123 protein-coding genes, 1 pseudogene and 1 riboswitch (1 of these 125 cut by a window edge) are annotated in these 115,343 nt (G+C 41.9%); of the genes and pseudogenes, 92 read left to right on the top strand and 32 right to left on the bottom strand.

Translation table 11 applies throughout. From position 1 onward, the window contains the following. The 4 genes from BT147_RS02045 to BT147_RS02030 form a co-directional block, all read left to right on the top strand. Window positions 1-574, top strand: the 3' end of a protein-coding gene (locus tag BT147_RS02045) for an esterase/lipase family protein (protein ID WP_083426290.1). 1,043 nt of this gene lie to the left of the window's left edge; the window shows 574 of its 1,617 coding nt (coding positions 1,044-1,617); its start codon lies off the left edge, out of view; the stop codon is at window positions 572-574. Window positions 575-763: 189 nt separating this feature from the next. Continuing rightward, window positions 764-1,462, top strand: a complete 699-nt coding sequence (locus tag BT147_RS02040) for an amino acid ABC transporter permease (RefSeq protein ID WP_072330394.1) — start codon at window positions 764-766, stop codon at window positions 1,460-1,462. Window positions 1,463-1,478: 16 nt separating this feature from the next. Beyond that, the gene (locus BT147_RS02035) at window positions 1,479-2,252 is read left to right on the top strand and encodes an amino acid ABC transporter ATP-binding protein (RefSeq protein WP_072330392.1); all 774 of its coding nucleotides are present in this window, start codon (window positions 1,479-1,481) and stop codon (window positions 2,250-2,252) included. 149 nt (window positions 2,253-2,401) lie between these two features. Further along, window positions 2,402-2,839, top strand: a complete 438-nt coding sequence (locus BT147_RS02030) for a hypothetical protein (RefSeq protein WP_072330390.1) — start codon at window positions 2,402-2,404, stop codon at window positions 2,837-2,839. A 193-nt stretch (window positions 2,840-3,032) separates the two neighbouring features. On the opposite strand, the gene BT147_RS02025 is transcribed toward BT147_RS02030, so the two are convergent. After that, a complete protein-coding gene (locus BT147_RS02025) occupies window positions 3,033-3,323 on the bottom strand; it encodes a YolD-like family protein (protein ID WP_177239628.1) in 291 nt (96 codons plus the stop codon). A 41-nt stretch (window positions 3,324-3,364) separates the two neighbouring features. Continuing rightward, the gene (locus BT147_RS02020; RefSeq protein WP_072330385.1) at window positions 3,365-4,588 is read right to left on the bottom strand and encodes a DNA polymerase IV; all 1,224 of its coding nucleotides are present in this window, start codon (window positions 4,586-4,588) and stop codon (window positions 3,365-3,367) included. A 277-nt stretch (window positions 4,589-4,865) separates the two neighbouring features. Between BT147_RS02020 and ribD the strand changes: the two genes are divergently transcribed. Beyond that, window positions 4,866-5,309 (top strand): bifunctional diaminohydroxyphosphoribosylaminopyrimidine deaminase/5-amino-6-(5-phosphoribosylamino)uracil reductase RibD, encoded by a 444-nt coding sequence (gene ribD, locus BT147_RS02015; protein ID WP_072330383.1) that lies wholly within the window; start codon window positions 4,866-4,868, stop codon window positions 5,307-5,309. Between the two features lie 73 nt (window positions 5,310-5,382). Here the strand turns inward: ribD and BT147_RS02010 are convergent, their stop codons facing one another. Together BT147_RS02010 and BT147_RS02005 are read right to left on the bottom strand one after the other, a co-directional pair. Next, window positions 5,383-6,204: a YqhG family protein gene (locus BT147_RS02010; RefSeq protein ID WP_072330381.1), complete on the bottom strand. Its 822-nt coding sequence runs from the start codon at window positions 6,202-6,204 to the stop codon at window positions 5,383-5,385. Then, the gene (locus BT147_RS02005) at window positions 6,185-7,909 is read right to left on the bottom strand and encodes a DEAD/DEAH box helicase (RefSeq protein ID WP_072330379.1); all 1,725 of its coding nucleotides are present in this window, start codon (window positions 7,907-7,909) and stop codon (window positions 6,185-6,187) included. The genes BT147_RS02010 and BT147_RS02005 overlap by 20 nt, the downstream gene beginning before the upstream one ends. Before the next feature lie 164 nt (window positions 7,910-8,073). Then, window positions 8,074-8,179, top strand: a riboswitch (glycine riboswitch). 144 nt (window positions 8,180-8,323) lie between these two features. On the opposite strand from BT147_RS02005, the gene gcvT reads away from it, so the two are divergent. From gcvT to gcvPB, 3 genes are read left to right on the top strand one after another with little or no spacing between them, the layout of a single operon-like run. Then, a complete protein-coding gene (gene gcvT, locus BT147_RS02000) occupies window positions 8,324-9,418 on the top strand; it encodes a glycine cleavage system aminomethyltransferase GcvT (RefSeq protein WP_072330377.1) in 1,095 nt (364 codons plus the stop codon). Between the two features lie 29 nt (window positions 9,419-9,447). Beyond that, entirely contained in the window at window positions 9,448-10,794 is a 1,347-nt protein-coding gene (gene gcvPA / locus BT147_RS01995) for an aminomethyl-transferring glycine dehydrogenase subunit GcvPA (protein ID WP_072330375.1), read from the top strand. Further along, window positions 10,791-12,248 carry an aminomethyl-transferring glycine dehydrogenase subunit GcvPB gene (gene gcvPB / locus BT147_RS01990; RefSeq protein WP_072330373.1) on the top strand — a complete coding sequence of 486 codons (1,458 nt, stop codon included), beginning with the start codon at window positions 10,791-10,793 and terminating at the stop codon, window positions 12,246-12,248. The genes gcvPA and gcvPB overlap by 4 nt, the downstream gene beginning before the upstream one ends. Before the next feature lie 23 nt (window positions 12,249-12,271). Here the strand turns inward: gcvPB and BT147_RS01985 are convergent, their stop codons facing one another. Continuing rightward, complete coding sequence (locus tag BT147_RS01985) at window positions 12,272-12,622, bottom strand: hypothetical protein (protein WP_143187878.1); 351 nt, start codon at window positions 12,620-12,622, stop codon at window positions 12,272-12,274. 262 nt (window positions 12,623-12,884) lie between these two features. On the opposite strand from BT147_RS01985, the gene fadH reads away from it, so the two are divergent. The 8 genes and pseudogenes from fadH to BT147_RS01945 all read left to right on the top strand — a co-directional run bounded on the left by fadH (window position 12,885) and on the right by BT147_RS01945 (window position 21,495). Further along, window positions 12,885-13,652 (top strand): 2,4-dienoyl-CoA reductase, encoded by a 768-nt coding sequence (fadH, locus tag BT147_RS01980; protein WP_072330370.1) that lies wholly within the window; start codon window positions 12,885-12,887, stop codon window positions 13,650-13,652. A gap of 134 nt (window positions 13,653-13,786) precedes the next feature. After that, window positions 13,787-15,733, top strand: coding sequence for a glucose-specific PTS transporter subunit IIBC (gene ptsG / locus BT147_RS01975; protein WP_072330368.1), 1,947 nt, complete (start codon window positions 13,787-13,789; stop codon window positions 15,731-15,733). 221 nt (window positions 15,734-15,954) lie between these two features. After that, on the top strand, window positions 15,955-16,881 hold the full coding sequence (locus BT147_RS15370) for a collagen-like triple helix repeat-containing protein (protein ID WP_072330366.1): 927 nt from the start codon (window positions 15,955-15,957) through the stop codon (window positions 16,879-16,881). Window positions 16,882-17,102: 221 nt separating this feature from the next. Continuing rightward, entirely contained in the window at window positions 17,103-17,501 is a 399-nt protein-coding gene (gene tnpA, locus BT147_RS01965; protein WP_072330364.1) for an IS200/IS605 family transposase, read from the top strand. A gap of 89 nt (window positions 17,502-17,590) precedes the next feature. Beyond that, window positions 17,591-17,765 (top strand): annotated as a pseudogene (locus tag BT147_RS16025) (RNA-guided endonuclease TnpB family protein); the annotation flags it as partial. Window positions 17,766-17,876: 111 nt separating this feature from the next. Next, window positions 17,877-18,692 (top strand): octanoyltransferase LipM, encoded by an 816-nt coding sequence (lipM, locus tag BT147_RS01955; protein ID WP_286118978.1) that lies wholly within the window; start codon window positions 17,877-17,879, stop codon window positions 18,690-18,692. Between the two features lie 199 nt (window positions 18,693-18,891). Next, window positions 18,892-20,643 carry a serine/threonine-protein kinase gene (locus BT147_RS01950; protein ID WP_072330360.1) on the top strand — a complete coding sequence of 584 codons (1,752 nt, stop codon included), beginning with the start codon at window positions 18,892-18,894 and terminating at the stop codon, window positions 20,641-20,643. Between the two features lie 93 nt (window positions 20,644-20,736). Then, on the top strand, window positions 20,737-21,495 hold the full coding sequence (locus BT147_RS01945) for a metallophosphoesterase (RefSeq protein WP_072330358.1): 759 nt from the start codon (window positions 20,737-20,739) through the stop codon (window positions 21,493-21,495). On the opposite strand, the gene BT147_RS01940 is transcribed toward BT147_RS01945, so the two are convergent. Then, window positions 21,492-21,731 (bottom strand): DivIVA domain-containing protein, encoded by a 240-nt coding sequence (locus BT147_RS01940; protein ID WP_072330356.1) that lies wholly within the window; start codon window positions 21,729-21,731, stop codon window positions 21,492-21,494. The two genes, BT147_RS01945 and BT147_RS01940, sit on opposite strands and share 4 nt — an antisense overlap. A gap of 139 nt (window positions 21,732-21,870) precedes the next feature. Between BT147_RS01940 and mntR the strand changes: the two genes are divergently transcribed. From mntR to BT147_RS01925, 3 genes are all read left to right on the top strand, one after another. Continuing rightward, a complete protein-coding gene (mntR, locus tag BT147_RS01935; RefSeq protein ID WP_072330354.1) occupies window positions 21,871-22,305 on the top strand; it encodes a transcriptional regulator MntR in 435 nt (144 codons plus the stop codon). Window positions 22,306-22,385: 80 nt separating this feature from the next. Then, window positions 22,386-23,363 (top strand): patatin-like phospholipase family protein, encoded by a 978-nt coding sequence (locus tag BT147_RS01930; RefSeq protein ID WP_072330352.1) that lies wholly within the window; start codon window positions 22,386-22,388, stop codon window positions 23,361-23,363. A gap of 1 nt (window position 23,364) precedes the next feature. Next, a complete protein-coding gene (locus BT147_RS01925; RefSeq protein WP_072330350.1) occupies window positions 23,365-23,745 on the top strand; it encodes a protease complex subunit PrcB family protein in 381 nt (126 codons plus the stop codon). 16 nt (window positions 23,746-23,761) lie between these two features. On the opposite strand, the gene BT147_RS01920 is transcribed toward BT147_RS01925, so the two are convergent. Further along, window positions 23,762-24,025 (bottom strand): hypothetical protein, encoded by a 264-nt coding sequence (locus BT147_RS01920; protein WP_072330348.1) that lies wholly within the window; start codon window positions 24,023-24,025, stop codon window positions 23,762-23,764. Window positions 24,026-24,052: 27 nt separating this feature from the next. Further along, the gene (locus BT147_RS01915; RefSeq protein WP_083426338.1) at window positions 24,053-24,967 is read right to left on the bottom strand and encodes a DUF1385 domain-containing protein; all 915 of its coding nucleotides are present in this window, start codon (window positions 24,965-24,967) and stop codon (window positions 24,053-24,055) included. A gap of 199 nt (window positions 24,968-25,166) precedes the next feature. Between BT147_RS01915 and aroQ the strand changes: the two genes are divergently transcribed. Genes aroQ through efp form a run of 3 tightly spaced genes read left to right on the top strand, consistent with a single transcriptional unit; the run spans window position 25,167 to window position 27,285 of the window. Beyond that, window positions 25,167-25,598 carry a type II 3-dehydroquinate dehydratase gene (gene aroQ / locus BT147_RS01910; RefSeq protein WP_072330344.1) on the top strand — a complete coding sequence of 144 codons (432 nt, stop codon included), beginning with the start codon at window positions 25,167-25,169 and terminating at the stop codon, window positions 25,596-25,598. 29 nt (window positions 25,599-25,627) lie between these two features. After that, entirely contained in the window at window positions 25,628-26,698 is a 1,071-nt protein-coding gene (locus tag BT147_RS01905) for a M24 family metallopeptidase (RefSeq protein WP_072330342.1), read from the top strand. A 29-nt stretch (window positions 26,699-26,727) separates the two neighbouring features. Next, window positions 26,728-27,285, top strand: a complete 558-nt coding sequence (efp, locus tag BT147_RS01900) for an elongation factor P (RefSeq protein ID WP_072330340.1) — start codon at window positions 26,728-26,730, stop codon at window positions 27,283-27,285. 86 nt (window positions 27,286-27,371) lie between these two features. Here efp and BT147_RS01895 read toward each other — a convergent pair whose 3' ends face one another. The 5 genes from BT147_RS01895 to BT147_RS01875 all read right to left on the bottom strand — a co-directional run bounded on the left by BT147_RS01895 (window position 27,372) and on the right by BT147_RS01875 (window position 31,674). Further along, window positions 27,372-28,220 carry a DegV family protein gene (locus BT147_RS01895; RefSeq protein ID WP_072330338.1) on the bottom strand — a complete coding sequence of 283 codons (849 nt, stop codon included), beginning with the start codon at window positions 28,218-28,220 and terminating at the stop codon, window positions 27,372-27,374. A 97-nt stretch (window positions 28,221-28,317) separates the two neighbouring features. After that, window positions 28,318-28,773, bottom strand: a complete 456-nt coding sequence (locus BT147_RS01890; protein ID WP_072330336.1) for a DUF441 domain-containing protein — start codon at window positions 28,771-28,773, stop codon at window positions 28,318-28,320. A gap of 70 nt (window positions 28,774-28,843) precedes the next feature. Continuing rightward, on the bottom strand, window positions 28,844-29,581 hold the full coding sequence (locus BT147_RS01885; RefSeq protein ID WP_072330334.1) for a 2-phosphosulfolactate phosphatase: 738 nt from the start codon (window positions 29,579-29,581) through the stop codon (window positions 28,844-28,846). Next, a complete protein-coding gene (comA, locus tag BT147_RS01880) occupies window positions 29,578-30,378 on the bottom strand; it encodes a phosphosulfolactate synthase (protein WP_072330332.1) in 801 nt (266 codons plus the stop codon). The genes BT147_RS01885 and comA overlap by 4 nt, the downstream gene beginning before the upstream one ends. 15 nt (window positions 30,379-30,393) lie before the next feature. Further along, window positions 30,394-31,674, bottom strand: a complete 1,281-nt coding sequence (locus BT147_RS01875) for an MFS transporter (protein WP_072330329.1) — start codon at window positions 31,672-31,674, stop codon at window positions 30,394-30,396. Window positions 31,675-31,819: 145 nt separating this feature from the next. Here BT147_RS01875 and BT147_RS01870 point away from each other — a divergent pair, with 145 nt between their 5' ends. From BT147_RS01870 to BT147_RS01860, 3 genes are all read left to right on the top strand, one after another. After that, window positions 31,820-32,239: a CD1247 N-terminal domain-containing protein gene (locus tag BT147_RS01870; RefSeq protein ID WP_072330327.1), complete on the top strand. Its 420-nt coding sequence runs from the start codon at window positions 31,820-31,822 to the stop codon at window positions 32,237-32,239. A 207-nt stretch (window positions 32,240-32,446) separates the two neighbouring features. Continuing rightward, complete coding sequence (locus tag BT147_RS01865; RefSeq protein ID WP_072330325.1) at window positions 32,447-33,658, top strand: hypothetical protein; 1,212 nt, start codon at window positions 32,447-32,449, stop codon at window positions 33,656-33,658. A 15-nt stretch (window positions 33,659-33,673) separates the two neighbouring features. Further along, window positions 33,674-34,297, top strand: a complete 624-nt coding sequence (locus tag BT147_RS01860; RefSeq protein WP_072330323.1) for a glycosyltransferase — start codon at window positions 33,674-33,676, stop codon at window positions 34,295-34,297. A 165-nt stretch (window positions 34,298-34,462) separates the two neighbouring features. Here BT147_RS01860 and BT147_RS01855 read toward each other — a convergent pair whose 3' ends face one another. Beyond that, window positions 34,463-34,762, bottom strand: a complete 300-nt coding sequence (locus BT147_RS01855) for a hypothetical protein (RefSeq protein WP_072330321.1) — start codon at window positions 34,760-34,762, stop codon at window positions 34,463-34,465. 220 nt (window positions 34,763-34,982) lie between these two features. Between BT147_RS01855 and BT147_RS01850 the strand changes: the two genes are divergently transcribed. The 13 genes from BT147_RS01850 to BT147_RS01790 all read left to right on the top strand — a co-directional run bounded on the left by BT147_RS01850 (window position 34,983) and on the right by BT147_RS01790 (window position 48,466). After that, complete coding sequence (locus BT147_RS01850) at window positions 34,983-36,299, top strand: helix-turn-helix domain-containing protein (protein WP_072330319.1); 1,317 nt, start codon at window positions 34,983-34,985, stop codon at window positions 36,297-36,299. Between the two features lie 144 nt (window positions 36,300-36,443). Next, the gene (locus tag BT147_RS01845) at window positions 36,444-36,854 is read left to right on the top strand and encodes a DoxX family protein (protein WP_072330317.1); all 411 of its coding nucleotides are present in this window, start codon (window positions 36,444-36,446) and stop codon (window positions 36,852-36,854) included. Window positions 36,855-36,997: 143 nt separating this feature from the next. Further along, window positions 36,998-37,978, top strand: coding sequence for a stage III sporulation protein AA (gene spoIIIAA, locus BT147_RS01840; protein ID WP_502688551.1), 981 nt, complete (start codon window positions 36,998-37,000; stop codon window positions 37,976-37,978). Further along, window positions 37,971-38,489 carry a stage III sporulation protein SpoIIIAB gene (gene spoIIIAB, locus BT147_RS01835; protein WP_072330313.1) on the top strand — a complete coding sequence of 173 codons (519 nt, stop codon included), beginning with the start codon at window positions 37,971-37,973 and terminating at the stop codon, window positions 38,487-38,489. The genes spoIIIAA and spoIIIAB overlap by 8 nt, the downstream gene beginning before the upstream one ends. Before the next feature lie 10 nt (window positions 38,490-38,499). After that, window positions 38,500-38,706 carry a stage III sporulation protein AC gene (spoIIIAC, locus tag BT147_RS01830; RefSeq protein WP_072330311.1) on the top strand — a complete coding sequence of 69 codons (207 nt, stop codon included), beginning with the start codon at window positions 38,500-38,502 and terminating at the stop codon, window positions 38,704-38,706. Between the two features lie 16 nt (window positions 38,707-38,722). Continuing rightward, window positions 38,723-39,112: a stage III sporulation protein AD gene (gene spoIIIAD, locus BT147_RS01825; protein WP_072330309.1), complete on the top strand. Its 390-nt coding sequence runs from the start codon at window positions 38,723-38,725 to the stop codon at window positions 39,110-39,112. Between the two features lie 13 nt (window positions 39,113-39,125). Next, window positions 39,126-40,322, top strand: a complete 1,197-nt coding sequence (gene spoIIIAE / locus BT147_RS01820) for a stage III sporulation protein AE (RefSeq protein ID WP_072330307.1) — start codon at window positions 39,126-39,128, stop codon at window positions 40,320-40,322. Between the two features lies 1 nt (window position 40,323). Further along, complete coding sequence (spoIIIAF, locus tag BT147_RS01815) at window positions 40,324-40,953, top strand: stage III sporulation protein AF (RefSeq protein ID WP_143187876.1); 630 nt, start codon at window positions 40,324-40,326, stop codon at window positions 40,951-40,953. Window positions 40,954-40,968: 15 nt separating this feature from the next. Next, window positions 40,969-41,601, top strand: a complete 633-nt coding sequence (gene spoIIIAG, locus BT147_RS01810) for a stage III sporulation protein AG (protein WP_083426287.1) — start codon at window positions 40,969-40,971, stop codon at window positions 41,599-41,601. 15 nt (window positions 41,602-41,616) lie between these two features. After that, window positions 41,617-42,195, top strand: a complete 579-nt coding sequence (locus BT147_RS01805) for a SpoIIIAH-like family protein (RefSeq protein WP_072330302.1) — start codon at window positions 41,617-41,619, stop codon at window positions 42,193-42,195. Between the two features lie 160 nt (window positions 42,196-42,355). Next, window positions 42,356-46,639, top strand: coding sequence for a PolC-type DNA polymerase III (locus BT147_RS01800; protein ID WP_072330300.1), 4,284 nt, complete (start codon window positions 42,356-42,358; stop codon window positions 46,637-46,639). A 68-nt stretch (window positions 46,640-46,707) separates the two neighbouring features. Further along, window positions 46,708-47,103, top strand: coding sequence for an acyltransferase family protein (locus BT147_RS01795; RefSeq protein WP_072330298.1), 396 nt, complete (start codon window positions 46,708-46,710; stop codon window positions 47,101-47,103). A 391-nt stretch (window positions 47,104-47,494) separates the two neighbouring features. After that, window positions 47,495-48,466, top strand: coding sequence for a transposase (locus tag BT147_RS01790; protein WP_072330296.1), 972 nt, complete (start codon window positions 47,495-47,497; stop codon window positions 48,464-48,466). A 12-nt stretch (window positions 48,467-48,478) separates the two neighbouring features. Here the strand turns inward: BT147_RS01790 and BT147_RS01785 are convergent, their stop codons facing one another. The 3 genes from BT147_RS01785 to BT147_RS01775 form a co-directional block, all read right to left on the bottom strand. Then, complete coding sequence (locus BT147_RS01785; RefSeq protein WP_218159100.1) at window positions 48,479-49,954, bottom strand: UDP-N-acetylglucosamine 1-carboxyvinyltransferase; 1,476 nt, start codon at window positions 49,952-49,954, stop codon at window positions 48,479-48,481. 120 nt (window positions 49,955-50,074) lie between these two features. Continuing rightward, complete coding sequence (locus tag BT147_RS01780; protein WP_072330294.1) at window positions 50,075-51,037, bottom strand: DUF6056 family protein; 963 nt, start codon at window positions 51,035-51,037, stop codon at window positions 50,075-50,077. Then, a complete protein-coding gene (locus BT147_RS01775) occupies window positions 51,019-51,570 on the bottom strand; it encodes a DUF6056 family protein (protein ID WP_286118976.1) in 552 nt (183 codons plus the stop codon). The genes BT147_RS01780 and BT147_RS01775 overlap by 19 nt, the downstream gene beginning before the upstream one ends. A gap of 236 nt (window positions 51,571-51,806) precedes the next feature. Between BT147_RS01775 and BT147_RS01770 the strand changes: the two genes are divergently transcribed. The 6 genes from BT147_RS01770 (at window position 51,807) to coaD (ending at window position 57,493) form a co-directional block, all read left to right on the top strand. Then, window positions 51,807-52,124 carry a hypothetical protein gene (locus tag BT147_RS01770; RefSeq protein ID WP_072330290.1) on the top strand — a complete coding sequence of 106 codons (318 nt, stop codon included), beginning with the start codon at window positions 51,807-51,809 and terminating at the stop codon, window positions 52,122-52,124. Between the two features lie 479 nt (window positions 52,125-52,603). Continuing rightward, the gene (locus BT147_RS01765; RefSeq protein WP_143187875.1) at window positions 52,604-54,124 is read left to right on the top strand and encodes a spore germination protein; all 1,521 of its coding nucleotides are present in this window, start codon (window positions 52,604-52,606) and stop codon (window positions 54,122-54,124) included. Next, on the top strand, window positions 54,121-55,206 hold the full coding sequence (locus BT147_RS01760; RefSeq protein ID WP_072330288.1) for a GerAB/ArcD/ProY family transporter: 1,086 nt from the start codon (window positions 54,121-54,123) through the stop codon (window positions 55,204-55,206). The genes BT147_RS01765 and BT147_RS01760 overlap by 4 nt, the downstream gene beginning before the upstream one ends. A 4-nt stretch (window positions 55,207-55,210) precedes the next feature. After that, entirely contained in the window at window positions 55,211-56,338 is a 1,128-nt protein-coding gene (locus BT147_RS01755) for a Ger(x)C family spore germination protein (RefSeq protein ID WP_072330286.1), read from the top strand. An 89-nt stretch (window positions 56,339-56,427) separates the two neighbouring features. Next, window positions 56,428-56,982 (top strand): 16S rRNA (guanine(966)-N(2))-methyltransferase RsmD, encoded by a 555-nt coding sequence (gene rsmD / locus BT147_RS01750; RefSeq protein ID WP_072330284.1) that lies wholly within the window; start codon window positions 56,428-56,430, stop codon window positions 56,980-56,982. A gap of 13 nt (window positions 56,983-56,995) precedes the next feature. Continuing rightward, on the top strand, window positions 56,996-57,493 hold the full coding sequence (gene coaD, locus BT147_RS01745) for a pantetheine-phosphate adenylyltransferase (RefSeq protein ID WP_072330282.1): 498 nt from the start codon (window positions 56,996-56,998) through the stop codon (window positions 57,491-57,493). A gap of 2 nt (window positions 57,494-57,495) precedes the next feature. On the opposite strand, the gene spoVV is transcribed toward coaD, so the two are convergent. Continuing rightward, window positions 57,496-58,713: a dipicolinic acid transporter SpoVV gene (gene spoVV, locus BT147_RS01740; protein WP_072330280.1), complete on the bottom strand. Its 1,218-nt coding sequence runs from the start codon at window positions 58,711-58,713 to the stop codon at window positions 57,496-57,498. Between the two features lie 128 nt (window positions 58,714-58,841). Between spoVV and BT147_RS01735 the strand changes: the two genes are divergently transcribed. The 4 genes from BT147_RS01735 to rpmF all read left to right on the top strand — a co-directional run bounded on the left by BT147_RS01735 (window position 58,842) and on the right by rpmF (window position 61,526). Next, on the top strand, window positions 58,842-59,639 hold the full coding sequence (locus tag BT147_RS01735; RefSeq protein WP_072330278.1) for a patatin-like phospholipase family protein: 798 nt from the start codon (window positions 58,842-58,844) through the stop codon (window positions 59,637-59,639). Then, complete coding sequence (locus tag BT147_RS01730) at window positions 59,632-60,693, top strand: SepM family pheromone-processing serine protease (protein WP_072330276.1); 1,062 nt, start codon at window positions 59,632-59,634, stop codon at window positions 60,691-60,693. Before BT147_RS01735 ends, BT147_RS01730 begins: the two co-directional genes overlap by 8 nt. Window positions 60,694-60,754: 61 nt before the next feature. After that, window positions 60,755-61,267: a YceD family protein gene (locus tag BT147_RS01725; RefSeq protein ID WP_072330274.1), complete on the top strand. Its 513-nt coding sequence runs from the start codon at window positions 60,755-60,757 to the stop codon at window positions 61,265-61,267. A gap of 76 nt (window positions 61,268-61,343) precedes the next feature. Continuing rightward, window positions 61,344-61,526: a 50S ribosomal protein L32 gene (gene rpmF, locus BT147_RS01720; protein ID WP_072330272.1), complete on the top strand. Its 183-nt coding sequence runs from the start codon at window positions 61,344-61,346 to the stop codon at window positions 61,524-61,526. A 107-nt stretch (window positions 61,527-61,633) separates the two neighbouring features. On the opposite strand, the gene BT147_RS01715 is transcribed toward rpmF, so the two are convergent. After that, the gene (locus BT147_RS01715; protein ID WP_072330269.1) at window positions 61,634-61,945 is read right to left on the bottom strand and encodes a magnetosome magnetite crystal formation protein family; all 312 of its coding nucleotides are present in this window, start codon (window positions 61,943-61,945) and stop codon (window positions 61,634-61,636) included. 216 nt (window positions 61,946-62,161) lie between these two features. Here BT147_RS01715 and fapR point away from each other — a divergent pair, with 216 nt between their 5' ends. The 10 genes from fapR to BT147_RS01665 all read left to right on the top strand — a co-directional run bounded on the left by fapR (window position 62,162) and on the right by BT147_RS01665 (window position 70,140). Beyond that, window positions 62,162-62,737, top strand: coding sequence for a transcription factor FapR (fapR, locus tag BT147_RS01710; protein WP_286118974.1), 576 nt, complete (start codon window positions 62,162-62,164; stop codon window positions 62,735-62,737). Between the two features lie 14 nt (window positions 62,738-62,751). Then, window positions 62,752-63,768, top strand: a complete 1,017-nt coding sequence (plsX, locus tag BT147_RS01705; RefSeq protein ID WP_072330267.1) for a phosphate acyltransferase PlsX — start codon at window positions 62,752-62,754, stop codon at window positions 63,766-63,768. Then, complete coding sequence (locus BT147_RS01700; protein WP_072330265.1) at window positions 63,747-64,745, top strand: beta-ketoacyl-ACP synthase III; 999 nt, start codon at window positions 63,747-63,749, stop codon at window positions 64,743-64,745. The genes plsX and BT147_RS01700 overlap by 22 nt, the downstream gene beginning before the upstream one ends. A gap of 10 nt (window positions 64,746-64,755) precedes the next feature. Next, the gene (gene fabD, locus BT147_RS01695) at window positions 64,756-65,691 is read left to right on the top strand and encodes an ACP S-malonyltransferase (RefSeq protein WP_072330263.1); all 936 of its coding nucleotides are present in this window, start codon (window positions 64,756-64,758) and stop codon (window positions 65,689-65,691) included. 25 nt (window positions 65,692-65,716) lie between these two features. Next, complete coding sequence (fabG, locus tag BT147_RS01690) at window positions 65,717-66,460, top strand: 3-oxoacyl-[acyl-carrier-protein] reductase (protein ID WP_072330261.1); 744 nt, start codon at window positions 65,717-65,719, stop codon at window positions 66,458-66,460. Window positions 66,461-66,520: 60 nt separating this feature from the next. Next, window positions 66,521-66,757, top strand: coding sequence for an acyl carrier protein (gene acpP / locus BT147_RS01685; RefSeq protein WP_072330259.1), 237 nt, complete (start codon window positions 66,521-66,523; stop codon window positions 66,755-66,757). Window positions 66,758-66,873: 116 nt separating this feature from the next. Further along, a complete protein-coding gene (gene fabF / locus BT147_RS01680; protein WP_072330852.1) occupies window positions 66,874-68,118 on the top strand; it encodes a beta-ketoacyl-ACP synthase II in 1,245 nt (414 codons plus the stop codon). Window positions 68,119-68,140: 22 nt separating this feature from the next. Next, window positions 68,141-68,848: a ribonuclease III gene (gene rnc, locus BT147_RS01675; protein ID WP_143187874.1), complete on the top strand. Its 708-nt coding sequence runs from the start codon at window positions 68,141-68,143 to the stop codon at window positions 68,846-68,848. Between the two features lie 113 nt (window positions 68,849-68,961). Beyond that, window positions 68,962-69,453, top strand: a complete 492-nt coding sequence (locus tag BT147_RS01670; RefSeq protein ID WP_072330255.1) for a GNAT family N-acetyltransferase — start codon at window positions 68,962-68,964, stop codon at window positions 69,451-69,453. Between the two features lie 84 nt (window positions 69,454-69,537). After that, window positions 69,538-70,140, top strand: coding sequence for a hypothetical protein (locus tag BT147_RS01665; protein ID WP_072330252.1), 603 nt, complete (start codon window positions 69,538-69,540; stop codon window positions 70,138-70,140). Between the two features lie 85 nt (window positions 70,141-70,225). Here the strand turns inward: BT147_RS01665 and BT147_RS01660 are convergent, their stop codons facing one another. Continuing rightward, on the bottom strand, window positions 70,226-70,891 hold the full coding sequence (locus BT147_RS01660) for an HD domain-containing protein (protein WP_218159099.1): 666 nt from the start codon (window positions 70,889-70,891) through the stop codon (window positions 70,226-70,228). 131 nt (window positions 70,892-71,022) lie between these two features. On the opposite strand from BT147_RS01660, the gene BT147_RS01655 reads away from it, so the two are divergent. Beyond that, entirely contained in the window at window positions 71,023-71,724 is a 702-nt protein-coding gene (locus BT147_RS01655) for a deoxynucleoside kinase (RefSeq protein WP_072330250.1), read from the top strand. A gap of 43 nt (window positions 71,725-71,767) precedes the next feature. On the opposite strand, the gene BT147_RS01650 is transcribed toward BT147_RS01655, so the two are convergent. Then, window positions 71,768-72,376 (bottom strand): trimeric intracellular cation channel family protein, encoded by a 609-nt coding sequence (locus tag BT147_RS01650; RefSeq protein WP_072330248.1) that lies wholly within the window; start codon window positions 72,374-72,376, stop codon window positions 71,768-71,770. A 272-nt stretch (window positions 72,377-72,648) separates the two neighbouring features. Here BT147_RS01650 and smc point away from each other — a divergent pair, with 272 nt between their 5' ends. The 12 genes from smc (at window position 72,649) to BT147_RS01590 (ending at window position 84,010) form a co-directional block, all read left to right on the top strand. Further along, on the top strand, window positions 72,649-76,242 hold the full coding sequence (gene smc, locus BT147_RS01645) for a chromosome segregation protein SMC (RefSeq protein ID WP_072330246.1): 3,594 nt from the start codon (window positions 72,649-72,651) through the stop codon (window positions 76,240-76,242). Between the two features lie 12 nt (window positions 76,243-76,254). Then, window positions 76,255-77,244 (top strand): signal recognition particle-docking protein FtsY, encoded by a 990-nt coding sequence (gene ftsY / locus BT147_RS01640; protein WP_072330244.1) that lies wholly within the window; start codon window positions 76,255-76,257, stop codon window positions 77,242-77,244. Between the two features lie 159 nt (window positions 77,245-77,403). Then, window positions 77,404-77,736: a YlxM family DNA-binding protein gene (ylxM, locus tag BT147_RS01635; protein WP_072330242.1), complete on the top strand. Its 333-nt coding sequence runs from the start codon at window positions 77,404-77,406 to the stop codon at window positions 77,734-77,736. Between the two features lie 24 nt (window positions 77,737-77,760). After that, the gene (ffh, locus tag BT147_RS01630; RefSeq protein ID WP_072330240.1) at window positions 77,761-79,107 is read left to right on the top strand and encodes a signal recognition particle protein; all 1,347 of its coding nucleotides are present in this window, start codon (window positions 77,761-77,763) and stop codon (window positions 79,105-79,107) included. A 50-nt stretch (window positions 79,108-79,157) separates the two neighbouring features. Beyond that, window positions 79,158-79,409, top strand: a complete 252-nt coding sequence (gene rpsP, locus BT147_RS01625; protein ID WP_072330238.1) for a 30S ribosomal protein S16 — start codon at window positions 79,158-79,160, stop codon at window positions 79,407-79,409. A gap of 39 nt (window positions 79,410-79,448) precedes the next feature. Continuing rightward, the gene (gene rimM / locus BT147_RS01620) at window positions 79,449-79,976 is read left to right on the top strand and encodes a ribosome maturation factor RimM (RefSeq protein ID WP_072330236.1); all 528 of its coding nucleotides are present in this window, start codon (window positions 79,449-79,451) and stop codon (window positions 79,974-79,976) included. 9 nt (window positions 79,977-79,985) lie between these two features. Then, entirely contained in the window at window positions 79,986-80,729 is a 744-nt protein-coding gene (trmD, locus tag BT147_RS01615) for a tRNA (guanosine(37)-N1)-methyltransferase TrmD (protein WP_072330846.1), read from the top strand. 97 nt (window positions 80,730-80,826) lie between these two features. Next, complete coding sequence (gene rplS, locus BT147_RS01610) at window positions 80,827-81,180, top strand: 50S ribosomal protein L19 (protein ID WP_072330234.1); 354 nt, start codon at window positions 80,827-80,829, stop codon at window positions 81,178-81,180. An 86-nt stretch (window positions 81,181-81,266) separates the two neighbouring features. Beyond that, window positions 81,267-81,875, top strand: a complete 609-nt coding sequence (gene lepB, locus BT147_RS01605; RefSeq protein ID WP_083426282.1) for a signal peptidase I — start codon at window positions 81,267-81,269, stop codon at window positions 81,873-81,875. Window positions 81,876-81,897: 22 nt separating this feature from the next. After that, on the top strand, window positions 81,898-82,791 hold the full coding sequence (gene ylqF / locus BT147_RS01600) for a ribosome biogenesis GTPase YlqF (RefSeq protein WP_072330231.1): 894 nt from the start codon (window positions 81,898-81,900) through the stop codon (window positions 82,789-82,791). Next, window positions 82,784-83,560 (top strand): ribonuclease HII, encoded by a 777-nt coding sequence (rnhB, locus tag BT147_RS01595; protein ID WP_083426281.1) that lies wholly within the window; start codon window positions 82,784-82,786, stop codon window positions 83,558-83,560. The genes ylqF and rnhB overlap by 8 nt, the downstream gene beginning before the upstream one ends. 84 nt (window positions 83,561-83,644) lie before the next feature. After that, window positions 83,645-84,010: a YraN family protein gene (locus tag BT147_RS01590; protein WP_072330228.1), complete on the top strand. Its 366-nt coding sequence runs from the start codon at window positions 83,645-83,647 to the stop codon at window positions 84,008-84,010. Between the two features lie 45 nt (window positions 84,011-84,055). Here the strand turns inward: BT147_RS01590 and BT147_RS01585 are convergent, their stop codons facing one another. The 4 genes from BT147_RS01585 to BT147_RS01570 are packed head-to-tail and all read right to left on the bottom strand — an operon-like array spanning window position 84,056 to window position 86,961. Next, window positions 84,056-84,688 (bottom strand): helix-turn-helix transcriptional regulator, encoded by a 633-nt coding sequence (locus BT147_RS01585; RefSeq protein WP_072330225.1) that lies wholly within the window; start codon window positions 84,686-84,688, stop codon window positions 84,056-84,058. A 53-nt stretch (window positions 84,689-84,741) separates the two neighbouring features. Beyond that, window positions 84,742-85,173, bottom strand: coding sequence for a VOC family protein (locus BT147_RS01580; RefSeq protein WP_072330223.1), 432 nt, complete (start codon window positions 85,171-85,173; stop codon window positions 84,742-84,744). A 16-nt stretch (window positions 85,174-85,189) separates the two neighbouring features. Further along, on the bottom strand, window positions 85,190-86,224 hold the full coding sequence (locus tag BT147_RS01575; RefSeq protein ID WP_072330221.1) for an S-adenosylmethionine:tRNA ribosyltransferase-isomerase: 1,035 nt from the start codon (window positions 86,222-86,224) through the stop codon (window positions 85,190-85,192). Continuing rightward, window positions 86,221-86,961, bottom strand: coding sequence for an SDR family NAD(P)-dependent oxidoreductase (locus BT147_RS01570; RefSeq protein WP_072330219.1), 741 nt, complete (start codon window positions 86,959-86,961; stop codon window positions 86,221-86,223). Before BT147_RS01570 ends, BT147_RS01575 begins: the two co-directional genes overlap by 4 nt. Before the next feature lie 312 nt (window positions 86,962-87,273). On the opposite strand from BT147_RS01570, the gene BT147_RS01565 reads away from it, so the two are divergent. The 4 genes from BT147_RS01565 (at window position 87,274) to BT147_RS01550 (ending at window position 91,826) form a co-directional block, all read left to right on the top strand. Further along, window positions 87,274-88,248, top strand: coding sequence for a glycosyltransferase family 2 protein (locus BT147_RS01565; RefSeq protein ID WP_072330217.1), 975 nt, complete (start codon window positions 87,274-87,276; stop codon window positions 88,246-88,248). A 44-nt stretch (window positions 88,249-88,292) separates the two neighbouring features. Next, on the top strand, window positions 88,293-89,420 hold the full coding sequence (locus BT147_RS01560) for a DegT/DnrJ/EryC1/StrS family aminotransferase (protein ID WP_072330216.1): 1,128 nt from the start codon (window positions 88,293-88,295) through the stop codon (window positions 89,418-89,420). A gap of 100 nt (window positions 89,421-89,520) precedes the next feature. Then, the gene (locus BT147_RS01555) at window positions 89,521-90,147 is read left to right on the top strand and encodes a methyltransferase domain-containing protein (protein WP_083426279.1); all 627 of its coding nucleotides are present in this window, start codon (window positions 89,521-89,523) and stop codon (window positions 90,145-90,147) included. 149 nt (window positions 90,148-90,296) lie between these two features. Continuing rightward, a complete protein-coding gene (locus BT147_RS01550; RefSeq protein WP_072330212.1) occupies window positions 90,297-91,826 on the top strand; it encodes a YifB family Mg chelatase-like AAA ATPase in 1,530 nt (509 codons plus the stop codon). 1 nt (window position 91,827) lies between these two features. On the opposite strand, the gene BT147_RS01545 is transcribed toward BT147_RS01550, so the two are convergent. The 5 genes from BT147_RS01545 to BT147_RS01525 all read right to left on the bottom strand — a co-directional run bounded on the left by BT147_RS01545 (window position 91,828) and on the right by BT147_RS01525 (window position 95,141). Next, window positions 91,828-92,088, bottom strand: a complete 261-nt coding sequence (locus BT147_RS01545; RefSeq protein WP_072330210.1) for a hypothetical protein — start codon at window positions 92,086-92,088, stop codon at window positions 91,828-91,830. A gap of 215 nt (window positions 92,089-92,303) precedes the next feature. Next, the gene (locus BT147_RS01540) at window positions 92,304-92,702 is read right to left on the bottom strand and encodes a hypothetical protein (RefSeq protein ID WP_072330208.1); all 399 of its coding nucleotides are present in this window, start codon (window positions 92,700-92,702) and stop codon (window positions 92,304-92,306) included. 106 nt (window positions 92,703-92,808) lie between these two features. Then, window positions 92,809-93,780 (bottom strand): superoxide dismutase, encoded by a 972-nt coding sequence (locus BT147_RS01535; RefSeq protein ID WP_072330206.1) that lies wholly within the window; start codon window positions 93,778-93,780, stop codon window positions 92,809-92,811. 143 nt (window positions 93,781-93,923) lie between these two features. Further along, window positions 93,924-94,682 (bottom strand): TylF/MycF family methyltransferase, encoded by a 759-nt coding sequence (locus tag BT147_RS01530; RefSeq protein ID WP_072330204.1) that lies wholly within the window; start codon window positions 94,680-94,682, stop codon window positions 93,924-93,926. 141 nt (window positions 94,683-94,823) lie between these two features. Beyond that, the gene (locus BT147_RS01525; protein WP_072330202.1) at window positions 94,824-95,141 is read right to left on the bottom strand and encodes a DUF2627 family protein; all 318 of its coding nucleotides are present in this window, start codon (window positions 95,139-95,141) and stop codon (window positions 94,824-94,826) included. 131 nt (window positions 95,142-95,272) lie between these two features. On the opposite strand from BT147_RS01525, the gene BT147_RS01520 reads away from it, so the two are divergent. The 8 genes from BT147_RS01520 to BT147_RS01485 all read left to right on the top strand — a co-directional run bounded on the left by BT147_RS01520 (window position 95,273) and on the right by BT147_RS01485 (window position 105,495). Continuing rightward, window positions 95,273-97,336 carry a sigma-54 interaction domain-containing protein gene (locus BT147_RS01520; RefSeq protein ID WP_072330200.1) on the top strand — a complete coding sequence of 688 codons (2,064 nt, stop codon included), beginning with the start codon at window positions 95,273-95,275 and terminating at the stop codon, window positions 97,334-97,336. 197 nt (window positions 97,337-97,533) lie between these two features. Beyond that, entirely contained in the window at window positions 97,534-98,460 is a 927-nt protein-coding gene (yqiS, locus tag BT147_RS01515) for a phosphate butyryltransferase (RefSeq protein WP_072330198.1), read from the top strand. A 14-nt stretch (window positions 98,461-98,474) separates the two neighbouring features. Continuing rightward, window positions 98,475-99,569, top strand: coding sequence for a Leu/Phe/Val dehydrogenase (locus BT147_RS01510; RefSeq protein WP_072330196.1), 1,095 nt, complete (start codon window positions 98,475-98,477; stop codon window positions 99,567-99,569). Window positions 99,570-99,598: 29 nt separating this feature from the next. Next, entirely contained in the window at window positions 99,599-100,681 is a 1,083-nt protein-coding gene (gene buk, locus BT147_RS01505) for a butyrate kinase (protein ID WP_072330194.1), read from the top strand. Between the two features lie 17 nt (window positions 100,682-100,698). Further along, window positions 100,699-102,123 (top strand): dihydrolipoyl dehydrogenase, encoded by a 1,425-nt coding sequence (lpdA, locus tag BT147_RS01500; RefSeq protein ID WP_072330192.1) that lies wholly within the window; start codon window positions 100,699-100,701, stop codon window positions 102,121-102,123. Window positions 102,124-102,185: 62 nt separating this feature from the next. Continuing rightward, window positions 102,186-103,124 carry a thiamine pyrophosphate-dependent dehydrogenase E1 component subunit alpha gene (locus BT147_RS01495; protein ID WP_083426336.1) on the top strand — a complete coding sequence of 313 codons (939 nt, stop codon included), beginning with the start codon at window positions 102,186-102,188 and terminating at the stop codon, window positions 103,122-103,124. A 14-nt stretch (window positions 103,125-103,138) separates the two neighbouring features. Next, window positions 103,139-104,122 carry an alpha-ketoacid dehydrogenase subunit beta gene (locus BT147_RS01490; protein WP_072330188.1) on the top strand — a complete coding sequence of 328 codons (984 nt, stop codon included), beginning with the start codon at window positions 103,139-103,141 and terminating at the stop codon, window positions 104,120-104,122. 41 nt (window positions 104,123-104,163) lie between these two features. Beyond that, window positions 104,164-105,495: a dihydrolipoamide acetyltransferase family protein gene (locus tag BT147_RS01485; protein WP_072330187.1), complete on the top strand. Its 1,332-nt coding sequence runs from the start codon at window positions 104,164-104,166 to the stop codon at window positions 105,493-105,495. Here BT147_RS01485 and BT147_RS15175 read toward each other — a convergent pair. Further along, window positions 105,492-105,677, bottom strand: coding sequence for a hypothetical protein (locus tag BT147_RS15175; protein WP_143187873.1), 186 nt, complete (start codon window positions 105,675-105,677; stop codon window positions 105,492-105,494). The genes BT147_RS01485 and BT147_RS15175 overlap by 4 nt on opposite strands. A 163-nt stretch (window positions 105,678-105,840) precedes the next feature. Here BT147_RS15175 and lipB point away from each other — a divergent pair, with 163 nt between their 5' ends. Continuing rightward, window positions 105,841-106,572, top strand: a complete 732-nt coding sequence (gene lipB, locus BT147_RS01480) for a lipoyl(octanoyl) transferase LipB (protein ID WP_083426278.1) — start codon at window positions 105,841-105,843, stop codon at window positions 106,570-106,572. 46 nt (window positions 106,573-106,618) lie between these two features. Here the strand turns inward: lipB and BT147_RS01475 are convergent, their stop codons facing one another. After that, on the bottom strand, window positions 106,619-106,804 hold the full coding sequence (locus tag BT147_RS01475; protein WP_072330183.1) for a hypothetical protein: 186 nt from the start codon (window positions 106,802-106,804) through the stop codon (window positions 106,619-106,621). A 352-nt stretch (window positions 106,805-107,156) separates the two neighbouring features. Between BT147_RS01475 and BT147_RS01470 the strand changes: the two genes are divergently transcribed. The 8 genes from BT147_RS01470 to BT147_RS15365 all read left to right on the top strand — a co-directional run. Then, entirely contained in the window at window positions 107,157-108,794 is a 1,638-nt protein-coding gene (locus tag BT147_RS01470) for an acyl-CoA mutase large subunit family protein (RefSeq protein WP_072330180.1), read from the top strand. Window positions 108,795-108,819: 25 nt separating this feature from the next. After that, a complete protein-coding gene (locus tag BT147_RS01465) occupies window positions 108,820-109,263 on the top strand; it encodes a cobalamin B12-binding domain-containing protein (RefSeq protein WP_072330176.1) in 444 nt (147 codons plus the stop codon). Next, on the top strand, window positions 109,260-109,679 hold the full coding sequence (gene mce, locus BT147_RS01460) for a methylmalonyl-CoA epimerase (protein ID WP_072330172.1): 420 nt from the start codon (window positions 109,260-109,262) through the stop codon (window positions 109,677-109,679). The genes BT147_RS01465 and mce overlap by 4 nt, the downstream gene beginning before the upstream one ends. A gap of 11 nt (window positions 109,680-109,690) precedes the next feature. Further along, a complete protein-coding gene (locus BT147_RS01455) occupies window positions 109,691-111,235 on the top strand; it encodes an acyl-CoA carboxylase subunit beta (RefSeq protein ID WP_072330842.1) in 1,545 nt (514 codons plus the stop codon). A gap of 220 nt (window positions 111,236-111,455) precedes the next feature. After that, entirely contained in the window at window positions 111,456-113,387 is a 1,932-nt protein-coding gene (locus BT147_RS01450) for an ABC transporter permease (protein WP_072330170.1), read from the top strand. A 28-nt stretch (window positions 113,388-113,415) separates the two neighbouring features. Continuing rightward, window positions 113,416-113,631 (top strand): NINE protein, encoded by a 216-nt coding sequence (locus BT147_RS01445; protein ID WP_072330168.1) that lies wholly within the window; start codon window positions 113,416-113,418, stop codon window positions 113,629-113,631. A gap of 122 nt (window positions 113,632-113,753) precedes the next feature. Beyond that, on the top strand, window positions 113,754-114,536 hold the full coding sequence (locus BT147_RS01440) for an FkbM family methyltransferase (protein ID WP_072330166.1): 783 nt from the start codon (window positions 113,754-113,756) through the stop codon (window positions 114,534-114,536). A gap of 137 nt (window positions 114,537-114,673) precedes the next feature. After that, window positions 114,674-115,343, top strand: a 670-nt coding sequence (locus BT147_RS15365; protein ID WP_177239625.1) for an alpha-helical endospore appendage domain-containing protein, incomplete at its 3' end; no start/stop codon positions are given.

The raw sequence follows: 115,343 nt of genomic DNA, 5'->3' as shown, positions 1-115,343 counted from the left end.
AGCCTCTGTTCAGGTAATGACAAAATCACCTGATGTGAAAGTAACATTACAATCTCCTTCAGGTAAAATGTACGATAAAAACAGCAGTAACTATGTGTCGGCTAAAGGCGATGAGCTTTTTGGTGATGTGACAGATCAAAGCTTTCAATTAAAAGATGCAGAAATGGGTAATTGGAAAGTTCGAATCCAAAGTTCAAGTAAAGATGCCTATTTCCTTGTTACAACCTATAAAGATCCACAGGGCCTAGCGTTAGAATTTCCTGGTCAGACAGCTACGAAAGGATCCTTGTTGAAGATAAAATTAGATCAACAGAAGGATTATCATCCTGGATCGATTAAGGTAGATGTGAGGCTAATGGATGCAGAAGGGAAAGAAGTAAAGCAGCAACCGTATGAAATAGGCTTACAAGCAAGGAAGAAGAGAGACCTTGATTCATTAGATGAATATACAGTACCATTCCCTACTCAGGTAAAGTCAGGTCTGTATAATGTCACGGTTCAAGTAACGGGCAAGAAGAAATCAGGAAAGTCATTTGAACGGACTCTTGTTAAATCTGTTTATCTAGGGAAATAATAAATTTATATAATTGGTAAAATGGTTATGTATCAAGGTTGATATCTCTACCATTTCAAGCTAGGGTGCGTGGTTCGACCCTAGCTCTTTTATTATCACTTGATTATTAATCCTTTTCTTTTTTAATAAAATCCGATAAACTTACTAAGAATAATGGTTTCGTTTCTTACTTAATCTATAGGAGTCTTCATGATGAATCTTTTATCTACCATTCAATGGGAGCAATTATTTGACTGGCAACTTGCCAAAGAAGCCGCTCCCTATGTCTTAAAAAATGGCCTCTGGAATACGATGTGGATTAGTGTGGTGACGATGATATTGGGGCTACTCGTGGCATTAGTTGTTGCGATCGCACGTATGTCCCCCTATCGGTTACTCCGCTATCCAGCTAGGGTCTATATCTCGATTATTCGTGGTACACCGTTATTAGTGCAATTATTTATCTTATATTTTGGCCTTCCTGTGATTGGAATTACCTTGGAACCGATTACTGTGGCGATTATTGGATTAACTGCTTCTGTGGGTGGATACGCTTCGGAGACGATTCGTGGTGCGATTCTCTCGATACCCCGTGGCCAATGGGAGGCGGCAACCTCATTAAATATGAGTTATCGGCAGACGATGCGCCGAGTCATTCTTCCGCAGGCAGCACGCGTGGCGTTACCATCTTTGATGAATAGCTTTCTAAGCCTTGTAAAAGATACGTCTCTCTTAACAGTCATTACCGTGCCGGAGATGCTTTACTATGCGAAAATTGTAGGCGGAAGGTCATATGACTACATGACCGTTTATCTAATCGTAGCCCTTTATTACTGGGTCATTTGTACGGTTTTGAACGCCCTGCAAGAGAGGTTAGAAAAGCATTATAATCGCTTTACAAACGTATAGGTTGGAGGTGAATTGGTTGATTGAAGTAAAGAATCTACATAAAAGCTTTGGTAAATTAGATGTGTTACATGGCATTGATCTAGCAGTGGAGCAAGGGGAGGTGATCGCTATCATTGGACCGAGTGGGTCTGGTAAATCCACCTTCCTACGTTGTTTAAATGGTTTAGAGACCCCAACTGTTGGCTCAATAAAAATAGGGAATCATATATTAAAATTTAATGATAAAAAACCAAAAGAAAGAGAAATTCGAGCTCTTCGTGCCCAAACAGCAATGGTTTTCCAAAGCTTTAACTTGTTTCCCCATCTTACTGCATTGCAAAATGTGATGGAAGGACTTGTTACGGTACAGGGGGTAAGTAGAGAAGCCGCTTCTATTCAAGCGAAAGGTTTGCTTGAAAGGGTAGGTTTGTCCCAAAAGCAAGATGCGTTTCCTATTCAGCTATCGGGTGGGCAACAGCAGAGGGTTGCGATAGCGAGAGCGCTGGCGATGAATCCATCTGTTCTCTTGCTCGATGAACCTACTTCTGCACTTGACCCAGAGTTAGTAGGAGGTGTGCTTGCGATTATCCGTGAGTTATCGAAAGATAAGTCTCAAACCATGATGATCGTGACGCATGAAATGAATTTTGCCCGAGAGGTGGCCGATCGAGTGATTTTTATGGATGAGGGGAAAATTATCGAGATGGGAACATCAGATGAGGTATTTGGCAATCCTACACATGCAAGAACGAAGCAATTTTTAGACCAATTATATGTAGGAGTAGAAAAGAACTTAGGGTGGGGACTCTAGTTCTTTTTTCTTTTTCAGGCAAGTATATAATCTGTTTTATATCTTATATATAAATTTTATATAAAAATAAAATTTTTTATCACTAGATTTAATTTTATAAAAATTATATAATTAAAATGTTGTTACTAAATAAATGGGAGGGAACGAATATGAAGAAAACGATCCGATTAGCAGGGTTGGTTGTAGCAGGTGTGGCGGCACTTAGTTTCACTTTCGCAGGGACAAGCTATGCAAAGGATTCAGTAGCAAATAGCACTTTGACAGTAAATCAAGAACAAACAAGTAAACCAGGAGACTACCAATATGTAGGATCTGATTGGCTAAACACCAAAGACCTATTTGTTAAAGATGGAGAAGTATATCTCCGCTTAGCACCTGAAGGGGCAATGGATGCTCCAGCACCTCTTCTTTTGCCTAAGCATCTCGGAGAGAAATATCTCAAGAATCCAAAAGCTTTTTCTGGCTGGATCGTACATAGATATGTGAAGTATCTACAATTCCCAAACCTACAAGAACTACGTTTTGACTTCCATGATTCGAAGAATCGTTATCAAGGAACAGCAAGTCAGCCATATTGGCTCCCGTAGGTTGTTGGTGATTAATAAATGAAGAGCTAGGGTGAGAGCCCTGGTTCTTTTTTTGTGTGTAGAAAGATAGGGAAGAGAAGATATTGAGGCTGTTGGTTAATAAGGTGTTCCGTGCATGCATCAGGTAATAACTCAAATAGTAAGACTGCGAGGATGCAAAAAAAATAAATTATATCATATTGCCCTGCACAGATTAAGCCCATTCAATATCTAATATCTCCTTTAATATTAATTTCTTTCGATCGCTTTCATGCTCCAAAATGATATAACCCATATTGAGATCCACCTGTTCAATAAAACCACAAAATGATTCTGGTCGAAATTGCCCTGGAAAAGTAACGATTACCATTCGATCATCCATCATAGCGTGATTCAAACATTGATTCATCCTTTCTAGCTTCTGTTCATCCAATTCAGATGGAATGTACCTTTTTTGTTTCTGACGTTGATCGAGAAGTTGTTTCCGATGTTCTGGAAGAAACATTCTGCTAGACTCCCATAAAAGGTTCCCCCGCTTCAAGCCCGTCATCGATAGTGACCTCCAATCTTGCCAGCCCTCTCTACAACTTGACCTGCTCCTGTTAGAGATGAAGCTCGTATAATAGATGTTTTTCCATAGCGATCCTTTATCTCGTCTACAGCACGATCTAGTTTTCTTCTGCTCTCTGCCCTTCTATCAAACAAATCTAGTTGAACGATTTCATCTGATTGTAGCTGGCTAAGTGACAATCCAATGGCTCTAACAGGCCCACGATCCCAATATCGATGAAGTAGCTTCTTTGCAAACTCAAATACCCTCATGCTTTCGTTCGTCGGATCAGGCATACTTATCTGTCTATGAAAACCAGTGGGTCTATCAAAATCAGCTCCTCTTACTCCAACATGTACTGTTCTACCCATCTGATAATGACTACGCATCCGTCTACATACCTCTTCTACTAGTTCTAATAGTACCGTTTCTACTTCTTCTGCCTCTTTATAATCTCTTGGAAGCGTCATACTATGTCCAATGTCTTTGGGCTGTCTGAACGAATCTGTTACAACAGGTGAATAATCGATTCCATTTGCCGACATCCATATGACGTGACCATTGACTCCCCATTTAGCTTTCAAACGCTCTAATGGGTAATTAGCTAAATGACCGATTGTTATAATCCTCATGGCTTGTAGATGCTGTTTCATGCGACTTCCTACTCCGAATAGCTCCCCGATCGGAAGCGGCCACATCTTCTCCTGGAAGTTGCTTTCATTTAACGTGTATATACCTGTGAAGTTTTTCTTAGCGAACGAATCACAGGCGACTTTTGCCAACAATTTGTTAGACCCAATGCCAACTCTTGCCCGAATGCCTACTTCCTCTTGAATGGTATTCTGTATCTTCTGTGCGATCTCTCTTGGTGATCCGAAAAGAGTAGTACAACCCGAAATATCCAATATTGCCTCATCGATTGAAAAAATTTCTACTCTATCGCTAAATCGCTCTAGGATACAAGTAATCTTAAGTGAAACATCTATGTAAAGTTGCATTCTAGGTCTGATGATTGTCAGATCTGGACAATGTTGTAGAGCTTCCCACAAGGGCTGTGTTGTTTTGACTCCAGCTAATTTAGCAATTGGACATGCAGCCAGCACAATTCCGCTCCTTCTCACTGGGTCACCACACACAATGGTGGGCTTACACCACAGATTGGGGTTCATAGCTTTTTCGACACTACAGTAAAAACTCTCACAATCGATTAAAAGGATCATATTCTAACCTCCAAAAGCGAACATATATTCGATTTTATGGTGTTATTATATGAGAACACACGTTCTTTTAATAGTGGGAAATTTGCCCAATATGGATGCTGGAATTGGGTGTTTAATATAAATTGAATTTCTTTGGTACTGGTTGATTGTTTCGTCATGTGGTAATCTGACGTTACGAGACATGTTTTATCTCCTTCAGAAAGTTATTTGGCGGAACTAATAACTTCTACGTGAGATATCATGTCTTTCTTTTTGCTTTGGAAAGGATTGAAAGCTCATGACTGATTTACAATACATGTTAATTGCGATAGAGGAAGGTCGAAAGGCTCAAGGGAAGACAGGGACGAATCCGCCTGTGGGGGCGATCGTGGTGAAGGATGGCGAGATTGTAGGGCGAGGGCACACTTCTCATTTGGGTGGACCACATGCCGAGGTAAATGCGTTAGCTGATGCAGGGGATAAGGCGAAGGGAGCGACGGTGTATTGTACGCTGGAACCGTGTGCTCACTATGGAAGGACGGGCCCTTGCTGTGTGGCCCTCACGGATGCAGGGGTGGCTCGTGTTGTAGTTGGGATTGGTGATCCGTATGAACAGGTAAATGGAAAAGGGATTGATCATTTGCGTGAATCTGGAGTAGAAGTAAGCCTAGGTTACTGTGAAGGCTTGATTAAAGAGGATTTGAAGGATTTCTTAGAGTATATAAAGGAGAAAACGGATTAGATTTAGAAAATTCTGGTCCGCTTTCTCTTTAGTTATCTTTGAACACATCCCGATTCTTACAGATAAGGCATTATCATTGATACCGAAACACCTTATCCCGATAAAAAAGCCCTGCATTAATCAACCGTGTCTCCACTCGAGGGTGATACTGCCACACAAGCTCCCTCCGACGATCCTGCTTTGATTTCATCTGCTCCTCACTTAAACTAGAATCATCCGGAAAATAAAGATCCAATTGCGTCAGCTCTTGCTGTAGCCGTTCTTCTGCTTCCATCGCCCATGCAAGGTCGCCATTTTGCAGACGATCTTGTAAATAATACTCCAGCTCACCGACAGCCTCTGAAATCGACATATTTGCTTCTTCTGTATACCGTTTTGCAGGGATTCGGTTAAGCCATTTGGTGTTTTTGATTTGATCATCAAACTGTTCCTGAATCGCCCCCGTTTGAAGATCGATTCCTAGGGACCAGATCTCATCCCGTTTGTGATCGCAGACGAAGGAAACAAAGAAATTGATTACTAACCATGGCGAGTACGGCTTGGTTTGACGGCTTACCATGCCGAAGGCGCCTGTGTCTTGGTACACTCTCACAAATTTACCATGCTTTTGTGCTGAATCGAGGAGTTGTGTAAATCGAGGACACCCATAAAATACATACTCCCCTTTTAGATCAGCTGGAGGGTTATCGGCGTCAAAGATAAAGCATTGATGGCTAGGATTGGGTTGCAGTCCCATGCGTTCTACATACATCCAGTACATTGGACGATTTAGCAAGTCTTTGTCTGCTTCGATCGATAGATGCGTATAGATATGGGAAGGGGCTGATTCAATCACCTGACACTGTTGGTATTGTAGATATCGCTCGGTAAAAGACCTAACTTGTTGTTGATCCATAGAATCGTTCATCCTGTTCTTGTTTGGTACGAACCACTTCATCTTTTTTCTGATGAAATTGATCCGAAAGAGAGTGAAGACGGTTGCGAATTTGATGCGGATCTTCGGAAGTGAGGGCAATTTTCATCAGACTTTGCTCCAATGACTCTTCGTATTCCAGTTTTTCAAGGATTGTTTCCAGTTCGCCGATTACACTTTCAAATAACTGGATTTTCTCATGTAGAAGCCAGATAATCTGTTCCTCAATCGTTCCTGAAGTAGAGAAATTATAGATATTTACATCTTTCTTTTGCCCTAGGCGATGAACACGTCCGATGCGCTGTTCGACCCGCATCGGATTCCACGGCATATCGAAGTTGATAATGTGGCTACAAAATTGTAGGTTAATTCCTTCGCCGCCGGCTTCTGTGGCTACCATCACCTGTGCCCGCTTTTGGAACAGCTCCATCATCCAGTCTTTTTTATTTCGATTAAATCCTCCACGATATGGAACAGCGGAAATTCCCTGTTGTTGTAGGGCGCGGATGAGCATTTCTTGTGTAGCTCGATATTCAGTAAAAACGATGACTTTATCCGGGATTTGTTGAATAATATTTACTGCTTTCTCTACTTTAGAAGAAGTCTTTACTTTGCGAAGTAATTCCACAAGATGAGCCACTTCAGGGGAAATCACTTCGTTCCCTTCTTCGCCTCGCTTAAATAGTTTAAATAGGGTATGGAAAACAGCATCGCGACTACTACAAACTTCTTTTTGTAAGACAAGGAGAGAGAGCATACTTTTGAGGTCGCCTGTTCCATTTTGGAATCGGGAGCGGACAAATCCAGTTACACCTTCATACAAGTCACGCTCTTCGGGGGTGAGGTGAATCGGAATGGTATGAACGATGCGCTTTGTTAGGTTTAGATCCCCGTCCCTTCTTCGGTTTCGAATTAGGACACGACTGATTTCATCCCGTAGTTGTTCTTCATTTTTCGCTTTTCTCTTACTCGCTACAAAATCACTGTTAAACTGTGATTCTCGTCCCAATTGCCCCGGCTTTAATAGCGTTACCAGATTAAATAGTTCTTCCATCTCATTTTGTACAGGAGTAGCAGTAAGTAACAAACAAAACTTTTTCTTCACTTCATTAATAAATTGCCAGTTCTTTGTCCGTCGATTCTTTAATTTATGAGCTTCATCCACAATCAATAGGTCGTATTCACTATTTAATACAAACTCACGGTGGGGATCCCTTTTGGCTGTATCCATGGAGGCCACGATGATATCGTATTTATCCCACATCCATGCTTTTTTCTGTGCCACTGCGGGGATCTGGAATTTTTGGTTTAACTCTCTGGTCCATTGTAAGACAAGGGAAGAGGGTACTAAAATCAGTGCTTTTTTTACGAGACCACGGATCATATATTCCTTTAAGATAAGTCCTGCTTCGATGGTTTTACCCAGCCCTACTTCATCTGCTAGGATCGCTCGACCCCTCATCTCATGGATTACTTGCCGAGTGACGTCAATCTGATGGCGAAGAGGCTCAAAGCCATAAATTTGCTGTAAGCTAAGGATACTGTCAAAGGCAGGGACAACTTGCGCTTGGGCTGCTTCTAAGGCTAGTTGGAAACGTTCCCAATTAGACCACCCTGTATCTTGTTCGATATTTTGTTCCAACTGGGAAAGCCAACTTCGATCGTAATGGATTGGTAGAGAAAACATAAAATCGTTCCGCCTTTCGTATACAGATCATCCAATTTTTAGTATGCATAAGAAACCACATTTCATACACTCCTCGTATGTGCCGACAATTCCAATAAAAATGTATCGAAATGTATACAGAGATATGGCACAATATACGTGACAGATACATATTGTTCGGGCGAATGAAGGCGAGAGGAGAGACTGTTGGTCGTTTTGGATCGACGGCGCCGAAGGAGCAAACTTCTTGCAAGAAGTGAATCTCTCAGGCAAAAGGAGGCTTGCTGGACGCGACTCTGGAGAGTGCTTGTGATCGTGATCATGAGCCACCCAAGGGGCAACTTGAATGTGAAATTCAGGTGAACTCTCAGGTCCCATGACAGAGACTGTGCGACAAGAACAGGGCTCTGTCTATTTTATTTGGAGGTGCTGGTCATGGAGCAATTAAAGCGTACTGCGCTATTTGACGCGTACAAGGATCAAGCGAAATTGGTCCCATTTGGCGGTTGGGAAATGCCTGTTCAATTTTCGAGCATCAAAGAAGAACATGAGGCGGTTCGTACTCGTGCCGGGTTGTTTGACGTCTCGCATATGGGAGAGGTGGAAGTATCAGGACCAGATAGCTTAGCTTTAGTTCAGAAGCTTACGACAAATGATGCATCTAAGATTTCTATCGGGCAGGCTCAGTATACGTTAATGTGTTATCCAGATGGCGGTACCGTAGATGATTTATTGGTTTATCGCACAGGCGAACAGAAGTATCTCCTTGTGATTAATGCAGGGAATATTGATAAAGATGTGGACTGGATTAATCAACATAGGACAGGGGATGTAACCGTTACTCATATTTCGGATCAGGTTGCCCAGATTGCAATACAAGGACCCCTTGCGGAAACAATTCTGCAACGTCTTACAGAGGAAGACCTGAGTAGTCTGCGTCCATTTACGTTTTTAAATGATATCGAGATTGGCGGAGTTCCTACTCTTATATCTCGTTCTGGTTACACAGGTGAAGATGGGTTTGAGCTCTATTTTGGAAGCAAACATGCTCCTGCTATATGGAACTTACTCCTTGAAACAGGGAAAGAGGACGGTCTTTTGCCTTGTGGACTTGGGGCTAGGGATACATTGCGCTTTGAAGCAAAGTTACCTCTTTATGGGCAAGAACTTTCAGCAACGATCTCTCCGATCGAAGCGGGGATGGGCTTTGCAGTAAAAGTGGATAAAGGGGATTATATCGGTCGTGATGCTCTTGCCCTTCAAAAAGAGCAGGGAGCGCCTCGGAAACTGGTTGGACTGGAAATGATTGACCGTGGTATCCCGCGTACTCATTATCCTGTCTATCAAGGAGGGGAGCTAATCGGTGAAGTTACCACGGGAACGCAGTCGCCTACTCTAAAAATTAATATTGGATTAGCACTCATTAAAAGTGAATATGCCGTTTTAGGGGAAGAAGTAGAAATTGAAATTCGTGGAAAACGTGTGCGTGCCAAAATTGTAAAAGCGCCTTTTTACAAACGAGCAAAATAGCATCTACGGTTTTGGAGGAGGAGAAAAGGATGACATTTCGTTATTTACCAATGACAGAACAAGATCGGAAAGAAATGCTTGAAACGATCGGAGTCCAGACAACGGAAGAATTATTTGCAGAGATTCCTGAAAATGTCCGTTTCCACGGGGAATTGGCGATTCCTAAGGCATTGCCAGAACCAGTATTGGTGAAGCATATGCAACGTTTATCGGGAAAAAATGCAAACTTGGATCAGTACGTTTCTTTTTTAGGGGCTGGCGTGTATGAGCATTATGTACCAAGTGTAGTGGGACATGTTATCTCTCGTTCAGAATTTTATACAGCTTATACTCCTTACCAGCCAGAGATTAGCCAAGGTGAACTGCAAGCTATTTTTGAATTTCAGTCGATGATTTGTGAGTTAACCGGTATGGATGTAGCTAACTCCTCGATGTACGACGGCCCAACCGCTCTAGCAGAAGCGGCGGCACTCGCATTTTCTCATACAAAGAAGAAAAAAGTGGTTGTTTCCAGAGCGGTTCATCCGGAAGCGCGTGAGATCCTATTGACGAATGCAAAAGGGCTTGGTTATGAAGTGGTCGAGATTCCTTTGCAAGATGGAGTAACCGATTTGACTCGCTTAGAAGAAGTGGCAGATGAAGATACGGCGGCGGTTATCGTTCAGTATCCAAACTTCTTAGGAAACCTTGAAGACCTCAGCCAAATTGAGCAGATCGCACATAAGCACAAGGGGTTGCTCGTTGTAAGCTCTAACCCACTTTCTTTGGGAATCCTACAACCTCCAGGTGCCTTTAAGGCAGATATTGTAGTAGGAGATGCGCAATCACTCGGCATTCTTCCACAGTTTGGAGGTCCGCACTGTGGCTACTTTGCGACCACAAAGGCCCTAATGCGCCGTCTACCAGGACGTATCGTAGGTCAAACCGTGGATGAGGACGGAAAACGCGGTTTTGTACTAACTCTACAAGCTCGTGAACAACATATCAGGCGCGACAAAGCAACTTCTAACATTTGCTCAAATCAAGCGCTGATGGCTCTAGCGGCTTCCGTTTATATGTCTGCTTTAGGGAAACAAGGGATGCAGGATGTAGCGTCATTAAATGTGAAGAAAGCACATTTTGCTAAGCAACGTTTGTTGCAAGTGAGTGGGGTCGAACTCGCTCATGAAAAACCATTTTTTAATGAATTTGTGATTAAGGTAAATGGCCCGGTTTCAGAGGTAAATCGAAAGCTATTGGAACATGGCATTATTGGTGGTTACGACTTAGGTAAAGCTTATCCAGAATACCAAAATCATATGTTAGTTGCTGTAACCGAGCTTCGCACCCAAGAGGAAATTGAACAGTTGGCAGTGGCATTGGAGGGACTACTATGAGCAGAGAGACAGCGAAACAACTCATTTTTGAGATGAGTAGGCCGGGTCGTATTTCTTACAGTTTACCTGCAAGCGATGTACCTGAAACAGAAGGACTTCCTGCACAATTCATGCGCGAGGTCCCGGCTGAGTTACCAGAGGTTGCAGAACTGGACCTCATGCGCCATTATACCGAGTTATCACGCCGTAACCACGGGATAGATAATGGTTTCTATCCGCTTGGGTCGTGTACGATGAAATACAATCCAAAAATCAATGAAGATGTAGCACGGTACCCAGGATTCTCGAAGATTCACCCGTATCAAGCAGAGGAGAGCGTGCAAGGGGCACTCCAACTGTTGTTTGAATTACAACAAGATTTATCAGAGATTACCGGTATGGATGATGTAACGGTGCAATCGGCTGCTGGTGCGCAAGGTGAGTGGACCGGATTGATGATGATCCGTGCCTACCATGAAAACCGTGGAGACTTTAAGCGTAATAAGGTGATCGTACCAGACTCTGCTCACGGTACGAATCCAGCTTCCGCGACTGTGGCTGGCTTTGAAACGATTACAATCCCTTCCAATGAAAAGGGACTCGTTGATGTAGAAGCATTAAAAGAGGCTCTTGGAAACGATACTGCTGCTTTGATGATGACCAATCCCAATACACTTGGACTTTTTGAAGAAGAGATCAAATGGATCGCGGACCTAGTGCATGAAGCAGGCGGACTCCTCTACTATGATGGGGCCAATGCGAACGCAATTTTAGGCTATGCTCGTCCAGGGGATATGGGGTTTGATGTAGTGCATCTAAACCTACATAAAACCTTTACAACTCCACATGGCGGTGGTGGACCTGGTGCAGGTCCGGTAGGTGTAAAGAAAGATCTAATCCCATATCTACCGAAGCCGATGGTTCGCCAGCGTGAAGATGGTAGATACTTCTTCGATCATGACATGCCTCATTCGATCGGAAGAATCAAAGGGTATTATGGCAACTTCGGTATCTTAGTCCGTGCCTATACGTATATTCGCACCATGGGTCCAGACGGCTTAAAGCAAGTATCCGAATATGCTGTGCTAAATGCGAACTACATGATGCATCGCCTAGCACCTTACTTTGATGTACCGTTTACCCAGCACTGTAAGCATGAATTTGTCTTATCAGGAAATCGCCAGAAGGAACAAGGGGTTCGTACCTTGGATATGGCAAAACGCCTCTTAGACTTTGGCTATCACCCACCTACGATTTACTTCCCGCTTATTGTAGATGAGTGCCTGATGATTGAGCCAACCGAGACGGAGAGTAAGGAAACATTAGATAAATTTATTGACGCGATGATCCAAATCGCTCGTGAGGCGGAAGAGACACCGGAAGTTGTGCAAGAAGCACCTCATCATACGATCGTACGACGCCTTGATGAAGTAACAGCTGCCAGAAAACCTGTGTTACGTTATAGCAAATCATAAATGAAAACAAGAAAATCCCCTTTCTAGGGGATTTTCGTCTCGTATACAGTACCTTCTTGTATGGATTGTTTTTGAGCGACTTCCTTTTCTAATTCAAATCCAATCCATAATAAGTTAGCTAATTTCGTCTTAACAGACTGTCCTCCAAATTCGAACAACCCGTCTTCCCATTCCACTGGGCACCGTACATTCCACTCCCATGCTAGTGTATCTGCGGCGGCTAACGTGCGGAAAACGGCTTCTGGAGGGGTTACACCTTCCCACGTCGTTGTGAATGTAATTTCATATTGACTGCGATTTCTCCAATAAGGTTCGCAGTTTTCAATTTGGAGAGGTAAATCAATTGCTTCTGAAACTAGTTGAAAGATGAGCATGGCTTTTTCTTGGGTTTTAGCATCTACGTATAGGCTCCATTGAACCCGAAAGTTACTACGAATGGTGATCTTCCTTCCATGGTGTATGTATTTAATGTCCTTATAAATGGTATATAAAGATAAAGAAAATATCAATTGTAAAAAAATAGGTTCCTTTCAAACTGGAGTAAGAAATAGTACCTTGACGTTAGAAGAACTCTCATCTAGGCTTAAGTGAGAGATTTATTTAAACAATCAATATTCATAGAGATGAGGTTGCAAGATGAGAGGAAAAACGGTCATCGTCACAGGTGGAAGTAGTGGTATGGGAAAAGCAATGGTACAGCGTTTCTGTCAAGAGGGAGCCAACGTTGTCATATGTGCTCGTAATGAAGAGCGTATGCAAGAAGTGAAAAAGGAATATGAAACGTTTCCAGGACAGGTACTAACCTTTGTATTGGATGTTAGAGAAGAAGAGAAAGTAAAAGAAATGGTGGAAACGGTCCATGAAACCTTTGGTAACATTGATCATCTTGTAAATAATGCGGCAGGTAACTTCGTCGTACCAGCTGAAAAGCTGTCGAATAATGGCTGGCGTTCTGTTATTGATATTGTCTTAAACGGTACATGGTATTGTACCAATACAGTAGGGAGCTATTGGATTGAAAAAGGAATCAAAGGCTCCATTGTAAACATTGTGGCTACATATGCTTGGACTGGGGCGGCGGGTGTCGTTCATTCAGCTTCTGCCAAAGCGGGAGTACTCGCGATGACCCAGACCTTAGCTGTCGAGTGGGGTAGCAAGTATGGCATCCGATTAAATGCTATCGCACCCGGTCCAATCGAACGTACAGGCGGAACGGATAAGCTGATTCAAGACGAAAAAGCTTATAAAATGGTCGAGCGACAAGTTCCACTAAAACGCTTCGGCACCCCTGAAGAGATTGCAAGTGTTACAAAGTTTTTATTATCCGAAGAAGCAGGGTTCATCAACGGAGATTGCATTACCGTAGATGGCGGGCACTGGCTATCAGGATTCCGATTTTTATAAAAAATAAGGTACGTAGGTAAGGAAGCATGAATGAGTAGAATTCGTCACTCATTCATGCTTTTTCTATTCTTGGACAAAATAAACAACAGAATGAAAAAGAATCTAATTGTCTTTTGTTAACAGGAGGGTAAAAGGTGTTTAAAAATCTATTTGGAAGCCTACAGAAAATCGGGAAATCATTAATGCTTCCAGTGGCGATTCTTCCAGCAGCCGGATTGCTATTAGGAATAGGTAGTGCACTAGAAATAGGATTAATGTCCGAAGCGGGAGATGTCATATTTGCGAACCTAGCACTCATTTTTGCGATCGGGGTAGCAATCGGATTAACAAATGGGGATGGATCAGCTGGTTTAGCTGCCGTGGTCGGGTATTTAATCATGAACGCTACGCTTGGACAGATGGCCATTCTTCGTCATCTGGAAACAACCCCTGTACTCGGAATTAAAACCATCTCAATGGGGGTTTTTGGTGGGATTATCATTGGGGTTGTAGCCGCCTTATTATATAGGAAGTTTCATGATATCGAGCTTCCCCCGTTCCTAGGTTTTTTTGCTGGTAAGCGTTTTGTACCCATTGTTACAGCGGCTTCAGCTTTTATTTTGGGCCTCATTTTTGCATTTGTGTGGCCACCGATTCAAGCAGGAATTGATACATTTTCACACATGGTATTACATGCGAATCTTGCTTTATCGGCCTTTATCTTTGGGGTGATCGAGCGAGCACTGATCCCATTTGGTCTTCACCATATCTGGTACGCACCATTCTGGTTCGAGTTTGGGGAGTATGTGAAATCAACAGGGGAAGTAGTAAAGGGAGATGTTGCTAGATTTTTCGCTGGGGATCCTACAGCAGGAACATTTTTAACAGGGAAGTTTCCATTTATGATGTTTGGTTTACCTGCGGCGGCTCTAGCTATTTACCAAGAGGCTCGTCCAGAAAGAAGAAAAGTGGTTGGAGGAATTATGCTTTCAGGAGCTCTTACTTCCTTTTTAACAGGAATTACAGAGCCAATTGAATTTTCGTTTCTGTTTGTAGCTCCCGTTCTATTTGCAATACACTGTGTGTTTGCGGGTATTTCATTTATGACCATGGCGCTTTTGAATGTAAAGGCAGGGCTTACCTTTTCAGGCGGCGTGATTGATTATCTCCTCTACTGGAAAATAAGTACAAACTCATGGATGATTATTCCAGTTGGTCTTGCTTTTGCTGTAGTCTACTATTTTGGATTCCGGTTTGCGATTCGTACCTGGAATCTGAAGACCCCTGGTCGGGAGGATGAGACGGAAGAGGGGATGGACTTGGATGATGCAGGTGATCACCCTAATTCTCTCGCTTACGGAGTTTTAGAAGCTTTTGGTGGAAAAGATAACTTAACTCATCTGGATGCATGTATTACACGACTCCGTATTCAGGTTCAAGACCCTAAAAAAGTAGACAAAGCGAAATTAAAAGCGCTGGGAGCTGCTGGGGTTTTAGAAGTTGGAAACAATATGCAAGCGATCTTTGGTCCCAAATCGGATCAAATTAAGGAACAAATGAAAGACATTATAGCCGGGAAGAATCCTAAGCCGGTAGAGAAGGTGGAAACTCCAGTCGAAGCAAATGAGACAAGTTCCATCGGGACTGGTTCTGAAACGGAAAGCCTCCTAGCTCCGATGACAGGCAGAGTGTTGCCTCTTAAAGAAGTTCCAGATCCAGTCTTTGCAGATAAGCTGATGGGGGATGGATTTGCGATTGATCCGATAGAAGGAATCGTGGTATCCCCAGTAGATGGAGAAGTCGTAAATCTATTCCCATCGAAACACGCAATCGGCATTCGTTCCCAAAGTGGCCGAGAAATCCTCATCCACATCGGCATTGATACCGTGCAATTAAAGGGAGAAGGATTCACTGCCAAGATCGCACAAGGGGATCATGTCAAAGCGGGGCAAGAACTCGTAACCTTCGATCTCGATTATGTCAGACAACATGCAAAATCAATCATTACCCCAATCGTCTTTACCAACCTTCAAGAACAAAAAATCGAACTAAAGACAACCCAATGTCAAAAAGGACAGCCATTAGCCATTACCGTTCAATAGCAAATGAAAAAAGCACTCAAAAACAGGGTGCTTTTTTCATTGGGAACTCTTTTGTGTTATTCAAATGTATACTTACAGCGGTTCAGTAGAATCATCGAAAAGTCGTACCAAAGTTTCCACCAGATCAAATCGATAATTAGACTATACATGAGTTTCCCTAACATAAATCTCTACATAGGATGAATATGATAAATCATATTCTATAACAAAGGAGTGAAAGCATGTCTCAAGCAAATATACCTAATATTTCACCTAACATAAACATTACCCGAGAAGATGCCGTAAACCTACTACTGTCGTCGATTGCATTAGAAGAACTAGGTCTTAGCCATATCATTAATGCAGAAGGAGAAAAGCTTCAATACGTTCTAGGAACCCTTCCAGGAGTCTCTACTCCTTTTCAACCTTCACTTAGCGACTTACTGACAATCAATGCAAGTGTTCGCGATACCATTAATGCGATTGGAAAGAAAGAATATATCTTAAATGAAAAATTAGAAAATGTACTAGAAACACCTGTTACGATAGGACCTCCAGGACCGCCAGGGCCTCCAGGACCAACAGGGGGACCGCCAGGACCTCAAGGACCTCAGGGACCAGCAGGGACTTCGGGGGTTGCAGGATCAACGGGACCTCAGGGACCAGCAGGGACTTCGGGGGTTGCAGGGTCAACAGGTCCTCAAGGTCCTCAAGGTCCTGTAGGTACCCAAGGTCCTACTGGAGGAATTGCCTCTTCTTATGCAAATGGGGATTCGACATTTAGGAATTATCCTGTAGGAGCAATTACTTCTGTTATATGGGATATCGTTGAATCTGTTGGAACTGGTATTAATATGGCAACCGGTTCTAGTGCGATTGTACTTGATGGAGGTCATAGTTATTTAATTTCGTCGACTATTACTGGTCAACCTGATGGAGGTAACGATGATATTTCGTTATATCAAATACTTTTAGATGGGGCGCCATTGTTCGTACCTTCAAATGGATATATATATGCTGCTAGTAATAGTTCAAGTGTTACAATTGCAAAAACTATTCAAGTTTCTTTGCCGAGTCAAACCCTTAGCACGGCATTTAATGCTTCAGGTGCTTCTGGAGCTGGTCTTGATAATGGAACAGCTAATATTACTATTTTGCAAGTTACTTGATCACGTAGTAAATAAATGATCAAAGGGAGAAGATTCCTTGGTTATTGTATAAGTGGAGGTCAGTCGTAAAAGATTTCATTCAGACACCTAACAGATGATGGGTGTCTTTTTGATGTCCAGGGACGGCGTTGCTCGGTACCCTCTTGCGGGGATGCTTAGTGTAGTTTTTATTTTTTGTTTTATTCGTTGCAGTTATTATTGTATACTAATACAATTGATTAATGGAACAAGAATACCGAAGAACTCAAACGACTGTATCTTTAATCAACTATCATTTTGTTTTCTGTCCACGCTATCGAAGAAAGGTATTGATAAATCAAGTGGAAGAACGATTCAAACAATTCATAGCAGAAATATGCCAAGAAAATAATTGGCTCATTGTGGCAATGGAAGTCATGCCAGATCATTGTCATTTATTCTTGAATTGTCTTCCGACAGATTCCCCATCAGATATCATGGCAAGAGTGAAAGGAGTGACATCTAGACGATTGAGACAAGAATTCAAACATTTGTCGCATCTGCCGAGTCTATGGACACGTTCATTCTTTGTTAGTACAGCAGGCAATGTATCCAGTGATACGATTAAGAGTTATGTAGAAGCACAGAAGAAAAGGGGGTGATCCTATGCCGACGATCACACTACGTTTAGAACTACATAAACCCACTCAATCCAAGCAACAAATCTATCGACAAATGACTTCTGCACCACTGTAAGCAGTGTGACTATATCTGCCATGCGGATCTGAATGGGGCTATTAATATAGCAAAAGCAATATCTGAGTGAGTAGCCTATCATACTGGTAACAGGTATGTCGCCCATGTGGGTACATTTTAACTACATGGGAGGGGGTGATGACACACCCTTAAACGTGAGCGTTGTCTAAAGTTAACCACTCAAGAATCCCATCGACTTTAGTCGTGGGGGTGTCAATATTTATCAGTGTACAGATAGATTGCCCCGGGACTTGGAATACACGAGGAGGGATAATAAAATGATCAACAAATGGCGGCTCATTCCCTATCAACCACACGCTCCGGCATGGAACATGGCGCTAGACGAAGCGATTTTAACAGCCATCAGTGAAAACCAAGCTCCACCCACTCTGCGATTTTATGGTTGGAATCCAGCAACCCTTAGTATTGGATATTTCCAACGATCTGAAAAAGAGGTTAATCTAGAGCGATTGAAGGAGCTAGGCTGGGGTTTTGTTCGCAGAATGACAGGCGGCAGAGCTGTTCTACACGACTCTGAACTAACTTATAGCATCATTGCCCCAGAAACGCATCCATCGGTACGAGGGAGCGTGTCAGAGTCCTACCGCTATCTAAGCCAAGGTCTGCTTCGTGGTTATCAAAACTTAGGGATAGAAGCAAAGCTTGCCCCACCTGCCAAAGCTTTCTCACTACTCCATTCAGCGGCTTGCTTTGATGCTCCGTCTGATTACGAATTGGTCATTCATGGACGAAAAGCGGCTGGGAGTGCTCAAGTTCGCCAAAAAGGGGTCGCTTTGCAACACGGTTCTATTTTGCTAGATCTTGATACAGATCGATTATTTGAGGTGCTAACATTTCCTACAGAAGAGATTCGTGTTACAAGAAAGCAAGAACTGGAGCAAAAGGCGATTTCGATTCATCAATGCGGCTCACAGCGGTTTCACATACTAGAGGTTGAGAATGCTTTTACACAAGGGTTTATTGAAGGGTTAGAACTGAATGCAGAAGTAGGGCGACTTAGCTCCTATGAGGAAGAAATGGCGTATCAACTAGTTCGAGAGAAATACGCAAATGACGATTGGAATTACAAGCGATAGCCTTTCACTTCTCTGATTTTCACTACTCCATTCTTATTTGTGGAAAATTGTTCACATTATAATATTTCTACAGCTAAACAATAACTTGATTTTTAATATACTTAAGTTTAGGATGGAGATGATTCCCGAATAATTTATTTGTATTTATATTCTATCATTATCACTTCTAAAAATTTGTTGTGTGAGGGTGGTACTACCGTTGGCTAAATCATTTCACTCTCCATTTGTGAAGAGGTTTCAAGTAGAAGATGAGATTCAATTTTCATCTGGGAAGCTTTTGCAGGCACGTACTCACGCAGGCAAACGTGTATTTCTCCAAAGCATTCCAATAGAAGGTCAAACCTTGCCCGAGGATTTTCGAGAGCTTGCGCTAAAGTTTCAACATCCTCATCTTGCCCCGATTATTGATGTAATGGTGGACGAGCATGAGGTCATTCTGGTTCATGCCCCCTTTTCAGGTGAACCACTTCCATTGCTCGTGACAAAAGAGCGCCCCATGAAACCATTAAAAGCGCTAAAAGTAGCAAAGAGCTTGCTACAAACCATTCGCGAGCTACAACGCAGAAACTTTCCGCTTCGAACAACGCTCGATCCGAAAAATATTTTATTAAGTGGATCGGAGCCTTTGCTCTTATTCTATTATTTACATGATGAAATCAAAGTACAGCGTGATCAGAAGTGGCGAGATCTCCTATTCTTCCTTCTTACAGGTTATCAACCCTCCAAGAACCCGAAAAATAACAAATTATTCTTGGAAAATAACCTAATTCCTCGTAAATTACAAAAACTTGCTTTGAAGTCGTGGAAGACCAAAGTGAGTCTGGAGGAAGTGATTGGGCAAGTAGATAAGTTGCTGAAAGATCGAAGTTTGGAGTCTGGGCGAAAACCAGGCGGACTGCGTAAAGTATTCATGTCGACTGCTGTAGCACTCATTTTGATTGCAACAGGTGCACTGGTTGGAAATTATTATTTAAATGAATCAGATGCCAAAGACCCTGTTAAGAATGAACAAAAGGCGATTTTTCAGATCAAACCGAACGGCCAGAAGCATGATTTTGCTTCAAAATCAGATTATGCCTTTGATTCGATGGAAGAATCTACTGTATTACAAGGGGAACTTGCTTTTGATGAAACATTTGATGATTTCAAGGCTACGATGGAAAAATCAGATGGGGGACGTTTTGAACTTCTCATTAAACGAGATGGTCAGATTATCTCAGGGTCCTCACAAGGCGCACGTACCACTATGTTTGGATCAAAAGGAGTTCCTTTTATTAAATCAGGTAAGTCGTACGAGTTTTATGTATACCATACCTCACTTGCTCCCGTACGAGTGAAAATAGTGGATAAAGAGACGAAGGAAGCGTTTGTACTTCGAGGGACTAATCCGATACAAGGTGTGTTAAAGCCAGTCTTTACTGCGGGTAAAGGTATAACTCTTCAAAATCCGGGTCTCCAAAAGATTGATGACACTTCCCAAGTAGATAGCGATTTTCTACCCAATCAGCCATGGATGTTAAATACAGGTATTGGAATTGCGAAGGGCTCTGATTTAACGGTCATGCCTAAGACACAGATTGCTATTCCGATCTCAAGTTCATTCACTAACTTCTTAGTAGGACTCACCCAAGATTCAGGTGCTCCATTTGAGATTAAACTCAACTCGGTAGATGGTATTACGTATGTGGTGGAGTGGTCGAACGGAAAAGTATCGTTATTGCGTAACTCAGGTACGAAAATTACGGAAGTAGACTCTACTCCTATACCGAAGTTAGTGAAGAATAAACCGATCGGTTTCTCACTAAATGTTACGAATAGTGATATGGTAATCAACATTAACCAAGGTACAGAGGTAAAGGCAACCTTAGGTTTGTCAGAGAAAACCTCACTATCATTACGTGATTTATTTATTGATAAATCGGCTCAACCATATAAATTGTTGGAAAAATAAATAGCAGATAAATAAGCAAGGGGATCAACAGTCTTCTTGCTTTTTTTTTCGTAGTTAGAGTATTGTGTAGTTGTGAGAAAGGATGGTACTTGTATGGCGATCTTTTCAATTGCGGATTTACATCTATCGTTCCAAAGACCTGTGAACCTGTATGAGATTGATCCGGAGAGAGATATTGGAAAGCCAATGGAGCTGTTTGGCTGGGATCAACATTATCATCGAATTCGAGATTTATGGATTGAGAGAGTAAGTGAAGAAGACACCGTTCTGATCCCAGGAGATATTAGCTGGGCGCTACGCTTGGAAGAGGCCTTATATGATTTCAGGTGGATTGATCAGTTGCCCGGATATAAGGTTTTTTCACCAGGTAATCATGAGTATTATGTACATAGTAAGAAGAAGATTCGTGAAGCACTGCCTGGGCGCATGACATGGCTAGATGCTGATTTTACCATTGTGGAGAAGAAGATAGTTGCTGCCACCCGTGGCTGGATGCTTCCAGGGGATTACGGTTATCAAGAATCCGAAGATCGAAAGATTTACGATAGGCAAGCAGGGAGGCTGAAAATGGCGTTAGAGGCAGGGAGGGAAAAACATCCAGATTTGCCTATTATTGCGATGCTTCACTACCCGCCTTTAACCCAGACAGGAAAAGAATCCAAGTTTTTCGATCTCCTGAAAGAGTATGAGGTTTCCTTATGTGTGTATGGACATCTTCATGGGAAGGCACATGAGGATGCCATTCAAGGGAATGTAGAAGGTGTCGAACTCCGTTTGGTTGCTTGTGATGCTATTCAATTTGGTCCTGTGCCGATTTGGAATGATGATCAGAAAAAAGCCGAGACTTCCTAGCATTCGCTAGATACTCGGCTTTCATCTAATTGATCCATCTCTCTTACTATGCCACGTAATTGTTTGTTTTCGTTTCGTAGTCTTGTAATTTCTTGTCGTAGCTCTTTTAGTTCGCTTACATCTTCTTCGTAACAAATGACGATTTCGTTTAACCACTGATCCACTTCACCTGGGACATAGCCCCAGAAAGACTTATTAAATTTCTTGCTCGGAATATCAGATGGGGTGATTCTCATAAAGCGAATCCTCCTTTGATCTTCATTATAACGGAAATAACAGTTTTTTTGAGGGGTGTTTTTGTAACACTTTCATTGAGCTAATACGTAACATCTGATAAAATGACTCTGGTCGTATTGATTTGAAGGGGTGGTTCATTTGGCAACACCAAGTATGGAAGATTATCTAGAAAATATTTATCAATTAATTGATCAAAAAGGATATGCACGTGTGTCAGACATAGCAGAGGCGTTATCCGTTCACCCCTCGTCAGTTACAAAGATGGTTCAGAAGCTTGATCAAAATAAATATTTGGTTTATGAAAAATATCGTGGTTTGGTTTTAACGGCTAAGGGTAAAAAAATAGGAAAGCGCCTAGTAGACAGGCATCAATTATTAGAGAAGTTTCTTCGCTTAATTGGAGTACGTGAGGAATTTGTTTATCAGGATGTGGAAGGGATTGAACACCATCTTAGTTGGGATTCCATCACCTGTGTGGAGAACTTAGTTGCCTATCTCGAAAGTAATCCAGAAGTGGTCAAATTTCTCATATCTACAAAAGTTGCTGAAGAGACTACAGAGCAAGATGAATAAATTAATCCTCGGAAGTCCTGTTCCAAGGGTTTTTTTCATACACATGAATAAATCATTCTTTTCTTGAAGAGGTGAGTCATGTGTGGGCAGATGCAGTATTTGAGGGTGGCGGTGTAAAAGGAATTGGGCTTGTCGGAGCATTATCGGTGGCTGAGAAAAAGGGATACAAATGGAAAAACGTAGCAGGGACCTCTGCTGGATCGATGATCGCGGCCCTTATTGCGGCCGGGTATACAGCAGAGGAGCTTCATCAGCTTCTCCTTGATCTGGACTTTACATCGTTTTTACCGAAGACATTATACCATCGCATCCCTTATGTCGGTCCAGCCCTGCGTATGTGGATTAAAAAAGGGATTTACTCGGGTGATGCACTAGAACAATGGCTAGAATGTCGATTGGCTGAGAAGGGGGTTCGGACCTTTGGTGATTTGCAGGACGTTGGTTTGAAAATTATTGCCTCAGATATCACACAAAAAATGCTCATGATTCTACCAGACGATCTTGCTAGTTATGGCCATGATCCAGCAACGTTTTCAGTTGCAAAAGCGGTTCGGATGAGTTGTAGTATTCCTTTCTTCTTTGATCCTGAGATGTTGTATCATGCACCTTCTGGGAAGTATAGTTGTATTGTAGACGGAGGGGTGCTAAGTAATTTTCCTATTTGGATTTTTGATTCAGACTGCCCTCGTTGGCCTACTTTTGGCTTTGATTTAAATAATCCAACAAAAGAGACGAAGGGATCAGTTGCAGAAGTCCCAGGACCATTAAACATGTTTTTATCCTTGTTTTATACGATGATGGACGCTTATGATAACCGTTATATTCGGTCAAAGGATCAGATTCGTACGATCTCCGTACCTACACTGGGGATTAAAATAACTGATTTTTCTTTAAGTAAGGATAAGAAAGATACCCTCTATCAATCTGGGATGAAAGCAGGAGAAGCGTTCTTCGAGGGTTGGACATTTGATTCCTATTTACAAGCACGTGGCAAAAGTCGTTCCACCCAGATCAACTTTGGGAAAAATGATGAGCCACCACTTCAGAAAGGAAGTTAATATGAATCAGAATGATGAAAAAGGTCTTGAGAATGGAATTAAACTAATCACGAGTGATCAGCTAAATACACTACCTATCTCGATCCGAGAATGGGTGATGCATCAAAAAGTACATTCTGGGCTTCATAAGATTCAGATGGAGGATGAAGAATACACACTGATCTCACTTGGAATGAGGCCTAATCCTGGGTACCAATTGCAGGTAACCAATATTGTACAACAAGATAATCAGGTGAAGGTGGAAGTAACTGAGCATGAGCCAACCCCAGGTACGTTTTATCCACAGATGATTGTGTACCCCTTTGTCTTGACGAAAAGTGATGTGCCCATTAATGTGGAAGGCCTTAATCATGTCCATACGAAAAACCCCCAGTCTAAGTGAGACTAGGGGGTTTTTTCTAGAATTTGCGATGTTTTTTCGAGCCATCTATCACTTTAAATCGATGTGATTTTTTCTTTCGTTTGGTTGATGTTGCGGGAACATGCCCACTTATTCTTTGTAACCAAATAGGAGGCTTCTTATATAGATAAAAGATGATCCCGATAATTCCGATCAACCCTACTACATTCCAAAAGGATTCACGCAGTGCTGACATGATCCCGATGGCGACTAACCCTAATATGAGGATGGTTCCAACTGAAAGTCTTTTGGAGATATTCACGCTACCACCACTTTCGTAAAGGTCGTGTTACATTTCGATGGAAGAAGCATGATTCAAGGGAACTTGTTTGGCTTTTACTTCACTGTCCAAGTCAAGCATGCGCTTAAATGAGGTGATGGCTACTTCTACCTGCTCATCATTTGGTTCTTTTGTAGTAAGTAATTGAAGCCATAATCCAGGATATCCTAAGTACTTGAGTACAGGGACATTGCGAAGCGCATTGGTAAAGCGTAAAGCCTCATAAGATAGCATAATTACGAGTGGAAGTAGCTCTAAACGTATAATCATCCGATCCCACATATCGTCATATTGGAAAAAGGAGTATACAATTACCCCCACCAATATGGTCAGAATCATAAAACTACTACCACATCGATAGTGAAGTCTAGAATGTTTTTGAACATTTTCTACTGTCAATTCTTCCCCATGTTCATAAGCGGTAATCACTTTATGCTCAGCTCCATGGTATTGGAAGACTCGTTTGATGATGGGTGTTTGCGATATGATCCAAAGGTATGAGAAGAGTAAGATCGTCTTGATTGCCCCTTCTATTAGATTCTGGAGAATCAGATTCGTTACTAATCCATCAAATAAAAAGCTGGCTAGCATCGCAGGGACAAGCGTGAAGATTACTTTCCCCACAATAAAGGACAGAATCCCAACTACTGCTACACCTAACCACATAGATAACTTGGAAGAGAAAGTCTCTTTTGTATCATGGACTTGCTCAGGATTTTCATCTAAATCATACTGTTCAGTAGCAAATTGAAGGTGTTTTGCACCAGATGCACTTGCTTCAATGAGCCCGATCAAACCCCTAACAAAAGGAATTTTTTTCACTTTCGAGAGGAGGGGTTGTTCCTTTTTTTGTACTTCAAATGTTTCGATTGCTCCGTTTTTACGTCTAACTGCTGTAACCAGACTATATTGCCCTTGAAACATAACTCCTTCTACTACTGCCTGACCACCATATGCTATGGGTTGTTCAGCCACGAAATCTGGCACCACCTTTGTATCATGTGTATTAAATTGTGAGCTTTGTAAGTATCTCCATTTTATCACAGAAAGGAAATATCCGATATGGAGGTTGGACAAATCGCTAAATCCATGAGAAAATATACTCTTACAGGGGTGTTCGTAGATGACAAGAGTACTGATCCTTCATGGCCCGAATTTAAACCGTTTGGGCAAACGCGAGCCGGAGGTTTATGGCTTTGAAACATTGGATAAAATCAACCAAAGATTACAAAAAATAGGTGACCGTTTGGCGTTTTCCGTTGTTACGAAACAGTCTAATTTTGAGGGTGAACTCATTACGGCGATTCATGAAGCAGAAGGAAATTTTGATTACATAATATGTAACCCAGGGGCTTATACTCATACAAGTTATGCCATCCGAGATGCGATTGCATCGGTAGAAGTTCCTGTCATTGAAGTGCATTTATCTAATATTCATGCTAGAGAAGAATTTCGTAAGCAATCTGTAACTGCGCCTGTCTGTATCGGACAAATTAGTGGATTTGGATCATATAGCTATGATCTCGCTTTACAAGCGATTCGAGAATTGATCTAGCATAACCGAACATACTAGGAGTGAGACTCATGGAAAAACGGCTAGAAAGCTTACGGAGAGAGATGATGAGTCAAGGGATCGAGGTCTATTTGATCACCAATCCTTATAATCGTAGATATATCACTGGTTTTACTGGTTCTAGTGGTGTGGCGATTGTGACGGAAAAGGATGCTGTATTTATCACAGACTTTCGTTATATCGACCAAGTAAGAGCAGAGTGTCCACATTTTCGTCTGGAACTCCAATCATCACTAGATATTTGGCACACGGTTCGAGAAAATCTCAAAAAGATAGGTCTCAAAAAGGTAAGTTTTGAGGCAACTCATATGACGTTTGCTCAATTCCAAGCTTTATCCCAAGGTGATTCTTCGATTGAATACATATCTGCTCCACAAATTATAGAAGAATTACGCATGGTAAAAAGTGATGAAGAGCTAACCATTATCCGCCATGCGGCTACGATTGCAGACCGCACTTTTGAACAGATCATTCAATATATTAAACCGGGGTTGAAGGAATCAGAGGTCCAACTTCGACTGAAGGTACTGATGATGGAGATGGGAGCAACGGGTCCATCTTTTGATATCATTGTGGCATCTGGCTGGAGAGGAGCATTACCACACGGGGTGGCAAGTGATAAAGTGATTGAAAAGGGTGATCTTGTTACCCTTGATTTTGGAGCTGCCTATCAAGGATATGCTTCTGACCTTACTCGTACCGTTATGGTTGGAAAGCCAAACGAGAAACAAAAGGAAATTTATGATATTGTATTAGAGGCAGAACGAAAGGCTGTAGATGCTCTTCGTCCAGGTATGACAGGGATTGAGGCTGATTCAGTAGCTCGTGATTTGATTACTGAGCGAGGTTATGGCGCACACTTTGGGCATGGGACTGGGCATGGAATTGGGCTGGAAGTTCATGAGGGTCCTAGACTCTCTCAAGCAGCCTCTAATGTTTTAAAGCCTGGAAACGTCGTAACGGTGGAACCAGGAATTTATCTCTCTGATTTCGGTGGAGTCCGTATTGAAGATGATGTTCTGATTACGGGATCAGGGCACGAGGTATTAACTCATTGTACTAAGGAACTTATAATTCTCTAGATCTTTGTTTTCATCAGGAGGAACGATGGATGATTAGTGTAAATGATTTTCGTACAGGTTTAACAATTGAAATTGATGGTGACATTTATTCCGTTCTTGAATTCCAACACGTAAAACCAGGAAAAGGTGCTGCATTTGTTAGATCTAAGTTACGTAACCTTCGTAACGGAAATATTACAGAGAAAACGTTTCGTGGCGGTGAGAAAGTAGCTAAGGCGTTGATTGAAACTCGCCGAATGAGCTATTTGTATGAATCTGGCGGTGAATACACGTTCATGGATAATGAAACTTATGATCAAATCTCATTGCCAGCAGAGCGCTTAGAGTATGAACTAAATTTTCTACAAGAAAACATGGAAGTTCAAATCGTTACCTATGAGCATGAAACGATTGGAATCCAACTACCTAACACAGTAGAGCTGGAAGTTGTTGAAACCGATCCTGGAATCCGTGGGGATACAGCGACAGGTGGCAATAAGCCTGCTACGTTATCTACTGGATTTGTTGTTACGGTTCCGCTCTTTATCAATCGAGGCGATCGCCTTGTAATAGACACCCGCAATGGTCAATACGTTTCACGTGCATAATAGTAAAAATAGCCTTAACTCGGATGATCCGGGTTAAGGCTATTTTTGATTCATAATCGTGACAAATGATTTTGATTACGGTGTTCTTATTTTTCGTTCTTAATAATAAGACCAACTAATCCAGGGCCTGCATGAACCACAAGTGCGGGACTCACATTCCCTACATAAATATCCGCGATATTATCGCCTAGTTGACGAATTCGGTCTGCCAATGCCTCTGCTTCTTTTTCAGCACGTCCTTGTACAATGGCAATACTTGCTTTAGCCGAGTCAACGTGATTTTGTACTAAATGGTAAAGTTTTTTCATTGCTTGCTTTTTTCCGCGAGCAACTGTAAGGGGGAAATACTTACCATCATCATCTACTGAAATAATGGGTTTTACATTTAGCATAGAGCCGAAAAGGGCTGACACTCGTCCGATTCGTCCGCCTGCTTTTAGGTACTCTAATGTATCCACTACAAAGTAAGCAGAAATTTGCTTCTTCATCGCTTCGATCTTCTGGACAATTTCGCCGAAATCAAGCTTTTCGCGGACTAGTTTAGAGGCTTCTATTACTTGATAACCTAATGCCCAGGAAAGGTATTTAGAATCAATAACGTGTATATGAAGATCATCAAACTCGTTTGCTATTAATTTAAATGTATTATAAGTTCCGCTTAATCCAGAGGATACACTAATGACAAGACAATGGGTAAATCCTTCAGAACGGACTTTTTCAAACGTGGCATAAATATCTTCTGGTGAAGGCATGGAGGTAGTTGGAACTTCTATTTCAAGTCGCTGATAAATATCGGCTGCTTCAATATCAATTCCATCTCGAAATTCTCCCGATTTATAGATAACACGAAGTGGTACAACGGAAACACCTAGCTTTGCAACTAGGTCTTTCGGTAGGTCACACGAACTGTCAGTAATAATGGCAATTTTGGACAATAGAAAAACCCCCTTGACTGCCCTAAGTATACGTGAGTTTTTCTAGGGACTCAAGAAAAATGTGTATGACTTTATATGTCTTTAGAAGTAGGAGGTTTTAATGCCACCATATTCGGAGCACGCCCATAAAAAATGCAGTAATCCCAGCTGCCATTAGGGGGCCAACAGGGATGCCTCGCAAGAAAATAATTCCAAAGATAGATCCGATTACGAGTCCTACTACTAATTGAGGATCTACACGTAGTAAGTCTAGTCCTTTTCCATTCATATAAGTAGCAAGTGCTCCGCCAATGCAAGCTAAAATCCCAGCGGGGGAAGTGAATACGTCCACAACTTGTTGCCACGTTATTTTTCCAGATACAAATGGAACCAATACAGCAATGGTTAAGAATAATAATCCAAGTTCTAGTCCGCGTCGCTCGATACCGTCAAAAAAACGTTCAAGATGAAGAAGTTTTAAAATAAGGAGAAAACTGGCCGCAGTAGCAATAATGGGGGAACGGCCCAATAACCCGATCACGATTAGGACTACAATAATAAGATCTGCTTTCATGTCGCGCTCCCCTTGTCCATAATGACTTTATCATTAAACTATGCATGAGCGAGCAGGGATAGAATGAAAATCATGAGACAGAAGCAGTAATAACTCCATTCGCATAAATAGGGACCACGTTAAATTCATTCATCTGTAGGCTTAGATCCAGATCGTCCTCATTACCAAGAGAGTGGTTTCGCTTTCCTGCCCGGCTCTCTCGCAATAGATGAAGTTGATCTTGGGAGTGAAGAAATTGGAAGCTACTCATACATAGGAGAGAAAGATCGTCAAAAGGCGAAGGGGATCGAGTGATTTGTGAATCCAGTTGTCGCCACTCCTCTAGGATGGCTCCGACGGTAACACAATCTTCAAATGACATCGTGCCTCTTGTTCCCGCGCAATAAAATAGGACATTGGAGATATTTTCTATGTGCAATCTCTGGGCAATCGATCTCGCATTTAACAAGCTACCGATCCAAACTTGTTTCGCTTGAGCGACTCTACTCAGTGCCCGTGTACCATTCGTAGTCGTAAGAATCAGTTCTTTTCCCTTACAAGAAGAAGTTTGTATAAAATGGACAGGCGAATTACCTAGGGAAAACTCCTCAATTTGTGCTCCAAACCGCTCACCCGCTAGTATCCGTCCTGGTTTCCATAACTTCTTGGCATCTTCAATTTCTTTGACAGGAATGACACACTTTACCCCAGATGAAAGGGCCGCCACTATGGTGGAAGTGGCTCGAAATGTGTCTATGACAATAATGGTTTGACCTACATAATCGCTTGGTTTTAACGCTTGGACATAAGGTATTGTTTGAATGTTCATCGGTACACCTCCATAGTAGGATTGAACGTATCTGAGCGTAGATGTTGTCTCAGAGCTTCAAGTGCGATTACTTCTGTAGGGGGAATGTTTCCTAGATTTACCTCATTCCCAATCAATTTAATATATTGAATTTGCTGTTTTTTAAGAGGAGATTCAAACATGATTTGATTAAGAGGTAAGCTATTTGCCAAATCACGAATTAAAGAAGAATCAAATTTTCCATTTTCATCATAGATGCCCACATCAATTCCCGACTCACGACCCTCTATAATGACAAATTTTACTCCCTCTTCCAGATCTAATGCGGCTTGAGTGTGGATTTCGTCCACTGTCAAAAAAGTACCTGATTCCTTTTTTCCGATCTCTGTAATAACAGAAAATCCTAATTTATGGGCTTTTCGAATCAAATCTCTTTTTTCTTTAGGAGGTATGGAGATGGTGCCTTCTGAAATCTCAATCCACCTGATCCCTTGATCTCGCAAACCTTGGAAATATTGGTCTGTACATCGATGATGGTGAGCTATTTCAAAAAAGGTTCCCCCTGGATAAATGTGAATACGCTCCTGCTCAGTCCGTTCAATTTTTTCTCTTAATAGGCGTACAGGTGTGACTGCGGCAGTTCCGAATCCTAGTTTATAGAAATCGATGTAGGGATGAGCGATTTCGATTAGGTCATCAAAAGCACGCATCCCGAGACCCTTATCCATCACCATGGTGAGCCCGGTAGACCGGGGTTTATTGATTTGCCGATGTTTTGTATGGATTTGTAACCAATTTCCCCATATATTTCTCTCCATTACTAAAACTCCTCTCTATGCGATGGGATGAATGCGCTTGGATCGAATCAAAATCCGTGAATGTCCCTCCCGGTTTCCGTTTATTCGTTGGGGACTATGGATGAGCCAAGCTGATAATAGTAATAATAGCGCAAATACAGCTCCGCTTCCAATAAATAGGATAAAAGGACGATTTTGTAGAGCTCCGTAGACAGTAGGTCCAAGAGCAACTCCAAAAAAACGTATGCTTCCATATAAAGAAGTAATAATTCCTCGCTCTGACGTACCTGTAGAAGAAGTGATAAATGTATTTAGGCACGGAAGGATGAGTCCGCAGGCGATAGCGCTAATGGATAAGATCATGATCATCCATACGATGGACTTCATCCAGATCATGAATATGATTGTTGTCGTTAATAATCCCAAACCAATCAAGATGAGTATCTTCATTAGACCGATTTTGGTTTTGATTGTTTTCCCTACTATATACGCTGTGATACAAAGAGCGAGAAGGGGAATAGCCAAAACGAACCCTTTTAGGACCCCACTCAAGTTAGTATTTGTATCAATTGAATCGGAAAGTCGGAACAACCCTCCAAAAAGTGTAAATAGTGTCATAGATCCAATAGCAAAAGCAAGGAATAACCAGCGCCCTTCTCGTTGAAATACTGATTTTACGTGTTTGATGTACTGTTTAAGGGGTGTTTTTTCATGCGATTGGGTTGGTTCTTGAATTATTTTTACAAGGAAGTAAGCAACCGGAATACATAAAATAGGAAAAACGAAAAACATAGTGTACCAAGTGAAAAGTGCTAGTAGCGAACCTATGATGGGACTTAGTACTTTTCCCATTGCATTGGAGGATTCAATGATTCCAAGGGCAGATGCCCGATCACTCTTTTCAAATAGATCACTTGCTAAAACCATTGCGATAGGTGCAGTTCCAGCCGCTCCAATACCTTGGATCACTCTACTAGCTAATAGAAATCCAAATGATTCTGGAAACCAAACTGCCGATAATCCAGCTAATAGTCCTCCTACACCATATATAAGCAAACTATAGAAAATGACTTTTTTTCTTCCTACATGGTCGGCTAAGATCCCAGCAAAAGGGATCACGATCCCTGCTGGGATAGAAAATAAAGTGATTAATAAGCTTGTTTGTACACTTGAAACATCATATACGTTTTCAATCGTTGGTAGTACAGGAATTAACATGGAGTTACCCAAAACCATAATGATAGGAATGGAAGACAAGATCGCAAGAATCCATTTTTTTGCTTTTGGTTGAGATGTTGATTTTACTTTTTGATCCATATGTATTAAACCTCGTTTATGAATTCATTTGATTGCTTAGTCTATCCAACTAACGAAAAAATAGCCCATTTCAACTAAAATGTATTTCTTTTGAATCGAAAGGTGAAAATAGAGTTACCGATACTTGATGAGGGGTGGGGTTGTAATGTACGATCGTTTACGCAGAGAGGTTTCATATGTGCAAGGTTTGATGGAAGGTGCCAACAAAGAAAGTAGTCATCCAGAGGGAAAAGCGATTCAAAGGCTTTTAGATATTGTGGATGAGTTGTTAGAAGCAAATGAACATCTAGAGCATCGATTCTTGGAGCTAGAGGAATATGTGGAATCCATTGATGATGATCTAAATGATATGGAGTTACTAGTGTATGACGATGAAGATGATGACGATGAAGATGAGCTATGTATCGTCTGTCCAGAGTGTGGAGAAGACGTATATGTAGATTATGAGGACGTAGCGGATGCAGAGATAGAGTTATTATGTCCAGAATGTCATACGGTTTTAATTGTAGAAGATGCTTCTGATATCGAACCAGATAACAGTGGAGTAGATGAAGAAACCAGATAACAGTGGAGTAGATGAAGAGAGTACTGATTAAATCAGATTCATATCATAACAAAGGACTTAGGGACAAGCCTTAAGTTCTTTTTTTGTGCGACAAAATCGAGAATGAATTAGGGAAGATTAAGAATTAACCTGCAAATGTATTCATATAACTATAAAAGAGATAACAGAGAGTTCTGTTTAAAAATGATGTGTTCGGGGGAGATCAAGTTGGATATTAAGCTATCAATTCTAGTGTATTCTACACCAGAACGACTTACAGGTTCTATGGAAATGATGAGAGTGTTGGAGAAGCAAGCTTGTGATCGTCCAGTAGAAGTGCTTATGTTGATGGACAATCAATTACGTTCGATGGATGAACAGAAGATGACGTTATTGAATCTGGCTCAGGGAGAATTTATTGCTTTTATGAATGATCACTATTCGGTATCTGATGTTTACATTGATACCTTGCTCGATGCGATAAATCAGCATCCGAGTATCGATTGTATTACTTTCAATGTAGCATATAACTGGAATTCTAGCGCAGGATTTGGTTTTAGAAATAAGCCACATCATATGATGTGCTACGCAAAAAGAGTTTTAATCCAGTCTGAAAATGCGAAGATGGAAGGGAAAGAAGATCGCGGATGGGTAGAAAGAGTAAATCGATTTGTTCGAGAACAAGTTGAGATCCAGTTAGACTTAGTGAGAAAAGTAGATAAGATGGTCTGTTTTATGCATGTGTTTGAGATGAATAATTGGTGGGAGATTGTAAAGAGACAGATAGGACGGATACATTCGTCTGGTTTGTATGAGAAATTAGACTCTATTTATATTTCGTTTGTCACTGAACGCGCAAATGATGAGAAACACATTGAGGGCATTGTAGAAAAGATAGGATTACTAGCAAACCCGAATGATACTTTAAAAATAAAAATCCTTCCTCAGACATACGACTTTGAGCGTTCTACTTTAAAGTGGTTGCATCAGTATTGTACTGAGAGCCCGGATAATGTACAGATTTTATATATGCATACTAAAGGAGTGGCTCGATCCGGAACGTTTGTTGAATCATATGTACGGGATTGGGTTCATTTGATGGAAACAGTATTAATCGATCATCATGAAATGTGCTTAAAACATCTTGGAAGTGTAGATGCCTGTGGTGTTAATTATTTACCATCACCTAAGCCTCATTTTTCCGGGAATTTTTGGTGGGCGAATAGTGAATACATAAAGAAGCTAGACGAGGGGATAGGCTCAGATTATCTAGCACCAGAGATGTGGTTACTAAGCCATCATCAAAGTAACTTCTGTTGTTTGTTTCACTCTGAAGTAAATCACTATGAGCAACCGTTTTCAAGTAAAAAAATCCCTGTTCTTGCTAGTTGTTATCATCCGGTTTTCTATAGTAAGAGTGGTGAAATGATTAAGAGTTAAGGAGGAGGGGATCACGTGGATATAAAACTGTCTATCTTGATTCCGTCGATTCCTGAAAGGGCAAGTTGTTTAGCTCGATTAGTAAATGAACTACAGAGACAGTCTGATCGATTTCCTGTGGAGATACTTACTTTTGTCGATAATAAGAAGAGGTCAATTGGAACCAAGAGGAATGATCTGATTCAGCAAGCAAAAGGTGATTTTGTAGTGTTTGTTGATGATGACGATCGAGTTTCGACTGATTATATTGATTCGCTCATGTCCGCTATTCGCCAAACTCCCGATGCAGACTGTATTACGTTTGATGTTGAGGTGAGTCTAGGAGGAATCATAAAGAAAATTTGCAAGTACGATATAGTGTATGGAAAAGACAAACTAGAGGATGAACAATATTACTATCGGAACCCTAATCACATTATGTGTTTTTCCAAGAAATTAGCTAGCCAGTATCATTATTTAGATATGAGTTTTGGAGAAGATACCGAATGGGCAGTTCAGGTTCGTAATCAAATTCAAAAGCAAGAAAAAATACCAAAGGTTCTTTATTATTATGACTATATGTTTAAAAGAGAAGGCAGATACAAAGGGTTAGAAAATTATATCATGCTTCAAGCGCTCAAACAGGAGTATGATTTATAATGAAGAAAAGTACAAGGGAGTGTAAGGGGCACCCAAGCCTTTCACACTCCCTTGTACCTAGGATAGGAAAATTCTTCTCATCTCTTTATTGTGGCAGAATTTTATGATAAAATCGGAGTTAGGTTTGTACTATTTTTTCTCATTGGGTTATCTCAATGAGTTTTTTTATCCGAAAATATCATAGAGCTTACCTCTTATGTAAGTCTTACCATCATCAAAGCGAGTGACAATACCATCTAGTAAATCTAATTTTACAATTGTCCCTTTTTCTGTCATCATTTGTATGGTAAGATTTTCTCGGGACTCTGGACAGAAATTAAAAGAGACATACAATTGTACGTTTTCTGAATTTTCTTCTTGCCACTGGATGGAATCCGGATGCACGATAAACTCTTTATGAGTCCGAAATTGGAGGAAAAATCGAGAAAGCTCGTCTTGAGAGCCTTGTACAAGTAGTTTTAACAAGAAAAAACACCTCTAATCTGAATGATGAGAATATGGTGGATCACGCTTTTGATTATACTTAAGCTGACAACTTTTGGCAAGAGTTTACATAATAAATATACCACATATTCAAACTATTTTTTATAAATTTGGAACGAGAATTCAGAAGGCATTAAACAGGTTGTTTTTTCAAAAAAATACATATTTATTTTTGCAATTATAAAAAGAAAGGAAGAGTAGAATGCAATTATCTACTATGGAACTAGGAGAAACGATTCGCTCTTATCGAAAAGAGCGAGGTCTTCGCTTAGAGGATTTAGCAGATGATCAAATTTCTGTTTCCACCATTAGTAACATTGAGCGTGGATACTCGCATGTAAAAGAGGAAAAGGTTAGGTACCTGTTAGATAAGCTAGGAATCGACTTCCATCAACTGAATGCATTGGAAACCAAACAAAAGCAGAAAGATGACTTGTATTTATTAGAGTTAAAGGCAGTTGAAACATGGATCTCCTCTGGCAATAGCAAACGGGCTTGGGAATGGCTTAAAAAGAATCGTTTATCTGAAACCCATGCGCTGGCTCATTTTTATCATTTTTCGAAAGGGAAATATTATTTTTCTCAAGAAGACTACGAAAAAGCGATTTCGGAGTATCAGATGGTTCTGCGCATTACAAAGGTGGCTCATGTCCATCATCCACTTGAGTTAGAGTGTTATCGTGAGATTTGCCATTCCTTGTATCTATTGAAGAGTTATGAACAAGCCCTTGAAGTAGCAGATCGTGGAATGGAGTGGATTGAAGAAGGAGAGAAGCGCAAGAAAAATAAGGATGCCGAGCTAACATTGGCAGGACTTCGTGTTCTATGCTTAATTCAGCTAGAGAGAATGAACGAAGCGTATTACTTCTACTCTTCCTTTTGGAATGATGTTCCATTGATACGTTCCTCCTATCTGATTATCCAATTATATATGGGTAAAGTGAGGCTGTCTCGGGCACTAGGTCTTAACAAAGAAGCGATTCAATTATTAGAAGAAGCGATACGTTGGTGCGGGGAAAACGGAGAGCATTCATTAGTTTGTGAATGTTGGTTAATGCTGGCAAATGTATATCATGAACAAGGATTGATCGAGTTTGCTGATGTTGCTTATCGAACAGCTCTCGCTTTAGAAGATCGGATAAAAGAGCGTTCTCTGGTGGTACAGACATATCTTGAATATGGTATGTTCTATCTAAAAGAGCAGCAGTATGAAGCGGCAAGAGAAAAAATTGAACAAGTTGTCTTCCTAAGCAAGCGATGGAATGACTTTACTAGCTTAGCAAAAGCATATGTCTATCTTGGGGATTTGCAGGTAGAATTGAACCAGCTAGAAAATGGATTAAATCAGTATCTTCAAGCAAAAGAAATTGCCAAAAAAGGTAGTACTCACATTCGGCTGATCGTGTTGGAACGTCTAGCAGAGACGTATAGGACACTAGAAGATGAACAGAAATTCATGGACAGTTTAATCGAGAAATTTGCTTTCGAGCAAGAGTTGAGAGAAAAAGTGGGGCATTAAGCCCTGCTTTTTCTCTATCAAGTACATGGAAAATATCGTCATTTGACATAAGTTACTTACTTTAAATATAATTACTTACAAATCGTAACCACTATATTGTTTATCAGATTACTTGGTTATAAAAATGGAAGGGTGTATAGTAAGATGGCTGATAATAAACAAGTTGAATGGGGAGCTTTGGTTCTTCGTGTTATTTTGGGTATTACCTTTTTTATACACGGTTGGTCGAAATTTTCTGGTGGGCTTGATGGAGTTTCTGATTGGTTTGCGAGTATTGGATTACCTGGATTCTTAGCATATATTGTTGCGACGATTGAGCTAGTGGGGGGAATGCTTCTTATTATCGGATTAGGTACTAGAGTAATTGCGATCTTAAATGGTCTTGTTATGATTGGCGCGATTTTCTCTGTGAAATTATCAGCTGGCTTTATGGGAAATGGACAATCCGCTGGGTATGAATTTGATCTTGCCTTATTAGCAATCGCGATTTATCTTGCCTTGAATGGAAGTAGATTCCTTGCTGTTGATTCGCTGTTTTTAAGTAGAAAACGATGATAATGAGTATTTGATGCTTCATACGAACTAGCTCTCACGAGCTGGTTCTTTTTATTGCCCTCAAGAGAGCTTGTCATAAACAAGCGATACAAGCCATACATTGAGGAATAAAGAGAATATTGGACAGGAGGTGTTTTTGGATGCTGAAACCGATTTATCAGATTCTCCCACTGTCTATCCGCGAAATCATTCAATCACTTCCACGTACGATTCTAGGAAGTTTAGAAGAAATACGCATTAGACAGAATCGTCCTTTAGAAGTGATTACATCCGAACAATCGTGGTTTGTTAGTTACAATCGTCAGCTGAATACAACGCCGAAAGATTCTGTTTTACCCAGTCGTGAAGAATGCACCAAGTTACTAAATCTCCTCAGTAATCACAGTTTGTATGCGATGGAGGAGGAGCTTAGAAGGGGGTATATCACCATTGAAGGTGGGCATCGCGTGGGACTAGCAGGAAAAGTGGTGATGGAGCAGGGTAGAGTGAAACATTTGCGAGATGTAACAGGATTTAATATTCGCATTGCACGAGAAGTAAAAGGGGTAGGGGAAGAATTGCTGCCTATTTTGTTTGGAGCTAACAAAAATTTGCATAATGTTCTGATCGTATCGCCGCCTCAATGTGGCAAAACGACTTTGCTTCGCGATTTAGCACGCCTGATTAGTTTAGGTGATGAAAAGATGTATCCATCCAAGAAAATCGGGATTGTAGATGAGCGTTCCGAAATCGCTGGCTGTGTAGGTGGTGTACCCCAACATGATGTAGGTCCTAGAACTGATATTTTAGATGGTTGTCCCAAAGCAGAAGGGATGATGATGATGATTCGTTCTATGTCTCCAGATGTCATGATTGTCGATGAGGTTGGGAGGCTAGAAGATCTGTATGCTATGCATGAAGCGATCCATGCCGGAGTAAAGGTAATCTCGACTGCACATGGACATACATGGGAAGAAGTATCGCGCCGGGCAGAGTTGGGCGACCTTTTGAAACAAGGGATTTTTGATCGGGTCATCCTACTATCGCGTAAACGAGGCCCTGGAACCATCGAGGCAATTTATAATGGATCGGGTAAACAGATAAACTATCCATCTAAAAAAAACGAGTGGGCTTCTTATGCTTAAGCTACTTGGTGCATGCATCATCTTGATCGGAACAACATGGGCTGGATTTCAGCATGCTCGTACGTTTGCTGAGAGACCCAAACAGATCCGCCAGGTTCGATCGGCTCTTCAATTACTAGAAACAGAGATTGGTTACGGAACCCGAACTCTGATTGATGCCTGTCAATCGATTGCGGCAAGAATGGATGGTTTCATACAAGCAATTTTTCAACAGGCTCATGAAAACTTACTCCAATTAGACGGTGCTTCTACCTACGAATGTTTTGTTCAGGCAATCGAGAGTAATTGGGGAGCCACTTGTATGAAGCAACCAGAGAAGCAAGTAATTTTGGATTTTTGTAAGACGCTTGGGATCTCTGATCGGCAGGATCAATTACAAAATCTAGCAGTAACGAAGAGCAATTTAGAGATCGAGGAGCATAGAGCTCAGGAAGAGCAGATCCAGTACGAGAAAATGTTCAAAACGCTAGGAATCCTTGCCGGGGCACTATTGATCATCTTGATGTATTAGGAGGTACATAATGCCATACAACGTTGATGCTGTGTTCCAGATTGCTGGGATTGGAATCATTGTCGCCATGATTCATACCATTTTAAAGCAGATGGGAAAGGAAGATTTTGCTCATTGGGTAACGCTTTTCGGCTTCGGAGTGGTTTTATTTATGGTTGCGATGCTGATACAAGACTTATTTACTACGATTAAGAACGTGTTCTTGTTCCGAATGTAGAACGGAGGCGATCCACTTGGAAATACTGCAAGTGGTGGGGCTAGGTTTAATCACTACAATCCTCATCTTAGTCGTCAAAGAACAAAAACCAATCTTTGCTTTCTTGTTAGCTACGTTTGTGGGAATTACGATCTTTCTCGCTCTAGCTGGGAAGATTGCCGATGTAATCCGCATCTTAGAGAATTTAGCCACTCAAGCTCATGTGAACAATCTGTTTCTGGAAACGATCTTAAAGATTATTGGGATTGCGTACATTGCTGAGTTTGGGGCTCAAGTTACCAGAGATGCTGGACAAGGTTCTATTGCTTCTAAGATTGAGCTAGCTGGAAAGGTATTAATTATGGTAATGGCGATTCCGATTATTACCGTCATTATTGAGACCATTGTTTCCATATTACCCGCATAAAGGAGGATCGCTTATGCAGAGAGTTGGATGGATGATTCTCGCTCTCTTCCTTCTCATCGTCAGTTTGAATCCAAGTTCTGCATTAGCGAACGGGGAAGAACCCGATCCCACTCCTACCAACTTAACAAAAGAAGTGGTTCGCTCCCAACTGGATCAACTCCAGACACAAGAGGTAGAGTCATTTTGGAATCAACTTCAAACTGAGTATGGAAGGTATTTTGATGGGAAGGTGCCAGGTTTTTTTGATCTCTTATTTCAAGAAAAGGAGATCAGCTTTAAAGCATTCTTCACGGCTTTTGCAAAGTTTTTCTTCCATGAAGTGATGTACAACGGCAAATTACTTGGTGCAATTGTGGTTCTGACCGTTTTTAGTATGTTGCTCCAAACGATGCAAAATGCTTTTGAAAATAATCAGGTGAGTAAAGTAGCGTATGCCATTGTGTTCTTAGTCATCGTTGTCCTAGCTGTAGATAGTTTCTCGGTAGCGATCGAAGCCGCTAAGAGTGCCATTGAGAAGATGATTCATTTTATGTTTGCGCTTGTTCCGTTGCTCTTAACACTGCTTGGATCGATGGGGAATTTGACGTCTGTCACCTTGTTTCATCCACTAATCATCTTTATGATCCATGTGATTGGCACGATTATTTATACATTTGTATTTCCACTCCTCTTTTTCTCGACGATCTTAGCTGTTGTCAGCACGATCTCAAACAAGTATAAAGTAAATCATTTGGCAGGCTTGCTGAGAAAAGTGGCCATTACCGTACTAGGAGGATTGTTAACGATTTTCCTAGGTGTTATCTCAATTCAAGGAGCTACCACAGCTGTAGCGGACGGAGTAACGATCCGTACAGCCAAGTATATTACAGGTAATTTTGTCCCGGTTGTAGGAAGAACGATTTCAGAGGCAGCAGACACAGTCGCTGGAGCTTCTTTATTGATGAAGAACACGATTGGATTAGCTGGAGTTGTGATTTTGCTTATGATCTGTGCGTTCCCTGCACTGAAAATTCTTACACTGGCTTTTATCTATAACTTTTCGGCGGCGATTATGCAACCTTTGGGAAATAGCCCGGTGATTGAAAGCTTGTCGGCGATTGGAAAAACCTTGATTTTCGTCTTTGCTGCATTGGCTGCTGTAGGGCTTATGTTTTTCCTTGCCATTACGATTGTTATTACATCTGGGAATATATCACTGATGATGAGATGAGGTGAGACACATCGAATGGATGGGTGATTGGCTCAAACAAATTATTTTGTTAGTACTTGTAGCTACATTTTTAGACATGTTGTTGCCTAGTAATTCGATGGAGAAGTACGTCAAACTGGTAATGGGCCTTCTCATCTTGATGGCGATCTTATCTCCGATCTTTAAATTACTAAGTGAAAACCTGAATCTGACCGAGCTTGCTTTCTTTGATGAAAACAAGGCAGTAGTGGCCATGCCTGAGATGATGTCGATTGCAGATATAAACGAGCAAACAACTCAGCTAAAAAAGCAACAAGATCAAGTGATTCAGCAGAAAACGGAACAGTCTATGGAGACCTGGATGAAGAAGAATATACCAGATCGATTTGCCATGGAGGTGGTGTCGGCTGATGTAGTAGCTCAATTTGCAACAGAAAACCCTCATATTGAAAAAATCCATCTTGTTGTGAGAGAGAAAGCGTTAGGATCTTCTGCGAAACAGGTAGAACCGGTTCAAGAAGTATCCATTCTTTCATCAAGTGAGCCTATACCTACGGAATCTACTTCAAACGAGACTGGGAAAAAGATTCAAGGTTTTATCCAGCAAACGTGGAATCTGACTGCTGAACAAGTAGAGGTCCAATTAGAATAGGAGGAGGGGAAATCAATGTTTGATAAGTTATTTGAAAAAATGGGTGATAAAGTGGGTGGAGGAAACAATCAGAAGCGTAAACGATTTTTTCTCTTTCTCCTCCTCGTCTTCTTTGGAATTGGAGCCATGCTTGTCTCCTCGTTTTTTCAACCTGAGGAAGATGCGATGCCTCCTGAAAATGAAAGGGGTCTTCTCTCATCCAAGAATTCTGCTCAACCCGCTGAGGCAAAGGTGTCTGAAGGTACGATTATGCAGAAGTATGAGGCTGAGTATGAACAGGAGCTGGCTAATATCCTTAGTAAAGTAGTAGGGGTTAGTGATGTGGATGTTGTGGTTAATCTTGATTCAACCGAAGAAGAAGTAATTCAAAATGAGACACAACAAAACGTACAAACGACAACTGAAACGGATCCTAAGGGTGGAACAAGATCCACTCAACAAAACAATACAAACAACAAAACTGCCATGTACCGTGATGGAAGTGGAGAAAAGCCACTCATTGTCAAACGACTAAAACCAAGAGTTCGTGGGGTTTTAGTAGTAGCACGTGGAGTAGAAGACCTACAAGTGAAGGCGATTTTATTGCAAGCGATTCAACGAGTGCTAGATCTCCCGATTCACCGAATTGAGGTATTGTCCAAAGGATAAAAGGAGGAATTTACAATGAACATGAACAAACAGACGATTTGGTTGGTGACGATGTTATCACTTATGGTTGTTTTATCTGCTTATTATATCGTTTCAGGTCCAGTAGAACCTGCAGGTCAGATGGCAAAAAAGGCGGAAGAAATTTTAAATAAAAGTGAAATTGCAGTAGATATTAAGGCGGCAAACAAACCAGCCTCGACAACAGCGAAAACAGATACCAAGGACGCTATGCAGCAAAAAGGTTCCGATTATTTTGTCGGACACCAATTAAACAGGGAGTATCTCCGCCAGCAATTACTAGAGGAAAACTACAAAATGATGATGGATCCCAAAGCCACTAAAAATCAACTAGAGTCTGCTAGTAAAAAGGTAGAGCAATTAAACAAAACGGAGAAACAAGAGAGTGTGCTAGAAGATATTATCTGTAAAGAGCTAAAGTTTGCAGATGCGGTTGTTGTAACGAATGAGGATCATGTAGATGTGATCGTGAAAACAGCGAAGCTTACACCAAGTCAAGTGGTGAAGGTGATGGATTTAGTGAAGCAAAATAGCAATGTTGATGGTTTGCAAGTGACGGTTAGTTCGCATTCATGAGATAGGTAAAGATTAAGGGTGTTGGCTATATCAACTGAACTCCTCCTCAGCAGGAGTTTTTTATTTTTCACCCATATTTCTAGATGAATCTATTATTATTTGATAGAATGAGAGACATTGTATAACGGTTGATTACAGAGATAGGGAGTAGGTCAAAATCATGTATGATCCGATGATCAACCTTTTTAAGGAAGTAAATTTACCAAGAGATTGGTATACCAACTACTATAAAAACGGACGAATACTGCGAGTAGAAGTAAGCGAACGACAAAATACATGGGATTTGTTTATGGAGTTTCCTAAGCTGATTCCGATTGAGCTTACTCATCAATTTGCTCAATCATTGATGAATCACTATAAGGAGTGGACGGTTCAAGTTCATTATCGATATCAATCAATCGATCATCAAGTTGCTTTAAAACAAGCCAAAACTTTTATTCAAAAACAAATTAATGAAAATCATACCCGTTCTGCGGCGGTATGGCTGGGGAAGGCGGAGTGGGTGCTTCAGGAAAATGAAATTTGTATTCAACTCCCGAATCCAGCCGTCCAAGCGATGGCGGAGAAGTTACAGATTGCCGATCATGTGGCCCGCTACTACCTCGAGTACACAGGGAGTCAGATGAAAGTTCGGTTGGTTAGTGAGCAAAATCAAGCGGATTATCGCACTGAATTATTGCAAAAGCGGACTGAGGAAGAGCAGATGCTCATCGAACAAGTGAAGGAAGCAGAACGAGAACGGGCCGCGACGTTCGTAGATGTAGCAGAGCCTTCTGTAGAAGTTGCAAAAAAGCTTGGAGTGCATATTGGGAATGAGTCGGTCCAGATTCAAACCATTCAGGAAGAAGATCGACGTGTAACGGTACAAGGTAAGATCTTCAAGTCGGAGATTCGCGAATTAAAGAGTGGTCGCAAACTCCTAACTTTTAATATCACGGACTACACAGATTCAATTTCCTGTAAGTGCTTTGCTCGAGATAAGGAGCAAGCTCAAGTCTTTCAACAGATTCGAAATGGTGACTGGGTCAAAATCCGCGGTGACGTACAGTTTGATACATTTTCCCGAGAGCTCTGTTTTATGGTTAACGACCTCCAAGAAGTTGCGTCACCTGTACGTGTAGATGATGCAGAGGAGAAACGAATCGAGCTACATTTACATACATCTATGTCCCCCATGGACGGATTACTTGCACCGAGCGATTTTGTAAAAAAGGTAGCAAAGTGGGGGCATAAAGCGGTAGCGATTACGGATCATGGTGGTGTTCAAGGCTTCCCGAAGGCTTATGAAGCAGCTCAAGATGCGGGTATCAAGCTACTATTTGGAATGGAAGCCAATATCGTTGATGATGCAGTGCCGGTAACGATGAATCCACGTCCTACGAATCTAGTAGATGAGACGTATGTGGTGTTTGATGTGGAGACGACAGGGCTTTCAGCGGTACACGATGTGATTATCGAGCTGGCAGCGGTTAAAGTCCATAATGGCAAAGTGATCGATACATTTTCTGAGTTTGCCAATCCACATCGTCCACTAGCTCCAAAAATCATTGAACTGACTCATATTACCGATAGTATGCTGGTCGATGCACCAGAAGCTGATGAGGTGGTAGCTAGGTTCCTTGATTTTATTGGTGATTGTGTGCTTGTTGCTCATAATGCCCGGTTTGATATGGGCTTTTTACAACAAGCCGTCAATCGAATAAATGGTCCACAAGTGATGAATCCTGTCATAGACACTCTAGAATTAGGACGCTTTTTATACCCCTCATTAAAGAATCACCGTCTAAATAACTTATCTAAGCATCTGGATGTCCATCTTGAGCAGCATCACCGTGCGATTTACGATGCGGAAGCGACTGGGTATGTGTTTTGGAAAATGGCACAGGAAGCAGAGAAGCGAAAATTATTTACACTGGAAGATTTGAATCAAAACGTAGACTTTATTGATGTGAAGCGCTCTAGGCCTTATCATGTAATCCTTTTTGCGAAAAACGAAACAGGACTCTATCATTTATATAAATTAGTTTCGATTGCCCATACAGAATATTTCTACCGAGTCCCCCGAATCCCACGGAGTAAATTAGAAGAGTTTCGGGAAGGCTTAGTGATCGGTTCCGGTTGTGAGAAAGGCGAGCTATATGATGCAGCTCTTAATAAAAGTCCTGACGATGCAGAGAAGATAGCCAGTTTCTATGATTATCTAGAAATCCAACCGATTGATGTAAATATGCATTTGGTCCAAAAAGGTTTTGTTGCCAGCCCAGAGCAATTAAGAGCAGCTAACCGACTTATCGTTCAATTGGGAGAAAAGCTAGGGAAGCCTGTAGTAGCAACTTCCAATGCCCATTATCTGAATCCCGAAGAGGCTATTCATCGGACGATTCTGTATCGAAATCAGAGTGGAGGTCGATTTACAGACGATCTTTCGCCAGCTCATCTGCGTACGACGAACGAGATGTTGCAAGAGTTTTCATATCTAGGTGGTCAGAAGGCGAGAGAAGTGGTGATTACGAATACGCACCTCGTTGCCGATATGATGGAAGAATTGAAGCCTTTCCCAGATGATTTACATGCGCCGAAATTAGAGGGAGCAGAGGAAGAGTTGCGAAGTTCCTGTTACGAAAATGCAGAGGCGAAGTATGGAAGTCCTCTACCTGAAATGGTAGAGGCAAGACTGGAAAAAGAACTGAAAAGTATTATTGGAAATGGATTCGCGGTTATTTATATCATCTCCCGTCGTCTCGTCATGAAGTCAAATGAGGACGGATACCTTGTAGGTTCTCGTGGTTCCGTAGGGTCCTCCTTCGTGGCAACGATGAGTAATATTACCGAAGTAAACCCACTTCAACCACACTATGTATGTTCATCATGTCAGTATAGTGAGTTTATCTTAGATGGTAGTGTGGACTCTGGCTTTGACCTACCAGAAAAAGATTGCCCGAAGTGCGGCACGAAGCTAGATAAAGATGGACAGGATATTCCGTTTGAGACGTTCCTTGGCTTTGAAGGAGATAAAACCCCCGATATCGATCTGAATTTCTCAGGTGAGTATCAAGGTCGAATTCATGAATACACCGAGGAATGGCTAGGAAAGCAGTCGATCTTCCGTGCAGGAACCATCGCGACAGTGAAAGAAAAAACAGCGATTGGATATGTGAAGAAATATGCGGAACAACAAGGCAAAAACCCTCGTTTCGCCGAAATCCAACGTTTAGCAGAGGGATGTGTTGACGTCAAACGAACGACGGGACAGCATCCGGGTGGACTGATGGTTGTGCCACAAGGGAGCGATGTCTTAAAGTTTACACCGGTTCAATATCCTGCTGACGATATGAATGCGAAAACAGAGACTACTCACTTTAACTATAAAGCGATTGAAGGGAGACTCTTGAAACTGGACTTGTTAGCTCACCAAGATCCTACTACCTTGCGAATGCTACAAGATACATCCGGAATAGACCCGCTTCATTTACCGCTCGATGATCCCAAAGTGCTTAGTATCTTTAACTCACTCGGTGCCTTAGGTATTAAGTCTGAGAATGTCAATGGAATTAAAGTTGGGACAACTGGAATCCCTGAGTTTGGGACAGGTTTTGTAAGACAGATGCTCGAAGAGACAAGGCCTACTACGTTTTCCGAATTAGTGAGAATTTCAGGTCTATCACATGGGACGGACGTATGGCTAGGGAATGCACAAGAATTGGTTAAGAAGGGCCATAAGCTTTCCGAAACGATTTGTACCCGTGATGAGATTATGAGTTATTTGATGTATCAAGGTCTCCCGCCGAAACTCTCATTCGATATCATGGAGAAGGTACGAAAAGGGAAGGGGCTCTCCCCCGAATTCGAAGAAGCGATGCGCAATAATAAAGTACCCGAGTGGTATATTGATTCATGTAAAAAAATCAAGTACATGTTCCCTCGGGCCCATGCTGTTGCCTATGTGACGATGGCTGTGCGGATTGCATGGTATAAAGTGTATCAACCGATCCACTACTATGCCGCCTTCTTCTATCGCATGATTGACGGATTTGACTGTGAAGTGATCTTAAAAGGACCTACTCACGTCGAGCAGACGATGAAAGAAATTAAAGAGAAGGGCTTTTCTGCATCTGCCAAGGAAAAAAGCTTATATACTACACTCGAATTAGTACAAGAGTACTTCGCACGAGGCTTTACATTTAAACCGATTGACATATACCGCTCCCATGCGACCCAATTTGTAATGGAGGATGATACAACCCTGATTCCACCGTTTAAATCACTCGAAGGATTGGGAGAGAGCGTTGCCTTTAAGATTATGGAAGCTCGTGGGAGTGGGGATTTTCTCTCGATTGATGACTTCCAACAGCGAACAAAGGCGAGCTCTACCACGATTGACTTGCTTAGAACGATGGGATGTATGGAGGGACTACCACAGAGCAATCAGCTTACTTTGTTTTAGCGTGTTAGAATGAAAAGGCGAGGAATCTGATATTAGATTCCTCGGCTATTTAAATAAGAGGTGTCAACATGGAACGAAATTACTCAATCGATTTTTTGAAATTCTTTGCTATCATTGCTGTGGTAGTGATACATACAAATCCGTTTCAAAAAGTTGAAGACCTATTTGGTTTTAATGGTTATTACTCAGATTTTGCGTTAGATTCTTTTTCTAGATTTGCGGTTCCATTTTTCTTTTTAGTTTCGGGTTATTTATTTTCTCGGAAGGTTATCAATCTCAAGTACAAGGGTCAAGTAACGTATTATAAAAAATACATTTATAAGATTGGGAAACTCCTGTTTACATGGACAGCATTCTATCTAATACTGGAAGTAATATTAAATATTTGGAGTAATCTTGCTGAAGGAATCTATTGGAGAAAAGATATTTTTTCAGGTGTGTTGATTAACCAAAAAATAGGATAAAAAGGAGAAAGACACCTTTCTTCGAAATGGTATAGTGCCCACTAAACCATAGAGAGGTGTCCTTATGAAACAATTACCATCCTTTATCAAACACTACAATCCTTGATATCAGCAGATGAAATAGAAAGCTTGCTACACGAAGTAGGATATCCGGATACAGCAAGGAAGTTCAATACTTTCGAGCTATTGAAAGTTTGGATCTCATCAGCGATCGAGAAATGGGGTAGTTTTTCGCGAAAGCGAAGAACATCTAAGGGCAAGCGAAAACTTGATAGAAGTGAATTATTCGACATTTTCTAAGAAGGCATCATCTGTCCCTTACTCTTTTTTCAAAAAACTACTTCACTTATTCCTAAGTCGATGTAATCGACGCCTTCGCAGAGATCTAGAATTGCCACCATCCATTGCTGTAGATTCTACTACCATTACAACTGGAGCCGGAAACTGGAAATGGGCACAATTCCGCGGTGAAAAAGCGGGTGTGAAGTTGCATGTTTCCTTTGATGTGAAAACAATGACTCCTATATGTGTGGAAGAATCAGTTGCGTCGCAACATGATTCAAAGAAGGCATCTCAGTTGGTTACTATGAAAAGAGCCATCTATATTTGTGATCGTGCGTATGCCAAATATGATCGGATGGATGAACTTCATGGAGAAGACAAATTCTTTGTCATCCGATTAAAGAAAAATGCCGTTACTCGTGATGAACGTATCTGCTCTGTTCCAACAAAGGAATCCTTTGTTAGAGAAGACTGGATAGCGCGTTTGGGCGAGGAAGTGAATGGAACGATCCATCCATTTCGGTTAGTTACTTTTCAAGATCTGGAGGGACATGAGATTCGAGTGGTTACGAATCTATATGATGTGAGCGCTGAGATTGGCTCCGTAATCGGATATAATTTGGAGCGAACGCAGAGATGGCTTAGGTACTCAAAGGTATACCTCGGTCTGTTCCTTTTCTTCTCACTTATAAGCATTGTAGAGTGTTATATCAGTATTTATTATCTAAATGCAGTTGAGAGGGAATATTTTTTAGCCACAATCATTACCGCTCCTTCTATTTTTTTGTTCTGTCTGTCTAATCCATTATTAGGAAAGGGATCATACTTATCTAAAATTGGAAGTAAGTCGGTGGGGGTCTACGTAATTCACGTATTTTTTATTAAGTTGACAATTCATATATCCCTCTTGCTAAAAATGCGTGAAGTGATAGATATGTCGATTATATGGCAGATCGTGTATACTCCACTTGTATTCATTATTGCTTATATAGCGTACGAGAATTTACAAGTAGTAAAGAGGTTTTTTGTACGCAAAGAATCGGATCCAGCTCAAAAGACTTTGCTATCCCAGAATAACTAAATAACTAGATATTTAATTCCCACCAAATATCTCGATTTCCGCACCCAGTAAATTTAGCCGACTAACCAAGTCTTCATAACCACGGGCAATGGAGTAGGTGTTGCGCAGGGTAGAAGTTCCCTTTGCTGCAAGCATCCCTAGTAGAATGACTACAGAAGGCCGCAGTGCGGGTGGGCAGATCACTTCGGCGCTTTTCCATCTCGTCGGCCCCTCGATATAGACGCGATGTGGGTCAAGTAGCTCAACCTTTACATTTAACTTAGTTAGCTCGGTTAAGTAAATGGCACGGTTTTCATATACCCAGTCGTGTACCAAGGTGCGGCCATGAGCGGTCGCAGCAATACAAGCGAAAAATGGTAAATTATCGATATTAATCCCTGGGAAGGGAAGAGGATGAACTTTGTCCGTCGGCGCATTCAATTGGGATGGCTTGATCTCAAGATCTACTAGCCGTGTGTAGCCGTTATGGGCAACATATTCTTCGCTCATCTCATACTGGAGACCCATTTCTTCGAGTAAGAGTAGCTCGATTTCCAGAAATTCAATGGGCACGCGGCGTATCTTGATCTGAGACTTTGTAACGATGCCCGCAGCTAGTAAGCTCATAGCCTCGATCGGGTCTTCGCTAGGATAATATTCTACATTTTGATTTATATTTTCGACTCCAGTTACTTTAAGGGTGGTGGTTCCGATTCCCTCGATCTTGACGCCAAATTGTTGTAAAAATAGGCACAAATCCTGAACCATATAGTTAGGACTTGCATTGCGGATGATCGTGATCCCTGTAGAAAGTGCTGCGGCCATGAGGATATTTTCTGTTACTGTATCCCCGCGCTCGATCATAACAATTGGCTTTCTCGGTTGGCGAGGATTCACATGTGCTTTATACAGGCCGTTTTCAGAGGCATCTACTTCTAATCCAAAGTGTTTTAAGCCGTCAAGATGGGGCTTAACCGTCCGCTTCCCTAGATTACACCCGCCGGCATAAGGGAGTTCGAAATCAGTGAAAACATGTAAGAGTGGTCCTAGAAACATAATAATAGATCTTGTTTTTCGAGCTGCCTCCATATTGATGTTTTCGATGAGTAAGCGTTCAGGGGGGGTGATTTTTAAGTCATTTTGGTGATTAAGCCATTGTATTTGGACACCTAAACTTGTGAGAACTTCAATAATTCGATTAACCTCTTCTATACGTGCTAGATTTCGCAGGGTCGTAGTACCCTTGTTTAGCAATGATGCACAGAGTAGACCAACGGCTGCATTTTTACTGGTTTTTACTTCAATTTCACCTGAAAGTGGTTTCCCACCATGGACACGGATATTTAATGTGTTAGGATTTTCGGAATGTCCTGATTCTTTTTGGTCTTTATGTAGCAAGCCGTTAATATGTGTCAGCATATCCACACTTAGGTTTTGTCTATTGTTTTCCATTTGGTTCATGATCTGATCAAATAATTTTTCTGCTTCATTCTTTATTTGGTTTGGCACTAGAAATGCCTCCTTTTTGTAATAGATAAATATGAGATTTGCTATTACGTTATGATTAAGAAGTATATCATTTCTAGAGCATATTTGAGCAGGCCTTACTATCTTTACACAAATCGTACACTATTCTGTTTGAAAGAGAATCTTTACCGAGTGATCTATTCGATAATAGTCCCGATACGCCTGCAGGGCCCAAGAGTAATCACGAATTTCATAGCCGGCGTATTGTTTATTTCGCAAAAGTGGAAGTGTAATAACGGTGTTTTTTTGTCCTTTCGTTTGTATCATAATTTGTTTTCTTTCTAAATGGATTTTTGCATTAAGCTGATACTCCCGAAAGACAAATATGATATTCATGAACGCACAAATCGCTAATATCCAGACAACAGGGACATGAAAAGCACGAAATTGAATGTTGGACCACAATAAGATGATTAAACAGATTGCAAATGTGATCCCAGGAAAGGCAACGCGTCCGCCAAAGGTGGAGGGTGTGAAGATCATAATCAAATTAATCGAGATAAATCCAAGAGCAAGAATAAAATAGAAATCATTCTTTTCTTTCCAACTAATAAAAGCATTTAGTCCAATGATGGAGAGCGCTGTAAAGAGTCCGATTACAACAGTCATAAGGCGGCTTCCAGTAAGAAATGAAGAGATTTGCGCAGTGCTAAAAAATGGGATGGATAAAATGAATGGGATAATCGGAACACAGATAAATAAAACGAAGTGGGCTTTTTTTGAAATCTGATAACATAGGATGGCAGATAAAACGATTACGAATAGCATGAAAAGTGATTGCTGGTATATAAAAAAATGTAATACTTCAGGTAATGTCTTTTTTATCTTTGCTAAAAATGTGAGTTGATTGTATGCTTCTAATCCTGGCATCTGAGCTCTTAGCCGTGGGCCAGGCGCTAAAAATAAGAAGAGAGCCCCAGTGACATAGGAGGCAAGTAGTAACCAACCCCATATTTGAACCTTGTTTTTAAGCCATATTCGTTTCGTGAACCATACCAAGAGTAACGACAGACCAATGGCAGAAATCTGTTCTTGTGACCAACCTGCTAAAAATGAGCAAAGCAACACAATCCCATATTTCCATTTTTCGTAACAGGTTCTCCCAAGTCTTGCTTTCGAAAATAGATCAGAGTCGCCAATAAAAAAATCATGGGATAGACATAGTTAAATGCCCCTGTGGCATATGCAAGAGTTTGTTTGAAAATAACGATATGTATGAAGAAAAACAGAGATGTAGTAAGGGTTGTGAGCATGAGATCTTTTCGTTGCGGAAATCGAACAAATACGAGATAAAATATCGCATATGCAAGAATGGTCACGAGGATGGGATTCATCCATCTCCAAAGATCGATCCCGTCTAGTATGGTGAGAATGGTGAAAACATTCACGATGAATCGTCCGTTCATATGTAAATAATCGTGAAGTTGAGTTTGGATAATCTGATATAGCGTTACAGGATGCTCATAAATATGCGGCTCTAATCCTAAGTAAGTTGCATAACGTAGATCGTCTCCATACAGAAATGTAAATTGGTTAATGCACCATATTCCAAGAAAAAGGAAAAAGAAGGGAAGATGTCCTATGTAGCGTTGTACCATGGTCACTATAAGAGTGCTCCTTACATGTAGTGATTTTTTAGTAGTATACACTATTTTATAACAATAAAAATCTTAATTGTGTGTAATTTTTTTATACATTTTATTGATTTTCATAATAAAAAACACCTGCCTGTTTCCACGAATTCGTATCTAGAACTGGGGCTAGTGTTGTTACGCTAGAGCTGGTTTTGAATAGGATAGATACGACTAGAGATTGTCACAAAGGAGGATCATCGATGAGCAGAGGTTATCAAGATCCGTTGTATCGGGATGTGGCGGATCTCGTCAATGCTACGACGGGGAGAAGAGCCGTTAGTGCGAGACGTTTGCAGAAGTTGGTGATGGAGGCGAAGCATGTTAGGAAGACGCAAGGGACAATGGGATTAATGAATTATGCACAGCGGCTCCCTTATCAGTTTCTCTCTACCAACGAGATTGAGATGCTAAGGAGATCACCGAGATATCGCGAGTTTTCACATCGGGTTATCGACTTATTTGTAAGAGAGGGCGTTATTTCTCAGTTTGAGGCCATGATGTTGAGGAGAGCGGTATAATACGGAACATGCGATAAACAAATAGACTATTACGTGTCTGAAACGCTTGAAAACACTATGTTTTAGAGCCTTTCAGGCTATATTGAACTGAACCCGTAGTGCTTGTGTTACTACGGGTTTTTTGCGCAAAAAAAGAGCCCGCGTTGACAGTTCGCGAGCCAATCGTATCTTCCATGACGAAAGATACTTTATGGGAGAGGAGAAACCGGAGGAAGAACTTATGGGGAAATGTAAGCCTTCTCCGCGGTTAGACAGCGTCCACAAATGAATGCTGTCCCTAGCTATTGTTACCAGTAGTGTTCGTTTTATACCCAATATTATTTCCGACTTCATTTTCGCAATAGTAAGAACGTAGCTTTGTTATTTTCAAGGGATGGCGTGCTCCAATTATTTAGAAGCGGTAGATGGTATATTGTCCCATCTTTCAGGTTAAAGTAATACCGAAAAAAACCTGATTTTACTCGTTAGGAGGACATAAATTGGAAAAGATCAGGAAAAGAAAAGCAAGAATCCCTCATTCTCAAAAGAGCTTATCTTCCAGTCCAGAAGCAAAAGATGTGTTTCCTTCGGTAAAAGAGAATATAGATTACATCAGAGAACAGCTGGTCCATTCCGATGATATTTTAGAGCGTGACATTTATTTCGATGATCGTCATGGAAAGTTGATTTTTATCGAGACGTTAACAGATAAATATTTAATCATAGAATCGATTCTCAAACCTCTTGAACAAGCGAAGGTTGGAGCAGTTGAACATGCTATTACATCCTCTGATTTCGAAATAGGAAAGAGTTTAGATAAAGCAGTTAACTGGATTATATCAGGGAAGTGCTTGCTGTTTCTCGAAGGGATTCCAGAGGTGTATGTATGTGAGGCTAGTTTATCCATAAAGAGAGGTGTTAAAGAACCTGATAATGAGGGGATTGTACGAGGAGCGCATGATGGATTTATTGAACATTTAATCACAAATATACATATCATTCGTAATCGGCTTGAGAATCCTAATTTAGTAGTTCGATATTTTACATTAGGAAGAAAAAGTGATACTAAAATCGCTTTAGTATATATGAAGGGATTGGCAAAGGAGGAGTTGGTAGAGGAAATATCTAGGCGTCTTAACTTAATTCCAACCGATTTTATTCTCGCACCTGGATTTATTGGCGAATATATCGAGGATGACTCATACTCCCCATTCCCACAATTATTATATACGGAGAGGCCGGACAGAACCATTGCATACTTAATGGAGGGGAGGTTTGCTATTTTTTCAGAAGCGAACCCGACTGCCATTATTGCTCCGGTTACACTGTTTTCGTTTTATCAATCACCAGACGACTATCATTCTAGATGGATGTTTGGTTCTTTGATACGATCCATTCGTTTTGCGAGTTTTTTGATCGCTTTTATTTTACCTGGATTATATATTTCGATCGTTACGTTTCATCCTGAAGTGTTGCCAATTGAGCTTATCTACTCTGTTAAAAGTTCTATAGAAAGAGTTCCCTATCCCTCTTTGATTGAGGCGTTCTTTATGGAGTTAACCCTAGAGTTGATCCGAGAGGCAGGGATTCGGTTACCTACTAGGGTGAGCCAAACGATTGGAATAGTAGGAGGACTTGTGATTGGGGACTCTGTCGTACAAACAGGGTTAGTATCTTTGCCGATGATTATTGTAGTAGCGTTAACGGCGATATCTGCCTTTGTTGTTCCATCGCACGAAATGAGTTCAACCGTAAGACTCCTGCGTTTTCCCCTTATGATAGCGGCCTCGATGTTTGGATTTATCGGGATGACAACCGGACTTTTTCTAATCTTTACTCACTTAGCGAAGCTAGAAACGTTCGGAAATCCATATTTTTCACCGGTTATGCCCTTTAAACTAAAAGGCTTTAAAGACACTTTTATCAGGTTCCCTCTCTGGCATTTGAATAAAAGCACAAAAGACTCTACTCCTGATCAACGTAATTCAGAAAAAGCAATCCTTGGGGAGGGGAGGAAATGAATTACTCGATAAAAGATAAGATTACACCAAACCAATTTCTATTTTTTATTCTACAGACCCAGTTGGGTGTAGGTATCTTATCTTTAGCCCACCAAATCCATAAAGATGCGAAAGGCGGAGCATGGATTTCGGTCATCATGGGTGGAGTTATTTCTCAAGTGATGATTGTTATTTTTTGGGCTTTTCTCAAGAAGAACCCAGCCTCAAACTTTTTGCAAGCAATGGAAAAGCTAGTAGGGAAAATCACAGCAAAGGGCATAGTGATTGGTTATAGTTGCTTTTTTGCGCTCGTCACCGTTCTTGAATTATCAGAGTACGTAAGAATCATTACGAAATGGGTGTTTCCTGAAACACCTGTCTGGATTAACATCCTTATCGTTGCAATCGCTGCGGTGTATCTGGCAAAGGAATCACTGGGGACTATTTCTCGCATGTATGTATTTGTAAGCTTCCTCATTATTCCGCTTGTTATTTTTACTTCTTTAGGATTTAAAAATGTTCATTTTACATACCCCATGCCCTTCTTGGAAAATGGATGGTTAGCTATTTTAAAAGGTGCGAATATGTCTTTCTTTTATTTTTTGGGTTATGAAGCTATGTTGTTCACTTACTTTGCAGTGGAAGGATCGGATAAAGACAAGCTGAAGGCGGCTTCTATGGGGAATTTTTTTGTGACAATTGTGTACGCGTTTACTACCTATGTATGCCTGATTTCATTTGCTCCAGATGAGTTGCCTTTGGTTCCAGAGCCCGTGCTATATGTATTGAAATCATATTCACTTCATGTGATTGAACGGATTGATTTGATTTTTCTATCCATTTGGCTGGTTAGTGTCATTACTTCTATTTGTAGTTTTGTTTATCTTACTTCCATTGGAGTAGCGCAATTATGTAAAGCGAAGAACCATAAGAAATTTGTGTATTGGATAGCGGCTGTTTGCTGTGTTTGTACTACTTTTACGCTTACTCCTCATCGAGGTGAGATATTGGATGAGTTTATTAAAATAATAAGCTATCCCTTTGTATTTGGGATCCCTATTCTTCTGTTCATTATCTCATTATTTAGAGGAAGGAAGCGTTGACATAGTGAATTCTTTAACTATAAAAAGGGCCTTGTCAGTATGTTTTTGTATTCTTTCTCTGTTCATATTACCGGGCTGTTGGGATCAAGATCTATTAAAGACGGCAGACCTGGTGTATATTACAGCATTTGACCAAACTCCTGAGGGTCGGTTAAAAGTGACGATTGGCATTCATGATATCCCTGCTGGTCAAGGTGATAAGCCCATTTGTCAAACTTATACGGCAGAAGGAGCCTCTACTAGGAGTCTACGTAACGCATTAGATCGTCAAACTTCGGGTAAATTCCGTACCTATAAAACAAGAGTTTTCCTATTCGGTAATAAGGAGGCGGAAAAAGATATGTATCCTTTACTCGATTCCATCTATCGTGACCCCAAAGCAGCTCTCGATGCTAGGATGGCGGTTGTCGAAGGGGATGCAGGAGAGTTAGTAAATTTAAAAGAGCTAAAAGGGACGTTAATTGGTCGATTTTTTGAGGAACTCCTTTTAGGTGGTGAGAAGACTACCGTAATTCCTAGGACTACTGTTCAGTCAGTCTGTTCAGCTATGTTAGATGCGGGACATGATTTTGGTTTGCCCTATATCACGAGTAAGGATGGTGCTATATCAATCTCTGGAATTGCGATGTTTCATAACCATTCGTACACTAATACATATTTATCCGTAGAGGAGGCTACTTTGTTTTTAATTTTAAAGAACAAATTAGAAGACAAAGGGTCTTTATTCAGAGAAGTATCTGTGGAGGATAAGAAAGTAAGTTTGATGTTTGATATAAGAGATGAAAATCGAAAGTTTGATGTTGATGTAACGAAGAATGGGGAAGTAAAAGTTGATCTACAAGTAAAAATTAAAATTGCGATAACTGAATTACAGGCGGAACTAGGAAGCGACTATGCTACCATGCGAAAATTGGAAAAAGCACTTAGTGAGGATCTTACACAGATGTCTAAGCAAGTGATTTCAAAGATGCAAAAGAGTGGCTTTGATGGTTTGGGGATAGGTAGACAGTTAATAGCACACCATTTTTCATATTGGAAAAAAGTAGAGAAAGACTGGGATGATCTTTATAAAACAGTACAAATAGAGCCACGTATAGAAGTGGAAACCATTCACAGGGGAATTATTGATTAGTGTCAAGAGAACAGGGAGTTGCTGGACTCGCCATCATAATCTTGATAGGATAAAAATGCTTTTTACGATCAAGAAATTAGGTGAGTGTGATGAGGATTATTGCGGGTGGCGCTCGTGGTGCGAGATTAAAGATGGTTCCAGGGAAACATGTTCGTCCTACTGCAGATCGAGTCAAAGAGTCATTGTTTTCGGTGATAGGTCCTTTTTTTGATGGAGGAAAAGGGCTTGATTTGTTTGCTGGAACGGGAGCTCTTGGTTTGGAAGCGTTAAGCCGTGGCTTGGATCATGTCACATTTGTGGATGATGCTCGTGCTAGTGTGGATACTGTGATGGAAAACCTTAGGTTGACGAAAATGGCTGATCGCGCTACGCTAATCAAGCGTGATGCACGGACATATGTGAAAACGCTTGCAGGTCAAGCAAGATATGCTGTTATTTTTCTGGACCCACCCTATCATGGGGGTTTTTATGAGTCGATACTGACGTGTATTGGTGAGAAAGAACTACTTACAGATGAGGGCACCCTCGTGGTGGAGCATCCTTCTAAGCTGGAGATGCCTAGCAAGGTAGCGGGTTTGTATGCCTATCGTCAGTTATCCTATGGAGATACAGCGATCACATTGTACGATTACAGTCAGACTTGATGGAGGACGAGCTATGAAAGTTGCCGTATATCCAGGAAGCTTTGACCCCATTACATATGGACATCTTGATATTATCCAACGGGGTGCAAAAGTGTTTGATAAGATTATTGTGGCTACACTTGTGAACTCGGCAAAGAATCCTTTGTTTTCCACTGATGAGCGTACTAGTATGGTCCGGAAAGCAGTAAGTGGAATTCAAGATTGTGAGATCGAGGTCGATCATTTTGATGGTTTGTTAGTGGATTACGTGAAGAAACGCCAAGCAAACGTGATTTTACGGGGCTTGCGGGCAATTTCTGATTTTGAGTATGAACTACAGATTGCATCGGTGAATCGAATTATTAGTGATGAAGTGGAAACTCTATTTTTTATGTCGAATAATAAGCATTCATTTATTAGTTCTTCTATGGTAAAAGAAATTGCACGCTACGGCGCAGAGACGAAGGAACTGGTTCCTGACTTTGTGGCACAGATGTTACGAGAAAAGTTTGGTCATACGAAAACCCGCTAGTGTTATAACCGGCGGGTTTTCTTGTATAGATTGTATACCCAAAAAATGATGAAAAACAAGGAGAAATAGTGCCAGAAGGTCAAAGCGGTGTCCTGCATAGGAAGATGATGGGTCCAAGTAAAAGCAGGCGCGACAGTTGGTTGGTCTTGTAACCATGGTTGCATTGGAATGTATAGAAGCCATGTTGCGGCACAAGCTAAGGTACCATGAAGTATTTTTGCAAAGAAATATGGTTTATAACTAATATCAGTACGACTTAGCAGGCTGGCAACTTGTGCATGAATAGATAATCCGTTCCATCCAATGAAAAAGCTGACCACAGATAGTTTAATTAACAGTGGAATGGGAATGGAAGTTTCGCTTATGACCTGAGAACCGATTGTCATCTCGAAAATTCCAGCGATAAATGGATGATGAAGAGAGTCTGGAAGCTGAAATAGGGAAAACAGAAATCCTAGGAGGTGTGTTAAGAAAGTCGTAACCCCAATGAAGGTAAGTAGGTGTACCAATACCGAAAAGATGATGATAAATCCACCGATCATCAGGAGGGTTTGGACGGCACTGGTGACCGCTTCTCCTAACAGCTGTCCGATGGGCCTCCCGTCGTTTAGCCGAGCATGATGCATGGCTCTAAGGGCTCGCATGAGGATATTAGCACGACGTCGATCGAGTCGAGGAGTCATGGGCGCATGTTTTTGATAGAAACGCATACAGATTCCTACGACAACAGCAGATCCATAGTGAGCGATAGCTAGTAGGACTCCGAGGGAGCTATTTTCAAAAAAACCAACAGAGACGGCACCAAAGATAAAAAGGGGGCCTGCTGTGGTGGTAAACGAAACAAGTCGCTCTGCCTCTGCTTTGCTGATCAGTTTATCTTCACGTAAGCGAGTGGTTAGCTTGGCTCCCATCGGGTTCCCAGAGATGAGCCCTACTGCCATCACAAAGGCACCTGCTCCTGGCACTCGAAACAAAGGTCTCATAAGGGGTTCAAGTAGTACGCCAAGCAGATGAACCACACCGAATCCCATTAAAATTTCTGCCGTGATAAAAAAAGGTAACAAAGCAGGGAATACAACTTCCCACCATATTTTCAGTCCGCGGAGAGACGCTTGAAACGACTCATCAGGGTATTTCATCAGGACAATCGCAAATATACATACACCAGAAGCAAGAAGGATAGATTGTAGTTGCTTTCTGGGGAGAAGGGTTCGAATCATGGGTCATTCTCTCCTCATCGACACTTCGGTCAATAAATATGTATGGATGTCTCTCTAAGTTTAGACCTGTTTGTCCGAGTAAGAATGCAAATTTTCCTTTTATCATAGAGTGGAAGGAGCGATCCAATATGTCTCGTCGTCCTGTGATTGGCTTGGCATTAGGTGCTGGTGGAGCAAGGGGATTTGCACATATTGGTGTGCTAAAAGTGTTAGAGGAAGAACAAATTCCGATCGATCTAATCGCAGGAAGTAGCATGGGCAGTTTTGTAGGAGCTTGTTATGCAAATGGATGCAGATTATCGTTGATGGAAGGCTTGGCAGTTCATTTTAAGCGCAAGATTTGGTTAGATTATAAGATTCCTGGAATGGGATTTGTCAGTGGCCAGAAAGCTCATGAAGTGATTCGCCTGCTAACTCATCGGAAGCGGATTGAAGAGTTTCCGATTCCACTAGCTGTTGTCGCAACGGATTTGTCTTCAGGGGAAAAGGTTGTGTTTCGTGAGGGCCCGGCCGCTGATGCGATTCGAGCAAGTATTTCAATCCCGGGTGTTTTCGATCCTGTAAACATAGCAAATCGACTTTTAGTGGATGGAGGCGTCGTAGATCGGGTACCTGTTAGTGTGGTACAAGAGATGGGGGCCGATCTTGTGATTGCAGTAGATGTATTTGCAAAGGTTGAAGAGGTGAAAATCCGAAATATTATTGATGTGATTGCGCAAACTCTTGATATTATGGAAAGAGAGTTATTGCGACGGTATACATATCAGGCTGATATTACGATTCGGCCGAAGGTGCAAGATATTAGTTCGACTGCGTTTACAAAAGTAGAAGAATGCATTCGTTATGGGGAGGAAGCTGCGCGAGAGCAACTTCCGCTGGTAAAAAAAATGATTGCAGAGTGGCGAGGGGACAAGAAAGATGGTTAAACGAAATAATAAAGGTCGAGTCTTTTTTGGGATTCTAGCGTTTCTGATCCTGATCGGAATTTTAGGTACTCCGATCGCTGGGCTTCCCTATTACGTAATGGAGCCAGGATCCGCAGAGGATGTTGCGCCCTTTGTAAAAGTGGATGAAAAACCTACTGAGCACGGAAAGGGAACCTTTTATCTAACGACAGTTGGAGTGGGGAAAGCAACGGTATTAGATTGGATTTGGGCCCAATATTCACATGAACTAGAGTTAATTCCCGAGAAGGAGATGTTTGTCAACGTTCGGGATGACGAAGAGTATCAGCGTCAACAAAAAGAAAACATGTTGGAATCGCAAAATGCTGCTTTAATTGCAGCGTTTCGGGAAGCAAAAAAGCCGATGAAAGTTGATTATCTAGGTGTTGAAGTATTTTCGATTCGCAAGGATAATGGTTTGCAAGTAGGGGACCTCATTACGGCAATCGATGGACAGCCGATTTTGCGTAAAGAAGAATTGTTTGCATATCTCGAGAAAAAGAAGATTGGGGATCGGGTAAAAGTGAAGTTCCAGCGAACGAATGCAAAAGATCCGATCGAAAAAGAAATCGTGTTAACGGATGTAGCCCAGCCCCAAGAAGGGCAAGAACGAGCAGGGTTAGGTATTTATCCATTGACACGGGAGAAAGTGAATACGACCCCTTCGGTGAAGATAGAAGCAGGTGAGATCGGAGGTCCTTCTGCTGGACTGATGTTTACATTAGAGATGTATGATCAGCTTACAGAAGGGGATCTGACTCATAGCATGAAAATTGCGGGTACAGGTACGATGAATAGTGAAGGGAAAGTAGGTCAAATTGGTGGGATTCAGTATAAGGTGAGGGCTGCAGATAAGGAAGGGGCTGAGATTTTCTTTGCCCCCAAGGATATACAGTCGACAGACGAAAATGAAAAAGTAGCAATTCAAGCTGCGAAAGAAATTAAAACAAAGATGAAAATTGTGCCGGTCGCTACTTTTCAGGAAGCTCTTCAGTATTTGCAAAGCCAAGAAAAATCATTTCAAAAGGCGAGTTAACATTGACACAATTAGATGGTTGTCATATAATAAGCCTGTTTTCACGCGAGGAGTGGAATGAATGCAGATCTCTCTACAAAAGATCAATCAACAACCAAATCAACAGCTGATTGTGGAAGAAAGCATCCAGTTAGATGAGTTGGTAGATGAAGTTCTAGGTCTGGAACGGATCGAACCCGTACAGGTAGAAGCGGTTTTTCAGAACGTGGGTTCTCGTTTGTACCATGGGGAAGTGAAGGAATCCACTCAAGCGGTATTGACATGTTCGCGTTGTCTAACTGGGTATACCGTACCCCTACAGGCAGAATGGTCTGAGAGATTTACGGATGAAGAGAGCCGAGCCATCGATTCAGAAGAAGAGATAGTTCATCTCGTCGAGGCACAGACGATAGATCTTGATCCTTATATACGCGAGGCGCTTTTACTCACGATTCCCTTTGCACCGCTGTGCATGGAGGATTGCAAGGGACTATGTTCCGTGTGTGGAGCGAATAAAAATGTCCGAGAGTGTAGTTGTATGACTGAACGGATTGATCCACGTCTAGCGGCACTTCAGGACTTATTTAAGGAATGAAAACCTTCTCAATCGAAGGGAACTGTAGTATAATCAACGAAGTTGTGTTTTAAGAACGGCACAGGGGGTGAATGACATGGCAGTACCATTTCGTCGTACTTCTAAAACTCGTAAACGCATGCGTCGCACTCACTTCAAATTGAGCGCTCCTGGCGTTGTAAGCTGCCCACAATGCAGTGCACCTAAGATGTCCCACCGTGTATGTAAATCGTGTGGTTATTACAAAGGTGAAAAAGTGGAAGGCGTAGTAAACGAGTAATTGAATGACTAGCTAGTTTCTAGTACTAGAAACAAAAACGAGCTACCAACTTGAGAAATCAAGAGGGTAGCTCGTTTTTTTGTTGATTCCGATATTATAGGTTTTTATTATTTGATGAAACCTAAGAATGGATATTGGAAGTGGCGATTTTGCGTTGCGTAGAAAATGCCTTTGATAGGCGAGATAATGGCCATCAAACCAAATATAATGAAAAACGGGATTCCGATGAGAATAAAGGAGAAGAAAATAGAGATTGTAATGAGGATGCCGATTAGAAAATGAAATAACATGGCTTGAAGTGAGATACGCTTTACATCCGAATCAGATGAAAGAAAATAGACGATAATGGGGAGCAGTACGGGGGCAAACCACGTACTAGCATGAACTAATATTTTTAATCCAGATGACTGTGAATCCACGGATCAAAACCTCCTGCTTTTCTTGTTTATAAGATTTTACATACGTATGGTGACTGTTTCCCTGATGTAATTTTTGTAAACATGTATATCGTAAGTGTTGTGCAAACTAATAAGAGTTATTACGGTGATCAGATTAGGTGTTGTCAAACTCGATCTTTTTTTCTATACTAGCACTTAGGACTAGGTATTAAAATGAGGTCATAATTCAAGGTGGTGATCTCCGCTTTGCGCTTAACAAAGAAAGAACGTCAATCTTATTTATCTCAAGCATTGGAACAGAATCCATTTCTCACAGATGAAGAAGTGGCGAAAAAATTTCATGTTAGTATCCAGACGATTCGATTGGATCGATTAGAACTAGGGATACCTGAGTTGCGAGAGAGAATAAAGCACATGGCAGAGAAAAAGTTTGATCATGTCCAGTCGTTATCTCCAAGTGAAGTGATTGGCGAAGTGATTGATCTGCAATTACATAAAAATGGGATCTCCTTACTCGAAATTGGTTTGGAGCATGTTTTTGAGCGAAACCAAATTGCTCGTGGGCACATTTTGTTTGCTCAGGCGAATTCTTTAGCGATTGCCCTAGCGGATTGGAAAGTGGCTCTAACGGGGAATGCATCCATTCGCTTTATTCGACCGGTTCAGTTAGGAGAAAAGTGTATTGCTTTTGCCACTGTCGCAGAAGCGCATGATAGTCGTTTGCATGTGGGAGTGCAGACAAAGGTTCAAGAGGAAATTGTTTTTCAAGGTGATTTTGAAGTGTACCGTGTCAGTGACGATAGAGGCAACTAGGAGGAAAATAATCCATGAGAATTGCATTTGATGTCCATGGAGGAGACCGCGCACCGAATGCAGTGATTGAGGGTGTCCTCCAGGCAGCAAAAGATTACCCTGAGATCACATTTGTATTGATTGGTACTGAGGAAGCTCTGGTGTCATCTGTACGATCTAATATTGAGATAATCAAGGTAACGGAAACCATCACAGCAGAAGACGAACCAGTGAAAGCGATTCGACGGAAAAAAGATTCATCCCTAGTTGTTGGCTGTCGGTTGGTGAAAGAAAAATCCGTTGACGCGTTTGTATGTGCAGGTAATACGGGTGCTCTGGTGGCGGCTGGATTATTTGTCACAGGTCGGATGAAAGGGATGGACCGTCCTGCTCTTGCACCGATCTTTCCGAGTATGAAGGGTGGCGGAACGCTCGTGCTGGATGTAGGAGCGAATCCCGAGGCGAAACCAGAACATTTGCGCCAGTATGCAGTGATGGGAAGTATCTATGCAGAGCAGGTAATGGGAATCGAGCGACCACGAATTGGATTGCTTAATATCGGTACAGAAGATGGGAAGGGAACGTCTCTCACGAAAGATACATTTGATCTGCTTTCAAAAGAGTCTAGTATCCACTTTATTGGAAACGTAGAGGCACGAGACGTGCTAGACGGTACATGTGATGTATTGGTTACCGATGGTTTTTCAGGGAACATTCTTCTAAAGAACACGGAAGGTGTGGCCAAGGCCATTTTTAGTAAGTTAAAAGAGGAGTTTACTCGTAGCATTCGAACGAAGGTGGCAGCGGGAATCCTCGCTCCTGGTCTGAAAAGATTTAAAGAGAGCATGGATTATAAAGAACATGGCGGGGCCCCTCTTTTAGGATTAGCAGGTCCTATTATTAAAGCACACGGTTCTTCAGATACTCGTGCTTTTTATCAAGCAGCGATGCAAGCGAAGAAGATTGTAGAGCAGAATGTGATCGAACAGATTCAACAGGGATTAGCGAAAACAGAGGGAGATGAGGAGAGGTGCGATCAGCAGGAATCTTAGGAACAGGTGCCTATTTACCAGAAAAAGTGATTACGAATGCCGACCTGGAAAAAATGGTAGATACGAACGATGAATGGATTGTCTCTCGTACAGGGATCCGTGAGCGTCATATAGCGGCTCCAGAGCAAGCGGCTTCTGATCTAGCTGTGGGGGCTGCTAGACAGGCGCTGAAGCGTGCAAATATCACGGCAGATCAGCTTGATCTCATTATTGTGGCGACCGTTACACCCGATATGTCATTTCCAGCAACTGCTTGTCTTGTACAAGAGCAAATAGGGGCCAAAAATGCGGCGACTTTTGATTTGTCAGCAGCATGTACAGGATTTATCTATGGGATCACCACAGGTGCTCAGTTTATCAAAACGGGCGTTTATCGATATGTGTTGGTCGTGGGTGTAGAAGTTCTCTCACGAATTGTAGACTGGTCTGATCGGAATACGTGTGTTTTGTTCGGAGATGGTGCGGGTGCAGCGGTGCTAGGTCCTGTAAAAGAAGGTTACGGCTTTCAGTCGTTTGAACTAGGGGGCGACGGCACAGGAGCGACTCATTTAAATTTAAAAGCAGGTGGCTCGAGATGTCCTGCTAGTGAACAGACGATAAAAGAAGGCGGTCATTATCTTTATATGAATGGTCGTGAGGTTTTCAAATTTGCTGTTCGTGTCTTGATTAGTGCAGCAGATGAAGCACTTAAAAAGGCAGGATTAACCAAAGAAGACATCAGTTTATTGGTTCCACATCAAGCCAATATGCGTATTATTGATGCTGCAGTAGAGCGTTTGGGACTGGATGAGGAGAAGGTCATTGTAAATTTGGATCGTTGTGGGAATATGTCTTCGGCTTCCATACCCGTTGCATTGAATGAAGCATGGGAGCAAGGCAGGGTTCATGAAGGAGATACGGTTGTTCTTTGTGGCTTTGGTGGTGGATTAACATGGGGAGCTACTGTTTTACGTTGGTCACAAGACGAAGCAGAATAGGGGGCTTGACATGGGGAAAATAGCATGCCTTTTTCCGGGACAAGGTTCACAAAAAGTGGGTATGGGAAGAGAGATTGCAGAATCATTTACAGAAGCGAAGCAGGTGTATCGTGAAGCGGATGAGGTTTTAGGATATTCTTTATCAGAGCTTTGTTTTGAAGGGCCAGAAGATACACTGCGCTTAACGGAACATACACAGCCGGCTCTATTAACAACAAGCATGGCATTGTACGAAGTGTTCCGTCAGTCGGGAATTCGGCCTGATTTTGTAGCAGGACATAGCTTGGGTGAGTATTCAGCCTTGGTGGTAGCAGGTGTTCTCTCTTTTCGTGATGCAGTCGCAATCGTTCATAAACGGGGAATGTTTATGGAGGAAGCGGTTCCTGCCGGTGTGGGAGCCATGTCTGCTGTGCTTGGCTGTGAGCGAAATGTATTAGATGAGATATGCAGTTCGGTAAGCGTTGAAGGAAATATTGTGGAGCCTGCCAATTATAATTGCCCAGGGCAGATTGTGATTTCAGGGCATGCTGATGCTGTCAGAGTTGCCGGGGAGAAAGCACTAGAAGCAGGGGCGAGAAAGGTTGTTCCGTTGACTGTGAGTGGTCCGTTTCATTCTTCTTTAATGGCTCCAGCATCAAAGAGGCTTGCAAGCGCCCTACAAGCGGCCCTGTTTCAAGAAGCAAAAGTTCCTGTTATTGCGAATGTTAGCGCCTCACCTATTACACAGCCTACTGAGATTCGCGAAGCGTTAATTAAACAGGTTGCTTCGCCTGTTTTATGGGAAGATACAGTTCGTACTTTACTTGATCAAGGTGTTGATACGTTTATTGAGATTGGATCAGGGAATGTTTTATCGGCACTTGTAAAGAAAGTAAATCGCCGGATTACGATGCTTCCGGTCCAAGATTCAGAAACACTTCAAAAAGCTCTCGAACAACTTCGTTAGTACGATCGAGAAAAGGAGGGAATTTATGTTAACGAACCAAGTAGCCATTGTAACAGGCGGCTCTAGAGGAATCGGTCGGTCTATTGCGTGTACATTGGCAGAAGCAGGGGCAGATGTGGTGATTTTCTATGCGGGAAACCAAGTGGCGGCTGAAGAAACTCTTTCTGCTATCCAAGCTACCGGGAGGCAAGGTTTTGCCCTTCAAGTAGATGTGTCGAATCAAGGGCAGGTAGATGCGGCATGTAAGCAGGTTTTAGAACGATTTGGTAGAATTGATGTTCTAGTGAATAATGCAGGAATTACTCGAGATAATTTAATTATGCGCTTAAAAGAAGAAGATTGGGATCAAGTGCTTGATACTAATTTAAAAGGTGTCTTTTTATGCACCAAAGCAGTGATTCGCCCGATGATGAAACAACGATCTGGGCGCATTATTAATATGAGTTCCGTAGTGGGTGTAATGGGGAATCCAGGACAAGCTAATTATGTGGCGGCAAAAGCAGGTGTAATTGGATTAACGAAATCAACGGCAAAAGAAATTGCTAGCCGGAATATTACCGTAAATGCGATCGCACCCGGTTTTATTGAGACCGATATGACGGCTAAACTGGATGAACAGACGAAAAAGTCGATGCTTGGAGCCATTCCACTGGGACGTTTTGGGATAGCTGACGATGTGGCAGAGCTAGTGAAATTTCTAGCAAGTCCTGCAGCAGGCTATATTACAGGTCAAACGATCCATGTAGATGGTGGAATGGTTACCTCATAGGAAAATGCTTCATTGCTAGTCAATTGTTGTTTTCGTATAATACGTAAGGAGGTGATAAGAATGGCAACGACATTAGAACGTGTACAAAAAATTATTTCTGAGAAATTGGATGTAGCAGTTGAAGAGGTTACGCTAGAAGCTTCTATTCGTGAAGACCTTGATGCAGATTCTCTTGACGTAGTGGATTTGATCATGGACTTGGAAGATGAGTTCGGTTTGTCGATCAGTGAAGAAGCTGCTGAGAAAATTGCGACTGTACAAGATATCGTCAGCTTTGTAGACGGACAAAAAGCTTAATACTTAAGTATTAAATATGCATTTATACCTAACTGGAGAGGGTCCCGTCTAACGGTGGGACTCTCTCCTAAATGAATGAATTCATTCGTACAGCATTCAGAAAGGCGGTGAACCAGATGAAACGTCGGGTTGTTGTCACAGGACTAGGAGCGCTCACGCCCATCGGAAATGAAGTCGTTACCTTCTGGAATAATTTGATTGCTGGGAAATCTGGATTAGGATATATAACTCGTTTTGATGCTACTGATTATTCCACGAAAATTGCTGCAGAGGTCAAGGATTTTGACCCTCTTCAATATATAGATAAAAAAGAAGTAAGAAGAACTGATTTGTTTGTACAATATGCGATTGCGGCGGCTAAGATGGCACTAAAAGATGCAGACATTCAAATTGATGATCAAAATGCAGAACGCATCGGGGTCTACATCGGATCAGGCATTGGCGGGTTACCAACGCTAGAAAGCCAGCACTCTGTTTTAATTGAAAAAGGTCCTAAGCGAGTGAGCCCCTTCTTTATTCCGATGATGATCGGAAATATGGCGTCTGGCTTAGTATCAATACATACAGGTGCCAAAGGACCCAACAGCTCTTCCGTAACCGCTTGTGCGAGCGGTACAAATAGTATTGGGGAAGCATTCCGTTTAATTCAACATGGAGATGCAGATGTAATGGTTTGCGGAGGGACTGAATCAACGATCACTCCAATGGCATTTGCAGGATTCTCTTCAATGGGAGCCCTCTCTCGTAATAATGATGATCCACAACGTGCGAGCAGGCCTTTTGATAAGGAACGAGATGGCTTTGTCATGGGAGAAGGATCTGGAGTCATTATTCTTGAATCCCTAGAGCGTGCGGAGGCTAGAGGTGCTAGAATCTATGCAGAGATGATTGGCTACGGGATGAGTGCAGATGCGTTCCATCTTACCAGCCCTGCTCCAGACGGAAATGGAGCGGCCAGAAGTATGTTATCGGCTGTTAGTAATGCTGGTTTAGAGCTGACGGAAGTTGATTATATTAATGCTCACGGTACTTCTACACCGTTAAACGATTTATATGAAACGATCGCAATTAAACGTGCTTTCGGTGATCATGCTTATCAATTAAGTGTAAGCTCGATTAAATCAATGATTGGTCATCTGCTGGGGGCTGCAGGTGGGATTGAAGCGATTACTTCTGTTTTGGCTTTATACCACCAAATTCTCCCACCAACAACCAACTTAGAACATCCTGATCCTGAATGCGATTTGGATTATGTACCAAATGAAATGCGAAAAGCATCAATTCGTACCGCGATTTCCAATTCATTTGGCTTTGGTGGACACAATGCAACCATCGCGTTTAAAGTATATGAGGATATGTAATTCTTAGGGTGGTGATATTAATATGAACTTTACCAGCTTGGAACAAGCGACTGGGATTCGCTTTCGTAATAGAGAATTGTTCCAACAAGCATTCACCCATACCTCGTATGCACACGAGCGGAAAAATTCAGGGCACATTCCAGATAATGAACGACTAGAATATCTAGGAGATGCGGTCTTGGAATTAGCTGTATCCGAGTTTCTTTTTCATTATGATCAGAAGATGAGTGAAGGAGAGCTAACTCGTCGTCGTGCTCGAATTGTTTGTGAACCTTCGCTGGCTTCGTTTGCCAAGGAATTAAATTTTGGTAGCTTTGTACGACTTGGTAAAGGAGAGGAACTGACAGGAGGAAGAACGAGGCCTTCTCTGTTGGCTGATGTGTTTGAAGCATTCATAGGAGCTGTGTACCTCGATCAAGGATTGGACCCGGCACGGACTTTTCTACAGCGTGTGGTGTTTCCGAAAATCAATGATGAGTGGTTGGCACGGATGACAGATGCGAAGAGTCAGCTTCAAGAATTAGTGCAACAAGAACGAGTGGGCCCCTTGGACTATCGAATTATTGATACACAAGGTCCTGCTCATGACCGATACTTTGTATCTGAAGTATATCTGGAGAACCAATGTTTAGGCAGAGGCTCTGGGCGCTCTAAAAAAGAAGCCGAGCAACAAGCTGCCACCAAGGCTTTAAAACTTTGGCAAGCGAGACGAACAGAAGGAGCCACCTAGGATGTATGCTAGGTGGTTTTCTATGCGAGTAACAAATAAATTATTGTATTATTATTTGTTTTCCTATATGTTCGGGGTAATGCACTTGAAACCGAACTTTTGGGGGAGACAGGATGGAGAGACTGTTTGAATCGCCTAATTTCATATTTGATCAATTAAATGAACAAACGTGGGTCCATTTTATCGAGGTGCAACGGAGTAACCATTATTATTGGTCATTTTTTAATGATGACGCGAAATTTAATACACATCGTTTCCTACGGACGTGGCGAGAGTATGGATCGATGATGATAGGGGTGACGCGAAAGTCCGATGGTTTCCCAATCGGAATGATCGATACGATTCCTGTACACCCTAAGTACGGTATCCCCCATATCTCTCTTTTAACCATTCATGCACGATATCATGGGCATGGTTACGGTCAAAAAGCACTGCATCTATTTATTAGTTTTATGGAATGGAAACGAGTTGGCATCCATGTGCTGGCCATTAATACGCCTGCGATGAAGTTTTGGAAGCAACAAGGCTTTCAAACTATTTCTTCTGAGTATGTTAAGACCTGTAAAGGAATGCAGGAATTAATTCATATGGAGAAAGAGTTTTAGATAGAGGAAAAGCTCTTAACATGCTATGATAGGAGTATAATTGTCTGAATTAACCAACCATTCTCATAAGGAGGCTTTCTCAGTATGAAACGAGCTTGTATCATGCTAGGAGTTATCATCGGTTTCGTAATAGCTATGAGCGGATGGTGGGTATTGGAAGTACAGGCATGTTCTTGTGTTCCATCAGGCGATCCGATTAAAGAAGCGGATAAAAGTAGTGCGGTCTTTGTGGGTAAAGTTGTCAAATTGGAAAGGGATACAAATCAGCACATCGCCATCTTACATGTATCCAAACGCTGGAAAGGAGATCTTGATCCGGAATTAATCGTGTATACAGCTTTGTCTGAGGCGTCGTGTGGTTTTGAGTTTGAAATGGGGAAAGAGTATCTAGTTTATGCCACCAAGGAAAATGGCCACCTTACGACGACTATCTGTAGTCGCACGAAGCTATTATCCGAGGCTCAGGCAGATTTAGACGCACTCAATAAACGTATGTGGATGATGGATGGGGCAGAAGACAAACCATCAACAGACAAACCTGTCGATAGTACTTCCGATTCAAAGGAGACAGAAGCCGATCCCTCATCAAAAGAAATCGGGACTTCTGAATGGTTGCTTGTGGGAACAGCACTATTATTAGTTACGATGACGTTGATTGCGGGTGCGAGACAGAGAAAAGGGAAATAATAGTGAACGGCGGACTATCTTGGACATCAGAGTGTTGGTAAGGAAGTAAGCGTAGAAAATCGAATCCTTTCCTATTCAAACAGTCTTACTTTTTCCCATCCCATTCAGCATAAAACTGTTCCAAGTACTCCTTCATCACTCTATGTCTTCCTTCAGCCATGTGTTTTCCATAGTCCGTATTCATCAAATCTTTTAGCTTTAAAAGCTTTTCGTAGAAATGAGTGATAGCTGTCCCTCGGTTGCTACGATATTCCGCTACTGTCATCTCATCACGTACCGGGATAGAAGGATCGTGAATGGGGCGAGCGGTGTGACCTGAATACGCCATTACTCGGGCAATACCAATAGCGCCTAATGCATCTAGGCGGTCAGCATCTTGGACAACCTTTCCTTCTAGTGTGCGAGGGGGCTGTTTATTTGCTCCTCCGCGGAATGACATAGTGGTAATGATTTCCATGATATGTTCTCGATCTTCTGTGGATAAGCCCTGCTCGAGGAGAAACTGAATAATTAGCTGTTTGCTTTTTTCGGGGTCTACGCTAATTTTTTCATCCGCTATATCGTGCAAATATGCGGCTATTTGACAGATAAATGGGTCCGCACCAGTGTGCTTAGCAATCGTTTTCGCATTATTTACTACTCGTTCAATATGTAGAAAATCATGACCACTTGTATCATTGTGATGAACTTGATAAGCGAAGTCTTGTGCAGATCCTAAAATTTGTTTTTTAGTAAAAATCAAGAATACCACTCCAATCTGTTTAGTGTTACACTATTGTCCTACATATACGGTTCGGTTTTGATTGTTGATTCCGGGCCTTTGCTTGTCCATACCATAATGGGAACGTTTCAAGAAGCTAGTCCAGGAGGCTTTTGAGGGAGATGGGTTATGTGATTTGTCTTGGCGGTATGATTGGAGTCGGAAAGACTTCTTATACAACATTGATTGCACAGCATTTAAATAGTGAAGCATTTTATGAGTCTGTTGATGATAATAGGCTACTTGATTTATTTTACAACGATCGGGAGCGTTTTGCCTTCCCCCTGCAAATTTATTTTTTAAATACTCGATTCCGTTCAATCAAAAAAGCAATGCGTCATAAGAATAACGTGTTGGATCGCTCGATTTATGAAGATGCTTTGTTTGCAAAAATTAATTTTGAAGACGGCATGATGAAGGAAGCAGAGTTTGATTGTTATCTGGACCTTTTACATAATATGTTAGAGGAAATTCAGGAACTAGATCATTGCACTTGCCCAACAGGGCCTAAGAAGCGCCCTGATTTATTTATTTACTTACGCGCTTCTTTTGAAACGATTATGGAGCGGATTGAGAAGCGGGGGCGTGACTATGAGCAAGATCCAAGTCATGTTAGCTATTTCCGTCGACTCCATTCACGCTATGATGACTGGGTATTTAATCACTATAAGGAAAGTGATGTACTCATTATTGATGCCGATCGCCTAGATATTACACGTGAAGAGGATGCGGCAGAGTTTTTGGAAATCTTAGATGCGAAATTAAGAGAAGTGGATGAAGAAGAAACAGCTCGCTTGGTTCAAAAAAAGGTTTTCTATAAATAGGTAAGAGCCCCCCAATTTTGAAAGAGTTGGGGGGTGTATTTGATTATACGGATGGGTAGTTGCGGTATATGGATAAATTCCAATGATAATGAACGGATAACATCCGAAGAACAACGATAATAACAAGTAATGTATAAAGGCCAATTTCAGATGCAATCCACCCAGAACCCACGCATACACCAATCATAATGCACCAAATAGCGTAGATCTCATCTCGCAAAATGGCTGGTTTTCTACCTGCGAGGAGGTCACGGATTACTCCGCCCCCAATTCCAGTTAACACACTAGCAACAATGACTACGTATAGAGGGTGCCCCATCTTGTGAGCAAAAAGTGCTCCTTGAATCGCAAAAGAGGATAAACCAACAGCGTCAAAGAACAAAATCCATTTACGCCAGCGATTTCCCCATAAGTATGGGAACAGAGCAACGATGGACATAGCGATAAGCGCCGCCAGCATTAAATTTCCTTGTTTCCATAGATCGGTTACGGGAACTCCAATTAGTACATTTCGAATGATTCCTCCACCAAAGGCAGTGACGAATCCGAGTACATATAAGCCAAATAAGTCGTATTTTTCCTCGAGCGCTACGATCGCTCCACTAATGGCGAATGCTGGAATGCCAATAATGTTTAATATGTCCCAAAGCATCTGCTTCACCTCCTCTATTTCGTTTCCACATGTGTCTCTATATTTTATTTACATTTTCCATAATGTAATTCATCATAAAGGATTGCATGAAGGTAGTAAATACATGGATATCTGTGAGTTTGTGAACATTTTGTTTCAGTTTTCAAAAGTGCCAAAAAGGAAACAGAACGATCGTGTAGAAAGAAGAACAAAAGTGATAGACGAAATTTTCATACATAGGTTGGCTATGATAAAATAAATGGATTACGCTCGCAAGAGAAGGGAGGATGGCTATGTATTTAAAGAGATTAGAGATGTCCGGATTTAAATCATTTGCAAATCGGACAGAGCTTGAGTTTGTTCCTGGTATTACGGCTGTGGTGGGTCCTAACGGTAGTGGGAAAAGTAATGTTACCGACGGAATTCGTTGGGTGCTAGGCGAGCAGAGTGCCAAATCATTACGTGGTAGCAAGATGGAGGATGTCATCTTTGCTGGAAGCGATACACGTAAGCCGGTCGGCTTTTGTGAAGTAGCGATTACATTTGATAATACAGAGCGTAGGCTACCTCTTGACTATGCAGAGGTGACAGTGGCGAGACGGGTTTATCGCTCTGGTGAAAGTGAATATTTGTTAAATAAGCAAACGTGCAGACTGAAGGATATTAATGAACTATTTATGGATACGGGAATTGGAAAAGAAGCATACTCCATGATCGGTCAAGGGAAAATTGAAGAGATTATGAGTAGCAAGTCTGAAGATCGAAGGGCTATCTTTGAAGAGGCGGCTGGAATCGTAAAGTATAAGTCTCGAAAAAAGGAAGCAGAGAAGAAGCTAGAGACGACGGAGCAAAACTTAGCGCGCATCCATGATCTAATTCATGAACTAGATGCTCAAGTTGGCCCGCTCGCAGAGCAGTCAGAAAAAGCAATTACCTATAAAGAGTTAAAAGCAGAATTAGAGCAAGTTGAAATCGGCTTATATGTACATAAGATTGAGGATATCCATGATAAGTGGCAGTCATCTGCTCAGGAGGTAAAACGGCGAAAAGAAGAGCAAGCGATTTTATCTGCTGAACTAAATAAACGAGAAGTCTATCTACAAGAGGTAAAGATGCAGGTGGACGAAAGTGAAGCTCGCTTAGAGCAAGTGCAGGGAGAACTGCTTAAAGCAAGCGAGGATCTTGAGAAAGCAGAAGGCCAGCGGGAAGTGTGGCTTGAGCGGGGTCGTAACAGAGAGGCGACGAAGCAGCAATTACAGGAGCGTCACACTGCATTGCAGGAAGAGGAAACACGCTTACAGTTAGAGATTTCGGAGTTTCAAAAGAGGCTTTCTGCGAAAGAAATGGAAGCACAGGCGGCTGAAACAGAATTACATACGGTACTGGAGCAGATGAAGTTAACGGTACAGGAAGCGTCTACCCCTCTTCAAGAAGTAATGCAACAGATTCAAGAATGTAACAATGAAGTGATTACATTAAAAAGTGAACAGCAGTTTGTGGAGCAACAACGAACAGAATTGGCGGAGCGTTTGTCGTTGTTGATGGATCATCTGTCTGAGGTCTACGAGCAACGCGAGGATATGGAGGAGATGGAAGAGGACTCACGTAAGCAGCTACAAAAAATAAAGTCTACTTTAGAACAAAAGCGCGAAGAAGCAAATAAAGTGGTAGAGAAACGGAATACTCTTCAGGAAGAAGAAAAGAGTCTCAGTCATCAAAACCGAGTGTTAGAACAGAAGTATCACCGGACTCGTTCTCAGTATGATGTGTTGAAAGAAATGGAAGCGGAGCACGCGGGCTTTTTCCAAGGCGTAAAAGAGATCCTACTTGCTGCCGATCGAGGGCATGAAACCTTGTCGGGTGTGAGGGGAGCGGTTGCTCAACTGGTTCAAGTCTCTGAGAAATATGAGATTGCAATGGAGACAGCACTGGGCGGAGCTGTGCAAAATGTAGTGGTGGAAGATGAGCAAACCGGGAGATATGCGATTCGATTTTTAAAAGATCGGCGTCTAGGACGTGCTACTTTTCTCCCGCTTGATGTAATCCAACCGCGGGTTTTACCAAGCCGTGATGTGGAACGAATCAACAAGGTAGGCGGTTTTATAGGAATTGCCAAAGACTTGGTTTCCTGCGAGCCTGAATATCAAGGACTGGTAGAGAATCTGCTTGGGTTGGTAGTAGTCGCACAAAACCTAGAGATTGCCAACCAGTTGGCACGGTCACTTCAGTACCGTTATCGGGTGGTTACATTGGATGGAGACGTTATAAATCCGGGTGGAGGGATGACGGGTGGCAGTCGTCAAAATAATAAAAGCAACCTACTTGGACGGGCGCGTCAACTAGAAGAGCTCGAGACAGAACTTCACGAACAAAAGCAAGAATGGGATTCGGTGCAGGCTGACTTAAAGGCAACGACCGAACAACGAACCCATTTGGAAAAAACTTGGGAGGAGCTTCGTGCAGAAGGTGAGCAACTTCGTTTACAAGAACAGCAAATGGAGAGCAATCTTCGCGAAAGCCAAATCCAGTTGCAAAATGTAGAAAAAACGATTGAGCAAGGGGAACAGCAACAGCGTACAGTGGATGAAAAGACAATGGAGCTGGAGAACCGCACCCATGTGATTGGACAAGCACTAGACTCTCTTGAGGAGCAAAAAAAATCACTTACTGAGAAGCGAAAAGAGTTAGAAGAGCTTCGCAAACAAGAAGTAAGTTCTAAAGCGCAAGCAAATGAGCAGGTGACGGAATGGCGAATAATGGTCGCTCAACTCAAGCAAGAAATCCGTAATAGCAAAGAAAATATGACTCGTATCCAAAGTGACTTATTACGGAACCAAAAACAACAAAAACAGCTTGTAGAAGAGCGAGTGACTCTTGGTGAACGTGGCGAGTTAAATAAACAGGAATTAGATCAGCTATCCGCTCGAATTGCTCAACTTCGCGAGCAGAAAATAGCCATCCAGGAGAAGTTGAGTAAGGTGCGTGGGACTCGTGATGAGCAAATGCGGGAACGGAATGAGTTAGAACATGAGGTTCATCAAGCTCAATCCACCATCCGCAAACAAGAAGAGCAGCTTCGTGATTTAGAAATTCGAGTAAATAGGCTAGATGTCGAGTTGAATCATTTGTTACAGAAGCTTGCCGAAGAGTATGAGATCAGTTTCGAACGTGCGAAAGAGATGTATGGCGCCCCAGAAGAACCAAATCAGGCAGAGCGAAATGTACGTTCCCTCAAGCAACAAATCGCCAGCTTAGGGGAAGTAAGTTTAGGAGCAATCGAAGAATACAAGAGGCTGAGTGAACGCCTAGAGTTCTTACAAACACAAGAAGCAGATTTGCTAGACGCCAAACGTTCCCTTTACGATCTCATCGCCCAGATCGAATCGGAGATGGGAAAACGCTTTTTAGACGTGTTCCAGCTTATTCGAGAAGAATTTCTAGATGTATTTGTGAAGATGTTTGGTGGAGGTCGTGCCGATCTGCAATTAACGGATGAGAACAACCTGTTAGAAACTGGAATAGAGATTGTGGCTCAACCACCGGGGAAAAAATTACAACAACTTTCATTGTTATCTGGAGGGGAGCGCTCTTTAGTAGCACTGGCATTACTATTTGCCGTACTAAGAGTGAAACCTGTCCCGTTTTGCTTCTTAGATGAAGTGGATGCGGCACTGGATGAGGCAAACTTAACCCGCTTTGTCCAATATATGAAAGAAGCCGCTGTGAAAACTCAATTTATTCTCATCACTCACCGTAAACATACAATGGAAGGTGCAGATGTATTGTATGGAATTACCATGCAAGAATCTGGCGTATCCAGTCTAGTATCTGTGCGTATGGAGGATTATGATGATAGTAGTAAAGAAGTAGCTGCAACGATGAGTTAGGAGGCATCAAGTGTGAGTTTTTTTAAACGATTAAAAGAAAGTGTATCAAAAAGTACAGAATCTGTTACGCAAAAGTTTTTATCAGGGTTGAGTAAAACCAGTACTAATTTAGTAGGTGCGATGGGCGATCTATTTCGCAATCGAAAGAAGATTGATGAAGATTTATATGAAGAATTAGAGGAGATCTTGATCAGTGCAGATGTAGGAGTGACTACAACGATGGATCTCGTGGAGCGGTTACGTAGCGAAGTGAAAGCTCGCAAGATTACTGAGCCTACAGAATTACAACCATTGATGTCTGAGATGATTGCAGATATCTTAGAAGAGGCAGATGCAGGTAGTAAATTACGAATTCAAGAAGACGGAATGACTGTTCTTTTATTTGTTGGAGTAAATGGCGTCGGGAAGACGACGACTATTGGGAAACTAGCCCATCGTTTCAAACAAGAAGGCAAAAAAGTAGTTCTAGCCGCTGGAGATACCTTCCGCGCGGGGGCAATTGAACAGTTAGAGATCTGGGGTGAGCGAGCTGGTGTCGATGTGATTAAGCATCAAGAAGGTTCTGATCCAGCGGCCGTGATCTTTGATGCAATTCAAGCCGCCAAATCCCGAAAAGCAGATATTCTCCTCTGCGACACGGCTGGTCGCTTGCAAAACAAAGTAAATCTCATGGAAGAACTGAAAAAGGTTCACCGTGTAGTTCAGCGTGAGATCCCGAATGGGCCCCATGAAGTCATCCTTGTTTTAGATGCCACAACTGGGCAAAATGCCATGGTACAAGCCAAGACATTCGGTGAAGCTGTAAACGTCACAGGCTTAGTACTCTCCAAACTCGATGGCACGGCAAAAGGTGGAATCGTCATCGCTATCAGCAATGAATTAAAGATTCCCGTTAAGTTCATTGGACTCGGAGAAAAAGCCGACGACTTACAAGAATTCAACAGAGATCAATTTTTACATGCATTGTTTAAAGATACGATTGACGAAGATGAGAGTAATTAAGTCCAAGCCCAAAGAACCCCTGCTCAAAAAGGGTTCTTTGGACCATTTACTTTTCGGGGGTACTGTTAACCCAAAACACTTGACACCCACATTCCAATCCTTTATAGTTAGTACCTGTAAATGTGATTGCCTTGACAGGCATAAATGAGGTGACTCCCAATGTTGGAGCAAACCACTAAGATGAATTTGTTGTATGACTTTTATGGATCACTTCTCACGGAGAAACAACAATCTCTCCTCGAACTGTACTACTTAGAAGACTGGTCGCTCTCGGAGATTGCCGAACATCAAGGGACTTCACGTCAAGCGGTGTTTGAAGCGATTAAACGGGCACAAGCGACACTTACGGGTCTAGAAAATAAACTATCCTTAGTCACGAAACATAGAACACGTCAAGAGCTCATCGCAGAACTACGTTCTCAGCTAGAAACGGATGCAAATGCGCGAGCTATGGCCGAACCGATCATAACAAAACTATTAGAGATTGATTGAAAATAAAACTAGGGAGGTGTACGGATGGCATTTGAAGGATTGTCTGAGCGACTACAATCAGTTATGTCGAAGCTAAGAGGTAAAGGAAAAGTTACCGAGGCCGATGTAAAAGAAGCAATGCGTGAAGTACGTCTCGCTTTACTAGAGGCAGATGTAAATTTTAAAGTAGTAAAAACGTTTATCGATCGCGTAAAAGAACGTGCGATTGGCCAAGAAGTACTAAAAAGCTTAACACCGGGTCAACAAGTCATCAAAGTCGTTCATGAAGAATTGACCACTTTGATGGGTGGAGAGCAAGTTAAGTTAAATACCGCACCTAAATCCCCTACGATTATTATGATGTCTGGTTTGCAGGGGGCAGGTAAAACTACTCATACTGGAAAGCTTGCGAAATTCCTACAAAAGCAAAACCGGCGCTCGCTCTTAGTCGCAGCAGACGTATACCGTCCAGCAGCGATTAAACAGCTACAAGTCCTTGGAGAACAAATCGGTGCTTCTGTCTTCACACTCGGAGATAAGGAAAGCCCCATAAAGATTGCAATAGAGGGCGTAGCGAAGGCGAAAGCAGAGGGCTTTGATTATGTATTTATCGATACAGCCGGTCGCTTGCATATTGATGAAGATATGATGAATGAGCTTCGTCAGATTAAGGAGCAAACACAGCCCCACGAGATCTTGTTAGTAGTGGATTCGATGACAGGTCAAGATGCGGTAAATGTCGCGGATCACTTTAACCAAGAGCTAGGACTTACAGGGGTTGTACTCACTAAGCTTGATGGTGACACTCGTGGGGGAGCGGCGCTTTCTGTTAAGTCGGTTACAGACTGCCCGATCAAGTTTGTTGGTTTGGGTGAGAAAATGGATGCAATCGAGCCTTTCCATCCAGACCGCATGGCATCTCGGATTCTCGGGATGGGTGATGTTCTCAGTTTGATCGAAAAGGCGCAATCAGCTGTCGATGAAGAGAAAGCACGCGAACTTCAAAAGAAGATGCGGACACAAAGCTTTACACTCGATGATTTTTTAGATCAAATTCAACAGATGAAAAACATGGGGCCACTTGAAGATATGCTTGCGATGCTTCCAGGAGCAAACAAGTTGAAAGGGGTCAAAGACCTCAACGTCGATGAGAAAAAAATAGGACGAATCGAAGCGGTTATTCGTTCAATGACTCAGGCCGAGCGTGAGCAACCTGAGATTATCAATGCAAATAGACGAAAACGGATTGCACTTGGTAGTGGAACTTCGGTGCAGGAAGTGAACCGTCTTCTCAAGCAGTTTGAAGATATGAAAAAGATGATGAAGCAAATGGCTCAGATGACGAAATCGAAGAAAAAGAGAAAAGGATTTAAGTTTCCTTTCCTTGGATAGCGTGATATAATGATGAATTTGTGAAACCCTAATTAGGAGGTGAAGAATCAATGGCAGTGAAAATCCGTCTAAAACGCATAGGTGCGAAAAAAGCTCCTTTCTACCGTGTAGTCGTTGCTGACTCTCGTGCTCCACGTGATGGTCGTTTTATCGAGGAGATCGGTTACTACAACCCGATTGCTCAACCAGCTCAAGTGAAAATTGATGCTGAAAAAGCAAAAAAATGGTTGGCTACTGGTGCTCAACCATCTGATACCGTACGTAACTTGTTCCGTAAAGAAGGTATCCTTGAATCAAAATAATGTTACGATCCGATCCGATAGCGGAATGGGTGAACTGATTTGAAAGAAGTAGAGTTTTTAAAAGTAGGTCGTTTTCTTGGCACACATGGTATTCGCGGTGAAGTTAAACTTCTTTCAGAGACTGACTTCCCGGAAGATCGCTTTGCACCTGGACAGGTGTTAATGCTACAACACGCAACACTTACAGCGCCACTCCCTTTGACTGTAGAGAGGAGTCGCCCTCATAAAAATGCTTACTTGGTGAAGTTCCGAGAATGGGATAACATCAATCAAGCAGAACCTTTCAAGGGAGGAACTTTCGTAGTTCCTGCGACAGATGTTGTCTCTCTTGATACAGAAGCGGGTGAGTATTACTTCAAGGATATTATTAGCTGCGAAGTAGTTACAACTGAGGGACGCAGGGTGGGTAAGGTAAAGGAAATTTTAACCCTTCCAGCCAATGATGTTTGGGTCGTGGCGACAGAGGATGGGAACGAGATCCTTTTGCCTTATATTGATGACATTGTCAACGAGATCGATGTGGCTTCAAAACAGATTACGATTGATTGGATGGAAGGACTGGAATAATTGGCACAGATTCGCTTTGATGTATTAACTCTTTTTCCTGAGATGTTTCATGGATTCTTATCTACTAGTATCATCCGTAAAGCTCATGAAAAAGGGCTCATTGAGACGAATGTAACCAATTTTCGTCAGTTTGCCACCGATAAGCATCAGACTGTCGACGATACTCCGTATGGCGGCGGTGGAGGTATGGTATTAAAACCACAACCTTTGTTTGATGCAGTCGATCATCTGCTTCAGGATGTTAGCAAGCATCCACCGATTCTGTTGATGTCTCCACAAGGGGCTCCTTTTACGCAAAAAAAAGCAGAGGAGTTAGCAGAGCATTCGCATCTGATGTTCCTTTGCGGGCATTATGAAGGATTTGATGAGCGAATTCGCCAACACTTGGTGACGGAAGAGATCTCCGTTGGGGATTTTGTACTCACTGGTGGAGAACTCCCAGCAATGGTCATCATTGACAGTGTGAGCCGATTAATCCCTGGTGTGCTCGGTAATCATGATTCAGCAGTGATGGATTCGTTTTCAAACGGGCTTTTAGAGTATCCACATTACACGAGACCAGCTGAATTTCGTGGGTTGGAAGTACCTGATATTTTATTGTCTGGTCATCATGCGAATATGGAGAAATGGCGCAGAGAACAGTCACTAAAGCGAACATGGACACGAAGGCCCGACCTTCTGAAGTCAGCTCCGTTGACAGAAGAAGACCGGAAGTTCTTGCGAATGTTGGAACAAAAGAAGCGATCCGAATAATTGTGTTTCAGTAGTGGCTTATGTTAAAATATCTCCGTTCATGATTTGCTTAGAAGCGGATAAAAAAATACCTTAAGGAAGGGAGGCACAAACGATTATGCATCCAATTTTGAAAAGCGTATCCGAATCTCAAATTCGTCAAGATATTCCTTTATTCCGTGCCGGTGATACTTTGAAAGTGCACGTGAAAGTAAAAGAGGGACAACGCGAGCGTATCCAGATTTTCGAAGGCGTGGTAATTCAACGTCGTGGTGGTGGTATCTCCGAAACTTTCACCGTTCGTAAAATTTCTTACGGAGTGGGAGTAGAGCGTACTTTCCCAATCCATTCTCCACGTATCGATAAGATCGAAGTATTACGTCGTGGTAAAGTACGTCGTGCGAAATTGTTCTACCTACGTAGCTTACGTGGTAAAAAAGCACGTATTAAAGAAATCCGTACTGAGAAATAATAAGAGTACACATAGAAAAGGGCTTGGGTTTTGAATCCAGCCCTTTTACTGTATTTTTGCTTACCAATGCTATGTAGGAGGGATCTATGGACCATCAAGAATTTATTCCACGTTCGGAGCGTTTGAAAAAGCAGCAGCCTCAAAGTCAAACTTCTCTTCCTTCGCGTTCGAGTCGTAATCGAGGAGAGGGAAAAGGGAAGAACTCGTATCGAGATTGGGCGATCGCGCTTATTGCTGCTCTGGCTCTTGCCTTTTTAATTCGAGGATTTGTACTGGAGCCATTTCATGTTTCAGGTCCCTCTATGCAAAATACCTTAGCTTCCAGTGATAAGGTAATGGTAAATAAGCTTATCTACAAAGTGCGTGCCCCGAAACAGGGAGAAGTAGTTGTTTTTCGCAGTAAAGACAAGATTGATTTGATTAAACGGATTGTGGCTCTTCCGGGAGAGACGGTAGAAGTGAAAAATAATCAGTTGTTGGTAAACGGAAAAGAAGTGAAAGAACCATACTTATCATCCTCTACCAAAACGGTTGACTTTGCCCCTGTTAAAGTACCAAACGGGCAGGTATTTGTCTTAGGAGATAATCGTTCTAATAGCACAGATAGTCGAGTTTTAGGTCCAGTCTCTACAGGTGAGATCGTAGGGAAGGCCTCCTTCGTATATTGGCCGATATCCCATTTTTCGGGTTTATAGTTTTGAAATAGGATGTGTAAATATGAGTATTCAATGGTTTCCGGGTCACATGGCCAAAGCTCGCCGGCAAGTGACAGAAAAGCTAAAGTTGGTCGATGTTGTATTTGAATTATTAGATGCACGTTTACCAATCTCTAGCCGTAATCCGATGATGGGCGAAATTGTGGCACAAAAACCACGAGTGATTCTCCTGACCAAATGCGATTTGGCTGATCCAAAAGCGAATAAGGAATGGGTGGCTTATTTTCGGGAGCAAGGTGTTGGCGTACTAGAAGTGGATGCAAAGACGGGCAAAGGAGTGAACTTAATTCAATCTGTTACAGATAAGCTCCTTCAGCCATTATTTGAAATACGTCAGCGCAAAGGGATTTTAACGCGCCGTGTTCGTGCGATGGTTTTAGGAATTCCAAATGTAGGGAAGTCATCCTTGATTAATCGATTGGCTAAGAGAGCGGCAACGGTAACAGGTGATCGCCCTGGTGTTACCAAAGCTCAGCAATGGATTAAAATCGGACAAAATCTAGAGCTTCTAGACACGCCTGGGATCTTATGGCCAAAGTTTGAAGATCATGGAGTTGGGCTTCGTCTTGCTCTAAGCGGTGCGATCAAAGAAGAGATCCTACCGATTGAAGAAGTGGCAGTACATGGGATTGCATACCTCAAGGAGCGTTATGCTACCGAACTTATGGCCCGTTACAAGCTACAGGATTCTGCCCTTTCGCAAGAGTCTTATGAGACACTTCAAGAGATCGGAAAAAAGCGTGGCTGTATCCAGCGTGGCGGAATTATAAATACCGAAAAAGCAGCTGAGATTTTCCTAAATGATCTACAGGGCGGTATGATTGGAAGAATCTCCTTTGAATATCCGGGCGATGAATTTTTTACAGAGGAACAGGATGTACAAAGAGATGAGTAGAACCATTGCAGATTGGAAAAAGCGGCTCTCATCTCTGGAGAGAATAACAGAAAGTGAACTGACAGAACTACATGCAGATTCAAGAATGGGCGTCCAAAAACTCCTTCAATCCTACTTAAAGCAACAAGAAAAGGCGCAGGCGGAGCAGATGCGGGTTGAAGGGATGTGGCGATTTGAGCGTAGGTTATGGGAACAAGGGAAGAAATGGATTGCTGGGGTAGATGAAGCAGGCCGAGGTCCTTTAGCAGGCCCTGTGGTGGCAGCTGCTGTCATATTACCATCCGACTTTGATGCAACAGGGTTAAATGATTCCAAGCAAGTAAAGAAAGAAGAACGAAATCGGCTACGCCAAAAGATTGAGCGAGAAGCAATTGCAGTGGGTGTTGGAGTAATAGATGTACCTTACATAGATCGGTATAATATTTTGCAAGCTACTTATCAGGCCATGCGAGTCGCACTCAGCCAACTACAACCCATTCCTGACTTGATCTTAGTTGATGCTGTTAAGATTCCCCGAGTAACCATCTCCCAACACGGTATCATCAAAGGTGACTCCCAAAGCCACTCCATCGCCGCTGCCTCGATTATCGCGAAGACAACTCGAGACGAATATATGATCCAATTAGCAGACAAATATCCAGACTATGGCTTTGAAAAGCACATGGGATACGGGACCCCCGAACACTTACAGGCTATGGAAGTACTCGGAGTTACTCCTGAACACCGATCATCATTTGCACCCGTTCGAGCCGTATTATGTTCCAGTTAAATCCAATTTCATCAAATAATTGACAGAATTATACAACTTCTGGTAATCTACCCTTATAACGGTTTTCTTCGGAGGCGCTTAGTTATGAAAGATGTGCGTAAACAAATAGGAACCCTGGGGGAAGAAGTTGCAGCACAGTTGCTAGAAGAAAAGGGTTATCAGGTCTTAACACGTAATTGGCGTTCCCAATTAGGTGAGCTCGATTTAATCGTGACGAATCAACGAGATTTAGTATTTGTAGAAGTACGAACCACAACAAGCACCCGTTTTGGTTACGGCTTTCAATCTGTGGATGGAAAGAAACAACAACAAGTTAGAAAGATTGCGCTTCAATACGTTCTCAACCATGTGAAACGACCGTATTCCTTGCGGTTTGATGTCATTTCGGTTCTCTTAAATCGTCAAACAGGACAAGCTATCGAGACAGAGCATTTTGAAGGAGCGTTTTGAGAAGGATAAATAGAGAAGGGGACCTGGTTTAAAAGGTCTCCTTCTCTATTTACGGGGACGGATCTGATAGATACAATGTTTCCCTCCTTTGGCTTTACACTCTACTTGCTCTACCTCTGCATCCAAAATACCGCGGAACAAAGAGAGTTCGCTTCCACATGCTTGCAGATATTGGTGTGCCACGGTATGAATAGGACAGTTATATTCCGTTAAGGTATAAGTATCCTTTTCCACACCTTCTATCCACTCGGCCATATATCCCTTTTCTTGTTGAATAGAGGCTAATTTGGACACTTGCTCGGAGAGAGGAAGACCGTTCATGAGAGGTTGAATGGCTTCCTTTAAGCGTTCTTCCCTCCGGTGAAATAATTGATCGATGGTTTCTTTGCCGTGAAGTGATTCTAAGTCTTGTAAAAAATCAAGTGTTAAATCACTATAATGCTTTGGGAAGAATACTTCTGCTTTCTCAGTAAGGGAGTAGACGGATGTAGGTCTCCCCATCGCTTGACGTATCAGAGTTGTTTTGAGTAGCTGATCTTTTTCAAGAACTTGTAGGTGCTTTCTCACGGCAATATTAGAGATTTCTAAGATATTTGCTAACTCTTGTGCGCTCATGGATCCACTTTTTCGAAGTAGAGTTAGGATTTGTTGACGTGTATAGCTCATTGGTTCAGACATAGCAAACGCCTCCTCCCACTAAAATAATCTCGCTCCTTCATAATACCTCCACTTTAGTTTAGACTCCCTATCAAATCTGTCAAGTGATCCTCTCCAGAAACCGATTCAATTAATTCAATCTGTTCCCCATCAGGACCTCCAATAAATAAGATCTTGGTCTGATCTGATAATGTAATAGGCCCCTCGATGATGGGGATTTGGTATTGCATACAGATCTGTTCCCATTCTGTCAAATGGCTTACTTCGATAGCAAAGTGATAGGTGGAGGGTGGGGGTGTTGGTACCGCTTGGTTAATGGATATCAATTCTAATCTCCATCCATTCCCTTGAAGCCAGATGATTTCTTCCTCTTCTAGATAAAAGTGTTGATGGACTTGTAATCCAAATAGTTTTTGATAGAAAGGAGACGAGATCTGTAGATTACAAACTTGGATTGCTACGTGGTGCAGATATATGTTTGTGGGGATCGGAATCGCATGATACATGAACACTTCTCCTTTATTATAGAATGAGGTTCATATCACCAAACTCATGCCAATAATACTGATGTTCGATCGCTTCCTGATAAGCATGAAGGATTCGTTCTGGATCGATCAGAGAGGAGAGAAGGTCGAGATGGCTTGCTTCTGGCTCATGAAATCCTGTAATTAGCCCATCTACGACACGGAGTTTTGTAGTGGCTGTGATATGTAGATTGGTCCAACCGGTTTGGGGAATGAGCTCGCCATCACTATCAATCGATGTCTCTAAAGCCCTTATTACTGTTGTACCAACTGCTATGACCCGCTTCCCGTGTTTCTTCGCTGTGTTGATCTCTTCAACAGTGTTAACAGGAATGAAGTATTCTTCAGTATGCTTTTTAGGATCTAGATACGCCTGGTCATCGAGTAAATAACTAAGTCCTGTATGGAGCTGAACATAAGCAATTCTCACTCCTTTTTGCTGTAGTTTCAGTAGTAATTCCCAACTAAAAGCTCTTCCAGCAGAAGGCATCTCTACCGAACCTGGCACGGTTCCATAAACGGTTTGGTAATAGTCTAGATCCCACGGATGAGTGATATATTCATAGCGAATCGGTTCACCTAGAGCATAGAAACACTCAAGTAGATGATTTCCAGATTGGGAAAACTGTAGGGTTACAAGCGAAGTATCTAATAGCGAAGTAACGGTTGCTTGGAGATAAGGAGCGAAAAGGAATTTATCTTCTAACTTAACTCCAGCGGCTACGATTAACGCTTCCCAGTTCATAGTATTGATTCGTCGTGCAAGTCTAATCTCTACTTGCGATTGTAAGAGTACATGGTCCCGTATCCAATCCACTTGAAAAACAGCTGGGATGGTTCGACTGGCATTTAGTACTAACAAATCGTCTTTTTCCAGATAGGAATCGATATGTTGAAACAGAGTATGTGTGGTTTTACCCGTTTGGCGATGTAAAACCATACATTTTACATGATCACGGCGAATGCCACGGCGTTCAGGTGGCGAGGATGCATGAAGGGAGTCTGGTAAGTAGAAGGAGAGGGATTTTGTCATGATAAGGCCCCTCTTTTTTGTAGGAACTCTGTAGCTTGTATTCGTTCACCATTTTCCGTTGATTCAGCTGAAGCTAAGTGTAAAAATACATCTACGACCTCATTTGGATCAACGAGATCGTAATTGCAATCTGGTACTGCTAAAGCATGCATTTCTGTGTCCATTTCACCTGGATCGACCATATTCATTCGAACCCCAGTACCGTCTAACTCATCAGCCCATGTCTGGGTTAATCCTTCTAGCGCAAATTTGGAGATCCCATAAGCCCCCCAACCACGATAGCCTGTATGTCCTGCTTCTGAAGTTACATTGATGATCGAACCCTTTTTCTCTTGTAGCATCTTTGCCACCACTCTCCTTGTGACGAGAAAAGGCCCCACTGCGTTTACACGAAGAACGTCTTGGTAGTCACCTTCGGGATAATCGGCCAGAAGGGGCATGGGGCTAGGTCCTAATATGGATGCGTTATTAATTAAGACATCAATGGTACCAAATGTTGCTTCAGTCAATGCCACAAATCGTTCTACATCACGAGATATCGACAGATCGGCAGTTATGGCTAATACTTCCATTGCTCCTTGTTGTACCGCTTCCTTTTTTACTTGGAGTAATTTCGTTTCTTCTCGGGCACAAATAGCTAATCTTGCTCCTTTTTTAGAAAATGCTAGCGTTAAAGCACGTCCTAGCCCTTTTGATGCTCCAGTGATCATAATAACCTGATTTGAGGATATTGACATATAAATCGCTCCTTTGGATTTCATGAATAGTACGCTTTTATAAGGGTTGTTGTTTATTTTTAAACTTAATTAACCATTTAGTTAAATAAGTTATATCTACATCTTAGCTCCTTCGCAATAATCTGTAAAGAGGAAATGAATGTGATACTTCATCTTTTTATGCGAATGATAATATAAAATTTTTTCTAAAAATAGGTTCTTGATTACAGTAGACATCATGATTCTCTTGCTTTAACTCTTAGAATATTCCTTGAGGTGAATGAATAAATACTACGAAGAACGATAAAAGGGATGATTAGGGGAGGGTTGCTTATGAGTCAGGGACAAAAAAGAATGTTTATGAGTCAAGAAAAGAATTTGTATTTTCCAAAGGTAAGTGTTTTAATATCTGCTTTTAATCGTCCTCACATGTTGAAGAAGGCGTTGGAGAGTGTACTGAATCAAACATATCCCAATATTGAAATCATTATCGGGGACGATAGTACGGATGATGGAGTAGAGTCTTTGGTTAAGCCTTATTTAAATGCTTATGATCACATTAAGTATGTGCGAAATGCAGAGGCAAGTAGAAACTTATCTGGCTTTGCGAACACTCTAACCTTGTTTAGTATGGCTACGGGAGAGTTTGTTAACTTTCTACATGATTATGATTTTTTTCATCGAGAAAAAATCGAAAAAATGGTACATTCCTTTCTCCAACTACCGAATGTCAAATTGGTCACTTCTTACAGACAGATAGTCGATGACGCTGGAAGTGAACTCCCTCCAGTAGTAAGTACAGCTAAATTATTTCATCAAAATTCTCTTATTAATGGAAAAAATCTTGGGAAGCTCATGCTTAGTCAGTTTACTAATTTTATAGGGGAATCTACGACTGTATTATTTAGAAAAAGCGATCTCATGGAAGGCTGGTCAAGGTATGGAGGTGTTCATCATGTTGTCTTAAGTGATGTAGCTACTTGGATGTCTCTGCTCGCTCAAGGAGATGCAGTATATATCGCTGAACCATTAAGCTACTCTAGGATTTATCTAGGCCATAATCAGATGAATCCAGCAGATTTAGAGCTAGGATGTATAGCAGAATGGGCAAGTATTCTGCTGAGTTCATTTGAAAACCAATTGATTGAATTGACTGAGTATAAAGGTTATCTCAGGCAGTGGAATGAACGTTGGGACTCTCGTATTCATGAATTAATGGCGATTGAAAATCAAGCATTTATTATGCAGGGAGTGCGTAACAAATGTTTGAGACTACTAGAGGACATTCCACAGGTGTGTAGCATATAGCAACCATTACTGTGGATTTGTATATAAAGTGAGGGGATTCGCTAATTAAACCGATACCATTTCTCCGTCCTAATGTAGTGAAGTGCGAATTATATCTAAAGTATCTTTTGCAAATTGATGAAAATCGGATTTATTCGAACTATGGCCCCTTGAACGATACTTTCGAAGAACGGATTCTGCAAGAGTTTTTCGAAGGGGAGGGTGCGGTTAGCACAGTTAATAATGCAACTATTGGCCTAATGCTTGCTATTTCAGAAAGTATGAGGCCAAATGGTCGATATGCGCTAATGCCTAGTTTTACCTTCTCAGCTACCCCTTTAGCGGCTGTTTGGTGTGGATTAGAGCCTTATTTTATTGATATTCATGAAGATGAATGGTCTATGAATGTAGATATATTAGAGGACACCTTGAAAAAGCTAGGAGACCAGGTTGCAGTTGTCGTTCCATATGCAACCTTTGGAACCTGTATAGACCTGACCTATTATAACGATTTACAGAAGAAGGGCATCCCAGTGGTTGTGGATGCAGCAGCTAGCTTTGGAGCAAGAGATACGTATGGACATTTTGGGAAGGGTTTTTTAGGGAGTATTATATACAGCTTTCATGCTACTAAGGGGTTTGGAATTGGTGAGGGAGGACTGGTATACAGTGGTGATCAGACGCTCATCTCCAATGTGCGGCAAGCGGGTAATTTCGGTTATAAGGAGAGTAAGGAATCGACTTTAAAAGGGCTCAATAGTAAGCTGTCCGAATACATGGCTGCTATTGGTTTGGCAACATTGGATGTATTTGAACAGAAGGTTGAATCCAGAAAGCAGATTAAAAAATGGTATTTGGAGCAGATGGACAAATGGAATTTATTTGAGAAAGGGTGGAGAGTTCAAAATTGCTCAGGGGAGCTTGTGACTCAACTCCTCTCTGTTCTCAGTCCACAAGGTGAAAATCATCAAATCATAGATCATTTAGGTAAACAAGGGATTGAGACGCGATGCTATTTTTCCCCGCCTTGCCACAGACAAAAACAATTTTCTTCTAGCAATCAATCTACGATGTACATGACGGAATGCATTTCAGATCGTATTATCAGCCTGCCATTTTGGGAGGAGATTGATAGGGAGCATGTAAAACAAATTGTCAAAGCACTAGCAAATACATTACATAGGGGTGAGTAGTCTGGAACATACATCTTCCTATTACTGTCCATGTTGTAAGAATCACATTGCACAATTTATTCCTTTGCATAAAAATTTCTTTGAACCAGAATCATTTCATTTGGAAAATTGGAATCCCAAAACAGAAATTTGTTCGATGTGTATGGCTATGGATCGTGAAAGACTTTATGTATGGTTTATGGAAAGAGAAACCGATTTATTTATGGCCCCAAAAGTTGTGTTTCATATTGATCCTGAAAAAGAAAAAAATGTAAAGAATAAGCTTGCTATTCACTCGAATCTCTACTATGTGTCTGGCGATTTGAAACCGCTAGATCCATGGACTAAGGCACTAGATGTTACGAATCTTTATTATGAAGATCATTCCTTTGATGTCATAATATGCAGCCACATACTTGAAAATATTTCGGAAGATCGTAAGGCGATGGGTGAGCTTTACAGAGTGATGAAAGTCGGAGGCTGGGGGATTATGCAAGTGCCTCTGGCGACGAATGTGGCGATGAGTTTTGAGGATGAGCGAGTTATGACTGCAGATGATCGGGCTAGAGCCTATGGCCATCCAAATCATGTGCGAGTATATGCGAAAGAAGATTATATAAAGAGACTCGAATCAGTCGGTTTTAGAGTCGAGTTGTACAATATTGCAGAGAGATATTCTATCAAAGAAGCACATAAATTAGGTCTTTCTAAAGAAGATAATCTTTATATTGTGCATAAGGATGCATAATCGTCTTCCTAAAAGTACGTTTTCATATAGATGACTAGTAAGATAAGAGTCATCTATTTTTATGTTTTGTTCAAGAAAATGAGCAGGATTATGTCAAAAGATGCCGAATGATTACCATATTATGGAGCAGGTGTTTGGGGGATAATCATTTGTATGCAAAGATCTATAGTGCATCCGTATTAGGAATCCATGGGTTTGTCGTAGAGGTAGAGGTAGATATTAGTAATGGGTTACCTGCTTTTGATATAGTGGGTCTTCCTGACTCAGCAGTTCGGGAATCCAGAGAGCGAGTTCGGGCGGCTGTTAAAAATAGTGGAGTAAACTTTCCCTTACAGCGTATTACGACGAATCTAGCTCCGGCAGATATTAAAAAGGAAGGTGCTAGCTTTGATCTAGCGATTGCGATGGGGATCCTCTTAGCTAGTGACCAAATGGTTGGGACAAGTGTAGATAAAACGATTTTTTTAGGTGAATTATCCCTAGATGGATGTTTACGCCCCCTACATGGAATTTTACCGATGGTAATGTGTGCACAAGAGCAAGGGTTTAGCAAGGTATTAGTACCTGTCGCCAATTATGCAGAAGCATGTTTAGTAAATGGAATTGAAATCATCCCTCTACAGACACTGCAAGAGTCAGTTGCCTACTTAAAGGGAGAGTGGCACCCAGATGCTGTAGAAATCGCTACCACGATCGAACAAACGAAGTGGACTCAACCAGACTTAAAAGATGTCCAAGGACAGCAACATGTAAAACGAGCGATGGAAGTGGCTGCTGGAGGCGGGCATAATTTAATGCTAATCGGCCCTCCGGGCTCTGGGAAGACGATGCTTGCAAGACGAATTCCAAGTATTCTTCCCTGTATGAATCGACAAGAGTCTCTAGAAGTAACGAAGATCTATAGTATAGCTGGTCTGCTATCTGAGAGGGGGAAACTTGTCCAAGAACGACCCTTCCGCTCCCCACATCATACCGTCTCTTCGATTGGAATCGTAGGAGGCGGACAAATCCCAAAGCCGGGGGAGGTCAGCTTGTCCCATCGAGGCGTATTATTTTTAGACGAATTACCCGAATTTTCAAAGTCAGCATTGGAGGTTCTTCGTCAACCTCTAGAAGATAAAGAGGTTACTCTTAGTAGATCGAAGATAACATTGTCGTTTCCGTCTGATTTTATGTTGATCTCATCTATGAATCCATGCCCGTGTGGATTCTATGGGTACGAGGAAGACCGAAGCTGCACTTGCACCCCACATCAAGTACAAAGATATCGCTCTCGTATCTCTGGGCCTCTGCTCGATCGGATTGATCTGCATGTGGAGGTACCGCGAGTAAACTTTGAGACGATATCTTCTAAGTCTGTACCTGAGTCTTCGGTGGAGATTCGATCAAGAGTGAATCAAGCGAGACAAATTCAACAAGAGCGATTTAAAGAATCAGCAACCCTTTGTAACAGTAGCATGGTACCAGTTCAAATTCGGAAATATTGCGAATTAGATCAAGATGGAAAAGGACTATTACATCAATCATTTGATCGACTTGGATTAAGTGCAAGGGCGCACGATCGAATTTTAAAGGTAGCACGTACGATTGCAGATCTTGCGGGTGAAGAGAAAATCCAGGTAGCCCATGTGGCAGAAGCGATTCAGTACCGGGCTTTGGATCGGAAGTTCTGGGGCTAGATTATTTAGCTTTGACTTTTGCCCATTCATTACGATATAGCAGATGACGAAACTCTTCTCTAGCTGACTGGAGTGCTTCAAAGAGTTTCACTCCTTCTGCATAGTTTCCAATACCCATCGCTTGTCGATAGGATCTCTCGATGGGGGCTACTACTTCCTGAAAGTAGTAATTGGCTCGATTTGTAAAATGGGATTTTTGTGCTCGAGCGATTTGCTGTTCACTTGCTGGGGTGCTTTTGGACTTAGACCCTTTTTTCGCCATGCTTTACTCCTCCTACAATATCAACTAAATGAATGATCGATACTATATTTATGTTATAAAAATGATAAATATTGTTATTATTTATCACGATATTTCTGTAGAGTTCCGTACCGCATCCCAATGGACAATTCAACCAATTGTGTTGGATATATTAAAAAAATGCGGTTCATTCACAGTTAAAGTGAATAAATCGCATTTTTAGTCTTCTTTAGTCCTCATGAACAGAAATGAATGGGGGATACTGGGATTCCTGCTTTTATCAAGTCTTGAGCGAAAGTAGAGTTTATAGAAACATTAGTGCAACCCATTAATGTAAGTACGGATAAAGTGTACTCTTCGTCAGATAGTTTGATTAAACGTAATGTTAGATTTTGATTATCAACTAATTTTGCCCCCTGTGGGTCACAAACATCTGAACTAGGAGTAGGATTAGGAACTGAAGGAATCCCTATGTGAAGAAGTTTACTTGCATGGTCATCATCAATAACAGTTGCATCCTTGGTACAGGCGTTGCTTCCACCGGATCCGAAAACAGTAGTTGTTACTACGAGAAGATTTCTGTTTATATAATCATTATAAGCAACCCCAACGTAAACATTATATGTCAGAGCCATTTTATCATTCTCCTTTCGTCTTCCGTATATAAAATATGCTTGTATTTATTTTTGTGCACGGCTGTGGTTAACCAAAAAATAGAAATTAAGGAGGGGACATAATGATTTAAGTATTTGTATTCGCTTGATGAAAGCGGCTCTTTACTGCATCCCAATGGACAACGTTCCACCAATGCTTAATGTACTCTTTTTTGCGATTTGGATATTTGAGGTAATAAGCGTGCTCCCAGACATCTAGACAGAGAAGAGGAACACCGTCCCATTGGGAGAGGATTTGTTGTTTTTCTATTTGTAAGATTTCGAGCCTTAGTGTACGAGGGTTCCATGCAAGGATAACCCAGCCTCCTGTTATTTTTTCGGCTATGGTAGAGAAGTGGCTTTTAAAAGTAGAGAATTTCCCGAAATCGGCCTGAATCTGTTTTATGAGTGATCCTGTGGGGACTCCCCCACTGTTTGGTTTGATACAATCCCAAAAAATCGTATGTAGATAGTGTTCCATACCGTTATAGGCGGCTTCTCGCTCCCAATGCCTCATTTGATCAAAGTTGTGAGTTTGACGAGCTTTTTCGATTTCGAGTTCAGCGATATTTAAGTCTGCTACGTATTTTTTGTGATGCTCACTATGATGAATACGCATTGTTACTTCATCAATGTGGGGTTCTAATGCATGGTAGGGAAAAGGGAGTGAGGGGAGTTGGTGTTGACCGATCGGGACCCTTTGAACTGTGGGGATAACATTGCTTACCCTGGATGTATGAAGGCTATGATTTGTGTATATATGGGATTGATTATGATTGTGGGTTGTGTGACGAGCCTGAAGGTACTTTTCATATTTATTTTGGGCGCTTAGTACTTTATAGAAATAAGCATCAATTTCTCCAATTGATGAATGAGGGCTACTTGCCATTTGTTCAATTTGACGATAAGCAGTTTCGATCGCTGTTAAATGCTTGATTGAGACATCATCATGATCGGTAAGATCTCTTTGATGTTTTAGCCAATGTTGATGGATTCGACAAGTATTAATAATCCACGTTTTGATCCAATCAAACACGTATACATAGTAAGGGTTGTTCATAAGTATGCTCCTTTTCATATCTGTTCTTATATGTATGTTTGGAAGAAAGAGGGCATGTGTGGAAGTGGAGTACAAATAAAGAAACACAAACAAAAACAAGAAGACAAAAAATCTTCTATGTTTCTGTTTGGTTTTTTTAGGTATTATTTTGTTTTCCTCCAATAAACACCATTTTGATCAATGGGTTTTATCTCATCATGGATCACTGCGCGGTTCCGATAATCGTGTACGGCGGCTTTACATTGATTAATATTGTAATCATCAATAATGATATAGCCACCTATCGAAACTCTAGGATAAAGATTTGCTAGACTATCCCATGTGGAAGAATACATGTCCCCATCTAATCTCGCTATCGCTATTTTTTCGATCGGTGCAGTAGGAAGAGTGTCCTTGAACCAACCTTTTAAGAATTTTACATTATCATCCAATAGATTGTATTTTTTAAAATTATCTACCACTTCTTCTAAGGAGACTCTTAAGTAGTCCATCGTATGAAAGGATGAATGTGTATCAGCTGGATGGCTTGGGTCAGGAGGAGGTAATCCTTCGAATGAATCTGCAACCCAAACTTTTCGATCTGTAATCCCATAAGCTTTCAAAAAACCTTGCATAAAAATGCATGCACCACCTCGCCAAACTCCTGTTTCGATAAAATCTCCCTCTATGTTCTCCGTCATGACTGACTCCATACATTGATGTAGGTTATTCATACGTTCTATACCAATCATACTGTGAGCAATCGGAGGCCAATCGAGTCCGGATTGCCTGGTTTCCGTTGTTGGATTAAACATAATGTTACTTGGATGATGATAGTTTTTTTCATGCTCAATCCATATTTCAAATAGAATTGCTTTTTTGAGTAGATCTAAATATAGATCTTCAGCCTGATTTTTTTTCATTCCATCTCCTCCATTCTTTTTAATCTATGAATATGAATGAAAAATGTGAAATGAAATGTATATCATGTGATCCACTATGTAGAGACTAAAAAACATGCTATCCAGAAATGCGACTCATTTTTGGATAGCATGTTTATATTCTTATACTTTATCGAGGAACTCTGGTTTTTTGTAGTCAGGGTCTTGTTTCTGGCGTTCTCGTTCGGCGCGTTCTTCAGGAGTTAAGAACTTGGGAGAAATCCGATTGTTTTTTTTATCTCGGTAAAAGATAAAGCCACCGATAATATATAAACTACCTATTAATAAAAGTAAACCCCAAAGAAAGCGAAGCCATCCGAAGCCTTCACCAGCAGCGGAATAAAAGATTACCTCCCGGATTTCTGTCCAGCCGTAAATGCCTGCGACGCCAGGGAGACAGAGGAGGAGAATGGCGATGATACGTTGGTAGATGGGTTTCATAAAAAAACCGCCTTTCGTTTTTCCAAGTGTTATGTTACCTTAAATGCCAAGTGATTGCTAGTCTGTATGAGCCGTTCTCTGTGATAAGATAGGCTGAAAGAGAGTCTGGACTACGGGAAAGGGGCGAATCTATGCAGAAAGTGTTGATTGTGGGTGGAGGAAAGGGTGGAGCAGCTCTTCTTCGTACTTTATCGGATGTTGAATTTATCGAAGTGATTGGGATTGTTGACTTACTACCTCATACACCAGCTATTGTAGAAGCGAAGCGTAGAGGGATCGCCACTGGATCCGATCTGAATTCATTTTTAGAGCTTACACCTGATGTGGTGATTGAGGTAACGGGTGATGTGGCTGTTTATGATCAGATCCACTCATTGAAATCAAAGAAAACTCTTCTAGTCTCAGGGGATATAGCCAACTTGATGGTGCGCTTGGTTGAAGAGAAGGAGAGCTGGTTTCAAGCTTGGATTCAGCGACAAAAAGAGCTAGAGGCGATTATTGATTCTACCCATGATGGAATGATTGCGGTAAACGCTCAAGGACAGATTACGATTTTAAATGCTTCAGCAGAAAAAATGTTAAAAGTACATAGAACTGAATTAATTGGGAAGCCACTTCGCGAGGTGGTTGGGCATACTCGTTTAGAAGAAGTGCTGCGGACAGGGGAATCAGAACTAAATCAAACGTTTCAGCTACCAAGTGGAACGGAGATTGTCACGAATCGGGTTCCAGTGAAAAATCATGAAGGTAAAGTTATGGGAGCAGTGGCTGTTTTCCGCGAGGTTAGCGAGCTACAACACTTTATCCAAAAAATCATGGATTTAGAGGATATGAAAAGCTATTTGCAAGCGATCATAGACTCATCAGATGATGCGATTTCCGTTGTGGATGTAAATGGGACGGGTCTGTTAATTAACCCAGCTTATACAAGGTTAACCGGACTTCAGCCAGAGGAAGTTATTGGAAAGCCAGCCGAGGTAGATATTTCAGAAGGTGCGGAGAGTATGCATATGAAGGTGCTTCGAACCAGACAGGTGGTTCGGGGAGTACAGATGGAGGTAGGGCCTCATCATCGGGATGTGATCGTGAATGTAGCTCCGATTATCTTACAAGGTGAATTAAAGGGAAGTGTAGCCATTGTTCATGATACCTCGGAATTAAAACAATTAACGCAAGACTTAGAGCGAGCACGAAGCATCATTCGAAAGTTAGAAGCAAAGTATACATTTGATGATATCATTGGTGAGAGTGAGCAGATGCAAATCGCGATGCAACTTGCTAAGCAAGCGGCGGACACTCGCGCTACTGTGCTTCTGCGTGGAGAATCGGGAACGGGGAAAGAGTTGTTCGCGCATGCGATTCACAATGCTAGTAATCGGAAATATAACCAGTTTATTCGAGTAAACTGTGCTGCTTTGTCCGAGTCATTGCTGGAGAGTGAGTTATTTGGTTATGAAGAGGGAGCTTTTACAGGAGCAAAACGGGGTGGGAAAAAAGGTTTATTCGAAGAGGCGAGTGGGGGCACTATATTCTTAGATGAGATCGGGGAGCTTCAACCCAGTATCCAAGCTAAATTGCTACGTGTTCTGCAGGAGCGTGAAGTGATTCGAGTAGGTGGAACCAAGTCAATCCCCATCGATGTCAGGGTAATCGCAGCCACGAATGTTTTTCTAGAACGGGCGATGGAAGAGAAGAATTTTAGAGAGGATCTTTTCTTCCGCCTAAACGTATTCCCGATTATGATCCCTCCTCTCCGCCAACGTGATGGGGATTTAGATCTTTTGGCAATCCACCTCATACGGAAGTTTAATCAAGAGTATGGACGGAATGTGCGTACGATTGCTCCAGAAGCCATTCAGCTTCTATCTCAGTACTCGTTTCCTGGTAATGTAAGGGAATTAGAAAATTTCTTAGGACGGGCTATGATTCATATGACGGTCCAGGAGCAGGCGTTAGCACCGGAACATCTGCCAAAATTTGAATTTCAACAAAATGAAGTCCATGATGTTATTAGAGAGGAAGAGCAGGCTGATGATTTGAAACGTCCCCTAAAGGATTATTTAGTAGATGCAGAAAATCGCTATGTTACACAAATTTATTATGCTTGTGGACAAAATAAGACCCGAACAGCAAAACAGTTAGGAATCTCCATACGAAGTTTATATTATAAATTGGAGCGCGCCCGTATTACATAAAGCACTCTGCAATTTATTGCATGTAAAAGCTTGCATTTTTGCAAAATAATGCAGAATGTATAGCGGTTACTGATGTCATTTCCTTGTTTTATGGTGTTGGCATTGTTCTTGCATAATAAAAGGGTGACTAGCGGCTTCCGATTCGTTATATTTAATTACATTTAGCCACTTAGTTGGTCAAAGAGGTGTAGGTCATCATGAAAATGTTAACAACGTTTGAGCAAGTAGTGAAGTATGCAGAATCTCTTCCTTCTGTAACCGTAGCAGTCGCGGCAGCAGCTGATCAAGAAGTGTTAGAAGCTGTGCTAGATGCTAAGAAGCATCGAATTGCCGACTTTGTATTGTTTGGAGATGAAGAGAAGATTCGCTCGATCGGCTCTGAGATTGGCTTAGATCTGGCGTCAGGGGAAGTGGTACATGCTACCTCGATTGCGGAGGCGTGCTTATTGGCAGTGACGGCTGTTAGTGAAAAACGTGCAGATGTACTGATGAAAGGTATGGTGCAAACCGCTGACTTTCTTCGTGCCGTATTAAATAAAGAAAAGGGCTTACGGGCTGGAAAAGTACTAAGCCATGTTGCTTCATTTGAAGTTCCTGGCTTTGACCATCTAATCCATGTAACAGACCCAGCGTTAAATGTGGCTCCTGAATTAAAGGATAAGGTACAAATTCTTGAAAATGTAATTGATTTCTGCCATTCATTAGGTCTTTCAGAACCGAAAGTAGCGGTGCTCGGCGCAGTAGAAGTCGTAAATCCTTCTATGCAACCTACTTTAGATGCAGCGGCACTGTCCCAGATGAATCGCCGTGGACAAATTAAAGGTGCGATTGTGGATGGACCTTTTGCACTGGATAATGCGGTATCTGTTGAATCTGCAGAGCATAAAGGCATTCATAGTCCTGTAGCTGGTAAAGCAGATGTTTTATTCGTTCCTGACATTGAGGCAGGAAATATTCTTTATAAATCAATGGTTTATTTTGCAAAGGCGAAGATTGGCGCGCTTGTACTGGGTGCAAAGGCTCCGATTGTATTAACATCGCGAGCTGATTCAGCTGAAGCAAAGCTATATTCGATTGCTATGGCTGTACTACAAGCCGACCATTTCAAAAACGGTAATAGTTGAAAGGGGATAGTCTAATGAAACTGTTTGACTACATGGAGAAATATGATTATGAGCAAGTCGTCATTTGTCAAGATAAGAACTCTGGATTAAAAGCGATTATTGCGATTCATGATACTACACTCGGGCCTGCGCTTGGTGGTTTACGCATGTGGACATATGCTACGGAAGAAGAGGCAATGGAAGATGCACTTCGTTTAGCAAGAGGAATGACATATAAAGCGGCAGCAGCGGGTCTTAACCTCGGCGGTGGGAAAACAGTTTTGATTGGAGACCCTAAAAAAGATAAGAGTGAAGAATTATTCCGTTCTCTAGGTCGTTATATCGAAGGATTAAACGGACGTTATATTACGGCTGAGGATGTTGGAACAAGCGTAGAAGATATGGATCTCATTCACTTGGAAACAAAGTATGTTACGGGGATTTCTCCAGCATTCGGTTCTTCAGGTAACCCATCTCCTGTAACAGCATTTGGAGTTTATAAAGGGATGAAGGCAGCAGCGAAAGAAGCATTTGGATCTGATGCTTTAGATGGGCTTGTTGTAGCTGTTCAAGGTGTTGGAAATGTAGCTTATAGCATGTGTGAATACCTCCATAAAGAAAATGTAAAATTAATCGTTACGGATATTAATGAAGAAAATGTGCAACGGGCAGTAAATGACTTCGGTGCAATTCGTGTGTCTCCGGAGGAAATTTACGATGTGGAATGTGACATTTTTGCTCCATGTGCTTTAGGTGGAATCATTAATGATGACACAATTGAGCGCTTGAAATGTAAAGTGGTTGCTGGTTCTGCTAATAACCAATTACGTGAAGATCGCCACGGTGACATACTAGAGGAGCGCGGAATGGTATATGCTCCAGACTATGTGATTAATGCAGGTGGATTAATTAACGTTGCGGATGAACTAGTAGGGTATAATCCAGAGCGGGCGATGAAAAAAGTAGAAGGAATCTATGACAACATTCTACGTGTATTTGAGATTGCGAAACGGGACGGGATCCCAAGTTATCAAGCGGCTGACCGTATGGCAGAAGAGCGGATCGCTTCGTTGCGCCAATCTCGTAGTACCTTTGTACAAACAGAGCGACATTCGCTCAATCAACGATAATATGTTCGGGATTGTTAGGAGTGTTAGAAGTGCATGAAGTCTTACGGGTTCTTACGATAAACCCTGGATCTACCTCGACCAAAATAGGGGTATTTGATAATGAGAAAGCGATCTTAGATATTACCCTACGTCATAATGCAAAAGAGTTGGCTCAATTTCCGGAGTTAGTGAGTCAATATCCCTTTCGTAAACAAGTGATTTTAGATACATTGGATCGAGAGGGTATGAATATAACCCGATTTCATGCCATTGTTGCTAGGGGAGGCTTATTACGCCCTATCCCTGGTGGCACGTATGCTATTAATGACACGATGTTAGCGGACTTGCGATCCGGTCGCTACGGAATGCATGCTTCCAATTTAGCGGGATTGATTGCCAGTGACATTGCTAATCAACTACAAATTCCTGCGTTTATCGTCGACCCTGTAGTGGTGGACGAACTACAACCAGTGGCGAGAATCTCAGGTGTTCCAGAGATTGAACGCCGTAGTATCTTTCATGCGTTAAATCAAAAAGCAGTTGCACGTCGTGTAGCCAAAGAGCAAAACAAACGTTATGAAGAAGTTAATTATTTGATTGTCCACATGGGTGGAGGAATTACAGTAGGGGCCCATCAAAAAGGACGTGTCATTGATGTAAATAATGGACTTGCAGGAGAAGGCCCTTTTTCACCAGAGCGTGCGGGTACGTTACCTGTAGGTGACTTAGTAGCTCTTAGTTATTCAGGGAAATATTTTGCGAGCGAAATTATGAAGATGATCGTGGGTAAAGGTGGACTCATGGGGTATCTAGGAACGACGGATGCAAGAGAAGTAGAAGAGCGGATTCAAGAAGGAGATACAAGAGCCAAACTCGTATATGAAGCTATGGCCTATCAAGTAGCAAAAGAGATTGGTGCGTATGCAGCTGTATTAAAAGGGGAAGTAGATCAGATCATTTTGACGGGCGGGTTAGCATATGGACAACTCTTTACGTCGATGATTCAGGAACGCGTAGAGTGGATTGCTCCGGTTTGCGTTGTTCCGGGTGAAGATGAACTACAAGCTCTTGCAGAAGGTGCTCTTCGCGTGTTACGTCAAGAAGAAGAAGCAAAACAATATCCACCACAGTAAAAGGAGACGAGAAGAGCATGGCAGAAAATTATGATCTCGTGGTCCTTGGTGCGGGGCCGGGCGGCTATGTAGCTGCTGTCCGGGCTACGCAACTAGGAATGAAAGTGGCTGTAGTTGAAAAAGAACATGTGGGTGGAGTGTGCTTACATAGAGGTTGTGTTCCGAGTAAGTCCCTCCTGCGAAGTGCTGAAGTATATCACGAAATGAAAAATAGTGAGAGTTATGGGATCACTGCGGGTGATGTTCAGCTCTCCATGAACTTAGTGCAAAAACGAAAAAATGAAATCGTTTCCCAGCTCCATAAAGGAGTGGAAGGGCTTCTTAAAAAAAATAAAGTAGACGTCTACAAGGGGTTTGGTCGCATTTTAGGGCCCTCTATCTTTTCTCCTATGCCAGGCACGATTTCGGTAGAAAGAGCGGATGGGGGAGAATCAGATATGCTTATCCCTCAATTTGTGATGGTTGCAACAGGCTCTCGTCCGCGTACTCTTCCGGGACTTGAGATCGATGGGATTCATATATTGAACTCGGATCATGCATTGAAAATGGAAACGCTTCCGAAATCGATGATTATTATTGGGGGAGGCGTGATTGGGATCGAGTGGGCTTCGATGCTAAGTGATTTTGGTGTGGAAGTAACCATAATTGAATATGCTGATCGAATTTTACCGTTTGAAGATGCAGATGTTAGTAAAGAAATGACTCGTATTTTCAAAAAACGGAAAGTAAAAGTAATTACAAATGCGAAGGTTCTTTCTGAAGAAGTGAAGGTGGCTGATGGTTCTGTAACTGTTGTGGCTGAAAAAGATGGTAAGATGGAGACATTTGAAGCAGAGAAAGTATTTGTTTCAGTAGGTCGTCAGGCTAATATCGAAGATATCGGCTTACAAAACACTTCCATCAAAGTGGAAAAAGGCGTTATTCAAGTAAACGACTTTATGCAAACAGCAGAATCCCATATTTACGCGATTGGGGATGTAAACGGTGGCTATCAACTAGCTCACGTGGCTTCTCATGAAGGGATTTTAGCGGTTGAACATATGGCTAGAAAAGATGTACATGCCATTGATAGTACAATGGTTCCTCGCTGTACGTACAGTCGTCCAGAGGTAGGAAGCATCGGTTTTACAGAGCAAGAAGCAAAAGATCGCGGGTATGAAGTGAAGGTTGGGAAATTTCCATTCCGCGGAGTAGGGAAATCCCTTGTATTTGGTGAGACAGATGGATTTATTAAGATGATATCGGATGCGAAAACAGATGATTTGTTAGGTGTACATATCATTGGTGCACATGCAACGGATCTAATCGGAGAGGCCGGACTGGCTAAGGTTCTCGATGCGACGGCATGGGAGATCTCGCAAGCGATTCATCCGCATCCTACGTTGTCAGAGGTATATGGAGAAGTAGCACTTGCTGTAGATGGAAAGGCGATTCATGGTTAATTTGAGGGGGGATTTCCTTGAAACATAAAGAGTTAGGGTTAACAGATGAGCAAGCAGTTAGTATGTATCGATATATGTCACTAGCACGTAAAACAGACGAGCGTACTTGGTTATTAAACCGTGCAGGTAAGATCCCATTTGTTATTTCTTGTCAAGGGCATGAAGCGGCACAAGTAGGCGCTGGATTTGCACTTGATACGGAAAAGGATTGGTTATGTCCGTACTATCGTGATATGGGGCTTGTGATGGTAATGGGACAAACGGCTAAAGATTATCTGCTCTCTTCCTTTGCAAAAGCAGAAGACCCAAATAGTGGTGGACGTCAGATGCCGGGCCACTTTGGTGATCATCGTTATCGAATTCTCACAGGCTCTTCTCCTGTAACCACTCAGATGGTACATGCTACAGGAATTGCGTATGCGGGAAAGCTGGATAAAAAAGATTTTGTCGTTCTTACGACATGTGGCGAAGGTTCTGCAAACCAAGGGGACTTGCATGAAGCGATGAACTTTGCTGGTGTTCATAAATTGCCGGTTATCTTTATGGTACAAAACAACCAGTACGCAATCTCCGTCCCGCTAGAGAAGCAAGTTGCGGGTGGAAGTATCGCAGCTCGTGGTGCTGGTTATGGTATGCCGGGCGTTTCAGTAGATGGAAACGATCCACTAGAGGTGTATCGTGCTGTAAAAGAGGCAGTGGAACGTGGACGTCGAGGAGAAGGGCCAACCTTGGTGGAAACCATTTCCTATCGTTTGGTTCCCCACTCAAGTGATGACGATGATCGTACCTACCGTTCCCGTGAAGAAGTGGATGAGGCGAAGAAAAAAGATTCGTTGTTCCAATATCGCGGATACTTGCTGGATCATGGTATCTTAACAGAAGAGTCAGATGAGCAGATTCAAGCAGAGATCAAGAAGGAAGTAGATGCTGCTACCGATTATGCAGAAAAGGCAGCCTACCCAGATCCATCAGAAACATATAAATACGTATTTGCGGAATAGGGGGAACCATCAACATGGCAGTAATGTCTTATATCGAAGCAGTAACGCTGGCGATGCGTGAGGAGATGCAACGGGACTCTCAGGTATTCGTGTTAGGAGAAGACGTAGGTGTGCGTGGTGGAGTATTCCGCGCTACGGACGGTTTATATAGTGAGTTTGGAGAGGATCGTGTACTGGATACCCCTCTGACAGAATCTGCAATTGCGGGTGTGGCGATCGGAGCCGCCGCGTATGGAAAGCGTCCGATTGCAGAGATGCAATTTGCTGACTTTATTATGCCGGCTATCAACCAGATCATAAGTGAAGCGTCTAAAATTCGTTATCGCTCTAATAATAGGTGGTCTTGTCCAATGGTCGTGCGTGCTCCATATGGCGGAGGGATTCACGGTGCGCTTTACCATTCTCAAAGTGTAGAGAAAATCTTTACAGGAGTACCTGGTTTGAAAATTGTCACTCCATCTACCCCCTATGATGTAAAAGGTTTGTTGAAATCTGCTATTCGTGATGATGATCCAGTTTTATTCTTTGAGCATAAACGTTGCTACCGCCTGATTAAAGGGGAAGTACCTGCGGATGATTATACGATTCCAATCGGTAAGGCTGACGTGAAGCGCGAAGGGACAGATGTAACCGTTATTACATACGGAATGATGGTTCACTTTGCTCTGCAAGCGGCAGAACAGCTAGAAAAAGACGGGATTAGTGTACACGTTCTCGATTTGCGTACCTTGGTTCCACTCGATAAAGAAGCCGTTTTAGAAGCCGTTGCTAAGACGGGAAAAGTACTCGTGGTTCATGAAGATAATCTTACAGGTGGCTTTGGTGGCGAGGTATCAGCGATTATTGCCGAAGAGGCATTCTTTGAGCTAGATGCTCCTGTACGCCGTCTTGCGGGTCCAGATGTTCCTGCTATGCCATATAGTCCGACATTGGAAAAGGAATTTATCTTAAACCCAGATAAAATTGCCAAAGCAGTCCGTGAACTAGCAGAATTCTAATTTTCATCATGTAAGCAGACGAATTGAAGGAGGATCCAGCGATGGCAACTGAAATTAAAATGCCTCAGCTTGGTGAGAGTGTTACAGAAGGCACCATTGCCAAGTGGTTAAAGAAACCGGGTGACCCTGTAGCCAAGTATGAAGCAATCTGTGAAGTATCGACAGATAAAGTAAATGCAGAGGTTCCTGCTACGTTTGAGGGAACGATGGTTGAGATCGTGGCAGGAGAAGGCGAGACCGTAGCAGTTGGAGAGATTATTTGCAAAATGGCAGAGGAAGGTGCGGAAGAAGCAAGTACGGCGGCTCCAGCTACCCCTGCTGTAGAAGAATCGAAGCCGGCTACAACGAATGCTTCATCCCCAGCTCCAGCCAAAGTAGACTTAGCTGGTAAACGTGGTTCAGACAGTGGACGCTTCTCCCCAGCAGTTTTACGCTTATCGCAGGAACACGATATCGATCTTACTCTTCTTACGGGAACAGGTGCAGGCGGTCGAATTACTCGAAAAGATATCTTGACCGCTATAGAACAAGGAATCGGAAAAGTGGGAAGTGCTCCTGCTCCTCAGGCAGTTTCAATGGATGAATCTGTGGTAGCACAGGCACCTACTGTCGATGTGGATACAGCACTTTCGACAACTCCACCAGCTAGCAAACCAGCTATGGGAGTTGTCACAGAAGAAGGCGATATCGAGATCCCTCTTACTAGTGTGCGTAAAACCATCGCCAGCCGTATGGTGCAAAGTAAACACGAGGCACCACATGCATGGACGATGATGGAAGTGGATGTAACGGGTCTCGTTGAACTTCGTAATAAGATGAAAAATGATTTTAAAGTTCGTGAAGGTGTATCATTGACCTTTATGCCATTCTTTATCAAAGCCGTTAGTGATGCCTTAAAGGAATTCCCAGTTATTAACTCCATGTGGGGTGGGGATAAGATCGTTCAGAAGAAGAGGATTAATATCTCGATCGCAGTGGCAACGGATGATGCACTTTATGTGCCGGTGATTCCAGACGTGGATGAGCTTTCGATTTTGGGACTTGCTAAGAAAGTAAACACCTTAGCCCAGAAGACTCGTGCTGGAAAACTAGACCTAAGCGATCTACAAGGTGGAACGTTCACGGTTAATAACACAGGATCTTTCGGATCTGTTATGTCTCAACCGATTATTAACCAACCACAAGCCGCGATTCTCTCTTTTGAAGCGATTGTGAAGCGTCCTGTAGTGGTGAATCATATGTTTGCTGTGCGTGATATGATGAACATCTGTATGTCGTTGGATCATCGGGTATTAGATGGTCTAGTAGCAGGGCGATTCTTAGCACGTGTAAAAGAATTGCTAGAGGAGTATACGGTCGATTCAACATTTTAACTTGGTAAGAGTTCGTTTAGATGATGAACAGGTGCTCTGAGTAGGGTGCCTGTTCGTTGTTCGAGTAATGAAGTGTTGGGGCTGGTGCAAAACTCGCAAAAAGCGCTCAGATATGTTGCACCAAAGCGCCCCATGCTACGGATATCTGCACTAGGTAGGATCGCTAACATCGCCGGTATCAAATAGACACTCCTTACTTCTATGATGCGGGCAGATATATGGCTCCGGTACTCTGATTCATCAACAAGCCTATCATCTGTCCTTTTAGATCTATTTAAATAACTTATGGTACAATCAATACAGTACAATACATATCGGACAAAGCCCTACTAGGATGTGAGCAACATGTTTGAAATACAACGATTAGGTCCCATTCCATATCAAGAAGCCTGGGATCTACAAAAAAAGCTCGTACACGAGATCGACCACGAAGGTCTTCCCAGCCAACTCTTGCTATTAGAACATCCTCATACCCTCACACTAGGAAGAGGAAGCCATACAGAGAACTTACTATTTTCTAAAGAGCAGTATGCCGAGATGGGAATGGATCTGGTTGAGATTGATCGCGGTGGGGATGTTACCTATCATGGACCGGGACAGTTGGTGGGTTATCCTATTTTTGACCTAGCAACACAGGGAAATGATGCGCACGCCTATCTGCGTCAGTTGGAAGAAGTTCTCATCATTGCCTTGCGCCACTTTGGGCTACAACCAAGCCGAAAAGCGCCGTATACCGGGGTCTGGATTGGAGAAGAGAAAGTAGCGGCTATAGGGGTAAAATTTAATCGTGCTCGTACGCGAAAAGGATATATTACTAGTCACGGATTTGCGCTAAATGTAAACAGTGACCTTCAGTTTTTTCAAACCATTATCCCGTGTGGCATTCAGGAATACGGAGTTACCTCGCTTGAAAAGCTACTAGGGAGAGAAATAGATCTTGCTCCCGTGATGGATTATGTAATCGAAGCGGTGGAAGAAGTGTTTGGTTGGAAAGCGAAGGATGAAAGGTGTTTGTCTTCCTATGTAGTAGAGGATGAAGAGGACGTACTTAGTTGGATTCGCAAAGAGTACCGGTAATGCATAACCTCCACTTGAATATTCGAGTGGAGGTTATGTAGTAGGTTTATAGACCAACAAGTAAGTCATATACGGACAATGCAGTTACCAATAAAGTTGCGGCTGTAAATCCACCACCCAGGAGAATTCCACCTTTATTGCCGGTTCTCTTGTTAAAGAGGAATCCGCGTACAGCGAGCACACTGATGATTACCATAATAGGTACCATAAAATATTGCCAGAATACGGACATACATAACACCTGCCTTCTGTTTATCACAAAGCCATTATCCATGCGAAGGAAAACCTATTTAGTAGGTCCAGTTGAAAATACACGTATTATTGTACCCAATGGATCAGGGAATGTCTATGGCTTCACAAACTTTGATGGGTACTCCTGTTATGATTCTCTTTCTGATATAGTAAAAAGGATAGCCTAAATGAGTGGGATCTAGTCGCATTTAAAGTTAGGGCGCTTTTCTTATGAAATATCAGAATGCATGGTATTATAAGAAGGATAACAATAAATGCAGGATTATAAATGAAGTAACTTCTTAGTTAATCTAAAAAACTTGTAACGGAAACGGATAGGAGGGAGTTGCACAATGACACATCATGAACGTCACAAATCATGGCAACAAAAAGTAGAGAAGGTATGTGCAAAGGCACCTGAGCGTAAGCCTTTTTTTGCCACACATTCTGAGATTGAAGTACAACCACTCTACTATCAGCATGTAGATAATATAGATGAAAAAGTAAGTTTTCCCGGGGAATATCCTTATACAAGAGGCATTCATCCTAATATGTACCGAAGCCGTTTATGGACGATGCGCCAATATGCAGGATTTGGTTCCGCAACAGAGACAAATAAGCGATTTCGTTACTTATTAGAGCAGGGACAGACTGGATTAAGTGTTGCTTTTGACTTGCCAACTCAAATCGGTTACGACTCCGATGATCCGATGTCGATTGGAGAGGTGGGAAAAGTAGGAGTAGCGATTGATAGTCTAGAAGATATGGAGCGGTTATTAGCCGAAATCCCACTTGATCGAGTAAGTACATCGATGACGATTAATTCTTCTGCTTCTGTCCTGCTTGCGATGTACATCGTGGTGGGAGAGAAACAAGGCATTTCGGCTAACCAGATAACAGGAACGATACAAAATGATATTTTAAAGGAATATATTGCACGTGGTACCTATATCTATCCGCCGAAGCAATCTATGCGTCTCATTACAGATATATTTGCTTACTGTACGGAGCATGTGCCGAAATGGAATACGATTAGTATCAGCGGATATCATATCCGGGAAGCAGGATCTACCGCTGTGCAAGAGGTAGCGTTTACCTTAGCCAACGGGATGGCTTATGTTCAAGCAGCACTTGATGCAGGACTCGAGATAGATAAGTTTGCTCCGCGATTGTCATTTTTCTTCAATGCCCATAATAATTTCTTTGAGGAAATTGCTAAGTTCCGCGCTGCACGCCGAATCTGGGCGGGGATTATGAAAGATCGCTTTGGCGCTAAAAATGAACGTTCTTGGCAGTTGCGTTTTCATACGCAAACAGGAGGTTCCACATTAACAGCGCAACAGCCAGATAACAATATCGTTCGTGTTACGGTACAGGCACTAGCCGCTGTGTTAGGAGGGACCCAAAGCTTACATACAAATTCACGTGATGAAGCACTTGCATTGCCTACGGAAGAGTCGGCACGAATTGCCCTCCGAACGCAGCAAATTCTTGCTTTGGAAAGTGGTGTAGCAGATACAGTAGACCCACTCGGTGGGTCCTACTATGTGGAGGCACTTACTGATGCGATGGAAGATGAAGCGAATCGCTATCTAGAGAAGATCGAACAGCTAGGGGGAGCGGTTTCTGCAGTGGAACAAGGGTTTATGCAACGTGAAATTCATCGAGTGGCCCTGGAGACCCAGCGGAATATCGAAAATGGAATGGAAATTGTAGTGGGTATGAATCAATATCAAATTGAAAATGAAGTCCAACCTGAACTACTACGAGTCGACCCAGAGCTTGGAAAGAAGCAAATCGCTGATTTACAAGACCTACGTTTACGGCGCGATAATCAGGCAGTCGAAAAGTGTTTAGCAGCCTTAGAACAAGCTGCTTCAGGAACGGAAAATCTAATGCCGTTTATCATTGATGCGGTACGGAATTACGCGACAGTGGGCGAAATTTGCCATACGATGCGAAAAGTATTTGGAGAGTATCAACCATATTGATTTGTTTGAGGGAGGACTACCTACTATGTTGCGTCCAATACGTATATTAATCGGGAAACCGGGCTTAGATGGTCATGATCGTGGAGCGCTCATTATTGCACAAGGGCTACGAGATGAGGGAATGGAAGTCATCTATACGGGACTACGACAATCCCCTGCACAAATCGTGGCGATGGCGATTCAAGAAGATGTAGATCTCATTGGATTATCTTGTTTATCTGGAGCTCACATGGAGCTGTTTCCAGTAGTTGTAACATTACTAAAAGAACAAAAAGCAGATGATATACTGGTTTTCGGAGGGGGCGTAATCCCACAAGAAGATATTCCGATCTTAAAGCAACAGGGGATTTGGGAAATCTTTACCCCCGGGACAACGATTCAACAAACAGCACAGTTTATTCGCCAACTAATGAAAGAAGAAAAAGGCTGGGAGGGTTCTCTAACCAACTCTGGAGGTACTCAACAGTGAACCCAAAAAAGATTAGTCACATTGGAATCGCGGTTCGGAGCTTAGAAGAGAGTATCCCCTTTTATGAAGAGCAGCTGGGGCTTCCCCTTACTTCGATCGAGGTGGTAGAGAGCGAACAAGTAAAAGTCGCCTTTTTTGATATCGGTGAGAGTCGCATTGAATTACTGGAGCCGATTGCTCCTTCAAGTGCGATTGCCAAATTCATCGAGAAACGTGGAGAAGGGCTTCATCATCTCGCGTTGGAAGTAGCCGACATTCGCACATGCCTGCAAAATCTGCGAGAACAGGGAACCAGATTAATACATGAAGAGCCAAAGGCCGGAGCCCATCAGATGCAAATTGCCTTTTTACATCCTAAATCAACCCATGGAGCACTCATGGAACTTTGTCAAAAGACCCTTGCTGAAATGGAGTGATGCTTGTGGACATGCATACGAAAATCAATGAAATGTACGAACGACGTCGTAAGATTGAAATGGGTGGGGGAGACAGACGAATTAAGGCCCAGCATAAACGTGGGAAACTGACGGCGAGAGAGAGAGTCGATCTTTTACTTGATGAAAACACGTTTGTAGAGTTAAACCCATTCATTGAGCACCGTTCTAGCCATTTTGATATGGATCAGGTGGATGCACCTGGAGAAGGCGTCGTAACAGGATACGGGAAAGTGCACGGCAGAACCGTCTACGTATTTGCACAAGATTTTACCGTGTTCGGTGGAGCATTGGGAGAGATGCATGCTTTAAAAATCTCCCGCATGATGGACTTAGCTGCACAAAATGGATGCCCCATCATTGGATTGAACGATTCTGGTGGCGCCCGCATTCAAGAAGGCGTTATGTCTCTGGATGGCTATGGACATGTCTTTTATCGCAACTCGATCTACTCAGGTGTTGTGCCTCAGATATCGGTGATCATGGGGCCGTGTGCAGGTGGGGCAGTATATTCGCCAGCGATTACTGATTTCGTGTTTATGGTGGAAACGACTTCGCAAATGTTTATTACAGGGCCAAAAGTGATCGAAACTGTTACTCGGGAGAAGATTAGTTCCGAAGAATTAGGTGGTGCTTCGGTTCATAGTAGCATTAGTGGAAATGCGCACTTCACAGCTGCAAGCGAGCCTGAAGTGTTAGAGCAAGTTCGGAAATTATTATCTTATCTTCCATCTAACAATCAAGAAAAGCCAGCTAAAAAAGAGATTGAGAAAATTACAGATGAATGGATCGAGGAATTAGCAGAGGTTGTGCCCGTCGAAGGCACGAAGGTTTACGATGTCCGTAAAGTGATCGATCAGTTGGTTGATGATCACTCATTTATGGAAGTACAAGAGAAATTTGCTCGAAACATCGTCGTTGGCTTTGCCAGAATCGGCGGGGAGAGTGTGGGAATCGTAGCCAATCAACCCAAAGTGATGGCCGGTGGGCTCGATATCGACTCTTCTGATAAACTAAGTCGCTTTGTTCGTTTTTGTGACTGCTTCAACATACCAGTTATTACATTGATTGATGTGACTGGATTCTTCCCAGGTGTGAATCAAGAGCATCGTGGAATTATCCGCCACGGGGCCAAGATTTTATATGCATACTCTGAAGCTACCGTACCACGTATCTCGGTGATATTACGGAAAGCATTTGGCGGTGCCTATGTCGCATTAAATAGTAAGGGGATCGGTGCAGACATCGTTTACGCTTGGCCCTCTGCTGAAATAGCAGTGATGGGTCCGGAGGGAGCAGCCAATATTATCTTTAGTAGAGAGATTAATGAGAGCGAAAACCCGGAAGAAGTTCGTCAAGCGAAGATTGCCGAATACAAAGATAAGTTTGCTAACCCTTATGTTGCCGCAGCTTATGGCATGGTTGACGATGTGATCGATCCACGGGAAACACGCATAAAGTTAATGAGTGCACTAGAGTTATTGCGTAATAAAAAAGATACAAGACCTTATAAAAAGCATGGAAATATTCCTTTGTAGATTTGAAAAAAGTAGGTACCTTTTATGCAGAGGTACCTACTTTTTTGAGTTCTATACGTCGATATCGTGATTAGTCTCGTCAATCCTTACAAATGTTTAAGGTTCATGTAAGGTAATTTCATTCTCTCTATTTTCCTCCCCTGTTACACTAATTTCATCAACCAAATAACAGAAAAACAGTAGCATTTGTACTAATTTGTTACTCTAGGAGGAACGAAACATGAATTTTCGTCAGTTTGCGTTTAATAATGTCAAACGTAACTTACGTGCATACTCTGCTTACTTTTTAAGTAGTGCGTTTGCCGTCATGATCTTTTTTACCTATGCTTTATTTATCTATCATCCTGAATTAGCAAAATCAGGCCTCGGTGAGGCTGCGAAGATGGGGATGAAAGGAGCATCCTATGTTACATTTGTATTCTCATTTTTATTTGTCCTTTATTCGATTAGCGCTTTCTTGAAAATCAGGAATAAAGAGTTTGGTGTGTTGACGATTTTAGGAGCACAGCGAAACCAAATTAATAAACTTGTTTTTCTAGAAAACATATTAATTGGTTTTGGGGCGATTGTAGCCGGGATTTTAGGTGGACTCCTTTTTTCAAAAATATTTCTTGTGTACGGATCTAGTGTGGTAGAGACGAAACTTCCGTTTTACTTCCCACTGAAAGCAATGGGACTTACAGCGGCATCATTTGCAGCTTTATATCTCGTAATTTCCTTTGCGACCTTATTCTTCATTCGTCAAAAAAGAGCCCTTGAGCTTTTGATGGGGACAAGTAAACCGAAAACAGAACCGAAAGCTCATATTCTACTCGTTCTTTTTTCACTTGTCTCAATTGGCACCGCATACTATTTGCTCTATGATGATTTTAATAATTTTTACTGGGCTCTTGGCCTCGGGATTATCGGAAATTATTTCTTTTTTACTCAATTAAGTGTGTACTTGATGAGACTATTGAAAAAAAGTCGATCCTTCTTTTGGAAGGGTACGAGAATGTTATGGGTTTCCGAGATGGCTTACAAGATAAAAGATAATGCTCGGATGTTTTTTATGGTTACGATTGTAATCGCGATGGCTTCTGCCGGAGCAGGGCTTGTCTACTCTTTTGATCAAGATGCGAAAGCTCGATTTAAAGAGACACCGTTTGCTCTTGAATTTAATCTTTTTAAAGAGTATAAGAACTGGGAAGGTGAAGTGAAGAAGATTGATCAAGAACTACAAGGTGCTGGGCTCAAATTTGATAAGGTGACTGGTAAAACGGTAAATCTCAAGCTGGGTAGTAAAAAGTATGTAAATGTCATGAAAGAGTCTGAGTATGCCCAAATGGCGAAGGTGCTTGAGCGAAAAGCTCCGCAAAAATTGAAGCCTAACGAGGCTATTTTCCTAGTTAGTACACTCGAAAAGGAACCTGAAAAAGTACAAGCAGGACAAAAAGTATCGAAATATAATCTTCAAGTCGTTGGTAACATTGAAAAATCGATAGATTACTCCTCGAGATTAGTGGTAAGTGATGAAACCTATAAACAAATTTTAGCCGATGAAATAAAAAAAGTAGATGAAGCAAAAGAAGACATTCGTGCGCAGGAAAGGACATCTGTGTATTATCATGTTCCAGCTTGGTCTAATACAGACTATCCTCGTTCTGATTCGGTTCAAGCAAAACTGAGTACTAAGCTACAAAATATGGGTCAGGAGCAGGAAGATAGTTATATAGATACTCGAGCAGGGTCGTATATTGGCTTCCAACAAGCGCGTAGTATATTCACCTTTATTGCCCTCTTTATGGCAGCAGTGTTCTCGGTTGCCTCAGCTAGTTTCCTATACTTTAAGCTGTATACCGATTTAAATCAGGATCAACGAATGTACCATATGCTTTCCAAAGTGGGGTTAAGCACAAGGGATATGAAGCGAACCTCTACTATCCAAATTGCCATGTTGTTCTTCATACCGCTTGTCGTTGCTGGACTGGAATCTGGAATTGGCTTACAGATTATAAATAAACATATGGGTGGTTTCTCTGTACTTGATATGATAACGCCAACCTTAGTCGGAATCTCTGGTTTCTTCGTAGTCCAGATTATCTATTTCTTCATTATACGTGCTATCTATCTAAAACAATTAAGCAAAGTTATGATCTCGTCTGGAAAATAACACAAGATTGTATGGCGGAGGTCGCATGATGAAAAAAGATAAATCGATTGCCTATATTTTATTGATCTTCCTCGGTGGTTTCGTCGGATTGCATCGCTTTTATTTGGGAAAAGTAGCAACCGGGATTCTCTATCTGCTGACAGGTGGATTGCTCGGGATCGGCTGGCTTTATGATCTATTTACCCTTGGAAAACAAGTGGATGATTATAATGTACGATTTGCATATCGAAATCGAATTGCATAGAAGATTAATTGTAAAATGGTGTAATCATTATGATTGCACCATTTTTTATATAGGCATGCATTAGAGGTATATTCCCGAATAGAAATGATGTATGTGCAAATAAATCTAAGGGAGTGTACTTTTTGGAACAGAGTGTATTATCCATCTCGAAACGAAATGCTCACTTTGATGTATTAATCAATCAACGGAATGCTTGGTTATGGCATAGCATGCATCAGAATAATTGGGAAGAACATACATTTAATATTTTTGACCGCTTTTTAGATTTGGACCATAATTATTTAGATTTCGGTGCATTTCTAGGCCCTACTGTGTTGTACGCAGCCCATAGAGCTAAGCACGTCTATGCGGTAGAACCAGATCCAGTTGCTTTTGGAGAGTTGAAGATAAATGTATGCCTAAACGCACCTATCGCTTCTAAAGTAACACTGATTAATTCGGCTATGTCTGGAGAGACAGGAACTTCACGGTTGTATTCAAGAGGTGCATTTGGATATGCTGTTTCGAGTCTCATGCCCACCATTTCCGATGACTCATGTGAAGTACAATGTATTACGATAGCTGACTTAATGAATCAGTATAATATTAGAGATGTGAATTTTGTAAAAATGGATATTGAAGGTGGTGAATATGCCTTAATTCCATGTTTGAAAGAATTTCTAGAAGCCGAAAAACCAACTTTCTATGCATCCTTACACTCTCCATTTCTCAAGGAGAACCTTAATAGACAAGGACTCTCTGAAATGGAAGCTAAAAACCGCTTTGAACAAACGTGCAAAGACGTGCTACAAGTACTCAGTATGTATAGGCATATCTATGATAATGAAGGAAATTTGTTAGATGAGAATGATTTAAGGGACAGAGATTATAATGGAGAATTTGTCTTTACAGACGAGTGTTGGTAGGTAGTACACCTTGATTGGGGAGCCAAGATATAAGAATGTTTCTTGGTTTCTTATACATGGAAAGATAATTGTTACACAAACGGGTGTAACGATTATCTTTCATTTAGAAAAAGTAGAAGTATTAGGGAGGTGTTAAGATGTCCCAATCCAATATTCCTAATATTACTCCCACTATTTCGATTACACGAGACGATGCAGTTAACCTCCTATTATCCTCCATTGCTCTCGAGGAGTTAGGATTAAGTCATATTATCAATGCTGAAGGAGAAAAGTTACAGTATATTTTAGGAACCTTACCAGGAATTAGCGCTCCTCAGGTTGCTACAATCAGTGATGTGCTCTTAGTAAACAGTAGTGTTAGAGATACAATCCGTGAAATTGCGAAGAAAGAGTGGATTTTGCAGCAGAAATTAGAGACTGTTTTAGAATCGACTACTAGCATTGGTCCACAAGGTCCGCAAGGTCCTGTCGGAGCCACTGGTACAGTGCCAACTGGAACCATTCCAACAGGCACGAATTTATTCCGAGTCCTAGGTAATTCAGGTGCAAATGGAATCGCTACGGTGGCTGTTGGCGAAGATCTAAATATTATATCGAATACTTTGAATGTCAATGTAACAGAAGGTTCAGCAAATGTTAGTTTAGAAGTGCCAACTGGATCTACTGGTATTACGGGACCCCAAGGTCCAACGGGTCCCACCGGATTTGCTGGATCTACAGGAGAAACGGGCCCACAAGGCCCCACTGGATTTGCCGGAGCTACCGGGGAAACAGGCCCAACGGGCCCACAAGGCCCCACTGGATTTG

It is taken from the genome of Thermoactinomyces sp. DSM 45891 (assembly GCF_900119485.1).
Lineage (GTDB): Bacteria > Bacillota > Bacilli > Thermoactinomycetales > Thermoactinomycetaceae > Baia.
The sequence above is the reverse complement of the archived record's forward strand: the minus strand, read 5'-3'. Positions and strand labels throughout refer to the sequence as shown.

What these genes read in the sequence shown, in the direction of transcription:
- ffh (WP_072330240.1), top strand. Translation starts at nt 77,761, where the DNA reads ATGGCATTTGAAGGATTGTCTGAGCGACTACAATCAGTTATGTCGAAG.
- BT147_RS01655 (WP_072330250.1), top strand. Translation starts at nt 71,023, where the DNA reads ATGGGTTATGTGATTTGTCTTGGCGGTATGATTGGAGTCGGAAAGACT.
- ylxM (WP_072330242.1), top strand. Translation starts at nt 77,404, where the DNA reads ATGTTGGAGCAAACCACTAAGATGAATTTGTTGTATGACTTTTATGGA.
- BT147_RS01445 (WP_072330168.1), top strand. Translation starts at nt 113,416, where the DNA reads ATGAAAAAAGATAAATCGATTGCCTATATTTTATTGATCTTCCTCGGT.
- BT147_RS01470 (WP_072330180.1), top strand. Translation starts at nt 107,157, where the DNA reads ATGACACATCATGAACGTCACAAATCATGGCAACAAAAAGTAGAGAAG.
- BT147_RS01905 (WP_072330342.1), top strand. Translation starts at nt 25,628, where the DNA reads ATGGAAAAACGGCTAGAAAGCTTACGGAGAGAGATGATGAGTCAAGGG.
- BT147_RS01510 (WP_072330196.1), top strand. Translation starts at nt 98,475, where the DNA reads ATGAAACTGTTTGACTACATGGAGAAATATGATTATGAGCAAGTCGTC.
- BT147_RS01885 (WP_072330334.1), bottom strand. Translation starts at nt 29,581, where the DNA reads ATGAACATTCAAACAATACCTTATGTCCAAGCGTTAAAACCAAGCGAT.
- spoIIIAB (WP_072330313.1), top strand. Translation starts at nt 37,971, where the DNA reads ATGCTTAAGCTACTTGGTGCATGCATCATCTTGATCGGAACAACATGG.
- lipB (WP_083426278.1), top strand. Translation starts at nt 105,841, where the DNA reads ATGTTTGAAATACAACGATTAGGTCCCATTCCATATCAAGAAGCCTGG.
- BT147_RS01490 (WP_072330188.1), top strand. Translation starts at nt 103,139, where the DNA reads ATGGCAGTAATGTCTTATATCGAAGCAGTAACGCTGGCGATGCGTGAG.
- rnhB (WP_083426281.1), top strand. Translation starts at nt 82,784, where the DNA reads ATGAGTAGAACCATTGCAGATTGGAAAAAGCGGCTCTCATCTCTGGAG.
- aroQ (WP_072330344.1), top strand. Translation starts at nt 25,167, where the DNA reads ATGACAAGAGTACTGATCCTTCATGGCCCGAATTTAAACCGTTTGGGC.
- rnc (WP_143187874.1), top strand. Translation starts at nt 68,141, where the DNA reads ATGAACTTTACCAGCTTGGAACAAGCGACTGGGATTCGCTTTCGTAAT.
- BT147_RS01535 (WP_072330206.1), bottom strand. Translation starts at nt 93,780, where the DNA reads ATGAACAACCCTTACTATGTATACGTGTTTGATTGGATCAAAACGTGG.
- spoIIIAG (WP_083426287.1), top strand. Translation starts at nt 40,969, where the DNA reads ATGTTTGATAAGTTATTTGAAAAAATGGGTGATAAAGTGGGTGGAGGA.
- ribD (WP_072330383.1), top strand. Translation starts at nt 4,866, where the DNA reads ATGACTGATTTACAATACATGTTAATTGCGATAGAGGAAGGTCGAAAG.
- fabG (WP_072330261.1), top strand. Translation starts at nt 65,717, where the DNA reads ATGTTAACGAACCAAGTAGCCATTGTAACAGGCGGCTCTAGAGGAATC.
- BT147_RS01945 (WP_072330358.1), top strand. Translation starts at nt 20,737, where the DNA reads ATGGCGATCTTTTCAATTGCGGATTTACATCTATCGTTCCAAAGACCT.
- spoVV (WP_072330280.1), bottom strand. Translation starts at nt 58,713, where the DNA reads ATGATTCGAACCCTTCTCCCCAGAAAGCAACTACAATCTATCCTTCTT.
- BT147_RS01890 (WP_072330336.1), bottom strand. Translation starts at nt 28,773, where the DNA reads ATGAAAGCAGATCTTATTATTGTAGTCCTAATCGTGATCGGGTTATTG.
- BT147_RS01805 (WP_072330302.1), top strand. Translation starts at nt 41,617, where the DNA reads ATGAACATGAACAAACAGACGATTTGGTTGGTGACGATGTTATCACTT.
- BT147_RS01730 (WP_072330276.1), top strand. Translation starts at nt 59,632, where the DNA reads ATGGTTAAACGAAATAATAAAGGTCGAGTCTTTTTTGGGATTCTAGCG.
- lepB (WP_083426282.1), top strand. Translation starts at nt 81,267, where the DNA reads ATGGACCATCAAGAATTTATTCCACGTTCGGAGCGTTTGAAAAAGCAG.
- BT147_RS01940 (WP_072330356.1), bottom strand. Translation starts at nt 21,731, where the DNA reads ATGAGAATCACCCCATCTGATATTCCGAGCAAGAAATTTAATAAGTCT.
- BT147_RS01455 (WP_072330842.1), top strand. Translation starts at nt 109,691, where the DNA reads ATGCATACGAAAATCAATGAAATGTACGAACGACGTCGTAAGATTGAA.
- BT147_RS02025 (WP_177239628.1), bottom strand. Translation starts at nt 3,323, where the DNA reads ATGTTTCTTCCAGAACATCGGAAACAACTTCTCGATCAACGTCAGAAA.
- BT147_RS01530 (WP_072330204.1), bottom strand. Translation starts at nt 94,682, where the DNA reads ATGAAAAAAAATCAGGCTGAAGATCTATATTTAGATCTACTCAAAAAA.
- BT147_RS01650 (WP_072330248.1), bottom strand. Translation starts at nt 72,376, where the DNA reads ATGCTTTGGGACATATTAAACATTATTGGCATTCCAGCATTCGCCATT.
- BT147_RS01570 (WP_072330219.1), bottom strand. Translation starts at nt 86,961, where the DNA reads ATGTCAATATCCTCAAATCAGGTTATTATGATCACTGGAGCATCAAAA.
- BT147_RS01875 (WP_072330329.1), bottom strand. Translation starts at nt 31,674, where the DNA reads ATGGATCAAAAAGTAAAATCAACATCTCAACCAAAAGCAAAAAAATGG.
- gcvT (WP_072330377.1), top strand. Translation starts at nt 8,324, where the DNA reads ATGGAGCAATTAAAGCGTACTGCGCTATTTGACGCGTACAAGGATCAA.
- rpmF (WP_072330272.1), top strand. Translation starts at nt 61,344, where the DNA reads ATGGCAGTACCATTTCGTCGTACTTCTAAAACTCGTAAACGCATGCGT.
- BT147_RS01525 (WP_072330202.1), bottom strand. Translation starts at nt 95,141, where the DNA reads ATGAAACCCATCTACCAACGTATCATCGCCATTCTCCTCCTCTGTCTC.
- efp (WP_072330340.1), top strand. Translation starts at nt 26,728, where the DNA reads ATGATTAGTGTAAATGATTTTCGTACAGGTTTAACAATTGAAATTGAT.
- BT147_RS01670 (WP_072330255.1), top strand. Translation starts at nt 68,962, where the DNA reads ATGGAGAGACTGTTTGAATCGCCTAATTTCATATTTGATCAATTAAAT.
- BT147_RS02005 (WP_072330379.1), bottom strand. Translation starts at nt 7,909, where the DNA reads ATGTTTTCTCTACCAATCCATTACGATCGAAGTTGGCTTTCCCAGTTG.
- BT147_RS01540 (WP_072330208.1), bottom strand. Translation starts at nt 92,702, where the DNA reads ATGGCTCTGACATATAATGTTTACGTTGGGGTTGCTTATAATGATTAT.
- BT147_RS01580 (WP_072330223.1), bottom strand. Translation starts at nt 85,173, where the DNA reads ATGTATCATGCGATTCCGATCCCCACAAACATATATCTGCACCACGTA.
- ylqF (WP_072330231.1), top strand. Translation starts at nt 81,898, where the DNA reads ATGAGTATTCAATGGTTTCCGGGTCACATGGCCAAAGCTCGCCGGCAA.
- fabD (WP_072330263.1), top strand. Translation starts at nt 64,756, where the DNA reads ATGGGGAAAATAGCATGCCTTTTTCCGGGACAAGGTTCACAAAAAGTG.
- BT147_RS01665 (WP_072330252.1), top strand. Translation starts at nt 69,538, where the DNA reads ATGAAACGAGCTTGTATCATGCTAGGAGTTATCATCGGTTTCGTAATA.
- rpsP (WP_072330238.1), top strand. Translation starts at nt 79,158, where the DNA reads ATGGCAGTGAAAATCCGTCTAAAACGCATAGGTGCGAAAAAAGCTCCT.
- BT147_RS01925 (WP_072330350.1), top strand. Translation starts at nt 23,365, where the DNA reads ATGAATCAGAATGATGAAAAAGGTCTTGAGAATGGAATTAAACTAATC.
- BT147_RS01770 (WP_072330290.1), top strand. Translation starts at nt 51,807, where the DNA reads ATGAGCAGAGGTTATCAAGATCCGTTGTATCGGGATGTGGCGGATCTC.
- plsX (WP_072330267.1), top strand. Translation starts at nt 62,752, where the DNA reads ATGAGAATTGCATTTGATGTCCATGGAGGAGACCGCGCACCGAATGCA.
- BT147_RS02020 (WP_072330385.1), bottom strand. Translation starts at nt 4,588, where the DNA reads ATGATCCTTTTAATCGATTGTGAGAGTTTTTACTGTAGTGTCGAAAAA.
- spoIIIAE (WP_072330307.1), top strand. Translation starts at nt 39,126, where the DNA reads ATGCAGAGAGTTGGATGGATGATTCTCGCTCTCTTCCTTCTCATCGTC.
- fabF (WP_072330852.1), top strand. Translation starts at nt 66,874, where the DNA reads ATGAAACGTCGGGTTGTTGTCACAGGACTAGGAGCGCTCACGCCCATC.
- spoIIIAC (WP_072330311.1), top strand. Translation starts at nt 38,500, where the DNA reads ATGCCATACAACGTTGATGCTGTGTTCCAGATTGCTGGGATTGGAATC.
- BT147_RS01800 (WP_072330300.1), top strand. Translation starts at nt 42,356, where the DNA reads ATGTATGATCCGATGATCAACCTTTTTAAGGAAGTAAATTTACCAAGA.
- BT147_RS01850 (WP_072330319.1), top strand. Translation starts at nt 34,983, where the DNA reads ATGCAATTATCTACTATGGAACTAGGAGAAACGATTCGCTCTTATCGA.
- BT147_RS01565 (WP_072330217.1), top strand. Translation starts at nt 87,274, where the DNA reads ATGAGTCAGGGACAAAAAAGAATGTTTATGAGTCAAGAAAAGAATTTG.
- BT147_RS01465 (WP_072330176.1), top strand. Translation starts at nt 108,820, where the DNA reads ATGTTGCGTCCAATACGTATATTAATCGGGAAACCGGGCTTAGATGGT.
- BT147_RS02030 (WP_072330390.1), top strand. Translation starts at nt 2,402, where the DNA reads ATGAAGAAAACGATCCGATTAGCAGGGTTGGTTGTAGCAGGTGTGGCG.
- BT147_RS02010 (WP_072330381.1), bottom strand. Translation starts at nt 6,204, where the DNA reads ATGGATCAACAACAAGTTAGGTCTTTTACCGAGCGATATCTACAATAC.
- BT147_RS01475 (WP_072330183.1), bottom strand. Translation starts at nt 106,804, where the DNA reads ATGTCCGTATTCTGGCAATATTTTATGGTACCTATTATGGTAATCATC.
- BT147_RS01545 (WP_072330210.1), bottom strand. Translation starts at nt 92,088, where the DNA reads ATGGCGAAAAAAGGGTCTAAGTCCAAAAGCACCCCAGCAAGTGAACAG.
- comA (WP_072330332.1), bottom strand. Translation starts at nt 30,378, where the DNA reads ATGGAGAGAAATATATGGGGAAATTGGTTACAAATCCATACAAAACAT.
- BT147_RS01495 (WP_083426336.1), top strand. Translation starts at nt 102,186, where the DNA reads ATGTATCGATATATGTCACTAGCACGTAAAACAGACGAGCGTACTTGG.
- smc (WP_072330246.1), top strand. Translation starts at nt 72,649, where the DNA reads ATGTATTTAAAGAGATTAGAGATGTCCGGATTTAAATCATTTGCAAAT.
- lpdA (WP_072330192.1), top strand. Translation starts at nt 100,699, where the DNA reads ATGGCAGAAAATTATGATCTCGTGGTCCTTGGTGCGGGGCCGGGCGGC.
- BT147_RS01915 (WP_083426338.1), bottom strand. Translation starts at nt 24,967, where the DNA reads ATGTTTCAAGGGCAATATAGTCTGGTTACAGCAGTTAGACGTAAAAAC.
- BT147_RS01870 (WP_072330327.1), top strand. Translation starts at nt 31,820, where the DNA reads ATGTACGATCGTTTACGCAGAGAGGTTTCATATGTGCAAGGTTTGATG.
- BT147_RS01735 (WP_072330278.1), top strand. Translation starts at nt 58,842, where the DNA reads ATGTCTCGTCGTCCTGTGATTGGCTTGGCATTAGGTGCTGGTGGAGCA.
- BT147_RS01775 (WP_286118976.1), bottom strand. Translation starts at nt 51,570, where the DNA reads ATGGTACAACGCTACATAGGACATCTTCCCTTCTTTTTCCTTTTTCTT.
- BT147_RS01985 (WP_143187878.1), bottom strand. Translation starts at nt 12,622, where the DNA reads ATGCTCATCTTTCAACTAGTTTCAGAAGCAATTGATTTACCTCTCCAA.
- rplS (WP_072330234.1), top strand. Translation starts at nt 80,827, where the DNA reads ATGCATCCAATTTTGAAAAGCGTATCCGAATCTCAAATTCGTCAAGAT.
- BT147_RS01485 (WP_072330187.1), top strand. Translation starts at nt 104,164, where the DNA reads ATGGCAACTGAAATTAAAATGCCTCAGCTTGGTGAGAGTGTTACAGAA.
- coaD (WP_072330282.1), top strand. Translation starts at nt 56,996, where the DNA reads ATGAAAGTTGCCGTATATCCAGGAAGCTTTGACCCCATTACATATGGA.
- BT147_RS01795 (WP_072330298.1), top strand. Translation starts at nt 46,708, where the DNA reads ATGGAACGAAATTACTCAATCGATTTTTTGAAATTCTTTGCTATCATT.
- BT147_RS01520 (WP_072330200.1), top strand. Translation starts at nt 95,273, where the DNA reads ATGCAGAAAGTGTTGATTGTGGGTGGAGGAAAGGGTGGAGCAGCTCTT.
- gcvPB (WP_072330373.1), top strand. Translation starts at nt 10,791, where the DNA reads ATGAGCAGAGAGACAGCGAAACAACTCATTTTTGAGATGAGTAGGCCG.
- yqiS (WP_072330198.1), top strand. Translation starts at nt 97,534, where the DNA reads ATGAAAATGTTAACAACGTTTGAGCAAGTAGTGAAGTATGCAGAATCT.
- BT147_RS01585 (WP_072330225.1), bottom strand. Translation starts at nt 84,688, where the DNA reads ATGTCTGAACCAATGAGCTATACACGTCAACAAATCCTAACTCTACTT.
- BT147_RS01760 (WP_072330288.1), top strand. Translation starts at nt 54,121, where the DNA reads ATGAATTACTCGATAAAAGATAAGATTACACCAAACCAATTTCTATTT.
- fadH (WP_072330370.1), top strand. Translation starts at nt 12,885, where the DNA reads ATGAGAGGAAAAACGGTCATCGTCACAGGTGGAAGTAGTGGTATGGGA.
- BT147_RS01845 (WP_072330317.1), top strand. Translation starts at nt 36,444, where the DNA reads ATGGCTGATAATAAACAAGTTGAATGGGGAGCTTTGGTTCTTCGTGTT.
- gcvPA (WP_072330375.1), top strand. Translation starts at nt 9,448, where the DNA reads ATGACATTTCGTTATTTACCAATGACAGAACAAGATCGGAAAGAAATG.
- rsmD (WP_072330284.1), top strand. Translation starts at nt 56,428, where the DNA reads ATGAGGATTATTGCGGGTGGCGCTCGTGGTGCGAGATTAAAGATGGTT.
- BT147_RS02040 (WP_072330394.1), top strand. Translation starts at nt 764, where the DNA reads ATGATGAATCTTTTATCTACCATTCAATGGGAGCAATTATTTGACTGG.
- acpP (WP_072330259.1), top strand. Translation starts at nt 66,521, where the DNA reads ATGGCAACGACATTAGAACGTGTACAAAAAATTATTTCTGAGAAATTG.
- BT147_RS15370 (WP_072330366.1), top strand. Translation starts at nt 15,955, where the DNA reads ATGTCTCAAGCAAATATACCTAATATTTCACCTAACATAAACATTACC.
- BT147_RS01590 (WP_072330228.1), top strand. Translation starts at nt 83,645, where the DNA reads ATGAAAGATGTGCGTAAACAAATAGGAACCCTGGGGGAAGAAGTTGCA.
- BT147_RS01725 (WP_072330274.1), top strand. Translation starts at nt 60,755, where the DNA reads ATGCAGATCTCTCTACAAAAGATCAATCAACAACCAAATCAACAGCTG.
- BT147_RS01575 (WP_072330221.1), bottom strand. Translation starts at nt 86,224, where the DNA reads ATGACAAAATCCCTCTCCTTCTACTTACCAGACTCCCTTCATGCATCC.
- tnpA (WP_072330364.1), top strand. Translation starts at nt 17,103, where the DNA reads ATGGAACAAGAATACCGAAGAACTCAAACGACTGTATCTTTAATCAAC.
- BT147_RS01450 (WP_072330170.1), top strand. Translation starts at nt 111,456, where the DNA reads ATGAATTTTCGTCAGTTTGCGTTTAATAATGTCAAACGTAACTTACGT.